This is a genomic window from Pseudofrankia saprophytica, assembly GCF_000235425.2.
Taxonomy (GTDB): domain Bacteria; phylum Actinomycetota; class Actinomycetes; order Frankiales; family Frankiaceae; genus Pseudofrankia; species Pseudofrankia saprophytica.
The window spans coordinates 1,457,597-1,567,610 of sequence record NZ_KI912267.1; the positions used below are offsets into that span (position 1 = coordinate 1,457,597).

Below are 110,014 nucleotides of genomic sequence, written 5' to 3' on the forward strand. Positions count from 1 at the left end.
AGTACGACGTGCGGACCCCGTCGGTGGCCGTCGCCGCCGGCGCGCTGTCCGGCGGCAACCAGCAGAAGCTGATCGTCGGCCGGGAGATGGGCGGCAGTCCGAAGCTGCTGGTCGCGGCGCATCCCACTCGCGGGGTGGACGTCGGCGCGCAGGCCGCGATCTGGGACCAGTTGCGGACGGCCCGCCGGGAGGGCCTGGCGGTGCTGCTGGTCAGCGCCGACCTGGACGAGCTGATCGGCCTGTCCGACACGCTGCGGGTCATCCTGCGCGGCCGGCTGGTCGCCGAGGCCGATCCCGGCAGCGTCACCCCGGAGGACCTGGGGTCGGCGATGTCCGGCATGAGCGGCACGCCGGCCGCGCCCGCTACGCCCGTTGCGCCCGCCGCCTCTGAGGCCGAGCCGGATGGCGGTGGTACCGAGGTCGCGGTCGAACCCGGCGATACCGAGTCCGAGGCCGCGGTCGAGTCCGGGGAGGACCGGTGAAGGCGCCGAACCCCAGGAAGCTGCTGACCTCCACCGGCACCGCGCTGGCCGCGCCGCTGCTGGCGCTGGTCACCGCGGTCACGGTGACGGTGCTGGTGCTGGTCGGCGCCGGCAGCAATCCGCTCGACGTCCTCGACACGATGGTCACCTACGCCCAGCGGCCGCGGTCCCAGGCGCTGATGCTCAACTCGGCGGTGACGTACTACTTCTCGGCGGTCGCGGTCGCGATCGGGTTCCGGATGAACCTGTTCAACATCGGCGTGGATGGGCAGTACCGGCTGGCCGCGCTGCTCGCCGCCGCCGCGGGAGCCGCCATCAGCCTGCCGCACGTCCTGCATGTCGCGGTCGTGCTGCTGATCGCGATGGCCGTGGGCGCGCTGTGGGCGGCCGCCGCGGCGCTGCTGAAGGTCTACCGCGGCGTCAGCGAGGTCATCTCGACCATCATGCTCAACTTCATCGCGACCGCGCTGATCGCCTACCTGCTGACGCCGGGCCGGCTCGCCGTGCGCACCACCGGTTCGAACAACATCGGCACCAGGCTCATACCGCCCTCCGGGCAGATCCCCGGGATCTCGGTCATCCCGGACTCGCCGCTGAAGGTCTACGGCCTGGCGATCCTGGCGGTCATCGTCGGGGTCGGCTACTGGTTCCTGCTGTCCCGCACCCGGTTCGGCTTCGACCTGCGGGCCGCCGGCGCCAGCGAGGACGCGGCGAAGTCCAGCGGAGTCCAGGTCGGCCGGATGATCGTCATCAGCATGCTGCTGTCCGGCGCGGTCGCCGGGCTGGTCGGCATGCCGCAGCTGCTCGGCGCGTCGCACACGTTCTCCATCGACTTCCCCGCCGGGCTCGGCTTCACCGGGATCGCGATCGCGCTGCTCGGCCGCAACCACCCAGTCGGCATCGCGATCGGCGCGCTGCTGTTCGGCTTCCTCGACAACGCGTCGACCTCGCTGGAGCTCGAGGGCGTCTCGAAGGACATCGTGCAGGTCACCCAGGGCGTCATCGTGCTGTCGGTCGTCGTCGCCTACGAACTGGTGCGACGGATCCGCACCCGGGCCGAGCAGCGGGAGGTCGCGCGACGGCTCGCCTCGGGCGGTCCTCCACCGGCGGCCCCTGTCCCGCCCGTCCCGCCGACGCCGCAGGAGGTGGGAGCGTGACGACGGTCCTGACCCCCACTCCCCCGTCCCCACCGCCGCCGGCCTCCGGGCCCGGAACACCGTCCGGCTCCTGTCGGGGCACCGGCTGGACGCCGAGGTGGCGCCGCGCCGCGGGTCCGCGCTGGCTGTGGATCGCGGGGGGCGTCCTGCTCGTCCTGGCGTTCGCCCGGACGCTGTCCGGGGCCGACCAGCTCACGTCGTCGGGCACCGTGTCGGCGGCTCTCGGGGCGACGGTGCCGATCGCGATGGCGGCGCTCGGCGGGATGTGGGCCGAACGGGCCGGCGTGGTCAACATCGGCCTCGAGGGCATGATGATCCTCGGCACGTTCGGGGCCGGCTGCATCGGCTGGGAGCACGGGCCCTGGGCCGGGCTGGTCGCCGCCGTGCTGTTCGGCGCGATCGGCGGGCTGGTGCACGCGGTCGCCACCGTCACCTTCGGTGTCGACCACATCGTGAGCGGCGTCGCCGTCAACATCCTCGGGCTGGGCGTCACCAAGTACCTGGCCGCCGAGCTGCTCGAAGGCACCCCCGGCGGCGGACAGTCGCAGTCGCCGCCGATCGGCCCGGTCGGGCGGGTGTCGGTGCCCGGCATCGAGTCGGCGCTGCGGCCGGTCGAGAACCGGCACTGGTTCCTCGTCTCCGACCTGGCCGGGCTGCTGCGCGGCCTGCTCACCCACATCTCGCTGTTCACGCTGATCGCGGTCGCGCTGGTCGCGCTCAGCGCGGGCATCCTGTGGCGGACCCCGTTCGGGCTGCGGCTGCGCTCGTGCGGCGAGGAGCCGCACGCCGCGGAGACGCTCGGCGTCAACGTCTACGCCTACAAGTACGTGGCGGTCATGATCTCCGGTGGGCTGGCCGGTTTCGGCGGGGCCTACCTCGCCGAGGTCGCGGCCAACATCTACCGCGAGGGCCAGACCGGCGGCCGCGGCTACATCGGCCTGGCGTCGATGATCTTCGGTAACTGGCGTCCGGGTGGGCTCGCCGCCGGCGCAGGGCTCTTCGGTTACACCGACGCGCTGCAGCTGCGGAACGCGCCAGCCGTGCACGCGCTGCTGCTGGTCGCCGCGGTCCTGCTGGCCGCGGTCGGGGCCGTCACGCTGCTGCGGTGGTTCCGGATTCCTGGAGCCGGCGGCGGCGGACTGGCGGCCGTGCCCAGCGGTACGGGTGACTCCGACGGTGACGGTGACGGTGGGAACGGCGGTGAGGGCGGCGGTGAGGGCGCGAACGGCGTTGGCGGCGCCGTTGCCGGAAAGGCCGGCAAGGGCGGTGGCCGACCACGGATCGCGGTGATCGTCGCATGCTTCGTGGCCGCCGCTGGCCTGGCCACCTGGTACGCCTGCACCGACTCGCTACCCAGCCAGGTCGTCACCGCCACCCCGTACGTGACCACGCTGCTGGTGCTGGCATTCGCCTCGCAGCGGTTGCGGCCACCGAAGGCGGACGGTCTCGTCTACCGGCGCGGCGAGGAGTAGCGCCGGCGGGATGCCGGCTCGGTCCGCCGCCGGCCAGACGCCTGCGCCCACGCTGGTGGCGCTCGATTTCGAGGTTCAAGGGGCTGTGGTGAGCAGTACACAGATCGACGAGAATATCGTCGACGAGCTCGTCAGACTGGCGACGGAGGCCACGGAGTTCGCCTACGCGCCGTACTCGATGTTCTGTGTCGGCGCGGCACTGGTCACCGGAGACGGCCGGTTCTACTCGGGCGCCAACGTGGAGAACCGGTCGTACCCGATGTCGATCTGCGCCGAGCGCGCGGCGGTGGTCAAGGCCGTGACCGCGAGCAGGACGACACTGGAGATCGCCGCCGTCGCCGTCGTCGAAAAGAAGGAAGGACCGTGCGCGCCCTGCGGGGGCTGCCGTCAGGTCCTCTCCGAGTTCGCTCGGGCCGGCGCTCTCCTGATCTACAGGGACGCCCACGGCGTGTTCAAACGAGTGACGATCGAGGAGGCGCTGCCAGACGCGCGCGCCTTTCTCTCGGATACGCCGCCGCGTTAACCCGGCGGCCGGCGATCGTCGTTTGTGCCCTGCTGTGGTTGCCAGCGAGGCCGGGTCGTGACCACCTGAGGGCACAAACAGCGATCTGTGCTGGTAGCCGCGGCGGCGGTGGCTAGGATAGGCGGCGAGCGTGTGAGGGCGCTTCCGGGTCCGCGGGCAGGACTGAGTCCACCTCGAGAGACATGTTCTGCCCAGGCCGTTGACGTTCTCCTTTCCGGCTCGGCGCGCGGACCGCGAGCTGACGAGGGGACGTCATGCCCAGCCTTCCCGCCCGCCCGGACTTCCAGCAGCTCCGCCACCAGGCCAGAGACCTCCTGCGGGCCGCCCGGAACGGTGACGCCACCGCGCTGGCGCGTGTCCGCGCCGTCGCGGACGAGGTCAGTCTCGCGAACGCCCAGCTAGCGCTCGCCCGGGAGTACGGATTCATCAGCTGGACCAGGCTGAAGACCGAGGTCGACCGTCGCGAGGCCCTCGACGACGTTAATGTGGCCGGCCTCGTCGACCTGCTCACGCGCGAGCCCGAGTTGGCCGTCGCCGAGATGACGCGGTGGTGTGACCACCCGTTGGGCGCGTCGCCGCTGAGCTACGTGGCGATGCTGCGCTACGACACGTCTCGCGACATCTGGCGCGACGTCCCCGGCACCGCGGCGCTGACGGGCGCGCTGCTCGCGGCCGGAGCACCGGTCGACGGCGAACCGGGCGGCCCGGAGACTCCGCTGATCACGGCGGCCAGCTACGGCGACGCGGAGGTCGCCAAGGTCCTCATCCAGGCGGGCGCCGACCTGGAGGCCACCTCGTCGCCGACCTCCGGCGGGGTTCCCGGCGGGAACGCGCTTCTGCACGCCGCCGTGTTCGGGATGACCGCGGTGGTGGACGTCCTGGTGCAGGCCGGGGCGCGCATCGCGGACCTTGTCGTCGCCGCGGCGGCCGGCGACATCAGCCGCTGGCCTCTCGAGGAGGCCAGCCCGCAGCAGCTTCTCCTGGCGCTCATGATGGCCACCGACCATCAACGCCTGGCGGTGGTCGAGGAGCTGGTCGCGGCCGGCACGCCGGTCGACGGGGTCGACGAGATCTGGAGCCGTCATCCGCTGCGGCTGGCCGCGGCGAACGGTCGACCCGCGAGCGTCCGATGCCTGCTCGCCCTCGGCGCCGACCCCAACCTGCGCGACGCCGACGGGCACACGCCCCTGGACCTGTGCCGAGCGGACCGTCCCCACCACCTCCCGGGCACCGGCCACACGGAAGTCGAACAGATCCTCGAACCCCTCACGAACCCGACCGGCGGGTGACCGGGGCCACCCGGACAGCTAACCACCTTGCCATTGGGTCCGCTCATTGGTAGCTCAAGGTCTTGGTCAAGGCCCGGGATTGGTGCGGCTAACACCGCCCGGGCCGCTTTATTGATTTTTCTTTCACCTCCGAACTTTCCCTGCGCGCGAAACTCGCGTCGCTGCGTCTACGGCAGATCGCGTCGTGTTTGGCGGATTCCGCGCGGTGCGGTCTCGATCCGGGCGCGAGGCCGATCGTTCCGTGGCAACCGCAGAAGCCGGCGTCGGTATCACGGCTACACTTCGGGCGTGTCGCGCGCGAGTCGCTCCGATAGTGCTGCTTTGAATGGTCCGGAGACCGCTCGGGCGTTGCGGAAGCGTCATCGTCGGGCTTGGGGGACGGTTGGCATCGGCGTGTTTGCGATGACGGTGGGGTTGCCGCTGACGCTGATCGGTGACGGGGGCCCTGCGTTCCTACCGTTCGCGTTCGGCGGGCTAACGGTGGCTTGCGGGTTGATCGCGCTCGTTCACGTAGGGCGCATGCGGTTCCTCCTGTCGCGCAACCCGTGGACGGTGCGGCCGTGCCGGTTCGGGACGGTCGGGGGCGGCAACGGCCAGCCGACGCTGATCCTGTGGCCACCGGCGCCACCACATGATGCGCAACCGGTCGGACCTCGCGCCGCCGAGTCGCGCGGCCCGTACGAGGCGGTCATGTCCCCGGTGACATCCATCTGGCGGTGGCCCGCGCTCGAAGCCTGCGACCGTGCGACGGTGTGGTTCGTCGGAAGTCGGCTATGGGGTGGGACGGTCGCCGTACCGGGCACGATGGAACTCTTCTGGGTTCGTCCCATGCGCATCCCGCCGCTGCGGTGGTACCTGGCGCGCCGCGTTCTCGAGGAGGATGCTCAGCGAGACCAGCGGTAGCAGCGACGATTCTCCTGCGCCTGGCTGTCCGGACACGGTTGAGGTTTCCGCGGCCGTAGCCCTGATCACGAAACGGCGGCCGCCGTACCACGGTCAGGGTTGGATGGCCCCGAGGTAGCGGTTGCCCAGCACGCGGAGATGCTCGACCAGCTCGGGCGGTTCGGTGACCGTGAAGTCGCGGCCGAGCATGCCGATGTAGACCGCGATGATCTCTAGGCTGTCCCCTCCGGTCACGAGGACGCAGGTGGAGTCGTCGATCGCCTCCACTACGCCGACGGTCGGGTTGATCCGTGAAAGCACCTCATCGGCCGGCGCGTGGACGGTGATCCGCACATGCACCTTCCACCCGGCCTTGGCCACGTCGCGCAGCACGAAGCTCGGGTAGTCCCCGCCGGGCAGCTCGGACGGCGCGAACCTGCGCCCGGTCGCGTCCCGGAGCGCGATCCAGTCGACGCGGTAGGTATGCCAAGCGCCCGTCTCCGGGCCTCGGGCGACGAGGTACCAGTGCCGTTGCCAGCTGACCAGCCGGTAGGGCTCGACGAGGACTGGCCAGTCGCCAAAAGGCGCCGAGGCGTCGTTGAGCTGTGGCGACTGGTCCGTGCAGGAGGGGGCGGTGTAGTCGAAGCGGAGCAGCTCGCGGTCCCGGATGCACGCGGCGATCATCGCCAGCATCGCGGAGTCCACGACCGGGTCCGCAACGTTGCTGCCGGTGTTCGCCGGGCCCTCCAACATTGCTTCATGCAGAGCGTTCACCTGACGCCGCAGCCGATGCGGAAGTACCTGCTCGAGCTTCCTCAACGCCCCCGCGCTGCTGTCCTCGATCCCGCTGACACCGCGACCCGCACGCAGGCCGATCGCGATGGCCACCGCCTCCTCGTCGCTCAGCAGCAACGGCGGCAGCTTCGCCCCGACGCCGAGCTGGTAGTAGCCGGCGGGCCCGCGGACCGCTTCCACGGGATAGCCAAGGTCACGCAACCTGTCGATGTCGTTGCGGACCGTGCGGGTGGTGACCGCGAGTTGGTCCGCCAGCTCCGATCCCGTCCAGTTCGGTCGCGACTGCAGCAACGCCAGCAGCGCGAGCAGCCGGGACGAAGTCTCAAGCATGTCGAGGATCGTCGCATAAATAGGAACGAAGTGTTCCTATACGGGTTCTAGCGTAAGTGCCATGACGAAGACCACGAACGACATCCGCCCGTTCCGCGTCGAGGTTTCGCAGGCCGATCTTGAGGACCTCGGCGAGCGCCTGGCCCGCACCCGGCTGCCGCGGCCCGCTCCCACCGACGACTGGGAGTACGGCGTCCCGAACAGCTACCTCGCCGAGACCGTCGAATACTGGGCGACGAAGTTCGACTGGCGCGCCCAGGAAGCCCGGATGAACGCGTTCCCGCAGTACCTGACCGAGATCGACGGGCAGACCGTGCACTTCGTCCACGTGCCGTCGAAGGAGGAGAACGCGACCCCGCTGCTGCTTCTGCACACCTACCCGGGCTCGTTCGTCGACTACCTGGACATGATCGACCAGCTCACCGACCCGGTCGCGCACGGCGGCAGCCCCGACGACGCGTTCTCGGTCGTGGTCCCGTCGATCCCCGGTTTCGGCTACAGCACGCCGCTCGTCGGGCGCGGCTGGACCATGCGGCGAGCGGCCCAGACGGTCGACGGGCTGATGCGGCGGCTCGGGTACGAGTCGTACGGCGTGCACGGCAGCGACGCCGGCGCGATGATCTCTCGTGAACTCGGTCTCCTGCAGCCGGCGGGCTTCCTCGGTCTGCATGTGCTGCAGCTGTTCTCGTTCCCTTCCGGCGACCCGGCGGAGTTCGCGAAGCTCGAGCCGAAGGACTACGCCGCGCTCGAGCACCTCAAGTGGTTCCAGTCCGTCGGCGGCTACAACCAGATCAACGCGACCCGCCCGCAGACCGTGGCGGTGGCCATGGCCGACTCGCCGGTCGGGCAGCTGGCCTGGAGCGAACTGTTCAACAACTTCGGCAACGGCACCAGCCTGGTGACCCGCGAGCAGATCCTCACCCAGGTCTCGCTGTACTGGTTCACGAACACCCAGGCGACCGCCGGGCGCTACCACCTCGAGGAGGCCAGGGCGGCGCGCGAGCCCGAGGTGAACCCCTCGCGAACCGGCGTGGCGGTCTTCGCCGACGATTTCAAGACGATCCGCACGTTCGCCGAACGCGACAACTCCGCCATCGCGCACTGGTCGGAGTTCCCGGACGGCGGGCACTTCGCCGCGATGGAACGCCCCGACGTCCTCGTCGGTGACCTGCGGACGTTCTTCCGCGGCTGACCGCCCTCCCGCGCGAGTGCGAGTACGGGTACGTCGGACAGAGTCCGTCGGACACACTGCCGCGCCCACCCAGTCAGGACGGAAGACATCGCCCGAACCCGCGCCGCGACCTCGGGGGCCGGCGCTGGCCGGTCGGTGCCTCACCATCGGCACCGGCCGGGGGTACAACGCCTGCCTCAGCCGTTCGACCGGCTCCGGGGAGGGGGTGGCGATTAGCGGTACTCGTCCCGCGGGCCGGCCGGCTCCGCCGTCGAGCGTCGGGTTTGGCCGCGGCCAGCCGAGGCAGGTTCCCGGGTATGAGTCCCGACCTTTCGTCGCGTCCCCGGCCGGTCGTCGATCGGATGACGGACTGGCTCGAGCGACAGAGCCGGATCGATCCGTTGGCCGAGCGGGTCGGCGCGGCCGTCGCCGCCGTGCCGCTGCCGGCGTGGGCGCGGGACCTGCTGTCGGGCCGGCAGCTGGGCCATCCGCTGCATCCCGCGCTCGTGATCGCGCCGGCCGGGTTCCTCCTGAGCGCGACCACCCTCGACGTCGCGGGCGGCGGCGCCACCCGCGCCGCCGTCCGGCGGCTCGTCGGCCTCGGCCTGCTGTCGGCGACGCCAGCGGCGGTCGCCGGCTGGTCGGACTGGCTGGACACCGAGGGCGCCGAGAAGCGGGTCGGGCTGGTGCACGCGGCGGCGAACGTCGCCGGTCTCTGCGCCTACGCGATCGGTCTGCGCCGGCTGCGCGCCGATGCGAGCGCTCGGGGCTGGACGCTGGCCGGGGCGGGGGCGCTCGGCGCCGCCAGCTGGCTCGGCGGGCACCTCGCGTTCGCGCTGGGGGTCGGGGTCGACACGACCGCCTTCCAGGCCGGTCCCGAGGACTGGGCCGACGCGACGGCGGCCGTGGACGTCTCCGACGAGTTGGTCCAGGTGACGGTGGCCGGCGTACCGCTGCTGCTGACACGGCTCGACGACGGTCGGGTGGTGGCGCTGGCCGACCGCTGCACCCATCGCGGCGGTCCGCTGTCCGGCGGGGAGCGGGCCGGGGGCTGCGTGACCTGCCCGTGGCACGGCAGTCAGTTCGAGCTGGCCTCGGGCGAGGTGCGTCGAGGCCCCGCGACCCGGCCCGCGCCGGTCTACGAGACGCGCGAGGCCGGCGGCCGGATCGAGGTACGGCGACAGGAGCAGCGGGCACTGCGGCTCAACCCGGTCGGGGTCTAGTACCACCCGCGCCGGCGCCGCCCGCCTCGGCGCCGGCCGCGCCGGGAGACCGGGTCGGTCAGGAGGCGGGCTGGTCGCTGAGGGCACGCAGGTAGTCGGCGAAGCCGCCGCGGACCCGGGAGACGAGCCGGGCGCTCGTCGTGACCCGGACGGCGGTGGTGTGCGCGATCCGCAGGCCGCCGATGGCGGTCAGTCGGCGGGCCAGCTCGTGGTCCTCGCCGACGGCGAGGGCGGGCATTCCGCCGATCCGCAGGTAGGCGTCGGCACGCAGGCCCATGGTGGCGCCATGGACGTGGGTATGCGGCCCGGCGTGGCCGCGCGCGGTGTCGGCGTAGCCGGCGGCGAACCGGTCCGGCGTCATCGGCGGGCAACCGTTCCAGTCCTCGACGTCGACGACCCCGAAGGTGGCGTCTGCCCCACGGCCGGCGAGGCGGACCTGGGCGGCCAGCCAGTCCGGGGCCACCCGGCTGTCGGCGTCGGTGGTCGCGAGCCAGCGCCCGGACGCGGCGCCGTTCGGGGCCCCGGCGAGCAGGGCCGCGAACCCCGCGGCCCTCGCTCGACCGACGTTGCGGTCCCGCACGTCCAGCGTGCGCACGCCGCGAGCCCGGCACCGGGCCGCGGTGGCGTCCGCGCAGGCGTCGGTCACGACGAGGACGTCGACCGGTATGCCGGCCAGGTCGGGGTACGAGATGGCGACGGCCAGCGCGTCCAGGCAGCCGCCGATCAGGGCCTGCTCGTCATGGGCGGGGACGACGACGCCCATCCATTCGACGTCCGTGGTCACCGCAGGCCCGTCCGGGTCGCCACAGAGCGCGGGTCGGTGGACCACACGTCGGCGACGAGGTCGTCGTCCCGGTGGTGGGCGAGGTGGGTGAGCCCGGCCGTCCGGGCCGCGGTGGCGAGCAGGTCGTGGACCTCGTCGCCGCCCAGCGGGTAGTCGCCGACGTCGGGCCGCCAGTGGACGGCGAGCAGCGTGCCGGCGGCGCCGGCGGCGCGGCGGGCGAGCTCGGCCGCGTCGGGGCGGTCCAGGTAGTAGCCCAGTTCTGACAGGACGACCAGGTCGTGGCGGCCGGGCGGCCAGTCGTCGGGCAGCGCCGCGACCCGGACGTCGACGTGCGGCAGGCCCCGGGTCCGGTCGCGGGCCGCCGCCACGGCGGCCGGGGCGATGTCGGTGGCCAGGAGCCGGTCGCAGCACCCGGCCAGCTCGACGGTCAGCAGGCCGATGGAGCAGCCGGGCTCGTAGGCGGTCCGGTACCGGGCGTCGGGCAGCAGCGCCATCGTCAGCGCGCGTTTGCGCCGCTCGTACCAGCGGTCGCGGAAGCCCCAGGGATCGTCCGACGCGGCGTAGAGCCGGTCGAAGTAGGAGCCGGGAACGGTCATCGGGGCTCCCTCAGCAGCACCTCGTCGCAGCGCAGCAGCCGGGCCAGGGTGGCCGGCGCCAGGATCGGCCTGTCGCCTTCGAGCTGGGACACGAAGGCCCGGGTCGCCGCGCGCTTCGCCGCGGCCGCCGTCGCGCCCAGCGGGACTCGCAGCGCGCGTTCCCACGGCACGTCGGCCGGGCTGGCCCAGTGCCAGGCCCAGATCAGGTAGGACCGCAGCCGGTCGGGCGGGACCAGGGCGGTGGCCGCCGTGCCGCAGGCGTCGTGGTCGGGGTGGCCGTCGCGCCGCCACGGCGCCAGCACGAGGTCGGCCGCGGTGACCAGCGGCCGGAGCCGGGCCGCCACCGCGGTGGCGCTCACCCCGCCGTCCGGGAGGCCCAGCCGGTGCACCTCGGTGCCGGCGAGGCCGAGCCGGCGCAGCGCCTCGGCCCGTTCGGCCACCCGGATCCGTCGCAGCTCGTCGGCCCGGCCGGGATGGCTCGCCTCGCCGTCGGTCACCGCGACGACGACGACGGGCACCGCGAGCGCGGCCAGCAGGGCGAGCGTTCCGCCGACGCCGAGCGTCTCGTCGTCCGGGTGTGGGGCGACGACCACGACCCGGCCCGGGGGCGCGGGGCGCAACGACGCCGGGGCGACGGTCGGGAGGCGGCCGGGCAGGCCGGCGTCGGCCCAGGTCGCCTCGGAGGTGCCCGGCCCGTTCAGGTCCTGGACGACGTGGCTGTGCGGCAGGCTGGCGGTCACAGCGACCAGTCGCCGGGAAGGGTGGCCACGTCGGCGCCGAGCGCGGCCAGGTCGCGTTCGGCGTGGTCCTGGCGGATGTAGACCTCCAGGTCGGCCACCCGGCGGGCATGCTCGGGGTCGCCGACCAAGGGCGCGGGTCCCAGTGCCCGGCCCACCCGGACGATCACGTCGCTCGCCGCCTGGGCCACCGTGGCGCGGACCCGGCGGGCGAGCCGGGCCCGGTCGGTGGCGCCGGCGGCGTCGAGCCGGTCGGGTGCGGGCCCGTCGGCGTGGAGACCGTTGGCGTGCGGCCCGCCGGCGTCGAGGACGTCGGTGTCGAGCCGGTCGGCGGCCGTCCGCAGCACGTCGGCGCAGGCGCCGAGCGCGACCTCGACCGCGCCGAGATGGGCCGCGGCGTGCGGGTCGTCCCGGCCGGCGGCCACCGCCGAACGCAGCGGGCCGGCCACGGCCACCGCGCCGCCGTACCAGCAGGCGGCGACCCCGATGCCGCCGGCCCAGAAGCCGGGCCGGCGCAGGTAGTCGCCGCACCCTCCGACGGGATGGGCGGGCGTTCCGGCGAAGGTGACCGCGCGGGTGTCGGCACCCTTCATCCCCGCCGCCGCCCAGGCGTCCGGCCCAGCCGTCACCCCCGGTGCGTCGAGCGCGACGGCGAAGAGCCGGCGACCGTCGTCGGTCGCTCGGGCCGTGACCAGGGCGTGGGTGAGCAGCGTCGCGCCGGAGCACCACCGCTTCGTCCCGTCCAGCACCCACCCACCGTCCGGGTTCGGCCGCGCGGCCAGCGGCTGGCCCGGCCCCTCGGCCGCCCACACCCCCCAGCGCGAGCCGACCGGGACCGGACCGACGCCGAGCTCGGCCAGGATGGCCACCGCGTCCGCGTGCGCCTCGACCAGCCGGGCGAGCACCAGGTCGCGTTCGGCCAGCGCGGCCAGCGCCGACCAGCGGGCTCGGGTCCGCCCGGCGCGGGGCAGCGGCCACAGGTTCGCGTCGGCGCAGGCTGCGGCCAGCTCCGCCGGCACCGGCGCGATCGCGGGTGCCGGCACGGGTACGACCACGGCCGCCGCCTCAGGCCGCTTGCGCGGACGGGGTGAGGACGCGCGGCGACGTCGACGGGGCGGCGGCGAAGAAGGCGAGCAGACCGTCGGGATCGGGCCCCGCGCTCACCAGGACCTCCCGCCTGATGATCTTGGCTGGGCCGAAGGTGTCGGTCGCCAGCCTGTACCCGACCTTCACAGCGGTCCTCCTTCGTCGGCTGGGCTTCGTCGTTCCCGCCGATCGCCTTCCCCAGCTGGCCGCCGGCGAATCCGGGAGCCCGCGTTTCGGCCCGACCCGCCCGGCCGAGGCTCGGGGCGGTGGCCCGCATGGGCGAGCCCGTACGGGGGTACCGAGGCGGACGTGGGTGATTCGGTCGCGGTATTGCTCGACATCGACGGGACGCTCGTCGACACGAACTACTTCCATGCCCTCGCCTGGTATCGGGCGTTCCGGCAGGAGGGGCATCCGGTGACGGTCACCGACCTGCACCGCCGGATCGGCATGGGTTCCGACCAGATGCTCGACGCGATGCTGCCCCATCGCGTCCGTGACCGCGACGATGTGCTGCAAGCGGCCCACACCGAGCACTACGCGGCCTTCTTCGGCCTGATGCGGCCGCTGCCGGGTGCCCGCGACCTGCTGCGACAACTGCGCCGCCGCGGTGCCCGGGTGGTGCTGGCCACCTCGGCGCCTCCCCGATCGGCCGGCTCCTACGCCAAGCAGGCTGACCGCGTGATGTCAGTCCGCGTGATGTCCGTCCGTTCGTGATCAGGGTGGTGCCGTGGCGAGCCTGTACATCGGGACGTCGGGCTGGAGCTACGACCACTGGGAGGGCGTGCTCTACCCGCCCGGAACGCCCACTCGGGACCGGCTGGCGATCTATGCCCGCCATTTCGACACCGTCGAGCTGAACGCCAGCTTCTACCGGTGGCCGACGGACGCCAGCTTCGCCTCCTGGCGCCGGCGACTGCCCACCGGTTTCGCCATGTCGGTGAAAGCGCCACGCGGGCTTACCCACGCGAAGCGCCTTTACGGCCCGGAGGCCTGGACCGAGCGGATCGCCCGCGGCTGGCATGAGCTGGGCGAGCGCCGGGCGGTGGTCCTGACCCAGTTGGACGTCCGCCAGAGCAGGGACGACGCCCGCCTGGAGTATTTCCTCGCAGGTGTTCCGTCGTGGCTGCGGATGGCCGTGGAACTACGCCACGAGAGCTGGCAGACCGAACCCGTCTACCGGTTGCTCGAACGTCATCAGGCGGCCTACTGCGTCATGAGCGGCGCCAACCTGCCGTGCGTCCTACGAGCCACGGCGTCGTTCGTCTACGTCCGACTACACGGACCCGACCACGGCGCTCTCTACTCCGGTTCGTACAGCGACGACGACCTGCGGTGGTGGAGCGACCGGCTCCTCGAATGGCACCGAAGCGGCCTCGACGTCTACGCCTACTTCAACAACGACGGCCACGGTCACGCCGTCCGCAACGCCCTGACCCTGCGCCAGCTCTGCGCCAGCCGCCTGGAGTCCCCCTGAGCCCGGACGCCGACGCGTTGATCATCGCCGGCCCGGCGGCCAGCTCGGCCCGGACGCCGCGAACCGGTGGTGTTGCGCGGCCGGACTGGGGAAATGGTCAACGCAGAACGATCGCCAGCGGACGACGAGGAGGCCCGCATGTCTGTCACGACCTTCCACGACCTTCCCCTTGCCGACCGGAAGCGTGCCTGGAACGGCGCCGCGGCCGAGAAGCGGGTCCGGCGGTGGGCGCAGGCCCAGGACGCCCCGAACGGCAAGTACCGCGAGGCACACGTCTGGTACGACCGGGACAAGAAAGACGAGTTCACCGGCTACAAGCTGCTCATCGCCGACGTGATCGACGGCGAACTGACAGTCGTTCCGCGGGGGGTGATGGCCGCGGCGGCGGTCATGCAGGGCTCGCGCGGCGGCGTCGACCTCCCCGACACCGACATCACCCGAGTCAAGAACCACCTGGCCAAGTACTACAAGAAGATGGGCGACGAGGCTCCCTGGGAATGATCGACCAGTCCTCCAGGTAGATCGACCAGCCCTCCAGGTAACAGGCCGTAGGCCGATGTCGACCGGCTCGTGGTCATGGATGGCGTGCCCATCAGCGAGGCGCTCGCCCGGTGCGACGCGACGTTCGCGCGCCGCTGGTACCACTGGGTTCTTCCTCGCCCAGCCCGACAAGCCGGAACGAGCCATCCTGGCCGACCCCGACACCTGGTACACCAGCGACCCGGAGGCCATGGGCCGGGCGAACCATCGGGAGTTCCACACCGCGAGCCACGACCCGGCGACCGTTCGGGCGATGGTGGAGGACTACCGGGCCGGCCTCGGAGTCGACCGGGAACACGAGGAGGCCGACCGGAGTGCCGGCCGCACCGTCCAATGCCCAACTTTGCTGCTGTGGTCGACCCGCGATGATCTGGAAGAACTTTATGGTGACCCTGTCGCGATCTGGCGGCCGTGGGCAACGACCCTCCGTGGCCTGCCCATCGACTCGGGCCACCACATGGCGGAGGAGAACCCGGCGGCGGTCGTCGACGCCCTGGGTGGTTTCCTCGCCTGATCGCGACCCGCGCGGCGAGCATCCTGAGCGGCCCCACAGGCGCCGGAAATGGGCGATTAAGTGTGGCGATCTAGTCAACAGGGTAGATGAGAGGCAGGTTGCCGGATCGTCCCGCGGCCCAGGACAAGGGAGTTCCGGTATGAGCCTCGTGGACAGTCTGCTGCTTGGTATCGACGAAGGAGACCGGCGGCATCTGCTCGGGCTGATCGCGGAAAACATCAATGCCGATCTCGACGCCGTCGCCGCGGGCGCCGCCCCGCAGCGTTCGCACGATCTCGGCAGCCAGCCCCGCCGTTCACGTCCACGCCGCGCGAAGCGGGTCGAGACGACGGCGACCGCCTGACTCTGATCTTTGGGATCCGATCCAGAGATCCAGAGGCGAATCTCGTCTGCCTGTTCAGGCTTTGCCGCTCAGGACGCAGAACTCGTTGCCAGCCGGGTCCGCGAGCACCACCCACGACTCCTCGCCCGTCTGCCCGACGTCCGCTCGGGTGGCGCCGAGCGCCACCAGCCGCTCGACCTCGGCCTGCTGTTCGTCGGGCGAGGACGGCGTCAGGTCAAGGTGCAGCCGGTTCTTGACCGTCTTGGCCTCGGGCACCGGGACGAACAGCAGCTTCACCGAGCTGTCCGGCGAGACGACGATCCACTCGCCGTCGTCCTGGTCGGCCTCCGCGCGGACGCCGAAGACGTCGGCCCAGAACCGGGCGACCTGGACCGGGTCGACGCAGTCGACCACAAGCCACTTCCAGCTGAGCGCCACGGTGAACCTCCTCGCTGCCGCCTGGTCCGGCGGATCGACGGGCGGTGGATGCATCGACGCGCGTTGGATACCCGTGCCGATGCCAGGAACACGGGGTGATGACCGGATTTAGGACCCCCCGAGCAGGCAGCCTGGGGATCATGACTACAGCACCGGCGGAGTAGATCCTTCACGTCCCGCCGCTTCGCCGACCCCCGCTTCGACGACGCTCCGCTCGAAGCGTCGGGGTGGACGTGTCATCCGGCGAAGGGCGTGTCATTCGGCGTGGATCATGTCGAGGAACACCGCGGCGGTGGGCGCGAAGTCGGGCGCGCCGTGGCCACCGCCGTCGACGGGCGAGTAGTACTCGTAGGGCTTTCCGGAGCGGGTGACCAGCTCGATGGTCTCCTCCCGCAGCCGCCGCGCCTCGGCGACCCGGCCCGCCCTGGTCAGCCCGTCGACGAGCAGCCAGTTCACCATGGGCCACACCGGTCCCCGCCAGTACCGGCCCGGGTCGAAGGCGGGAGCGTCGAAGGCCAGGCTGGCCGGGCCGTACCGCCCGGTCCAGCGGGGGCCGAAGAGCTGCCCGGCGAGGCGGGCGGCCTCCTCGGGCGGCAGCCCGCCGGCGTAAAGGGCGAGGAAACCCGCCACCGTGTCGTCCGGCAGCGACCGCCCGGTGCGGGCGTCCTGGTGCCGTGGGAACCCGTCGACCAGCATGTTCCTGAACGCGTCCCGGGTGGTGCGCATCGCCCGGCGAAGCGTCGGGGGAAGCTCCTGCCCGGTGTCGGCCGCGACCATCTCGAGCTGGCGGTTGGCCCGCACCAGCACCGCGTTGAACCCCACATCTCGGATCAGCGGCAGGCCAGCCGTCCGGAGCTCGTCGAACTGGTATCGCGCCGCCCGCAGCCGGCCGGTGAGCTCGTAGAGGGTGAACAGCTCGTCCGCCGCGATCCGTTCTCCGGCGGGTACCGCCTTGTTGTCGCGGCGAAGGCCGTCGAGCACGTCGGCCGCTCCCGCGTTCTTGGCGGCGCGCACCCTCGCGGGCATGAGGTGCCGGACGGCGTCCGACCACGGTGGTGTGTCATCCATGCCTGACTCCCACGGATGCACGACCGCGATCAGGCCGGTGTTCTCGGGGTCGCGTTCCCGGTAGAGCCACTCGTGATAGGCGATCAGACCAGGCAGCACCTGCCGGTAGAAGGCGAGCCGCGGCCGCGCCGGCATGGCCTCGCCGACGCGGGCGACCGCCTCCGCCACCAGCGGCGGCTGGGTGACCCCACTGGTCTCCGTCACCGGCGGCGCCTCGACCACGCTCCGCACCCGCCACAGCCCCGGGTCCGCGTGGTACGGCTCACCTCCGGCCGGGCAGAACCTGATGTGCGGCAACATCCCACTCGGCCACTGCCCGGCGAACAGCGACCTCACCTCGTCGGCGGCCCGGTCCACGTCCACATGGCGCAGGCCGATGGCGACAAAACAGCTGTCCCACAGCCACTGATGTGGATACAGCCGCCCCGACGGCCGAGTGAACTTCCCGCCGTCGTTGGAACGCAGCACCTCGAGGGCACAGGCTCGCGCGGCTTCGACACCGGCGCCCCCGGGCGTGTCCGTCCCGGCGAGACCGCTGGATGCGTCGGGCTCGGTGACCGGACCGGCCCGCCGAGGAGCAGGGGGTTTGACGCTGTTCGGCTCCGCGGGGCGCTCGGCCGGCACCGCGCTCGTCCTTCTCACCGGCAGCGGTCCGGTGCCCGGCGCGGACGCGTCCTCGAGTGTCGTCACGGTGCCGTTCCTTTCGCCGATTCGCCCCACCTAGGTGGTTCGTCCCCGAAAGGCCGCTACACACACCCCACACGGCCAGGACCGACTCACCGCGCCGCCTTTTCAGCCGCCGGGCCCTTCATTGCCATAAGCACCGACCAAAAGTCCGTGACGCCCAGCCATGGGTGCTCCCGGCGCGCGACCAGCCATGCACCCTGCTTTCAACCGGGTCGGGCATCCATACTTCGGACCTGGCTGGGCCGGGCCGGTCCGGCCGGCTCCGCTGGTTTGAAGCACACCGGCTCCGCGCATGCCACTTGCATGACCACGCCGCCGGAGACCTCGCAGGGTCGTCTGATAGGGCGCTTTACTCTGCCGGCGGCGACGCACTCCTCTCGGCAGGCCCGGCGGCGGCTCGCCCCGCTGCTGAACCACGTCGGCGTCGAAGGGGAACTCGTCGACGTCGCCCTCCTGCTGACGAGCGAACTCGTCACCAATGCCGTCCTGCACGGCCGAGGCCATCCGACCGTCGAGATCCGAGCCTCCGACCTTCAACTCTGGATCGGCGTCAAGGACCCCGACAGCCGTATTCCGCGCGCACAGCAGGCGGACAGCGGCGCGCTCGGCGGCCGAGGCCTCCACCTGGTCGACGCGCTCGCGCAGGACTGGGGCGCGGCGCCGCTGGCCGGCGACGGTAAGACCGTCTGGTTCACCCTGCCGCGGCAGCCGTCCCGCTCCGACCACGAGGAAGCCGGCGAGTTGCTGCCTACGTAAGCTGGCGGGCGAGTCCTGTGGCGATGCCCGAGCCCGGGTAACGGCCCCTGGGAGGGTCGATGCTGGTCGTGCACGGCGCCTGCGCGACCGTAGGCGGGATCTGGCTGTGGGCCGAGGACACGCGACGGTGGGGTCAGGCGCCGCGAGAAACCGACGGCTCCCCGGCGCTCCATCCCTTCGCGGCCCTGCCTTCGGAGCTGGCCCCGCTCGCCACCGGCGGACCAGCCGCGGCGGGGCAGCTCACCATGCTGCTGCCGAGCACGGCCACGGGACCGCTGGCGTCGCCGGACCTCGCCGCCGGGGCGGCCACGGTGGCCGGGGCGACCCGCGCGGCCGACGCCGGTCCCGCGCCTGACGGGGCCGGGGCGGCCGACCACGGGCCAGCGCTTCGGCCATGGCTGGTCTACACGGTCCGCCCGGATGCTCCGCTGGCGTTCGGCGCGGCGCGGGGGCCGGGCGAGGCGCTCCAGCTCGGGGCCTCCGCCCAGTTCCTGCTGGCGGTCGACGCGTTCGCGGCGGACCTGGTCGACCGTGGCCGGGTCCTTCCCGCGGTCGGGTGGGACGGCGCCGGGCCACTGGCGCGCTGGCGGCCGGTCCTCACCGGGCCGGACGCCGGACGGTTCGACGAGCTGGCCGCCGCCATGCCCCCGGCGTTCCGGGCCGTCGGCGCCGGCGCCACCGCCGGGAACGACCCGACCGCGACCCTCGACGCCGCGCTCGACGATCTGGTGGACGCCCACGCCCGCGGCCGGCTGCGCCAGGCCCGTCATACGCCGAAGGCCCCGGGACCACGGCGGTCGCCTCTCGGCGCCGCGACGGCCGGCTGGTTGCGCGCCCTCGGCGGCGACCCGCGCCTCACCCCCGGCGGCGGCGCGGCCAACGGCGCCACCGGTGCTGGTACCAGTGCCGGTGCCGCGGTCGACGCCGCGGTCGGTGAGCTCGCCGAGAAGGTCGGGACGTGGAGCTCGGGCGGGACGCGGGCGTGGCCGGCACGGGTGTGCTTCCGGCTGGGCGAGCCGGGCGCCCTGTCGAGGACGGCTCCGGGCGACGACGACGCCTGGCGGGTCGACTTCCTGCTCCAGGCCGTCGACGACCCCGGTGTCCAGGTGCCCGCCGGACAGGTCTGGGGCCGCCGGCCCGCCGGGCCCGCGGCGTGGACCACCGACGCCGAGGAGTCGCTGCTCGCCGGGCTCGGGCGGGCCGTCGCCGTGTGGCCGGAGCTGGGCCGGGCCCTGCGCGAGGCCCGACCGACCGGACTCGACCTGTCCCTCGACCATGCCCGGGAGTTCCTCGGCCTCGCCGGCGACCTGGAGCAGGAGGGCTTCGGGGTGCTCGTGCCGTCCTGGTGGACGCGGCCGGTCCGCCCCACCCCCCGGCTCGCCGTGCGCGCGGTGAACCCGGTGACGCCGATCCTTCGTGACCTCACGACGGACCTCGGCCAGATCGTCGACTTCCGGTGGTCCGTCAGCCTGGGCGACGTCGAGCTCAGCCGCGCCGAGCTGGAGAGCCTCGCGGCGGCCAAGGCCGAGCTCGTCAAGGTCCGGGGCCGCTGGACCCGGGTGGACCCGGGCGCGCTGGCCGGACTCGACCTCGCCCGGCAGTCCGCCGGCGGCCAGATGACCGTCCGAGACGTCCTCGCCTACACCGGCCTGCACCCCCACGAAGGCGGAGGCGACGTCTCCGGCGCGGAGGTGGAGGTGGCGGCGGACGGCTGGCTGGGCGCGCTGCTCGCCGGCACCGGCCGCCAGCCTGGTGGAGCGTCGCCGGGTGACAGGTCGCCGGATGACAGGCCGCCGCTGGTAGAGCCGCCCGCCGGCCTCGGCGTGCGGCTGCGTCCCTACCAGGCGCACGGGCTCGCCTGGCTCGCTCTGCTCGACCGGCTCGGCGTCGGCGCGGTCCTCGCCGACGACATGGGCCTGGGCAAGACCATCCAGGTCCTGGCGCTGGAGCTGCTCACCCGAGGCGCGACCCGAGGCGCCGCCAGCCGCGGACCAACCCTCGTCGTCTGCCCGGTCTCGGTGCTCGGGAACTGGCTGCGCGAGGCGGAGCAGGTCACGCCCGGCCTGCGGGTGCACGTCCACCACGCGGCCAGCCAGCAGCGGACCGTGGCGGTGGCCGAGGCCGCCGCCGGGCACGACCTGGTCCTCACGACCTACACGCAGCTCGCCCGCGACGTCGACGAGTTCCGCCCGGTCACCTGGGACCGGCTCGTCCTCGACGAGGCGCAGCAGATCAAGAACGCCGCGACCGCCCAGGCCCGCGCCGTGCGCCGGCTGACCGCCCGCCACCGGGTCGCGCTGACCGGCACCCCGGTGGAGAACCGGCTCGGCGACCTCTGGTCGATCATGCACGCGGTCAACCCGGGCCTGCTCGGCTCGGCCAGCTCGTTCCGCGCCCGCTACGCGGTGCCGATCGAGCGCTACGGCGACGCCGACGCGACCGCCCGGCTGCGCCGGCGGATCCGCCCGGTCGTGCTGCGCCGGGTCAAGACCGACCCGTCGGTGCTGCGTGACCTGCCGGCGAAGGTGGAGTTGCGCCAGCTGTGCACGCTGACGGCGGAGCAGGCGTCGCTGTACCGGGCGGTCGTCGACGACATGATGGCGCGGCTGCGGGACGCCTCGTCACCGGTACGACGCAACGGCGTCGTGCTCGCGGCGATGACGAGGCTCAAGCAGGTCTGCAACCACCCGGCCCACCTGCTCGGGGACTCCTCGGCGCTGGCGGGACGGTCCGGCAAGCTCGCCCGGTTGGAGGAGCTGCTCGCCCAGGTCGTCGCGGGCGGCGAGCGCGCTCTCTGCTTCACCCAGTTCGCCCGCTTCGGCGCCATGCTCGCGCCGTACCTGGCCACCCGGCTCGGTGTCGAGGTGCCGTTCCTGCACGGCGGCCTGCGGGCGGCCGAGCGGGACGCGCTCATCGAGCGCTTCCAGACCCGGCGGGAACCGGGCGTGTTCCTGCTCTCCCTCAAGGCCGGCGGCACCGGCGTGAACCTGACCGCGGCGAACCACGTCATCCACATCGACCGCTGGTGGAACCCGGCGGTGGAGACGCAGGCGACGGACCGCGCCTACCGCATCGGGCAGCGGCGCGACGTGTGGGTCCAGACACTGCTGTGCATGGGCACGCTCGAGGAGCGCATCGACCGGATCCTCGCGGACAAGGCGGCGCTGGCCCGGACCATCGTCGGCGGCGGCGAGAGCTGGCTCGCCTCGCTGTCCACCGACGAGCTGCTGGACCTCGTCGCGCTCGCTCCCGAGGCCGTCCAATGACCGACCCGGACGGCGGCGGAGGCACCCCTGACCGCGGCGGCGACCGGAGCCGCGGCGAAGACGGGGGACGCGGCCAGCGGCGCGGGCGGGCGTGGTGGTCGTCCCAGTTCCTCGCGCTGGTCGAGGGCATGACGCTGCCGGAGCCGCTGCGGGCCGGCCGCGCCCTGGTGCGCACCGAGGCCGTGCTGCACGTGCGGCGATCCGGCAACCTCGTCGTCGCGATGGTCCGCGACCCGGGAGAGGACCTGCACAAGGCCCGGCTCGCCGTCCGGACGTTCGGCGACGCCGACTGGGGCCGCATCGAGGACGCGCTCGCGGCCGAGGCCCGGTACGCCGCCACGCTGCTGGCCGGCTCGATGCCCACGGACCTCACGGAGACGTTCGCGGGGCTCGGGCTCTCGCTCTTCCCCACCCGTGCCGACGACCTGGCGATGGACTGCACGTGCGCCGACTGGCACCGGCCGTGCGCGCACCTCGTGGCGGCCTGCCACCAGCTCGCCGACACGATCGACCTCGACCCGTTCGCGCTCCTCGCGCTGCGCGGCCGGGAGCGCGACGCCCTTCTCGGCGAGATCCGCCGCCTGCGCCCACGCGTCGCCTCCCCCTCGGGAAGCGGCACACCCTCAGGAAGTGGCCCGCGCGCCTACTCCTGGCCGGCGGGACCGGGCTGGTCCCAGGCGGCACCCGGCCCGCCGCGCGTCCCGACGACGGCGGCCCAGGCAGACGGGGGCGGGGGCGGGGGCGGGGAGCCGCTGCCCAGCTCCCTCTCCCCGTTCTGGTCGTCGCCGTCCCCCGCGGGCCGCCAGGGCGCCCCGCCTGATCAGCGCGTGCCGGCCGCGCGCCCCGACATCCTGCTGGAACTGTGCGGTCCGCTGGTGGTGGAACCGTTCGGTGACCTGCGCGAGGCGCTGCGCCCCGCGTACGAACTCTTGACGACCCGGCGGCGGATGCCCGGCGCGCGCGACGCGCCGGGCGATCCGGGCTGACCTCTCAGGCCGACCCGTCACGCCGACCCGCCATGCTGACCCGGCGCCGAGCCGCGGGGGCGGGCCCCGACGACTCAGCCGCGGGGCAGGCCGAGGATGCGCTCAGCGATGACGTTGAGCTGGATCTCGACGGTGCCGCCGCCGATCAGTTGCGGCGGGACGGTCAGGTAACGCTGGGTGCGCTGGCCGCCGGGACCGTCGGCGGCCGCGGCGGCGGGGCCGAGCCAGCGCATCGCCCGTTCGGCGATCCGGGTCACGAGGACGCCGGAGGCGACCTTGGACACGCTCGCCTGGGCGCCGGGCCGCAGGCCGGACAGGCTGCGCAGGGTGGTGCGCAGGGCGAGCGCGGCCAGCGTGTGCGCGGCGGCGAACGTCAGGCCGACCTCGCGCGTGACGTCGCGCGGCGCGGCGGCGAGCGTGCCGGAGGCGGCCAGGTCGAGCAGGTCGGTCGGGATGTGCTGCATGCCGCTGATGCTGACCCGCTCGTTGCCCAGCGTCGTGCGGGCCAGTCCCCAGCCCTGGTTGACCTCGCCGACGAGCCGGTCGTCGGGGACGAACACGTCGTTGAAGAAGACCTCGTTGAACAGGTAGCCGCCGTTCGCCTCCCGCAGCGGGCGGACCTCCAGGCCCGGCGAGGTCATGTCGACGAGGAAGTAGGAGATGCCCTTGTGCTTCGGTGCCGCCGGGTCGGTCCGGGCCAGGCAGATACCGAAGTGCGCCTCGTGGGCGTTGGACGTCCACACCTTCTGCCCGTTCAGCCGCCAGCCGCCGTCGACCTTCTGCGCCCGGGTGGACAGCGAGGCGAGGTCGGAGCCGGCGCCTGGCTCGCTGAACAGCTGGCACCAGACGAGCTCGCCGCGCAGGGTCGGCGGCACGAACGCCTCCTTCTGCTCGTCGGTGCCGTGCGCGAGGATGGTCGGCAGCGCCCAGTCACCGATGATCAGCCTCGGCTGCGCCACTCCGGACCGCTCGTACTCCCGCTGGATCACCAGCTGCTCGATCGGGCTCGCCGCGATGCCGTAGGGCCTCGGGTAGTGCGGCACCACCAGGCCCTCGGCGACGAGCCGCTCGCGCCGCGCCGGCCCGTCCGCCGGCAGTGCGGCCACCTCGGCGAGCACGCCGGCGACGCGCTCCCCGAAGGCGGGGTCGGCGCCGGAGAGGTCGATGTCGAAGTCGCGGCTCGTGCCCGCGACCAGCTCGCCGAGCCGGTGCTCCCAGTCGGCGGCCGGGCCCAGCAGACTCTCCAGCGTCATCGCCCGGCGCCAGTAGAGGTGCGCGTCGTGCTCCCACGTGTAGCCGATCCCGCCGAGCAGCGTGATCGTCTCCAGCCCGATCTCCGTCGCCCGGGGCAGGCAGGCCACGGCCGCGCCCGCGGCGGCCACCGCCAGCTGTTCGTCGTTCTCGTCCAGCGCCCGCGCGGCGTCCCACGCCGCCGCCGACATCGTCTCGACGTCGACGAACAGCCGGGCGCACTTGTGCTTGATGGCCTGGAACGATCCCACCGGCCGGCCGAACTGCTCGCGGACCTTCACGTAGTCCACGCCGGTCGACACGCACCACCGCGCCAGCCCGACCGCCTCGGCCGCGAACAGCACCGCGGCCACCGCGCGGACCTGGCCGGCGCCGGCCGCGACCACGCTCTCCTGGCCGACGGCGAGATCGGTCAGGGTGACCGTCCCGACGGCGCGCGTGTGGTCGACCGGCGCGCCCGCGACCACCTCGACCCCGGGACCTGGCTCGGCGGTGAACCACAGCTCGCCGCCGTCGGGGGTGGCGGCGCCGAGGAGCAGCAGCGTCGCGCGGGGGGCGCCGAGCACCGGCACCGTGGACCCGCTGACCCGGTAGCCGCCATCGGCGTCGACCGAGGCCGTCAGGCCGTGGGTGGACAGCGCGGTGGCCGCCGTGGCGCCGGCCGCCAGGGCTGGCAGTACGCGCTTGCGCAGCTCGTCGCCGCCGTACCGCGCGAGCACCGAGCTGGTCAGCAGGCTGGGCAGCAGCGGCCCTGGGAGCAGGCCGCGGGCGGTCTCCTCGACGACGACCGCGAGCGCGACGGCCCCCGCGCCGGCGCCGTCCAGCTCCTCCGGCAGGTGCAGCGAGGTCAGCCCCTGCTCGGTGACGTCGCGCCAGTAGTCCGGCGCCGCACCGCCCGGCCAGTCCGCCAGACCGGCCCGCACCCGCTCGGACGGTGCGTGCCGGGCGACGAAGCCCCGGACGGAGTCGGCAAGCGCCGCGTGGTCGTCGTCGAGACCAATGGACACGTCTGTCTGCTCCTCACGGCGGGCGGGAACTGGCGGCCGGCGCTCACTCAGGATCGGATCCGCGCCAACGAGCAAGCATAGTGTATATATTATCTATAGATCTTCGATCTGGCGCCGACGTCGCGCGCCAGGGAAGCCGCGGTCGGGGCGCCGGGGCCAGGAGGCCGAGGGAGCCGGATGCCGCTCACAGAGCTCACGGAGAAGGAACTCGGCCGCCTGCGGCGGGCCGCCGACCGCGACGAGATCCGCCAACTCGCCTACCGCTACGCCTGGGGCCTCGACAGCCGTGACCTGGACGCGGCCGCCGAGCTGTTCGCCCCCGAGGCCAACACCGGCGACGGACGCGGTCCGGCGGCGTGGCGGTCGCGATTCCAGCAGAGCATGGGCGCGGTGGGGGTGACGATCCTCCTCGTCGGGAACCACCTGATCGACTTCGACGACGACGACAGGGCGCACGGGCTGGTCTACTGCCGCGGGTACATCGAGCCCCGCGATGGCGCCCAGCCGGGGCGGTTCGTCGAGCAGGCGATCCTGTACCGCGACCGCTACCGGCGGGTCGACGGGGAGTGGAAGTTCGCCTCCCGCCGCCACGAGCTGTGGTTCGGCATCGAGACCGCCGAACGGCCACTGCACCAGCGGGCCGCCGAATGGCCGAAGCACCACGACGGCGTCGGCACCGTGCCCTACGCGGAGAACAGCTGGCAGGCATTCTGGGCCGAGCACGGCGGCTACCGCGCATGACCCTCAACGGCAAGGTCGCTGTCATCACCGGCGGCGGCCGGGGCATCGGCCAGGCCATCGCGGTCCGTTACGCGGCCGAGGGGGCGACGATCGTGGTCTCCTCCCGGACCCGCGCCGACCTCGACGCCACGCTCGCGCGGGCCGGGGTCGGACCCGGAGCCGGAGCCGACCGGGGGCTGGCCGTCGTCGCCGACGCGTCGGACCGCGACGACGCCCGGCGGCCCGTCCGTGAAGCACTCGACCGGTTCGGCCGGGTCGACATCCTCGTCAACAACGTCGGAGGCCGCGTCGCCGGCAACCTCGACCCGTTCGCCGGCGACGACGACGCCTTCGAGGGAACCCTGGTCCTCAACCTGACGTCGGCCTGGTGGGCGACCAGCGCCGCCCTCCCGTCGATGCGCGACCGCGGCTTCGGGCGCATCATCAACATCGGCTCGGGCGCGGCGAAGAACACCGGCGGCTCGGTGCCTTACACCGCGGCGAAGCACGGTCTCGTCGGATTCACCAAGGAGCTCGCGAAGGCGGGCGCCCGGTTCGGCATCAACGCCAACGTGCTCTGCCCCGGCTGGACGAACACGTCGATGCTCGACTTCGAGCGCATCGCCAGGGCCCGGAGGACCTCCGTCGAGGCGGAGGAGGAGCGAGCCAGGTCCGAGAGCCTCCAGCACCGGGTCCTAGAGGCGGACGAGCTGGCCGGAATGGCCGTGCTGCTCGCCGGCCACGACGGGCGCGGCATCACGGGCCAGGTCATCAGCGTCGACGGCGGCTACAAGGTCTGACGTCGCGGGGACCAGGTCAGGTGAACCGGTCGGCGAGCGCGCGCAGCCTGCGCGCGGCGGCGAGGGCGGCCTGGACCTGGTCGGCGCCGAGCAGCGGCGCCGACTGCTCGATCGTGGCGGCGTAGCGAAGATGCCGGTCGCGGGCGTGATCTCGGCACGGCAGGCAGGTGACGCGTTCGGGGTGCGGCGACGTCGCGGCGTATGGCACCTCGGCGCCACATCCCGCGCGCACCGTGCGGGGCGCGTCGCCGACCAGCCCGAACACCGACGCCGTCACCGCCCGCACCTCGGCGCTGGTGTTCGGCACGGTCCACTCGACATGCACATGCGGGTCGTCCACGGTCCTCCTTCGGCCCCGTCGTCGCTCCCCAAGGTTGGTGACGCCCGCGACGGCGGAGTATGGGTCCTGACCGTCGACTCACCGCCGGCACCGACGCCACCGCCGGCCGCACGATCTCTCCTATCCGCGTCCCGATCGGCAGGTTCACCCCCGCAGCCAGGAGGAGTACATGACCGACCCGCGAACCGTCCTGATCACCGGCGCGACCGACGGTCTCGGCCGCGCGCTCGCGCACCGGCTCGCCGCCGAGGGCGCCACCCTGATCCTGCACGGCCGCGACCCCGACAAGCTTGCGCACACCGCCGACGACATCCACGCCACCCACCACGGCCCGCGACCCGCGACCGTCCAGGCCGATCTCGCCGAGCTGGCCCAGGTGCGCCGGCTCGCCACCGACGTGCGGGCGGCGACCGACCGGCTCGACGTCCTCGTCAGCAACGCGGGCATCGGCTCCGGCGAGCCCGACGGACGCACCCGCCGGACCAGCGTCGACGGCTACGAGCTGCGTTTCGCCGTCAACTACCTGGCCGGGTTCCTGCTCACCCTCGACCTGCTTGCGCTGCTGCGCCGGTCCGCCCCCGCCCGCATCGTCAACGTCGCCTCCATCGGCCAGCATCCGCTGGACCTGGACGACCTGATGATCGAGCACGGCTACAGCGGCACGCGCGCCTACGGCCAGAGCAAGCTCGCCCAGATCATGTCCGGCTTCGAGCTGGCCGACCGGCTGCCCGCCGCCGAGGTGACCGTCAACAGCCTGCACCCCGCGACCTACATGCCCACCAAGATCGTGCTGGCGGAGATCGGCCACCACATCGACAGCATCGACGAGGGCGTCGCCGCCACGCACCGGCTCGTCGCGAGCACCGAGGTCGCCGGCGTCACCGGCCGCTTCTTCGACCGGACTCGCGACACGGCACCCAACCGCCAGGCGTACGACAAGCAGGCCCGGGCCGACCTGTGGACGCGAAGCCTCGAACTCGTCGACCGGACCGGCGTTTCGGTCTGACCGGCCGACCGGCTGACCGAACCCACCGACCTGCGCGCCACGCCGCGCCGCGCCCGCATCGCGTTTCTCGACCGCATTACGTATTCCGGGCTGGCATTCACGGCTCAGCCCCAGCGCGTGAGGTCGGACGTCGCCGCGAGGTCGGCGGCGACGTCCAGGAGGTTTCGCCGCACGGGCCGGTCGTGGGCGGGCAGCCAGGCGATTACGGTCTCGGCGCGGTCCCCGGCGAGCGGTACGAACACCACCCCGGTGCGCCGGATGCTGCGCGCCGAGCGGGCAAGCCGGGTCACGCCGACGCCGGCCGCGACGAGCCCGAGCAGGTTCGACACGCCGCTGGCTCGCTGGACGACCCTCGGCGTGATGCCGGCGGCGGCGAAGTCCCGGTCGTATTTCTCGTGCCAGGGCGGCCACGACTCCCGCGGTGTCAGCACCCAGTTCTCGTCGGCCAGGTCCGCGAGGTGGAGCTCGGCCCGGTCGGCGAGTGGGTGGCCGACGGGCAGGACCGCGCAGACCGGTTCCGTGGCGAGCGTACGGATGGCCAGGTCGGCGACGAGGGGCGGACGGGTGAACGCCGCGTCGAACCGGCCGTCGCGCAGCCCGGCGACGAGCTCGTCGATCTGCCCGTTGTGGGTGGTGAGCTCGATGCCGGGAAAACGCTCCCGCAGGGCCCGCACCACCGGCGGCATCATGTAGTTGGCGGTGGAGGCGAGGAACGCCAGGTCGAGGTGGCCGATCTCGCCGCGGCCGGCGCGCCGCACGACGGTGACGGCGGCCTCGGCCCTGGCGAGCACGGCGCGGGCCTCCGGCAGGAATGCCTCCCCCGCGTCGGTGAGCCGCGTTCCACGGGTGTCGCGGTCGAACAGACGCACCCCGAGACCGCCTTCGAGCGCGCCGATCTGCTGCGACAACGACTGCTGGGCGACGTGCAGCTGCCGCGCGGCGCGGGTAAAACTGAGGTGCTCGGCGACCGCGACGAAATATCGCAGATGGCGCAGCTCCACGGTCACAGAATCAGACTGTAACCGCAGAAGGAAACGCGTGTTGGCCCGGTTCCGCCATTCCGAGGCAGGGTAGACGCGACAGTGCGCGACGAGGCGCGCGGACGACCTGAACACGAATGCGAGCGACGATGACGAAGACCGGCCGGGTTTGGCTGATCACCGGATGTTCCGCGGGATTCGGCCGAGAGCTGGCATTGGCGGCCTTGGAAGCCGGCGACCGGGTGATGGCAACCGCGCGACAGCCGGACCAGCTCGCCGATCTCGTCGCCGCCGGTGCGGAGCGGGTGCGGACCACGCCGTTGGACGTCACCGACGAGGAGCAGGTGACCGCCGCGGTCGCGCGCACGGTGGCCGAGTTCGGCCGCGTGGACGTGGTCGTCAACAACGCCGGCCACGGCAGTGTCGGTGCCGTCGAGGAGCTCGACCTCACGGACCTGCGGGCCTTGATGGACGTCATGTTCTTCGGTGCCGTCGCGGTGACCAAGGCCGTCCTGCCGCAGCTGCGGGCGCAGCGCGGTGGGACGATCGTTCAGGTCAGCTCGATGGGCGGCCAGGTGACCATGCCGGGTTTCGGGGCGTACTGTGCGGCGAAGTTCGCGCTCGAGGGCATCTCCGAGGCGCTGGCCGCGGAGGTCGCGCCGTTCGGCATCCGGGTGCTGATCGTGGAGCCCGGGGCGTTGCGCACCGAGTTCGGCGGGGCACGGATGCACCGGTCGCGGGTGATCGAGGCGTACGCGGCCTCGACCAGCCAGACCCGCGCGGCCGTCGAGGGCATGGACGGCACCCAGCCCGGCGACCCGCGCAGGGCCGCCCGCGCGATCCTGGAGGTGCTGGACAGCCCCGAGCCACCGCTACGGCTGGCGCTGGGCAACGATGCCGTCGACAGCATCGCCGCCCACCACGAACTGTTGCGCGCGGACCTGACGCGGTGGGAAAAGCTCAGCAGAACGACGGACCTGGAATGAGCCACAGAACGCGGTAGGGGGCATCGGCATGAACCGGTCACTCAGGTGGGTCTCACCGGGTCCCAGGGTGGCCGGGGCCGTCGCCCTCGGGCTGGGGCTTGGACTGGGCCTTGGGCTGCTCACCTCGTGTTCCGACAGCTCGTCGCCATCCGCCAGCTCGCCGCCATCGGCGCGGCCGGCGGCGACGGCGTCGGCCGCTCCCCACGGATGCCTGCCGGCGGATGACCCGGCCGCCGCTACCCAGCGCGGTTATGGCATCGGCCGGACCCAGGTCACGTTCGTCGACCACAGCCGGCCTACCGACGCGGCGCCCGACCGTGGCCTGGCCGGCAAGCCCGAGCGCACGATCCCGGTCGTCGTGAGCTACCCGATCGTCCCGGCTGCCGGCGCCGCCCCGGACGCCCCGGCCGTCCCGGGAGCGGGACCGGCGCCGGGCCGGTTCCCCCTGGTCGTGCTGTCCCACGGAGTGCTCGCGGACGGGACCGTCGCGGCGGACGTCATCGCGGCACCGCTCGTCCGTCAGGGCTACGTCGTGGCGACCCCGACCTTCCCGCTCTCCAGCGGTCCCGGCGCGACGATCCTGGACCTGCCGAACCAGCCGGCCGACGTCAGCTTCGTCATCACCTCGCTGGGCACGTGGAGCACCACCGCGGGCACGCCGCTGGCCGAACACCTCCAGGCGAGCTGCCTGGCGATCGCCGGCCACTCGCTCGGCGCCGCGACCACGCTCGCGGCGGCCTACCTGTCGTGCTGCCGGGACCCACGGGTCAGGGCCGTGGTGTCACTTGCCGGGACGCTCGCCCCCTTCAGGGGGACCTTCGCCGACAACCCGCCGATCCCGCTGCTGATCGTGCACGGCGACAAGGATGCGGTGGTGCCGCTGGCCAAGAGCGCCGAGATCTTCAACACCCTTCGCGGGCCGCGCTCCTTCGTCACCCTGCATGGCGCCGGGCATTCGACGATGTTCTACGACCGGGCCGGCCAGACGCTCGACCAGTCGGTGACCGCGTTCCTGGACGCCTACCTCAAGGGCGACTTCACCGCGCTGCGCGCACTGCCCGACGACGTCCGCCGCTCAGCGCTCGCGACCTACCAGGCGGCAGACTGAGGTCGCCCGGCCGGCGCCGGGTCGACGCGGGACGACGCGGGACGAGGTCTCAGGCCTTCGCGCCGGAGGCCGTGCCGTCCCGGTGCGAGCGGACCGCGGCCGACTCCCGGGCGAGCTCCCGGGTGTAGCCGGCGAGGACGGTGCGCACCTCGTCGAGGTGGCGGTCGAGCGCCGGCCCCGCGTTCACGGCGGCGAGGATGATCGCGGACGTGATCGTCTGGTACGTGTGGGCCGCGATGGTCCGGCGCTCGGGGGGCAGGTCGGGCGCGTGCCGGGCGATGTAGCGCTGCAGGTAGTCGGTCCACGCGTTGGTCTCGCCGAGTGGCTCGCGCATCTCCGTGGCGAGCAGCCCCCGGGCTCCCGGCATCTCGCCGAGGACCCGGCGAAGCGCGGTGATGAAGTGGTCGACCGAGACGTCGATGTCGGCCGTCGGGTCGGCATCGACGGGGTCCGGCTCGCGGCGGCCTGGGCGTGCCGGGCCTGGCTCGAGGCCCTCCCCCGTGGCGGTGCCCGCGGTGGCGTCCCCAGCGGTGCCGTCGGCGACGTCCTCGGCGGTGCCCACGGTGGCGTCGTCGGCGTGCTCGGGATCGAGGACCTCGCGAATCCGCGCGGTCCACCGGGCGGACAGGGTCGCCTTCAGCGCGTTCTTGTTCTCGAAGAACCGGTAGACCGAACCGATCGAGACGCCGGCCCGGTCGGCGATCGCCTCCATGGTCGTGGCGTCGACGCCCACCTCGTCGAACAGCGCCCCGGCGGCCTCGAGGATCCGTTCGAAGGTGGCGACGCTGCGCGCCTGCCGCGCCTGCAGACGCACCCCGACGTCACGCGGCATCTGAAGCCTCCCGATCACAAACCAGGTCTTGAAAACGAGGTCACCCTCATCTATGTTGCACGCCAGGCAGGCAGGTTCCGCCCAGCGGACAGTCGCGCCCGCCGACCATGCTGGCGCCACCCGAGCGGGCGGGGCCCTGGCGAGCAGGCCCGCGGCCACGCCTGGCGGACTTCTCGGCTCGCGCCGGTCCTGAGAACCGGCGGGCCGATATCAGTCTCCTCCGGCCATCGACGAGGTGCTCCGCACCTAGCCAGAGCGCTGTCGCGACGGCCACATCGGGCATCTCGCCCGTCGGGTGCTGTTAGGCTTCCAGTGGCCGCCCATTACGGCGGTGCCGCCAGCATGTTTCCGAACGGTTTCCGACCCGATCTGGCCATCAGCGCCGGGCGGGCCCGACGTTCGCGGGCGGCACACCGTGTGGCCATGACGACGCATCCGGGACTCGTCACCCCGCCGGCTGAGCGCCCGCCGCGCCTTGGCCGCGAGGTATGCCCTGATGAGCCCGTCGTCCGGTCCAAGCACGCTCGAAAACATTCACCCTCCCTCACTTTCCGTAACCGTCGCGGGCACCGCCCAGCCCACGGCGGTCCCGGACGGCGGCGATTTCGGCCCGCCGCCCACCCCGACACCTCCGCCGCCCGCGCCAACACCGATGCCACCCGGCGAGGCCGGGGCGCCCAGCCGGGCCGCGGACGCCGACGAGGCAGCGGACGCCGGCGGTACGTCGGCCTACCGCTGGCTACTCGGTCTGCCGGGCACCAAGTCGATGATGGCCGCGGGTCTGCTGGCCCGACTGCCCATCGCCATGATCGGCATCGGCGGCATGCTCCTGGTGGCCGCGACCACCGACTCCTACCGCCTCGCCGGCGCGACGACGGCCGCCATCGCCCTCGCCGGCGCTGCCGCCGGGCCGACGATCGGCCGCCGCATCGACGTTTCGGGGCCGCGCGCGGTGCTGCCGGTGCTCGCCGGCGTGCACGTCGCCGCCGGCATCGCATTCCTCGTCGCCGCGCTCGCCCACGCGCCCGCCTGGCTGTTGCTCACCACGGCGGTCGCCACCGGCGCGTCCCTCCCCCAGGTCGGCCCGGTGGCCCGGCAGCGCTGGGCGAACCGGCTCGGCGATGATCGTCGCCTCGACACCGCCTATGCGCTGGAGTCCGCGCTCGACGAGGTCTCCTTCGTCACCGGGCCGGCCGCGGCCGCCGCGCTCGCCGGCATCACCCCGTCCGCCGGCGTGGCCGCCGCGCTGCTGTTCGCCGCGGTCGGCACCGCCGCCTTCACCGCGTTGCCCGCCCCCGCGGCGACCCGGAAGCGCGTCGGCGCCGCTCCGTCTCACTCTGCCCTGCTCCCGGTCGCGCGGCCGGAACCCGCGTCCCGGCGGGAGGTCGGCCCGGGCCTCGGAGAAGCTTCATCGCGCCGAGCCGGGACACGCCGGCGTCCCCGGCGGGAGCGGTCGGTGCTGCGCGCCCGCGGCATGGTGCCCGTGCTGGCGGCGGCCGCGGCACTCGGGATGTTCTTCGGGACGATGGACATCGGTCTGGTCGCCTACGCGAGGGCGAACGGGTGGGGCGGCGCGGCCGGACTGCTGCCAAGCCTGCTGACGGCGGCCAGTCTCGGCGCCGGTGTCGCCTACGGCATGGTCCGGTGGCGGGTTGGCCTGGTGCGCCGGTACGCCGTCGCCGCCGGCCTGCTGGCGGCGAGCACCGCGCTGGTCCCGCTCGCGGGCTGGGCGGGCGGGATCGGCGTCGTCGCCGTAGCGGTCACCCTCGCCGGCCTGCCCCTCGCCCCGATGATCATCACCGGCACCGCGATCGTCGGCGAGCTGGTCCCCGCCCACCGGCGCACCGAGGGGTTCAGCTGGATCGTGATCGCCAACGGGCTCGGCGTGGCCGTCGGCGCCCCGCTGGCGGGCGCGGTCGTCGACCACTTCGGAGCCGCCGCCGCCCTCCCGGCGCTCGCGGCCTGTGGCTCCGCGACCGCGGCGGCCGCGCTGCTCGCGGCCCGCCGCCTACACGTCGGTCGTGTCCTGCTCGGCCCGGCGGACCAGGTCGGTGACCTGGGTGGCGAGCTCGGGCCACAGCTGACGGGGAGGCTGTGACCCGTTCCAGGGATGACCACGAGCCTCGCCCCCGGGATGGTGGCCGCCATCGCTCGACCGCCGGCGACGTCGCACATGACGTCGCCGGCGGCGTGAAGCGCCAGGGTCGGCACCCGTACTGACGGATGTGGCCGGGATCTTGACGCGGTGGTGCCGCGGCGGCGAGTGCCGTGTGGTCGGGCTCAGGCCGGCGGCGGGGGGACAAGCCCCATCCGGATCATGTCGTCCAGGCATTTGTGAATGAACTCCCGGGTCAGGTGGGGAATCCGCGGGCCGACCGGCAGATCTCGGACGGCGGCCTGGAACCGTGTCGTGTCGACCATCGGCTCGACGGGCCGAGGCCTGCTCATGGTCCCGAGCACGGTGAGGGACGAGTGCTGGCGCTTCGCTTCCGGCAATGCCTTGAGCTTGGTCTCGAAGCGCGCGAACCACGTGGCGTAGTCGGGCACCCGCTCGATCGGATAGCCCGCTTCCGCGATCCAGCCGACGAACGTGTCGAGTGAGATCCCGTCGTCCGCATGGTGGTTCAGGACGTGGTAGTTGCGGGCGCCGTCGTGCGGCTGGGTGCTGATTCCCACGATGGTCGCGGCGACGAAGTCGACCGGAAGGCCGTCGTAGTGCGCGCGGGCTGGGGCGCCCGTCTCGGTCGGCGGGTAGAAGGAGGCGGGGGCGACGCCGGCGAGCACGATGCTCGTGAGCAGCCTGGTGAAGACGTCGGGCACGTTGATCTGGCCGTGGTAGGTCCGGTGCGCGAGCATCATGTCGCCGCGGAAGACGTTCACCGGCAGCCCGGTCGCGCGGTGGGCCGAGAGCAGCACCTGCTCCGCGGCCCATTTGCTCGCGCCGTAGCCCATCCGGTGGCTGTCGAGATCGATCTCGGCGAGGAGCGGGGAGTCCTCGTGACGCGGGGCGCCGCGGTCGAGCAGGTGGGTGGTCGCGGCCGAGGAGACGAAGTCGAACCGTTTCTGCCGGTGGGTCAGCGCGAGCCGAACCAGTTCGGCGGTGCCGGCGACGTTCGGGCCGAAGAGGTCTTCGTAAGGAAGGACGTGGTTGACCAGCGCGCCCGGGTGGACGACGCGGTCGACCTGGCGCGCGAGGCGGTCGAAGTCCGCGACGCTCAGCCCAAGCCCTGGTTCCGCCACGTCGCCGACGACGACTTCGAGCCGGCCTTCGCTCAGTGCGGCGAACCTCTGGCGCAGGTCCGGATCCGTGTCGAACACCGCCGTGAGGCGGCGCAGGGCGGCGGCCTCGTCGGTCGCGCGCACGAGGCAGATGAGCCTCCCGCCGGTGGCCTCGAGGCGTTCGAGCCATTCGAGGCACAGGAAGCGGCCGAGGAAACCGGTGGCCCCGGTGAGCAGCACGCAGTTCGACACCGCCGGCGGCGGCTCGCTCGGCGGCTGCCGCAGGACGTCGGCGTCGAGGAACGCGCGGATGTCCAGGTCCGCGGCACGCAGGAGTCGCGCGCCCTTGCCATGCACACGTTCGAAGGTCGTTAGCCGCTCGCTGGACTGGTCGAGAGCGGACTCGATCAGCCGTGTCCACGTCCGTGGGTTGCCCGTGGGGCTGAGGATCGCGTTGACCGGCACCTCGACGCCGAAGATGCCCGCCAGCACCGTGGAGAACGCCGCGGCGCCGAGCGAGTCCCCGCCGAGGTCCAGGAAGCCGAGCGGCGCCGACCGGTCGATGTCCTCCACGCCCAGCGCGACTTCCAGCGCCCTGGCCACCTTGTCCAGGACACTGCCGCCGTCCAGTTCCCGCAGCGCGGTGAGGTTCTCGGTCCGTCTGAGCTCGAGGTCCGTGTAGAGCTGCTCGAGCCGGTCGCGGTACCTGGCCTCGAGGGCAGGGCGCATCCGTTTGTGGACGCTGGAGAGCAGCCCGTTCTCGTGCGTGAACGGCTCGTGCTCGACGATGAAGTCACGCGGCACCTCGAACGACCGGAGATCCTCCCTGGCCGCGACGTCGCGCAGCGCCGACCGGATCAGGCTCCGCACCGACGTCTCGGTGGGGCGGTCGCCGAGGCGGTCGCGCACGACGTCCGGGTTGGGAACGACGACGGCGAGCACGTACGAACGCGCCGAGTTGCCGTAGACGAAGATCTGGTCGATGAGTTCGCTGCCGTTCTCGAACGTCGTCGCGAGTCCGCCGACGGCGACGAACTCGCTCTGAGCGAGCTTCAGCACGTCGTTGCGCCGGCCGATCCACTCGATCTGGTCCGGCCCGCGCTCCTCGACGATGTCGCCGGTGCGCAGGAACCCGTCGGCGTCGAACAGCGCGGCCGTCGCCTCCGGGCGCTTGAAGTAGCCGGGCGTGGCCCGCTCGCTTTTGACGCAGAACTCGCCGCGCGGATAGGGCTTGTCCGTCAGGAAATAGCCGAGGTCGGGAACGTCCCGCAGCCGGTAGTCGATGACCGGAGGGCGCAGGACGCGTCCCATGACGGCCATGGTGCCCGCCTCGGTCGAGCCGTAGCCACCACCGAGGCGCACCTGAAAACACTCCTCGATGAAGCTCTGGACCTGGGGGGTCACGGGTGCGCCCGCGCCGCCGATCATGCACACCCGGTCGCCGAGGAACTCGGTACGGACCAGGCGCATCGCCTCGGCACGCGCCGTGGCGGCGTCGGCGCCGGCGGAGGTGCGCCGGACGACCTCGCTGAGGAAGTGCTGGTGGATCAGGTCGAGGATCCTCGGGAAGGCCGACATCTCGGTCGGGCGGGTCAGCCGGATGTCCTCGAAGACGGTGGACAGGTCGCTCCTGGCGGTGATGTTCGCCCTGCCTCCGCGCGCGAGCGCCGAGTAGATCATGTGGCGGCCCGCCATGTGGTTCAGGGGGGCCAGGGCCACCCGGACGACGGGTCCGGGCCGCTCGCCCGGGTCCCACTGGGCCGCCACCGTGCCCTCGGTGACGATGACGCCCTTGGGAGTTCCCGTGCTGCCCGAGGAATGGATCAGCAGGGTCATCCGACGCGTGCCCGCCGCGGACGCGGGAGGCGGTTCCCAGGCCGGTAGTCCCGCGCCGGCGACGAGTAGCTCGTCGAGCGTGACGAGCCGCGCGCGCGAGCGGTTCCTCGCGAGTTCGTCCCGCGCGGCCGCGAGGCGCTCACGGTCCTCGTCGACCCGGGCGTCGTAGCTGAGCGCGATGATCGTACGGATGGATTCCTGGGTACCGGCCAGGGTCGCCGCCAGGTGGAGATCGACCATCTCCGCCGCCACCGCGGTCGGCGCGGTGTCGGCGATGGTGCCCCGCAGGTCGGTGGCGGCGAGCGTGGCCTGGAGAGGCACGCTCACGGCGAGCTGGTAGGCCGCCGCCAGGTCCACCGTGACGTAGTCCGTGCTGGCGAACCCGAGGATGCAGACGAGATCGCCGGGTTCCACGCGGTACAGCGGATCATGTTTCCACACGGCGGCCAGGCACCTGATCCTGCGGTGAAGCTCGCCGTAGGTGATCGTGTCGAACCCGGGCTGGTCGACCCGGCGCGCGCGTCCCGCGCCGTCCTGGACGATCTCGTACCGTCGCTGGCCCAGTGCCGCACGTTCGGCGTAGCCGTCGAGCACGGTCTCGACGATCTGCCGGTAGGACAGACCCGGGCGGCGGGCGGCGGCGGTGACCTTCGGGTCGGGAGTCAACGCCCGCAGCTCGTCGTCCGTCTCGACCAGCTCGGCGAGGCGATCGGCCGGCCGTCGCACATCTGTCACTGACATGGGCTTCCTCGCACCGGTTGGGTCTGCGTCTGGACAACTACTGGTGCCCCTGGAGACGGCGACCCAGGGGAAGAGCCAGCCGGCCATGGCGGACGGCCGTCCCGTGGCCATCCAGCCAGTCACCGCCACCGGCCTCCCGCCACGGCGAGGAACTTAATCATACTGATCAGTTTGATTCTGGGTCAAGCGCGGAGGCAGCCCGCCGGCGTGATCACCTCGGAGGAGCCCGGTGCGAGGGTCGCCGAAGGTGCCGCGGGCGCGATCAGTCCCACCGCGAGGGTTTCCGGCGATGTGGTTTCAGGCGATGCGGGTTGCGGGCGATGCTGATGGGCGACCTGTTCGGCAAGGTGGTCGCGCGCCCCTGAGGGTGCCCCGGATCAGTCGGGACGCAGCGCTCGCAGGAACAGCCGGACAGCGTCCTCGGCGCGCCGTCGCTGCTCTTCGGGACTGTGCACGATCCCGAAGGACGCCATCCGCGCCGGGGTCACCGCGACGATGCCGAGAAAGTACTCGGCGGCCCGGTCGGGGTCGTCCACCACGATCGTTCCGGCGGCGGCGTGCGCGCGCAGCAGGTTCGCGACGACCTTCTGCCGCGGCCAGATGCGGTAGGTCTTCCGCGCGACCTCGGGGAACCGGGCCGCCTGCGCGATCGCGAGTCGGGTGAGCGCGACCATACGAGGATCACAGACTCTGCGCACGGCCGCCTCGGCGATCGTGAGCAGCGCGGCTCCGAGATCCGTGGGGAGGTCCGCTTCCTCAGGCTCGGGGGTGGGCCAGCCAGGCCGTTCCATCGACCAGTTGAGGACGGTGGTGAAGAGCTGCTCCTTGCCGCGGAACCTCGCGTAGAGCGACTGTTTCGTCGTGCCGGCGAGCGCGGCGATCTCGTCCACCGAGGTGGCCTCGTAGCCCTGCTCCAAGAACAGCCGCAGCGCCGCTTCCTTGATATCCCCGTCGAGCCGCGCCGCCTCCGCGCTCGTCGGGCGTCCGCTACGGCGGGCGGAGGCCGAGGATGCCGTCACACAACCAGTCTGACAGCCCCGACAGGGCGCCCATTGCATCCAGCCAAACCTGGCGATCTTGCTGGCGGATCCTGTCGCGATCAGGCCCTCCGGCCACCAAGCCGACCACATCCATGGGTCCTGCCGACAGCCTCATCACTCCGTCACCTCGACATCACTCCGCCACCCCGACCTCGCCGGACAGGCAGGCGGGCGACCGACGGCCCCGTCACCTGGCGAGGTCGGCCGGCACCTACCGACAGGAGCAAGCATTCACTAAGTTCTTGTCTCGGCCAGTCGACTCGCCTAGCGTGTCCCGTGCCTCGGCGGGAGGCGGCCGGCCGGCGTCAGGCCTGAAAGCGGACGCCTCTCAGCTGAGGAGACCGACATGATCGAGAACGAGGTCGTGACAGCGTTACAGCGCCACTGGGAGGACGGTTTCAACCAGTACGACCTCGACCTTGTGATGGAGCCCGTCGACAAGGACGTGGTGTTCAGTTCACCGTTCGTCCCACGGCTGACCGGGGACCCCGAGAAGGTGACGATCGACGGGTACGACGCCTTCCGTGAGTACATCGACGACTCGATGCGCCGCGTCCCCGGCATCCGGTACTCGCTCGACGCGTCCTTTGTGAGCACTCAGACGATCGTGTTCGTCTACACCTGCAACTTCTCCGACGGGCAGGCCAAGACCGGCGCGGACTCCATCCGCCTCAACAAAGCCGGCAAGATCGTCGAGTGGCGCAGTCACTACTCGTTCAATCCGGAAGCCATCGACGACCTGATCCAGGACTGAGCCCCCTTCCCCGGATCCCGTTCCCGGATCCCGTCCGGGCCACTCGGGCACTCGGGCCACAGCCTGGCGGCAGGCGCGCCCTGTCCGCCGGCGGGAGAGACGGTGGCGGCCGGCGACGCTAATGCTTCGGGTGTTCGGGGGTGGTGCCCGCGGCCGGGATCTCGCCGCACTGGACGACGACGAATCCGCCGGTACCGCTGTACTCGATCTGGGCGAGCTCGCCGGAGGACCGGCCGATCAGGTTGCCGAGCTTGAAGGTCGAGACGAGCCGGGTGCTCACGCCCGCCGTCCAGGCGACCGCCGCGTCGCGGTCGACGCACACCGGCTCGTCCGTGGGCAGCACGAGCGGGCTGCCGAGGCAGAGGACCGCGACGGCGCCGGTGCCGGAGATCTCCGTGTTGAACATGCCGCCGGCGATCATCGCGCCGAACCCACCCGACGTCTTCGTGATCTTGTATTGCAGGCCGGACTCCAGGGCGAGCAGGCTGCGGCCGTTGACGGTGAGCCGGTCGTCATCCAGGTTGAAGATCGAGATGTGGCTGCCGGACTCGGCGAACCACACGGTGCCGCGGCCCCGCGCCCGCATGAGATCCTGGCCCTCGCCGGTGACCGCGCGGCGGAGGTGGCCGCCTAGGCCGTGGCCCTTGTAGGCGAAGTCGACCTGCCCCCGGTAGGCGACCATCGCCCCCTGCTTCGCATACATCTCGCCGCCGTCGAGGTGGACCCGCAGCATTCGCTCCCCCTCCTCCAGGGCGAATGGCGGGCCGCCGGCCTGGCCAGCGGCGTGCCGCGCCAGTGGCTGGCTTCCCGGCGCGGAGTGACCGCCGAGGCCACGGTCTCCATAACCAGGACCGTAACCCCGCTCGCCACCCTGCCCCGTCATCTCGGCTCCCTTCCGATGACTGCCAGCGCGGCAGTCTATCGATTGACGAAATCGACGTCGCTCCCTCCGTCACATAGTGGCCGGCGCCCAGCGAGACCTGCCGGGTCCCCATTTCCAGCGGGCGCGAGAACCACGCCAGGGCGTCGTTTCGGTTTCTCCGGCACCGGCCGGACCACGGACGCTCCGGTGCGCTCGTCCCGCCCATGAAGCTCGTGCCACCGGCCCGGCCGACGCCCGGGCGGCGAGCCGGGCCGCCGCCCGGGCCAGGCCGACAGGATTCCTTGTCTTGACAAATTTTGTTGTCGGCATCAACCTGGAGCCCATGCTGGACGTGGCGGTGATCGAGGACCCGGGCGCGGCCGAGGTGTCGCTGGACCCGATGCGGGCGCGCCTGCTGGCCGCCCTGGCGGAGCCGGGGTCGGCGACGACGCTGGCGGCGAGGACGGGGCTGACGCGGCAGAAGGTGAACTACCACCTGCGCGCGTTGGAGCAGCACGGCCTGGTCGAGCTGGTCGAGGAACGGCGCAAGGGCAACTGCACCGAACGGGTGCTGCAGGCGACCGCGAGCTCCTACGTCATCTCGCCGGCCGCGCTCGCGGACGTGGCGCCCGACCCGGATAGAGCCCGCGACGAGGGGTCCGCCCGCTGGATGCTCGCCCTCGCCGCCCGGCTCATCCGCGAGGTCGGCGAGCTGCTCGCCGGCGCGACGGCGGCCCGCAAGCGGCTGGCGACGTTCGCCGTCGACAGCGAGGTCCGGTTCGCCACGGCGGCCGACCGCGCCGCGTTCGCCGGCGAGCTGTCCGACGCGGTCACCGCCCTGGTCGCCAAGTACCACGACGAGCAGGCGCCCGCGGGCCGCCGCCACCGACTGGTGATCGCCCTGCACCCCAGCCCGAAGATCCCCGTCCCGAGCCCCGAGACGATCCCGGGCCCGAACCGGTCCGAGTCCGCGTCCGACCTCCACGAGGAGAGCTGAAATGTCGACCGAGCAGCCGTCCCGCCGTGAGTTCGCCATCGAGCGCGAACTCGAGCTCGAGACAACGCCCGAGGACTACTGGGATGCCGTCACCAATGGCAACGCCGCCTGGCTGTGGCCGATCCAGCCGCCCGAGCCGCGGGTCGGCGGCGCGGTCGACGGCCTCGGCACCGTGGTGGCCTGGGAGCCGCCGCATCACCTGATCCTGCGGCATGAGGGCCCGGAGGGCTGGTTCAACCAGCTCGAGCATCTCGTCGAGGCACGGGACGGCGGCACGACCTGGGTCCGCTACGTGCACAGCGGCGTGTTCGTCGACGACTGGGACAACCAGTTCGACGGCGCGAGCAAGCACACCGACTTCTACCTGCACACCCTCGGCCAGTACCTGCGCTACTTCACCCGCCGCCCGGCCCGTTACGTCAACGCCGACGGGCCGGCGGCGTCGGCCACACCCGACGGTGTCGCCGTGTTGCGCCGCGCCGCCGGCCTGACGGACACGCGGGTGGGCGACCGGGTCCAGGTGGCCATCCCGGGCCTGCCGACGCTGGACGGCGTCGTCGACTACCTGAGCCCGGACTTCCTGGGCCTTCGCACCGAGGACGCGATGTACCGCGTCTTCGGCCGCGGTGCCTTCGGCGCCCCGACCTCCGTCGCCGTCCACCTCTTCGCCCCCGACGCCGACGAATCGGCCATCGAGAAGGCCCTGCGCGGCTGGCTCGAGGAGATCTACGCCTGACCCGGGATCCGGACCGTCGTGGCGCCTGTCCCGCCCACGGTTCCGGGCTCACCCACGGTTCCGGGCTCGCCCACGGTTCCGGGCTCGCCCACGGCTGCGGGTTCGCCCGGGGCCGGGGCGAGCCGCCGCGGACGCAACAGCACGGCGGCCAGGATGATGCCGGCGGCGACGCATCCACAGGCCACGAGCAGGCCAAGCCGGTTCCCGCCGACGAGCGCCTCGGCCGGGCTGTGGCCGGTCTTCGCCAGCGTCGCCGTACGCCCGGCGGCGACGGTGCCGAAGACCGCGAGGCCGATCGCCGCCGAGATCTGCATGGAAACGTTGACGATGCCCGACGCGAGGCCCGCGTCCTTCGGCGGCACGTCCGCGAGGGCGAGCGTCGTCAGCGGGACGAACGCGCCTCCGCCGCCGAGGCCGATGAGCACGCACACGAGCAGCATGCGCGGCGCGTACGCCGTCCCGACCCCGGCCCCGACGAACAGGAGCAGCCCCGCCAGCATGATGGCCATGCCGCCGATCAGGACCCGGTGGGGCCCAAGCCGGGCCGTCAGCCACCCCGCGAGTCCTAGCGACATGACCGCGACGACGGCCGTCTGCGGCAGGAACGCGGCGCCCGTGGCGATCGCGTCGAAGCCGAGCACCTGCTGCAGGTAGAGGGTTCCGAAGAAGAAGTAGCCGTACATACCAGCCGCCATCACCGCGCGCACCGCGCTGCCGGCGATCAGGCTGCGCTGCCGCAGCACCCGCGGCGGGATCATCGGGTCGGCGATGCGCGCCTCCCAGCCGGCGAACAGGGCGAGCAGCACGAGCGCGAGCGCTCCGGTGCCGAGAGTGGTCGCGGAGGTCCAGCCGATGTCGGCCGCCCGCACGATCGCGTAGATGCCGGCGAGCAGCGCCACGGTGACCAGGACCGCGCCCACGACGTCGACCCGGCCGCGCGGCCCGCCGCCGTCGCCGCTGCCGACCGGCCGTCGGTCGAGGAGCACGGCGGCGCCGACGAGCGCGACGGCGCCGATGGGGACGTTGATGGCAAAGATCCAGTGCCAATCCAGGTCCTGCGTGAGAATCCCGCCGAGTATCAGGCCGAGCGAGCCGCCGCCGATCGAGACGAGCATGTAGCGGCCGATCGCGCGGGCGCGCTCGGCCGGGTCGACGAACTCGGCGACGATGATCGCGAGCACGGACGACGACGCGAACGCGCCACCCATGCCCTGCACGAAACGGGCCGCGACCAGCACCGGTACGGACCCGGCGAGCGCGCAGGCGATCGAGGCGGCCGTGAAGACCGCGATGCCGCCGAGGAACAGCCTGCGCCGGCCGATCAGGTCGCCAAGCCTGCCGGCGACGAGCAGCAGGCTGCCGTAGCTGATCAGGTAGCCGTTCAGCGCCCAGGTGAGGTCGGCCTGGCTCACGTCGAGATCCGTCTGGATCGCCGGCAGGGCGACGTTCACGACGGTGGTGTCCAACATGACCATCAGCTGCGCGACCAGCACGACGATCAGCGCCAGCCATCGGCGCCGGTCGGCTCCCGCCGCGGCGGGAGCCTGTTCCTCGCGGTGTCGGGTGGCCGCGGCTTCCTCCATGACGTCCGCCGAGGGCGACGCCCTGTCAGTGTCAATCTCGCTCACGAGATAGTCACTATACAGTGACTATCTCGGATCACGAATCGTATGCCTACCATGATCATCATTTGATCTTGATTGACATCATCATGTTACGCTTGGACTGCCATGGCACCCACGACGAGTCCGTCCGTCGACGCGGACATCCCGGCTGACGCGCCGGCTCCCGCGGGCACGCACGTCCCGGGCGCGCTGGTCCTGCTGACCCGGCTGAGCCGCCAGGTCTACCGGATCGCGACCGAGGACGTCCTCGGCATGGGCCTCAAGCAGTTCGTGCTGCTCAACCAGCTCCACGAGGACGTCGGCGTGCCGCAGCAGCAGCTGGCCGAGCACCTGTGCCTGGGCGCGAACATCCTGGTGCTGCTGCTGAACGGGATCGAGAGCGCCGGCTGGGCCGAGCGGCGCCGCGACCCGGCCGACCGCCGGCGCCACCTGGTCCACCGGACTCCGGCCGGCACCGCCGCGCTCGCCAGCGCCGAACGGGCGATGGACAGCGTCGAGGACCGCGTCCTCGGCGACCTTTCCCCTGAGGAACGCGCCAGCCTACGCGCCCTCCTCGCCCGCGCCCTGCCCGACTGACCGCCCAGGCATCACCGGCGCACGGCGCGGCTCCCGCGAGCCGGAACCGCCCGCGCTCACGACACCTCCCCGGCATGTCGAGACCGCCGGGTCGGCTCCGACCACAGGCCGGGACGGTCGACTCGGCCGGACCGATCGGCGGTCAACCGGATCGGCGGTCAACCGATGGAGGAGGCTCAGCGGGATGAGGATTCGGGCGCGGCTCGCGGTGAGTGTGGACGGGTTCGTGACGACGCCGACCGGGTGGCCGGCGCACACGGCCGACCCGGCGTTCGTCAGTGGGGAGAGCCACGGGATCAGGGAGTTCCTCGTCGGCTGCGAGGCGGTCCTCATGGGCCGGACGACCTTCGAGCCGGCGCTCGCCAACGACCGGTGGCCGTGGCCGAACCTGGATGTGTTCGTCCTCGGTTCCCAGCTCCCGCCGGGCATCCCCGACCATGTCGTCGCCGACTCCGACCCGGCGCGGCTGCTGGAACGCATCCGGGCCGCCAACCGGGGCGGCGACGTCCATCTCGTCGGCGGGCCGCGCACGATCGAGGCCTTCCGCGCCCTCGGCGCGCTCGACACTCTCGAACTCGTCGTCGTCCCGCTGCTGTTCGGCGCGGGCCTGCGTCTCACCCCGGCCCTCTCCGCCGAAGCCGGGCTGACCTTCGAGAGCTCCCGCGCTCTTCCGGGTGGCTCCGTCGAGATCGTCTACACCTGCGACGGCCACCGCGCCGACCTCCCCGCTCGGCCCGCCAGCCAGCCGGCCCCACAGACCCGGGACGCCTGACCGGGCGCCCGCCCACCGGACGTCGGCCGGACGCCCGAGGTCCGGACCTCGGGCGGACGTCCGCCGTCCGTCGACCCGGCGTCGCCGAATGAGCTGATCACGTACTGGGCGACAGGGTATGCTCACTCCCGGATGCACATCTGCTGACATTTCGTCAGCAGTGGTGACCAGCCGCAGCTGGGTTGACAACCGTCGATGGCCTCGCGCTACGGGGGTGCGCGTGCTTGGATCCTTGCTCCCGATCGTGCTGGTGCCCGTCGACGGTCTGGCTGGTCGCTGATGGCGGATCTGTTCGCGGCCCATGTGGACGTCGCCCGCCAGTTGTCCGGGGACCTTTCGTCGATTCGGACGTCACTGACGTCGCTCGGGACGGATCTCACCCGCATGCACGGCCAGACCGGTTCCAGCGAGGTCGAAGCGGCGTTGGACCGGTTCGTGCACGACTCGTCGGACAGCCGCGGCAAACTCGACAAGCTGCTGGAGCGGGCGATCGGGTTGCTGAACGGGCTGGTGGACGGCACGGCCGCGCTGGACTCCGCGCTCGCCCACGGCCTCGACCCGGTCACGCCATCGCCACCGCCGATGCCATCACCGATGCCGATGGCGGCTCAGGTGGCCGCGCCGTGAGCGCGGTGGCCCCGCGGGCGACGGCCTCCCGGTTCACGCTGCGCGTCCCGGAATCGTGGTTCGAGTTCGACGTCTGGCGCGCCACCCGCACCGGCGACCTCGCCCGCCTCGTCGACGCGCGCATCGCGAGATACCCGCGGCTGCGGCCGCACCGCGCGACGCTGCTCACGCTGCTACGCGAGGCCGCCGATCGCGCCGAGCGGCAGGGCGCCGTCTACTGCGCCACCGCGACGCGGGACGAGTCGGGCACCGGCGACCTCGTGGCCACGCTGCTGGTCTTCCACACCCCGGGCGCCGACGACCCGGCCGAGAACACGGTCACGGCGATCGCCGGCCAGGTCAGCGCGGTCGCCCGGGCGCAGGCAGCCGAGCCGTGGCGGACGGTCGAGCTCGTGACCGTCCCCGCTGGCGAGGCCGTCCGCGTCCAGGGCGTCGAACGCAGCCTCGTCGACGGCATCCCCTTCGAGACCGTCACCATGCAGACGCTCGTCCCCGTGCCCGCCGCGCTCGACGGCAACACCGGCGGCACGGGTGGCACCGGCGGCACCAACGGCGTGCTGAACGTGGTGCTGACAAGCCCCCACCTCGCGCTCGCCGACGACCTGCTCGACCTGTTCAGCGCCATCAGCGACACCCTCACCTGGTCCGCCAGCGCCTAATAGACCCGACCGCCGCCGTAAGCCGCCCCCTTCTCGCCCCGACCGTTTCGGATCCGTTTTCGAGCCGAAAGGCAGGCCCAGCAATGGCGAACGTTCACGTCGACTACGAGGCGATCCGGAGTACCGCGACGACGCTGTCGCGCGCGCAGACCGACATGGAAAACCAGCTGACCACCCTGAAGACGCTGATCGACCAGCTGGTCACCAGCGGCTTCATCACCGACCAGGCCTCCGGCCGGTTCCAGACGTCCTACTCCAACTGGGACATCGGCACCCGCCAGGCGATCACCGGCCTGGAGGGCATGGCCAAGTTCCTCACCGAGGCCGTGACCCAGCACGAGCAGCTCGACACGTCGCTCAGCTCGGCCGCCGGCGGCTGATCCTCGGCTCGGCCGCCGGCGGCCGAGCCGCCAGTAACGCTCTCCGACCGTGTGGCCGGCGCCCCTCGCACCGGCCACACGGCGGCAGGGAGACGCGCCTCCACGCGTACGTCGCGCGCCAGTTTGTTGGGAGCACGCACCGATGAGCAGCGAGTGGCAGACCGTCGGCCTCGCCGCCGACCCCACCCCGGGTGACCCCGAGGCCGTCCGGGCGCTGGCCTACCAACTCGGCCTGCACGCGACGACGGCTGACAGCGGAACGACGCGGCTGCGGGCGATCGCCACCGGCGGCGGGGGCGACCTGGCGATGCGGGGTGACTACGCCCCCGGCTACGCCGAGGCGCTGCGCGACCTGCCCGACCAGCTCGCCAAACTCGCGAAGGCGTACCGCGGCGCGGGTACCGCTCTCACCGCCTATGCCACCACGCTCACCGACGCGAAGACCAAGTCCAGCATCGCGCTGCGCCAGGGCCTCGACGCGCAGACCCGATACCAGGGCGCCCTCACCCGCGTCGAGGCGCTGCTGCCCCCCGACCGCGCGACGCTGCTGTGGCCGAACGACGAGCTCAGCCCGCAGTCGATCGCGCTCGCCACCGCCAACCTGGAGACCCCGGGGCTTGCCGGACAGGTGCAGGTCGTCGCCCGCCAGGGCCAGGACGCCCGCCAGGACCAGACACTCGCCGCCCGGCTCGCACAGGACGCGAAGACCCTGCGTGACGGCGCCGCGAGGACGTGCGCCCACGGCATCGACGAGGCGCTCAAGGACAGCGGCATCAAGAACAAGCCCTGGTACGTCAAGGCCTGGGACTTCGCGAAGGCGCCGTTCACGTCGTGGGACAACTTCGTCAACTTCTGCGCGGGCGTCGCGCTCGTCGCCGGAATCCTCGCGGCGGTCGTCCTCACCGGGGGCGCGGCGGCGGCGATCCTCGGTGCCGTCGCGCTCGGGGCCGGCCTGGTCGTCCTCGGCGACAGCGTCGCCAAATGGCGACAAGGCAGGGCCTCCTTCGGGGCCGTGCTACTCAACGCCGTCGCTCTGGTGCCAGGCGGCAAGCTGTTCGGTCCGGGCCTGAAGGGCCTGAAGGGCCTGCGGGGGGCCAGCGCCGCCGTCCGGATCGGCGGGCGCGGCTCCCGGCTCGTCACCGGCGCGCTCGGGCGCTTCGGCGGGACGCTCGCCCGCGCCGGCCGGAGCGTCACCACCGCGGTTCCGTTCGGCATCCGGCGGGCCGGCGCGGCCCGCGGCCCCCTGCTGACGGGCGCCGACCGGTTCGCCAAGTCGGCCTGGTGCCGGGTCCTCGGCCGCGACCCGATCGACCTCGCCAGCGGCCAGATGATCCTCACCCAGACCGACGTCGAGCTGCCCGGGGTGCTGGGCTGGGCGCTGCGACGCACCTACCAGTCCGGCTACACCTGCGGCCGCTGGTTCGGACCCGGGTGGAGCTCGACGCTCGACCTGCGCCTCGAGGTCGACGAGCAGGGCGTCTGCTACACCGCTCCGGACGGCGTGCTGCTGGCCTTCCCGCACCCGCGGCCCGGCGGCCCGGCCGTCTTGCCCGAGCAGGGCCCGCGGCTGGAGCTCGTCCTTGATGAGACCGGTTGCTACAGCATTCTCGACTCGGCCGCCGGGCAGGTGCTGCGGTTCGCCATCCCCGCCGCCGGGCAACGCGGCGTCGCGCTGCCGCTGGCCGCGGTCGTCGACCGGGATGGCAACACCGTCGAGCTCGGCTACGATCTCGCCGGCGACCTGGCGCAGGTCGCCCACTCCGGCGGCTACCAGCTCGACATCGAGACCCACGACCATCGGGTCACCGCCGTACGCACCGCCGGCGGTAGCGGCGTCCGCGTCGGCGACGAGGACGGCGGCGTTGGTGGCGTTGGCGTTGGCGACGGCGACGGGTCGGCCCGCGAGCTGGTCCGTTATGGATACGACGCCGCAGGCCAGCTCACCCACATCTACAACTCGTCCGGCGCGGCCCTGCGGTTCGACTACGACACCGCGGGCCGGATCGTCCGCTGGGCCGACCGCAACGGCACTGAATACCGCTACACCTACGACGCGGCCGGCCGGGTGGTCCGCACCGAGGGCTCCGACGGTTTCCTGAACGGCACGATCGAGTACGACGAGACAAGGCGGGTCACCCGGGAGACGAACTCGCTCGGGCACGTCACCGAGCACCAGTTCACCGAAAGGCTGCGCCCGCTCCGCCAGATCGACCCGCTCGGCCGGGCGACGACGTTCGTCTGGGACGCCCACGACAACCGGACCGCCGAGACCGACCCGCTCGGCCGGACGGTGCGCTACCGCTATGACGACGCCGGCAACCTCACCGAGATCGTGCGGCCCGACGCCACCGTCGTCACCACGACCTGGAACGAGCAGCGCCGCCCGGTGACGACCGTCGACGCCGACGGCGCCCGCTTCGAGCGGGAGTACGACGCCCGCGGCAACCTGGTCGCCGTCGTCGACCCGCTCGGCGCCCGTACCCGGTTCCTGCACGACGACCGCGGCCGGCTCATGGCCGTCACCGACGCCCTCGGCCAGGTGACCCAGGTCGAGACCGACGCCGCCGGCCTGCCCGTCGCCGTGATCGACCCGCTCGGCGCGGCCACCTCGTACGACCGCGACGCCCTCGGCCGCGTCGTCGCGGTGACCGACCCGATCGGCGGCATCACCCGTTTCACGTGGACCCCGGAGGGCCGGCTCGCCTCCCGCACGCTCCCGGACGGCGCCACCGACACCTACCGCTACGACGCCGAGGGCAACCTCACCGAACACGTCGACGCGGCGGGCCTCGTCACCGCCACCGAGATCACCCACTTCGACCTGCCCGCCGCCCGCACAGGCCCCGACGGCGCCCGGCTCGCCTTCGGCTACGACACCGAGCTACGCCTGGCCACCGTCACCAACCCACAGGGCCTGGTCTGGCGGTACCAGTACGACGCCGCCGGCCAGCTCGTCGCCGAGACCGACTTCAACGGCCGCGTGCAGCGCTACGACTACGACGCCGCCAGCCAGCTGATGGCCCGAACCAACGGCGCAGGCGAGACCGTCACGCTCACCCGTGACGCGCTCGGCAACGTCGTCGAGAAGCGCGGTCCGAACGGCACCACGACGTTCGCCTACGACGCGACCGGCCGGGTCGTGCGGGCCGCCGGTCCTGGTCGTGGCCCCGAGGCCGAGGCCGAGGGTGAGGCCGGGGGTGAGGCCGGGGGTGAGGCCGGAGCCGGGGGTGAGGCCGGGGGTGAGGCCGGAGCCGAGGTGACGTTCGAGCATGACGCGGCCGGGCGCGTCGTCGCGGAAACCGTCGACGGCCGCCGCGTCACCTCGGAGTACGACGCACTGGGCCGGCGGGTCCGCCGAACCACCCCCTCCGGCGCGGTGAGCGACTGGGAGTACGACGCCGCGGGCCGCCCCCTCGCCCTGCGCACCGCCGGCCGCGCCCTGCTCTTCGCCCACGACGCCGCCGGCCGCGAGATCGAACGACTCCTCGCACCGGCCGCTACCGCCGAGCCCGGCTCCAGCGGCCCGGGCGGTTCGAGCGGCCCGGGGAGTTCGAGCGGTTCCGGCAGTCCGGGCACCGCCGTCGCGCTCACCCAGGCATGGGACGCCAATCACCAGCTGCTGTCCCAGACCGTCACCGCTGGCCCGTTGGAAACCCTCGGAACGGTGTCCGCGAGCCTCGGCCGACCGGCCGACGCGGCGGCGACCCGGCTGCTGCAACGGCGGGACTTCGGCTACAGCCCCGACGGCTACGTCACCGAGATCGACGACCTCATCGGCGGCCTACGCCGCTTCGACCTGGACCCGATGCGTCGGGTAGTCGCCGTAACCGGCTCCGAATGGCAGGAGCGGTACGCCTACGACACCGCCGGCAACGTCACCGACGCTACCTGGCCGGTCGCCGGAACCTCGCAGGCCACGCGGGGTGCAGGAGGCGTCTCCCAGACCGGGCCAGCCTCGGGAGCCAGAGACAGAAGCGAAGACGGCGACGAGCGCGGAGTGCGCGAATACTCCGGCACGCTGATCCGCCGCGCCGGCGCGGTCCGCTACGAGCACGACGCCCAAGGCCGCGTCACCCTCCGCCAGCGCAGGCGCCTGCCCGGCAAGCCCCGCACCTGGCGCTATGCCTGGGACGCCGACGACCGCCTGACCGCCGTCACCACGCCCGACGGCACGAACTGGCGCTACCGCTACGACCCCTTCGGCCGCCGCGTCACCAAACAGCGCCTGGCCGCGGACGGATCGGTCGCCGAACGGATCGACTTCACCTGGGACGGAACGGTCCTCGCCGAGCAACACCACACCACCAGTACCGGTACAGGCGACGGCGACGGCGACGGCGACGGCGACGGCGACGGCGACGGGCCTACGGTCACCACCTGGGAATGGGAACCGGACTCCTTCCGCCCCCTCACCCAGACCGAACGCCGTCCCACAACCGGCCACTCCGCAAAGAGCGGTTCTTCGGACGCCTTCTCCCCGCCCGACCTCTCCTCGGACGGTGACTTCTCGGACGGCGACTTCTTGGACGACCGTTCGTCGGACGGACCTTCCTTGGCGCCCCGACCAGCCGACGGCGCCGACCAGGCCTGGTTCGACACCCGCTTCCACGCCATCGTCACCGACCTCGTCGGCACCCCCACCGACCTGGTCGCCCCCGACGGCACCCTCGCCTGGCACGCCCGCACCACCCTCTGGGGTGTCACCGCCCCACCCACCCCCGACCAGCCCACCTGCCCGCTACGCTTCCCCGGCCAGTACCACGACCCCGAATCGGGTCTCAACTACAACTATTACCGCTACTACGACCCCGAATCCGCCCACTACGAAAGCCCCGACCCTCTCGGCCTCGAGCCCAATCCAAATCCCCACGCCTACGTTCACAATCCCACCGGCTGGCTCGATCCGTTCGGCCTCTCGCCTTGCGAGAATCTAGTCCGAATGAGGCACTATACCAATTCACAGGGCGTCAAGGGAATTACATCGACGGGCATAATAAGGGCCAGCGACCAGAACAAGGTCTTCATGGTTCGAGCTCGAGGGAAAATTCTTAGCCCACAAGACGCAGTGGATAAACTTGGAATCGCCCCCGGCCGCGGACGACGAGTACTCGAGTTTGACGTTGCCACAGACCGGCTAACCAAGGAATATAACCCAGTCATGAAAATCGACGAATGGACCGCGACAGGAGATCTGCCGGTGACCAACATAACAGTGGTCCGCTAGTGGTAGAACCAGAACAGGTCACTATAACCCTCGCCGACGCCATCAGCGCGTTCCGCGACCTCAATGAGTTCGTGGTCTCACTCGACCGAATTGGTTCACGGATTGGTGGCGGCAACAACAGCCCGGACATTCTGTACGGCTACATAGTCAGTCATGATGTAGGCCCGCGCTTGGCGCGGCTACGAAGAATGCTCGGCGATGCCCTGGAGTCTGCGATCGGCGAGGACGAGGTAGACAGGATCGGTGAGTCATCTTATTTTTATACCGATGACTAAAGTCGCTTGCACTCATTAGACCACACGCTGGCGACGCACGGCGACGCTTTAAACGATGAGATAAATACAGCCGGTAGAGGTAGGGAAGAATCGATCGAGTTCACGATGTAGGCCGTGGCCGCGGGTGTCGAATGGCAGGGTCTACAGAAGGATGTCACCGCAGGTCCTGGTCCCGGTCCTGTTCTCGAGCAGGACCGGCAGGTCGCGTCACCACAGAGGACCAGTGACTGTGGCCGCACCGGTCTTGCGGCCGGCCGCTGCCGGATCTCTGACCAACTTCCACTGATCCAAGTGCAGGTGCCTTCAATCCGTATGAACGGTAATTTGGCGCTAGGATCAGATACGGCCGATAACACAGTTGGAGCGGGTGCAGGGGTGGGGGAAACCGCGCCAGCCGGCGGTTTGGAGGAGGGTGGTGATTTCGGCGGCTAGGTCGCAGGGGTGGTCGTGGACGGTGGCGAAGCTGTAGCGCAGGGGGTGGTGGCCGGCGAGGACAGCGGCGTTGTCGATGCGCTGGTCTCGGGTGCGGGCTTGGGGCGGGTGGGCTAGTAGGCCATCGAGTTCGACTCGAACGCCGTAGTCGCGGTAGAAGACGTCGTCGCGCCAGGAACCGCCATGGCGTGGCCGGATGACCTGGCGTTCGCCCCTGGGCAGGCCGTGGGCTCGTTCGACGTTGCGAAGGTAGGCGAGTTCGAGGACGGAGTGGCAGCCCTCGGCCACGTCCCGGAGCCCGCCGGTCAGGGCCTTGCGCCACCGGAGCCGGGGCCGGGCGTCCAGGGCGGATTCCAGTCGCTTCACCGTCGTCATCCGCGCGCCGACCGCCCTTGCCAGCCAGCTGATGGCCTCGTCGAGATTACGGGAGCACTGGGCTAGGTCGATGACTGTCTCCTCGACCCGGGTCTGAGGCGGTGTTCTAACGGGGTGGCGGATGAGCTCGGCGTGGATCGTGCGGTGAAAGCGGACGCCCGGGACCGGGGCTGGAGTGCGCGGGTACGGCACGGTGATGTGGATGGTCGGGCTCGGGCATTCCAGCAGGCCGGCCAGCTCCGCCGCAGTGTGATGACTGAGCATCGCCCCTGGCCCGGCCCGCAGCAGCACCGCCCACAGCTGCGCCTCTCGCGGCAGCGGCCCGCTGAACGTGGCGTAGACGCCGGGAAAGACGCGAACCCAGCGCCTGGCGGCGATATTGGCTTCGATCTGCCCGTCAGTGATCCCGCATCCCAGTGCCTGGTCCCGCCTGACCACCCCGTGCTGCTCCCGCACCGCATCCAACACGCCTCAAGAATGCCTCCCCAAAGCCCTCGCTGGATCTTCTCACGCGACCTGTGGATACCCAGGCACCTGTGGAGAACCCACCCCTCCATGATCTGGTGGGATTTTCGGAGTGATAGCGCCGAAAATCCCACCAGATCATGGAGGGACCCGTCGATTTCGGGGGCGATGATGTCCTCGGAGCCAAGGCAGTCCTGATCGGCAGGGATCAGCCGCCTCGCCCTCGCGGCCCGCCCCGGCCCGGCCCACGCCGTATCCAGGAAGCACCCCAATCCAGCCCTTGCGCCTCTCCCCCGGAAGACGGCCGCGCCAAGACAGGCCCCGCACAAAAACCCCGACCGGAGACAAGCGCGAACCCCATGATCTGGTGCGATCCTCGGAGTCATAGCGCCGAAAATCCCACCAGATCATGGTGAGCTCAGATCATGATGAGCCGCCTCGCCCGATGCGATCCTGCTCGCCGGTTTTCGCCGACCACCTTCAACCAGCGAGCTGGAGGAGCGTGGCGGCGCCCTGGGTGATGAGGTAGCCGCGGCCGGCGGGAGCGGGGAAGAACTGGTCGGGTTCGAGGCGGAGGCCGTGGTCGCGGGCGGTGTGAGGGCTGGTGGGGGTCAGCAGGAGGATGCCGCCGCTGGTCTTGATCTCGTTCGCGACCTTGAGCAGGGAGCGGCGCTGGCCGTTGAAGACGGGGGTCGCGTCGCCGCAGAGGACGAGGGCCAGACGGCCGCGGGCGGCGGGGCTCGCGGCCTCCTCCAGCAGCGTTGGGGCCTCCGCGAAGTTCACCACGCTGGCGGAGACGGCGATCTGGTCGCAGTCGTCGACGATGACCGCGAACCGGCCGTCGCCGAACGCCTCGGCGGCTTCGCGCAGGTCGGCATCCTTGAGGGTGCTGCCGGTGACGACCCGCACGCCCTCGTCGCCGTCACCAGCGCCGTCGCCGTCGCCTGCGGCGTCACCAGCGACGGCGGCGTCACCAGCGCCTGCGGCGTCACCAACGCCAGCGCCAGCGCGGAGCCCGAGACCGAGGAGTCGGGGCAGCTCGGAGCGGGGCGGTACGACGAGGAGCACGCCGACGCCGGCGTGACGCAGCCCGCGGGCGATGGTCGCGGCCGCCGTGGTCCGCCCGGAGCCAGCCGGGCCGGAGACGATCAGCCCCTGTGGGCCGGCGCCGAACAGGTCGAGGCCGATGGCCGTGGCGTCGCGGCCGCCTACGCCGAGCGGCAGCCAGGTCGCGGACGGGCGCGGGTCGGGCGGCGCCAGCTCGTCGACGGTCACGGCGGTCGGCAGCGACGGGAACGGCCGCGGCAGCCGATCCGCGCCGACGGCGGCGTTGGTTACGGCGGCGTCGGTGCCAGCGTCGACGTCGACGTCGACGCTGGTGACGGCGGCGCCCGGCCGGGAGGCGACGAGGCGCGCGAGCTCGATCGCGGTGAGGTGGTGGCGGGCGACCTGCAGGTGGGTCCCGGACGAGGCTTCGACGGCCCGACCGGGTAGTTCGGGCGGGCTGGCGACGCCGGACGGATAGTGCATGCGGCGCAGCTCCTCCTTGCCGAACGGGAGGAGGACGCGGCGGGTGAACAGGTTCGCGGTCCTGCTGGCGGCCAGATCCTGCCCGCCGATGGCCACGACGTGCACGCCGACCGGCGGGCCGGTGGCGATCACGTCGCGCAGCAGGGTGAGCATCGACGTCTCGACGAACGTCGGGTCGGACCGATTCTCGAAATAGTCCCAGCCGTCGACGATCAACAGGATCCGGGGACCGCCGTGACGACCAGATCCGCCGGCACCGAGGCGGGCGGTCTGGCGGGTGGTGACCTCGTCGGCGAGCCAGGTGAGCAGCCGGCGGATCCGGTCGGGCTCTCGGGCCGAGATGACGGCGCCGCAGTGCGGCAGTTCCGCGTAGTCGGCGAGCCCGGCCGGCTGGTGTTCGATGACGTAGAACTGCGCCGAGTCGGGCCGGAAGCGCAAGGCGAGGCCGGCGATGAGGGTCCTGGCGAGCGTGGTGCGGCCGGTCTGCGGGCCGCCGGCGACGAGCAGCCGGTCGGTGCCGTCCAGGTCGAGGACAGCCGGCGGCTGGGCCTGCGCCGCCGGCTCGTCGAGGAGCCCGAACGGGATCTCGCCGGAGGTCGGAGTCGTCGTCGCCATCGCCGCCAGGTCACCCGCGGTGAGCTCCGCGGGCAGCGGTGGCCGCAGCGGTCGGAACGGCCGGAACGGCGCGGGCCCGCTGACGAGCGCCGCCGCCTGCTCGATCGCGCGGATCGTGAGCGTCTGGTCGGTGGCCGCGCCGCCGTGGTCGACCTTCTCCTCGGGCCGGGGCGTGCCGAGCGTGACCCAGCCGACCGTGCGGACCCGGGCGGGACGGGCACCACCCATCGGCGGCGGATCGCCGAGGTAGCCGGACTGGAACAGCCGCGGGGTGCGGGTCTCGTCCTTGGTGCGGAGGATCATGCCCCGCCCACGCAGCCGGCCGGGGATCGCCGCCGCGTCCGGCACGCCCAGCACCTCGACGCTGTCGGCCGGCTCGTTCTGCCGCAGCGTGATCCGCAGGTCGATGTTGTTCTTCAGCTCGGCCGAGAGCTTCCCCTGCAGCGATTGGGTGGCGAGCACCAGGTGCATCCCGAGCGAGCGGCCCTTGGCGGCGACGTTCACCAGCTCCTTGAGGAAGTCCGGCGACGTCTCCAGCACCCGAGCGAACTCGTCGAAAATCATCACCAGCCGCGGCAGCGCCGGCGCCGGCGCGGCACCGTCGCCACGACCACCGGCACCGCCGGCGCCGGTGCCGGTGCCGGCGGTACCGCCGGTGCCGGTTCCACCGTGGGCGCGCAGCTCGCGCCAGTACTCGTCGATCTCGCCGCCGTAGTGGGCGAGCAGCCGTTCCCTGCGGCTGACCTCGGCGCGTACCGAGGCGAGCACCCGCCTCGCCGCCGCCTCGTCGAACACGTCGGCGGCGGTCTGTCCGGTCGAGCGGATCAGCGCGACCACGTGCGGGCAGTGCTCGAACGGCAGGAACGCGCTGCCGCCCTTGAAGTCGACGAGCACCAGGTTCAGCTCGTCCGGCGAGTTCGCCAGCAGCAGCGACGTGACGAGCGTCTGCAGCAGGATGCTCTTTCCCGCGCCGGTGGCCCCGCCGAGCATGGTGTGCGGGCCCTGCGCGGCCAGGTCCACGGTCACCGGCCCGTCGGCGTCGGCACCGAGCGGAACCCTCGTCGTCGGACCCGGCGAGGCCGACCACAGGTCGGCGACGTCGCGCGCGTCCGGCTGCCCGATCCCGAGCAGGTCGAGGAATCGGACCGGGTAGGGGATGCTCGCCTGCACGCTGCCCAGCGTGAGCCGGTCGCGCAGCGGGGCGACGGCACGTGCCAGCGCCTCGGCCTCAGCCGTGGTGAGGCCCTCGGCGCGCCCGACCCGCTCGCCGTCCCGGCCGGTCACCCGGATCATGAGCTTGTCGTCGACGACGCACTGGACGCGGCACTCGGCCATGTCGTGGCGATCGACGGCGATGACGTAGACGCCGGCCTCCGGGCCGTCGCGCAGCACGGCCCGCATCCCGGCCAGCTCGCGCAGCGGCAGCGCGCCGTCGAGCAGGACGACGACGTCCTCGGCGAACCGGACCTGGCTGTGCCCGCGCCGCTCGGCGGTGCGCAGGGCGATCAGCTCCCGCAGCTCCCTGGTCCGCTCGGCGCGGGTGGTCGCGGTGTTACCGACCCAGCAGGGGATGTCATTCGCCTCGCCGGCCCAGGTGTGCGGCAGCCAGGTCGCCCAGTACGGGTCGCCGTCGTCGGACGAGGTGAGCAGCACGAGGCGCAGGTCGTCGGGGCCGCGCAGCACGCCGACCTGGGCGAGCAGGAAGCGGGCGAGCGCGCGTGACGGCTCCTCGGGCCCGGCGATGCCGAGCACCCCGGCGGCGCGCAGGTCGACGGTGAGCGGGACGGACCGCAGCCGCGGCTCGGGGAAACCCTCCCAGCGCTCGCCGCGCAGGTCCAGCGTCGGCGGCGCGTCCGTGAGGCCGAGACGCAGCACCAACGCGTCCGGGGAGTCGGCGGTGCGGGGCCACACCTTGCGGCTGGCGCCGGTCGCGGCCATCGTCAGCTCGAGCTGGTCCGGCGCCCGCCGGCGGCGGACCCGCTCCTCGGCGTCCAGCCGCCGCGCGATCTCGGACAGCGCCGCCGCCCGGGCCCGCTCGCGCTGGTCGTGCTCGGCGCGCCGCGCCCGACGCTCCCCCGTCTGGCTCCCGACGATCGTCAGCGGCCCGAGCAGGCACATCAGCAGGATCAGCAGCCGGCCGAGGACGAGGGCGAGCACCACGCCCATCACGACGGGCAGCAGCGCGGACAGCCAGACGCCGGCCCGGGAGGTGGCGGGCCGCGCGTGCGCCATCGGCAGGGTGACCTCGCCGCGGCTGACCGCCGGTGGTGCGTCGAAGGCCCGGTCGAAGTCAAGCCGGCCGTCGTCGCCGGGCCTGGTGACCAGCGGAGCGGCCGGCAGCGGCACCCATTCGATCCGGTCCGAGCCGACCTCCAGCAGCGCGCCCGGCGACAGCTCGACAGGTTCGACAGGTGCGGCGGAGGCGGCGGGCTCGGCGGGGGCGGTGAGCTGGACGCCGTCGAGGAAGGTCCCGTTGTGGGAGCCGGCGTCACCGGCAAGAGCCCGGCCGTCGACGTCGATCTCCAGCACGGCGTGCTGGCGGGAGGCCTCCTCGCAGTGCAGCACCAGGTCGGCATCCGCTGACCGGCCGACGAAACGCCGCCCCGGGGCGAGCCAGGCGACCAGCCCCGCGTCCCGCCCGTCGACGACGCGCAGCGCGCCGACGATCCCGCGCGGCAGCGACCGCGGGGTGGCGCCTGGCGCCCCGATGGTGATGATGGAGCCCTGCACCAGGGGGCTCTCCCCCACCGTCGCCGCCGGGTCGAGCCAGTCGTCGCCGACGTAGCAGAGCCGGCCGGCGGCGGGCAGTGGCAGCGCGTCCAGCACGGACCCGACGGTCGTGTCCGGCTCGGCGGACACCTCGACGTCCCGGCTCGCGCCCGTGGCGGCGTTCCGCGCGGTCAACCTGATGATCATGATCGACCCGCCCCGGACCCGGCGCCCACGGGCCGCGGCACACCGCGCCCGACCGACAGAACCTGCCGCACCCCAGCCACTCTCATGATTCCCCCGTACCGGGACAGAGTAGCCGGCCACCCGGCACGTTCCCGCCACGCGAATCTGGACGGGCCCCGGGCTTGCCGCGGGGCCCGTCCAGATGTGCTGGCGCGCTAGGCGCGTGTCACCCGGTGACGCGAGAGGCGGACGACCGGGATGACGATCAGCAGCACGCCGCCGACGAGGGCCGCCCCGCCGACGGACAGGGCGATCGCCGACCAGGTGCCGAGGTCGGGGATCGTCGCGCCGAGGTCGGTGCGGACGGCGACGCCGGCGGAGCCGTTCTCGTTCGCCAGCACCAGCGTCCAGTCGCCACCCCGGGCGTCCCAGGTCAGCGTCTGGCTACCGGTGCCGGACACGGAGGCGACCCAGATGTCGGTGCTCGCCGGCGGCCTTGCGAGCGGGCCGCCGGCGTGGTCACGCCAGGTCCCCGACCCGTCGGGCCGCACGACGCTGTAGGCCACCTGGTCGAGGTAGGCCGTCACGTCGTCGGTGCGGGCGATGCCGACGAACACCGGCTTCGCCGGGTCGTTCGACGCCGCCCGGACGCGGACGGTGCCGAGCACGTCGGCCCAGCCCGCCCGGACATCCGCCGGGCCGAGATCGACCTTCTCGCTGGTCAGCGCGTAGCCCGGGGTCTGCAGGGACCGCGTCGAGGTGGTGACGTAACCGTCGTCACGCACCGCGTGGTCGACATACAGCCCAGTGCTGCCCGCGGCCAGCAGGCCGAGCGAGGCGAGCCCCAGGACCGCGCCGACCACGACCGTGACGATCCGGCCCGCGGTCCAGCCCGGTATCCGCGCCCCCGGCGCGTCCGGCCGGGGTTCCAGTGCGGTGCCGCCACTCGTGCCCACGCCCGTGGCGCCATCCGTGGCGGACGCCGTGGCCGGGGGCGTGGGGGTGCCGCCGCCCGCCGGGCCTGCCCAGGGGCCCACCTGGCCCGTTCCGGCTTCGGTGTGGGTGGACAGATCGGGGTAGGCGTGGCCGGTCGCGTCACCCTCTGCCGGGCCCGACGGCGGGGACGTGTGCGTGCCGGACGGCTCCGGGCCCCCCTGATCGAGGCGGAACGGTGGGTAGGTGTCGGTCATCAGGGCCGCGTAGGCGGCGACGCGCAGCACCCAGCGGTCCAGTCCGATGACCAGGTCGTAGAGGTGGCGCGGGTACCGGCCACTGAACAGCAGCACGACCGCCGCGACCACGACCAGGATCGGGATCAGGCCCCAGAAGGACCCGCCGTTGTTGACGCTGCCCCTGTTCCAACCGAGCAGCAGCCCGAGCACCAGGTAGTGCGGTATGGCGAGCAGCCACCACTTGACCAGGACGAGGCCGCGGGAGAGGCGCTCGGGGTAGGTGATCTCGAGATGCGCCGGGTAGTCCGGCACGTCGTCGAGCGTGAACGGCGGGTAGCGGTCCGTGGCGAGCCCGCCGTAGGCGTAGTACTGCACCCGCCAGGTCCAGCGCAGTACCCCGACGTTGAAGTCGAAGATCGGGCGCGGGTAGCGGCCGGTGAACAGGATCGCGAAGAAGGTGACCACGGTGAGAACCGCGAACGCCACCCACAGGAAGAACAGAACGATGAAGTGCGGGATGACGAGCACCCACTTCACGAGCCAGAGCCAGCGCGACAGGCGCGGGTCCGGGCCGGGCGCCGCGTCCACCCGGACCGGCTGCGCCGGCGGCGGGGGTGCCGCGGGTTGGGCGAACTGGTAGGGGTGATCAGTGCTGGCGGGCATCGTTTACCACCTCTTCGATGCGCCGAGGATGCCTCCTCTCCAAAGGTTCCCGACACCGGCTCGCGTACCAAGGTCCCTACAGCTTTCCCGCGGCAGTCCTTCGTCTACGAGCGGCGTCCCGGCTGCCCGGTTGGAGGGGCCGAAGGGCAGGTTTCGGCCTCGGCAGCGGTCTCCGTCGGATCTCAGTCGGATCTCAGTCGTCGAGGGGGTCGGTCTCCGCGGCGGCGGCGACCGCACCCGCGGCGCGCGCACCGGCGTCGGCCGGGCTGTGGTTCAGGCGGATCATGTCGACGACCTCGGCGACGGGACCGACGACGAGCAGTTCGTCGCCGGGCCGCAGCCGGGTGTGCCGACCGGGACGGAAGTTCGGGCGCGCCCGGTCGCCCGCCGAGCCGTTGTGGCTCGGCTCGACGGGCCGCGGGCCGGTCATCCCGCGGGAGCCGTCGGCGGCGGAGCGGACGGCCGGCGGGGTGGTGACGGCGAGGACCCGGGCGCCGGTGGCGAGCTCGGCGAGTGTCGGGCCGGCGAGGGCGGCGCCGGCGCGGACGATCATCCGGGCAACGAGGAACGGGGTGCGCTCGACGTAGAAGGTGCTGAGGACGTCGTAGCCAAGCGCCGCGCCGACGAAGTACGGCGACGCGAGCGCCGCCGCGCTGCGCACGGTGTGGATGTTGAAGCGGCGCTCCACCTCGTCGGTCATCGTCGAGTCCGCGATCCGCAGCACGACCCGCAGCCCGGCCTCGTCCGCCGGCTCCGGCTCCCGCGGCGCCCGGCCGTAGGCTCGCCCGCCCGCCCCGGCGGAGCGCCGGGCCCGGTCGTCGCGCTCCTGGACGAGCTCCTCGTAGGCGTCCCGCGCCGACAGGACGGTCTCCAGGTTCGCGACGCCGTCGCTGGTGAGGGCCGCGAGCGCGGTCGCGTGCGCCAGGCCGGCCTGCAGCAGGGTCGCGCGCACCGTCGCGTCGCCGACCACGACCGGGACGCCGCGCTCGCGCGCCACGGGCAGGAACCGGTTGTTCTCGTCGCGCTCGATCACCACCACCCGCCGGCCGGCGCGCAGCAGGCCTTCCATCGTCGCCGTGCCGACCTTGCCCAGCCCGCACAGCACGACATGCCCGCGCACCGCCCCGGCCCGGCCCCGGCCGAGGGCCCGCTCGAGCCGGCGGCTGATGATGATGTTGGTGATGAAGGCGTAGATCACCGCGATCGACAAGGCGCCGAGGAGCATCAGGAGGACGCCGAATACCTGCAGCCAGTGGTCGGCGGAGCCGAAGTTGTAGTCGCCGTAGCCGACCGTTGCCATCGTCTCGACCGTCAGGTAGAGCGCGTCGAGGGCGTCGAAGTCGGACGGCGCTGCCGGGTTGTGGTCGGTGTAGGACAGCGTCAGCACGGTCGTGCTCACGATCATGATGGTGAGCACCGCGCCGAGCGCCCAGCGGAACGGCCGGTCGAACTCGCCGCGCACGGTCGCCGCCAGCGCCCGCGCCCGGTCGACCAACCGGCGGTGCCGGCCTCCGCCGTCCTGGCGCCCGTGATCCGCGCCGCCCCGGCTCCCACCGCCGCCGGCGGGGTCACCCGTCGCGGTCGCGGCGGCGAGCGCGGCGAAGGTCCGGGCTTCGTCCAGCCGGGCGGCGGTCATCCCGCGGGCGTCGAACTCGGCGAGTCGGCCGAGCACCGTCAGCCGGTCTCCCGGGAAGAGCGGGATGTCGCGCGGTGGGCACAGCACGGCCGCGCGCTCGCCGGGCCGGCGCAGCGAGACCGGAGTGAGGTCACCGTAGCGGGCGCGGAACGCGTCGGCCTCGTCGACGGTCGCCTCCGCGACGACGAACACCTCCGAGGCCTCGGCGAGGTCGGACGCGTCGTGGTCGGCGCCGGAGCGGAAGCCGGCCCCGGCTTCCGCCTCGGCTTCGGCTTCGGCTTCGGCTTCGGCTTCGGCCCCACCGTCGGTCTCGTCCAGCTGGTGCCGGGCGTGCATCGTGAAGGCGTGCACGACGTCGGAGCGCACGCAGGCCTCGGCGAAGCTGGGCCCGACCCGGGCAGCCATGTTGATCACACGTGCGCTCGGGATCGCGGCGGCGACCTGGTCGCCGAGCTGGGCGTTGCCGATGTTCACCACGAGGCGGGTCGTCGGCGCCACGTCGGCCGCGGCGAGCGCGGTCTGCAGGTTCTCCAGGTCGATGTCGTGGCAGGCGGCGACAGCGAGCGCCGTGTCGATGTCCGCCTCGCGCAGCGCCTCGGCGCTGTGCGCGCTCTCCGGCACCACCCGCACGCCCCGGCGTTCCAGCCGGCGGCGCAGGGCCGGCGCGCCCTGGTCGTCCACGACGACGACCGCAACCCCCGACGCCACCAGCTGCTCGGCGACCCGCACCCCGAGGGTGCTCAGCCCGCAGACGATGACGTGCCCCGACACGCTGGCCATGCCGTCGCCTCCTCCCCCGCAGGAAGCGAACCATGCTTCGCACCGCCGGGACGAGGCGCCCAGGCGATGGCACCGGGACAGGGTCGGTCGGCAACGCCGACGTAATGGGTGAGCAACGCCGCGCCCACCGGATCAACAGCTACGAAAGACTGAAATAGCTCCGCCGTGGGGCGCCCGAGGGGCGCGAACAACAGTCCCACGAGCGACGGCGGGCGCGGCGGCCTGGCCGGGCGAAAAGTCAGGATGCGTTACGCCGCAGCCCCTATGCTCCAGGTGTCAGATCTTGACGTTCCAAAATCCTCCCGTCCGTCCGGCCTGTGAGGTTGTCGTGTCAGGAAGGCGTGGCCTGGCCGCCCTGCCGCTCTCGATCGCGGCGGCTTCCGCCCTGCTCCTGGCCGGGCTGGCCGGATGCTCCGGTGACGGCGTGCCTTCGCCCGCGCCGTCCGCGTCGGCCTCGCCCACCCCGCTCGCCCCCAAGACGCCGCCGCCGCTGACCCCGATCTCCCGTGCCGACCTCCAGAAGGCGCTGTCCGACGTCGACGCGGCGCTCGGGCCCGGGTTCGGCGCCGTCGGCGGTGCGCAGACGCCGTCCGACCTGTCGGGTGCGCTTGGGGCGGTCGCGCTCAACCTGGACCTGCAGGCTGACGTCCTCGACAAGCTCCGGCCCCCGCTGCCCTCCGCCACGGCGACCCGGCAGCTCGCGGCCGCGCTGCGCTCGCTGTCCAACGACCTGACGGCGGTGGCGACGGATGCCACCAACCAGAAGGTCTGCACGGGCGCGTCCGGCCTGCCCCACGTGGCCAACAGCCCGGGCGCCGACGCGTTCCGCCTGGCCTTCCTGACCCTGAACACGGCCAACCCCGGTCATCCGTACACGTTCGGCACGTTCCTGCCGGCCGCCGGCCCGGACCCGAACCGGCGTCCCGGCTCCGGCCCGCTGCCCGGCGGCCGGCGTGGCGGCTACGGGAAGCTGACCGTCGAGAACCAGGGCACCGTGGACACGGTCGTCAAGCTCATGGCGGGTGGCGACCTCATCCGCTCCATCTACGTGCAGGCCGGCGGGAAGGTGACCGTCGACGCGATCCCGAACGGCACCTACGACGCCTTCTACACCAGCGGCTCCGACTGGGACGACGGCGGCCGCCGCTTCACCCGCGACTGCGAGTTCGACAAGTTCGACGACCCGCTCCCGTACTCGACCACGACGACGAGCACGGCGATCGAGTACAGCGTCTGGACGCTGACGTTGCACACCGCGTCGTCCCTCGGGGGCGGTGCCAGTACCAGCCCCGTCGAGCCGGGCGCCTTCCCCGGCTCCTGACTGCTCCACCTGCTCCACGGAAACCGGAGCTCAGGAGCACAGGAGCCTTCGTGCCGGCCCGCCGTCCCGGGTTTCCGGAGCCGCCCAGTGGGGAGAGGAAGCGCGCGGCCGTCGTCCGGCCGTGAACATGTTGCCCCTGACCCGGACCCGATCAGGCGAGTGATCGCGTGACTGCTTCCCAACGCGACGAGAGCCGGTTCGGCGCCGGTCGTAGCACCACCGCCCCACGCGGCGGTCTCGCTTCGATTCTCCGCTCGGCCCTCGATCAGTTCGCGCAGCTCACCGGCCAGCAGCCGGAACGAGTGAGCGGCGTACGCGCCGTCGAGGACGGCTGGTCCGTCCTGGCCGACGTCGTCGAGCTCGAACGGATCCCCAGCACGACCAGTGTGCTGGCCACCTACCGGATGGACGTCGACGAGGACGGCAGCCTGCTCGGCTACGAACGGCTGCGCAGGTTCGTCCGCGGCGCGACTGACCCGCTCTGACCCGGTTACCCGCTCTGACCCGGTTGCCAGTTCTGACCCGGCTACCAGCTCCACCCGGCGAGCCGCACCATGCCCCGCCCGTCCCGTCCCGCCGCGTCCCCGCGCCCCTCGCCCGCCCGTTCGATCGCGGGCCTAGAAGCCTTCCAGCAGGCGCGATGACCGAGCAGATCCTGACCTCGCACCGGCCTACCCGACAGTGGACCGGGCCACGCAGCGACACCCTTGCCGACGTCCTGGAACGTGTCCTCGACAAGGGTGTCGTGATCGTCGGAGACGTGGTCGTGAGCGTGCTCGACGTCGAACTGCTGACGTTGCGGCTCCGGTTGTTCATCGCCTCCGCCGACACCGCGCGGGAGATGGGCCTGGACTGGTGGCTGAATGACCCGTTCTTCAGCTCTAAGGCCACGCCCCCGAGGGAACGGGACTCCGACGCCCTGGCCGACGAGAACCGGCGGCTGCGGGAACGCCTCGACGCGCTGGAACGCGCGGTGGGCGCCGACTCCCGTACGGCTGCCCTGCCCGGCTCCGGGACTGCCACCCACGGCTCCGACGCGACCGACACGACCGACGTGATCGCCGGCCGGGCCACCGGCGGGCACGCTGAGGAGCCTGCCACGCGGTCCGCCTCCGGCTCCCGGGTAGCTGGGTCTTCCAACGATGGTCGGGCCGAGAGCAGGAGGCCCTGATGACGCGGCCTCCGGTGGACATTCACCAGCTTGCCGGCTGGCTCATGCCCGAGGTCCTGGACGAGGCGGTGGCGGACGCGCGGGAGCTGGCGCGTGAGCGGCTGGCCGCCGTGCTGGCCGAGGAGATCGTCTCCGCGGCGCGGGCCGGCGACGCCCGGATCGAGAGCGTGCCAGCCCGTCCGGCCAGCACCCGTCCGGCCAGCACCCGTCCGGCCAGCGCCCGTCCGGCCAGCGCCCGTCCGGCGGACACCCGTCCACCGACCGACCCGGCGGAGTCGGCCGCGGAGCGGGCACGGCCAGGTCCGCCGGAGGCACGCGGCCGGCCGCGTCTCACCGAACCGGGCACCGAAACGGGCACCGAGACGCTCGGGGCCGCTCCCCCGCCGCGGACCGGCCTGTACGCGTACGGCATCACGGACGCGGCGACCGACGCCCACGACATCGTCGGCCTCGATGACCGGTCCCCGGTCGAGACCCTGACCGTCGGGGACGCCGCACTGGTCGCGTCGACGATCGAGCTCGAGCTGCTGACCGGCCTGGAGAGCGAGGTGTCCGAAACCGGGCAGCTCTCCGAAACCGGGCGGCTCGCCGACCTCGCCGGTCGACACGACCGGATCATGCGCGAACTCCACGACCGTGGCCCGGTGCTGCCACTGCGTTTCGGCACGGTCCTGCCGGACCGGCCGCGGGCCGAGCGGCTGCTGCGGGCGTCGGCGGGCGAGCTGGTCGACGAGCTGGATCGGGTCCGTGACCACCGCGAATGGGGGCTGCGGGTCACGCCCCCGGAGGAACACGACGATGCCGATCCCGAGGACGGGAACGGAGGCGGAGGCTGGGACACCCGGGCGGCCACGGCGGCGGGCATCTCCGGCGACGGCGCCGAGACGCCCGCGCCCGGGAGCGGGAGCGGGAGCGGGACCGCCTACCTGTCCGCCCGGCGCGCGGACCTGCGCCGCGCCGCGCTGCGCGAGGAGCGCCTGACCGAGCTGACGAGGCGGGTCCACGGCGAGTTGGCGGCGCTGGCCTCCGACGTGGCGATGCGATCCGGCCGTCCGGGACCGGGGCGTCTCGACGCCGCCTACCTGGTCGCGTCCCCCAAGGAGGACGACTTCCTCGACGCGGCCAGCACCGCCGTGCGAGAGCTGACGGATGCCGGCTGCGCGGCCCGCCTCACCGGGCCCTGGCCGCCGTACTCCTTTGCCCGGTTGACGCTTGGGGAGGCGCGTGATGCCTGACCTTGCCCGCGCAGGCGCCGCGAGGCGCGACCCGGCGGCCATCGCCGGAACCGGCCGCGGCACCGAACCGGGCCGCCGTCCCGGGCTGGGTTCCGGCCGCTCGCTGCCGGACCTGCTCGACAGGGTCGTCGACCGGGGGGTCGTGGTCAACGGTGACGTGGTCATCGGTCTGGCAGGGGTGGATCTGATCCGGCTCGATCTGCGGCTGCTCCTGATCGGCGCGCAGAGCGCGATCGAGGCCTGCGCGGGCGCGGGGCTTCGTCCCTGTCCGGCGCCGAGCCGGGACGACGCGGCCGACGTGATCGAGGGCGCCGTGGTCCACGACGATGCCGCCGACGCTGACGACGCCATCGATGACACCCGCCGCGGCGGCGGGGACCGCGCCACAGACCATGCCGGGCGTCGGTCCCGCGCCTGGTCTGGCGTAAGGACCGGGCCATGACGGCGCCGGGACACCCCGGGCGCATCGGCCGTACCGGACGTACCGGGCGCGCCGTGCGCCTGACCGCGAACCCGGAGGAGGTCGGGCGCGGGCTGGGACAGGTCGTCGTCGTGCTCCTCGAGCTGCTCCGCGACCTGTTGGAGCGTCAGGCGGTGCGCCGGATGGACAGTGGCGCGCTGCCCACTGAACAGGTCGAGGAGCTGGGCCAGGCACTGATCGAGGTGCGTGACGCGATAGCGCAGGTCCGCGACTCGCTCGGCGTCAGCGCCGAGCAGGCCCGGTCGGCGACGGCGAGGGCCCGCGGGCTGCTGGGCGAGTGGCCGCCGTCCGGCTACCGCGACCAGCCCGCCCGCGTCAGTCCCGCCACCCGTGTCAGTCCCGCCACCCGGGTCCGTTCCGCCGCCCGGGCCGGCTGGGCGGACATCGGCGACGCGGGCCCCGAGGCTCGCACCGACCGCCGAGGCGGGAGTGGCCGGCGTGGCTGGAAGCGCGGCGACGACGTGCGGTGGGCCGGGCTACCGGCCGTCGGTGGCGCAATGGGAACGGACCGGCGGCACCACGAGAGAGGGAGGCCCGCGCCGCATGCGCGCGACGCGGCGCCGCCCGGTTGGGACCTGCCATGACCATGTCGACACAGTCGATCGGTCGCGCTCCCCGCCCGAGCAGCCTCGCTGACGTGCTCGAGGTCGTCCTCGACAAGGGCATCGTCATCGACGCGTACGTGCGGGTCGCGCTGGTCGGGATCGAGATCCTCACCATCGACGCCCGGATCGTCATCGCGAGCGTCGACACCTACCTGCGGTTCGCCGAGGCGGTCAACCGGCTGGACCTCAGTTCGAGGGAGCAGGACCAGGTCACGGGCCTTCCCGGGCTCGTCCGGTCCGTCGGCGAGGGCGGATCGCGGTACAAGGCGAAGGGGGCTCTGGAAGGCGTCAAGGACACCGCGCAGGACTTCGTCTCGTCACTGCGCGGCGACGACCGGGACGCGGTCGAGACCGGCGACGGTTCCAGGCCCGAGTACACCCGGCGCGCGGACCGCGACCTGCCCCCCGGCCGGGGAGCACCGGTCGGCCGGACCCGTGCCCACCACAACGGCGATGGCTGACATGGCCTCGCTGTTCCTCTACGGAGTCGTCCGGGACGACCATCCGCTGGCGGACCCGCCACCGCTCGGCGTGGGCGACCCGCCGGGGCCGATCCGGCTGGTGCGGCGCCCCCCGGCGGCCGCCGTCGTCAGCCCGGTCGCCGACCCGGTGCGCATCGCCGACGAGGACGCGGAGCGCCATCTCGACGTCCTCGTGGGGCTCCTCGCCGACGGCCCGGTCATCCCGCTGCGGCTGGGCTCGGTCGCTCCGGACGAGGACGCCGTCCGTGAGGAGGTGCTCGGCGAGGCGGCCCCCGAGCTACGCCGCCGGCTCGACACGCTGGACGGTCTCGTCGAGGTGCACGTCGACGCGGACGAGGAGGAGACGACCGCCATTCGGGCGGTCATCGAGGCCGACCCGTCGCTGGTCGGCGCCCGGGGCGGGTTCGGGGGCGAGACGAGTATGCAGACCCGGATGGCGCTGGGTGAACGGGTCGCCGACGGCGTGATCCTGCGTCGCCTGCACCAGGCGGAGACCCTGCTCGAACAGCTGCGCCCGCGCTCGGTCGCGGACGCCGGGCGGGGACCGATGGGCGGCCCGGAGGATCCGGTCCTGCGCTGGGCCTTCCTCGTCTACCGGGACGCCGAGCCGCACCACCGCGACCTCGAGCACTTCGACCAGGCGGTGGAGCGCGTCCGCGGCGATCACCCCGAACTGGCGATCGAGTACGTGGGCCCACTGCCCACCTTCCACTTCCTCGACCTCACCGAGCCCGCCGAGGCGGCCAGCGAGCCTCGGCACAGCCGGTGGGGCTGGTAAGCCGGATGGCCCACCCACGGGCCGGAAGGAGTCCGCGATGAACATCAAGTTGATGATTGCCGGCGCGGTGGGCTACGTGCTCGGCCGAACCAAGAAGGGCAAGGCGGCCATACGGCTGGCGCTGTGGACCAGCGGCCACAACACCAACGTCAAGGACCTGGCCCGATCCCAGGCGATGAAGTTCCTCGACTCCGAAGACGGAAGGAAGCTGGTTGCCCAGCTGCGCGGTCCGGTGCTCGCCGGCGGGACGAAGGTCGCCCTGTCGGCCTACGAACGAGGAATCGGCAAGCTGACGGACGACCTGTCGCACCGCACGTCGGAGCTGCGGAGCTCGCTGGACGAGTCCCCGGCCCCCGAGCTGGCCGGGAAGGCGGGAACCCTCGCCGGCACGCTGACCGAAAAGCTCGGCCGCTGGGGCAGCCCGCCCGCCGCGAAGGCCGAGGACGAGGCACCGCCCGCGCCAAAGGACCAAGACCAGGACCGAATCGGAGAGGGCGACGGAGATCGGGGTCGGGATCAGGATCGGGCGAAGGCCGCGGACCGGCGGCCTCCGAGCCGGCACATGGACTTCCGCCCGGCGGCCGACCGGCGCGGGGCCGCGTCGAACGCAGGCCGCGAGCGGACCGGCGCCGGGGCGTCGGGGTCGAGGTAGGAGAAGCCGATATGTCGGAGTCCAACGGACATGCGCACGGAAACGGATTGGCCGGCGTGCTCCTGCGTAACCCGGCCACCGAACACCTCATGCAGGAGGTGAAAAGCCTGCTCGCCGCAGAAGGCCAGAAGGCCGTCCGGCAGGTCGGCGAACGTCTCGGTTCCGCGACCGAAGGGCTGGGACCCGCGGCGGAAGGTGTCAAGAAGCTCGCCGCGGGCGAGTCCCCGGGCAAGGCGATGACGTCGACGGCGCTGAGTGCGCTGAAGCAGAAGGCGAAGAACGCCCTCGGCGGCGGCGGCGCGGGCAAGGCGGGTAGCACCAAGGACCCTGGACCGCCGAAGGTCACCCACATCATGGAGGCCGTCGACGTGGGGGTCCCGGTCTCCACCGCCTACGACCAGTGGACGCAGTTCCAGGAATTCCCGAAGTTCATGAAGGGTGTCGAGAGCGTCGACCCGAAGAGCGAGACCGAGCAGAACTGGCGGGTCAAGGTCTTCAAGTCCCGGCGGACCTGGCAGGGAAAGACCCTCGAACAGATCCCGGACCGGCGGATCACCTGGACGACGGAAGGCGCCAAGGGGACGACGAAGGGCACGGTGACGTTCCATCCGCTCGCGGACGATCTGACGCGGGTGGCGCTGACCATGGAGTACTACTCGAGCGGGTTCATGGAGAAGATCGGCAACCTCTGGCGCGCCGGAGGCCGCCGCACCCGCCTCGACCTGAAGCACTTCGGCCGCTTCATCACCATCAAGGGCGAGGCCAGTGGATCGTGGCGCGGCGAGATCCGCGACGGCGCGGTCGTCCGCCAGCCCGGGGAAGAGGACCAGGATGCCGAGCCGCGGGAAGCGGAGGCCCAGGAGACGGACACCGGCGGGTCCGAAGAGCGCGAGGCGACCGCTCCGAAGGCCGAGAACCGGAAGCCCGCAGGCCAGGAAGCCAAGGACCAGGAAACCGAGGACCAAGCGCCCGAGGACCGAGAGCCCGACGAGCGGGAAACCGAAGCTCAGGAGGCCGGCGAGGAACCCGACCGGGGCGAGGCATACGCCACGGACGAGGAGGCGGGCGAGGGGACCGAAGTGCCTGAGCCGGCCCGGGCTTGACTCCAGCCTGATCCGGGGACTCCCTGCGTGACCACACCAGGACGAGCTCGATCGCGGCGTGGGAAGGGCCTGCCGCGCCGAGGTGCGGAGCCGCGGGGGCGGCGTCATCGTGAATGGGTCGACGGTGCAGCGGGACGTTCCGGCGGGGGGGTTCATGTCCATTACCAGGGACAAGGTCGCCGATGTGGCCGTACCGGACACGGCCTTGGCCGTGGAGGCCACAGAACTGGTACGCGAGGCCACGGACGACCTCGTGTACCACCATTCACGGCGGGTGTACTGGTTCGGCAGCCTGCAGGGCCGCAACCACGGGCTTAGCTTCGACCCGGAGCTGCTCTACATCGGGGCGATGTTCCACGACCTCGGCCTGGGCGAACGGTTTCGCGGGAGCGGCCGGCGTTTCGAGGTGGACAGCGCGGACGAGGCGCGCCGATTCCTGCAGCGGCATGGCGTTCCCGAGGACAGCATCCGGCGCGTGTGGACGGCCATCGCGCTGCACACGACCCCTGGCATCCCGCGGTTCATGGAGCCCGAGGTCGCCCTGGTGACCGCCGGCGTCGAGTACGACGTGCTGGGAATCGGCTACGGCGACATCAGCGAAGCCGACCGGGCGGCCATCACCACGCTGCACCCCAGGCCCGACTTCAAGAACCAGATCCTCCGGGCCTTCACCGCCGGCATCGCCCCCAGGCCGGAGACCACCTTCGGCAATGTCAAGGCCGACGTCCTGGAACGTCTCGTGCCCGACTTCCACCGCGCCAACTTCGTCGACACGATCCTGAACTCCCCCTGGCCCGAGTAGCGGTCGGGGGCGCGCCTGTCAGTTCTTGCGAGCCAGGCCGCAGTGGGAGGCCAGGGCCTTGCCGCGGGCGCGCTTGCCGGGGCGCCACAGGGGGGTCGAGACGATGCCGGGCGGCAGCAGCTCGAGGCCGTCGAAGAAAGGGGCGAGCTCTTCCGGCGTGCGGGAGCGGTAGGGGGCGGCCCCGATGCGTTCGTTGCGCCGCACCGCCTCAGAGCGCTCCGGGCTTTCGGTGCCGTCGTTGAGTGCCAGGTAGCTGCCACTCGGGAGGGCGTCGACGAGCTTGTGCACGATGGCGTACGCCTCGTCGTCGTCGACGACGTTGGCCATGACGCCGAACAGGACGAGCCCGATGGGCTTGGTGAAGTCGAGGATCCCGCGGGCCTCGCGCAGGATCGTCTCCGGGTCGCGCACGTCGGCGTCGATGTAGGAGGTGACCCCCTCGGGCGTGCCGACGAGCAGGGCACGAGCGTGCGTCAGGACGAGCGGGTCGTTGTCGACGTACACGACCCGGCTCTCGGGCGCCTCGCGCTGCGCCACCTCGTGGGTGTTGTCGGCCGTGGGCAGCCCGGTACCGACATCAAGGAACTGCCGGATACCCTCACGAACGGTGAGGTGGGTCACAACCCGATGCAAAAGGCGCCGCGAACTGCGCGCGATGTCGATGATCTCCGGGAAGATCTCGGCCGCCTGATCGGCGGCGACACGGTCGGCGGGAAAGTGGTCCTTCCCACCCAACCAGCGGTTCCACATCCGGGCCGAATGAGGCACGGACACGTTGAGCGACGCCGCCAGGCTGGCGGCGGGCAACGCCGGGGGGTTGGACACGCGGCTGTCCGATCCGTATGTGTCTGTCGGGTTGTTCCCTTTCTGGTGATGGTACATCCAGACGCCTTGCACCAAGGCTCTCAACCCAGACGGACACAGTACCGTTACACATTTGACATCGCGGCGGCGGGTCGGTGCGGCGGCGGTCGGCCGCCGTTGGGGCGGAACCAGCCTGGGCCTGTGACGGCCGACCGCACCCGTGACGGCCGGCCGCACCCGTGACGGCCAGCCGCACCCGTGACGGCCAGCCGCGCCCGTGACGGCCAGCCGCGCCCGTGACGGCCAGCCGGGCCGTGACGGCCAGCGCCTCCGGCGTCAGGACGTGATCTCGACGACGGTGCGGCCGATCGCGCGGCGGCGTTCGTGGTCGCCGAGCGCGCCGGCGGCGCCGTCGAGCCCGACGCGGCGGCCGACATGCGGGCGGATGGTTCCGGCGGCGAGCAGGCCCAGCAGGCCCCCGTGCACCTCGTCGGCGGTCTTCCGGCCGAACGGGTTGAACCCGAAGCGGCGCATTCCCGGGTCGACCTGGTCGACCCAGGCGAGCATGACACCGACCACCGAGAAGTTGCCGACGCAGGCGAGCCGCAGTGGCCTGCCCGTCATCCCGTTCTCCGGGTCGTCGGCGAAGCCGATCGGAAGGTAGCGGCCGTCGCGGGCGACGCAGGTCCAGGATTTGCCCACGAAGGCGCCACCGGCCAGGTCGTAGACGACATCCGCCCCGGCGTCGCCCGTGTAGTCGAGTACAACCTCGGCGAAGTCGTCCGTGGTGTGGTCGACCACCAGGTCCGCGCCGAGCCGTGCGCACAGCTCCGCCTTCTCGGGGCTGGAGACCGTGGCGATGACCCGGGCACCGACGGCCCTGCCGAGCTGGATGGCCGCCGTACCGAGGCCACTCGCGCCAGAATGAACCAGCAGCGTCTCGCCCGCGGTAAGCCGCGCACGGTGCAACAGGCCAAGTGCGCCGGTGTGGAACGGCAGGAGGAATGCGGCCGCCTCGGCGTCGTCCAGGCCGGTCGGCGCGTCGAACACGGAAACCGCGGGCGCGATCGCGTACTCGGCGAGCCCGCCGATCGCGTTCCTCGTGATCGCGACGACCCTCCGGCCCACCCACTCCCCCGCGCCGTCGCCGGCCGCGTCGACGACGCCGCAGACGTCCATGCCCAACGTGTACGGCGGTGGCACCGGGACCGAGACCAGCTTGCCCCGGCACCGATCGATGTCGTTGAAGTTGAGGGAGCCCGCCCCGACCCGAATGCGCACCTCGCCGGGACCGGGCTCGGGTAACTCGACGTCGACCACGTCGAGCACCTCGGTCGGATCGCCGTGCCGGGTGACCTGTAGCGCCTTCATGTCCGCCTGACCTCCGTCGTCTCGCCCGCGTGGGCAAATGCCCCCGCGTGGGCCATGCGAGAGGCGCGTCGGCGGCCAGCACCAGGGCCTACCTGTCGACCGACCGACCTGGCAGCTGGCCACCTGGCAATCTGGCCGGGCTCGGCCATCTGGTCATGTGGTGGCCTCGCGACCTGACCAGGTGGTGATGCCGGGCTGGCGGCCGACCGCGGCCTCGTCGAGGTCATCACGGCGTTCCTGGACCGTTCTGTCAAGCCGCGGCGCTGGATCTGGGGCGGTGTCCGGATCTCGGCCGGTGTGCGGTCAGTGGGCAGGCTCGTGGTCGGCGTGCCATTCGGGGTCGATGAGGTCGGCGTAGTCGGAGTGGCGCTCGACCCAGCCGCGGATGAATGGGCAACGCGGCCAGACCTTCAGCTGACGGGCGCGGGCGGCGTCGAGCGCGCCTCGGGCGAGCTCGCTGCCGACTCCCTTCCCTTCGAACCCTGTCTCCGTCTCCGTGTGGTTGAAGGCGATGATCCCCGGATGCAGGGAGTAGGTCACGAAGCCGGCCAGCGCGCCGTCGATGTCCAGTTCGAACCGACGTCGCGCCGGCACGTCGGTCAGCGTGCGCTTCTCTGTCATTCGATCTCTCCTCGCCTCGGATCCGTCGGGGTCCGTCTATCCCTCAGCCTGCCAGGCTTGGAGGACGCACGATCAGGGCTCGTCGCGGGCACGTGTGGCAGAGCCCCGGGGAACGCGCTGGCGGGCCGAGAGAGCGGTCCAGTCGTGCGCCCAGTCGGAGAGTGGTTCGAGCAGGCCTTGCAGGCGGCGGCCGTGCCCGGTGAGCCGGTAGTCGCCGGCCTCGTCGACCTCTATCAGGCCGGCCTCGCGTAGCTCGCGCGCTCGCTGGCTTAGCTGGGCTGACGGCGCGTCCAGCGTCGTCTCCAGGGCGCGGAAGGACCGTGGCGCGGTCCGCAGGCTCCAGAAGATCGCCAGACAGTGCCGGCGGCCGAGCAGGTCGAGCAGCGTGGCCAGTGGAAGATCGGTACCGCCCGCGGCACGCCCCTCCGGCGCCGGCCGGGAGCCGGACCGGCTCATCGTCTCGTCACGATTCGCTCATACGTCGTCGCCAGTCAGCCATCAAGATCTCATCTGTCAAGATCGATACATTCCGCGGGCTCTGCGGCAAACCCGCGGTGGAGGCGTGGAACAGGCCAGTGTCAGGGCGTGGTGGAGACGTCGAACCCGTTTGACTTCGGGGTGGTGCGGCCAGCCGGGGCGAACCGGTCGGCGGCCCGGCCCGGGCCGTCACCGTGCCCCTTTGCCACGTTGCCACCCAGCGTGGATCTGGCACGCCGGTAGACCCCGCCGACCTGCGCCGAGACGATGCCGGCGACGCTCTGTACCTCCGGGCGATCCCACACCAGCCGAGACTGTCGGGCGATCTCTTCGTAGCTCTCCCTGCCGGCCCGGGTGCCGAACAGATAGCCGACCCCGAACGCGAGGGCGACCGAGGGGCGGATCCGCATGCTGCCTCCCAAGGCTGAACCGAGCAGAGCCGGGCCGGATGCTTGGCTGTAGCGCGGCCGTCCCCCGCGGGCCGACGGCACCGTCACACCGTTCGCGCGCCCGGGCTCCCGCCCCGAGACCCCCGCCGCCTCGAAGACCACCCGCGCGTCAGACGATCAACGTCAGCCCGACCCACCACGACCACAACGGACAGTACCGGGTGGCACCGACAGCCGCCGGCTCTCGATCACCACAGCCGGCGCGAGCCACCGGAGCACAGCGCGAGGCAACGACCCGTCAACTCGACTTACCCAGGAGACCGACCCGCCGAACCTCCGGTAAGCTGGCCACAGCCAGTCGGACCCAGCATGATCCCCCCGGAGGCCTCCGCCACCGGTACGATCGGCCCCGACGAAGCGAACGGTCCCGCGTAGCTCAATTGGCAGAGCAGCCGGCTGTTAACCGGCAGGTTATAGGTTCGAGTCCTATCGCGGGAGCCTCTACCAGGCAAAATGCCTGATGACGAATCAAATCCCGTAGATCATCCCGCACTTACCCCGCGCTTTGCAAGAACCAGGGTTAGCGGAGTCCGGACCACTTCAGTCACGCGCCGTTACTCGCGTCGCCAGCCACGCCGTCAGGCGCCGCGCGACCTCGATGAAACCCGAGCCGGAGCTCAGGGCAATATCATCGCATCGGGGAGGCGCCGCTAGGAGCATCTGGTGACGGTTGAAGGGCGCCGCTTTCGGACCGCCGAACTCGCGCTCATAGCTCAGGCGGGCGTGAGCCCGGACAGGTCCCGCGAGGTGACGCTGTTGCGGTCGCTGACCGCGGCGCCCAGCGAGAACTGCGGCCATAGGCCGGTGAGCTCCTGCCGGCTGCGTTCGCTCCACTCGCGGGCCAGGTCCGTGCGCGACTTGTAGAAGTTCAGCGCATACCCGCCGGCGTGGACACGCAGGAGGGAGAAGCCGCCCGGGTACTCCTTGGTCGCGCAGACCTCCTGCAGGACCACATCAGGCGCGGCCGGGCTGACCGTCCGGTGGTTGCGGTGGGTGTGTCCGGCGTGGTGAAGGAACACGCCGGGGGTCGACGCGTAGGTCGCCAGCAGCTGGGTGGCCTGCGTGGCGTCGAGCATGCTGCCCGCACCGCCGCCGAAGGGCGTCCCACTGACGACCAGCGGGTGGTGGCCGAAGACGATCGTCGGCTGGTCGCGGTGTGCCTTCAGGTCGGCGGTCAGCCATGACTGCTGGGCGGCGGACATCCCACCGGCGTCGCCGCCGTTGCCCGCCTTGTCGTACGTGTCGAGCCCGACCAGGTGCAGGCCGTGGAGGTCGTGGGAGAAGTACGTCGGCGCCGAGCCCGCGAAGAAGTCGTCGCGGAAGCAGTCGTTGCCCTGCCACTCGCCGGCGCCGCAGCCGGCGTAGGCCGCGCCGGCGTGCGCCCGGTCGTGGTTGCCGCGGGCGACGAAGTAGTCCTGCCGGTAGGTGCCGAAACGGTCGAGGAGCGTCCGGACCCGGGTGACGTCGGCGGGGGCGGCCTCGCTGGACAGGTCGCCCGCGGCGAGCAGGTAGTTGGCGCCGCGGGCGGTGGCCTCGGCGACCAGCCCCTCGGCCATGACCTCCGGGTACGGCCGAAGCCCGGGCTGCTGGGAGAGGCCCTTGATGGAGGTGCCGCCGACCAGGCCGGCGACGGTCTCACCGAGGTGCAGGTCGTTGCACAGTGCGATCGAGAACAGGTGGCGTCCCGGCGGCGGCTGCGGGGTGGTGAAGGTGAAGGGGCCGTCCGCGCCGGCCGGTGCGGCGGTCCCCGCCGCGTTGCCGTTCACCAGGGGCAACGGGGTGGGAGTCGCGGGCTTGCCGGCGGAGGCTGCCCGGTAGTAGTAGGTCTGGCCCGGCTCGAGCCCGGTCAGCTCGACGTAGTGGTACGGGGTCGGCCCACCCTCGTCGTGCGCGGTCATGGTCAGCCGGGATGGGCTGGTGCCGTAGGAGACCTGCCCGTCGGCGGGTTTGGGCACCATCCGCTTGGTGCCGTCGTCCGTGCCGGGGACACCGGTATACCAAGTGATCACTGCGCTGGTCTCGGTGAGGGTGACCAGTTCCAGGTTCACCGGGCTGACCGTGCGCGGGTCGACGCCGGCCGTCGTCGCGGCCGCGGTGGCCCGGGCGACGGACTCGTCCCGGTCGGAGCAGGCGACGAGTGGCGCGGCGGCGATCAGAGCGGACCATCGCAGCAGGTCGCGGCGGGTGTTGTGGCAGCGGCAGGGCACGGCGGCATTCTCCCGCGGGGGTTCCGACAGGCGGGTGAAATCGTCCTGACCGTTCGCGGTACGAACGCGGCGCGCGTTGGGGCGGCCAGGCCCGCCGTATGGGCCAGGAAACCGTGGCGCTGTCGCACGGCCGCGGCCCGGTCGAGGTGACCACCGACCGGGCCGCTGCCAGCTCCGCGAGCCATTACTTTGCCCTATGTCCGCGGGCGGCGGGTGAGCCACAGAATCGCGGCCAGGGCGACGACGGCCCACGCCGTGAGAGGGATGAGATGGTCGCCGACTGAGGCGATGCCGAGCCACGGGTCGACGATGGCCGGGATGATCGACGGCAGGGCGTCGGAGATCGAGCGCATCGTGCTGGTCATGACGGTTCGGGGCGGCCCGCCGCCGCCGAGCAGGTAGAGCGGGAAGAACGTCATCAGTCCGACGGCCTGCGCGGCGCGCGCGGTCGGCACGGCGAGGCCGATGGCGACCCCGAGCAGGACGAGTGTGCCGCTGCCGGCGACGAACCCGAGCAGAACCTGCCAGGGGTGCTCGGGCACGGAGATGCCGTAGGTGGGCGCAGCCACCGCCAGCACGAGCGCGACGGCAATGATCATCAGACCCCAGGTGACGGCGGCCTGGGCGGCGACGACCCGGGCGGTGGAGACACCGAACGCCTCGAACCGACGTAGCACCCCGCGTTCGCGGTAGGACGCGAGCGCGACCGGCAACCCGATGAGCCCGAGCGCGATCGCCGACACGCCGGTCGAGGCGGCGACGTAGTAGTCGTCGGGCCGCCGCATGGCGAACCCGTCGTCGGGTTCGCTGCCGAAGACGCCCGCGAGGACGAGCATGGTGAACGGCGGAAAGAGGAAGGCGAACACGAGCAGGGTCCAGTCGCGGGTGAGCAGCCGGGTCTCGGTCAGGGCGAGCGCGCCGAGCTTCGCGGTGCGGCGGCTGGTCTTCGCGGAAAGCCCGGTCTTCGTGGGGTCGCTGGCGGGCACGGTGATGGTCATCGGTGGTCTCCGGTCAGCAGGGCGACGACGGTGTCGGACAGGGACGCGCGGCGGACGGTGAAGTCGGCTGGCCGCAGGCCGCGGCGGTCGAGCTCGGCCGCGAGCGGGACGACCGCCTCCGGGGCGACGGCCACGGACGCGGCCTCGCCGTCGTAGGCGACCTCGGTGACCCCGGGCAGCTCGACCAGGCCCGCGAGCGCCACGGCGCTCGGCGCCGCGAACTGGACGGTGACCCCCGCGGCCGCGCCGGTCAGGTCGACGGGCCGCCCGCAGGCGAGCAGCGCGCCGTCGGCGAGGACGGCGACCCGGTCGCACAGGCGCTCGGCCTCGTCCAGGTCATGGCTGACGAGGACGACCGTCGCTCCCTGGTCGCGCGCCTGTTCGACCAGGCGCCAGGTCTCCTGCCGGGCGGCCGGGTCCAGGCCCTGGGTCAGCTCGTCGAGGAACACGAGCCGCGGCCGGTTGACCAGCGCGAGGGCGAGGAACAGCCGCTGGCGCTGCCCGCCGGACAGCGTGCCGAACGGCTTGCGCAGCATCGGGCCGAGCCGCCACTGCTCGGCCAGCGTCCGCCAGTCGACGCGGTCGTCTGCCAGGCGGGCGAACAACCGCAGTGCCTCGCCGACCCGCAGGCGATCCGGCAGCGCCGATGCCTGTAGCTGGGAGCCGAGGAGCGGGCGAAGCCGCGAGCGGTCCCGGTCCGGGTCGAGCCCGAGCACCTCGACGCGGCCGCCGTCCCGCCGGCGCAGCCCCTGAAGGATCTCGACGGTGGTGGTCTTCCCCGCGCCGTTGGCGCCGGCGAGGCCGAAGATCTCGCCGGTGTGGACGGTGAAGGACAGCCCGCGCAGCACCGGCTGGCCGCCGTACGCCCGGCGGAGGTCCTCGACCTCGATCGCTACGTTGCTCATGGCGCCGAACGTTAGGTGCCGCCGGGCCGCCCCCGCTTCGGCCCGCGGGCCCCAACCGCGGTCATCCCGTGGTCGGACCCCGACCCCGGGGGCCGCTACCGCGGGATCGCCGCCGTCCGGCCCGGCTAGGTGCCGTGGCACCATGCGGCGCTACAGCAGGTCGCCGCCGGGTGCCACGACACCATGGTCGTAGGCGAACACGATGGCGGCGGCGCGGTCACGCACGCCGAGCTTGGTGAAGATCCCGCCGACGTGGGTCTTCACGGTCGCCTCGGCCACGTGCAGGGCCGCGGAGATCTCCCCGTTCGTGGCACCGCGGGCCATCAGCCGCAGCACGGCGCTCTCTCGGTCCGAGAGCGCGTCCAGCCGGGTCGACCGCCGGGCGGCCGGTGCCACCAGCCTGCGGTAGTGGTCCAGCACCCTGGTGGCGACTCCCGGGGCGAACCAGGCACCGCCCGCGGCGACCGTGCGCACCGCCGCGATCAGGTCCTCGGCCGCCGAGTCCTTGAGCGCGAACCCGGCGGCGCCGGCCTCGATGGCTCCCCACAGCAACTCGTCCTCGTCGAACGTCGTGAGCACGAGAACCAGCAGTCCGTGCGCCGACCCGTTCGCGGCGGCCCGCAGCCGAGCGGTCGCGGCTATGCCGTCCAGAACCGGCATGCGGATGTCCATGAGAACGACGTCCGGCCGCAGCGCCGGCAGGCGGTCCACCGCCTGCCGGCCGTCGGCGCACTCGGCGATCACCTCGAACCCGTCGGCCGGTGACAGGATCCGCGCGAGCCCGGCCCGGATGATGGCCTGGTCGTCGACGATCGCCACCCGGATCACGAGACCAGACCTCCGTCGGCCGCGTCCACGGGCAGCCAGCAGCTCACCCGCCAGCCATCCGGGGCCGGTCCGGCGCTCAGAGCGCCGCCGAGCACGGTCGCCCGCTCGCGCATCCCCGCCAGGCCGTAGCGCGGCCGGTCCCGCTCACCGGCCGAGGCCGCCAGCATCGGCCCCACCGTCGTGGCCTCCAGCCGGATCCCGTCCTCCGCCCGTTCGAGCAGCATGTCGGTGCGGGCCCGCGGCGCGTGGCGCGCCGCGTTGGCGAGCGCCTCCTGCGCGATCCGGTACACCGCGACCCCGATCCCGGCCGGAAGGTCGGCGAGGTTCCCGCGCATCCGCAGCTCGACCGCGAGACCGCCGGCGCGGGCCTCGTCGATGAGGACCGCGACGTCACCGGCCGACACCGGCGGCGCCGTCGTGGCCCCCTCATCGGTGCGCAGGAGCGTGACGGTCCGCCGCAGCTCCCGCATGCTGCGCCTGCCGACCTCCTCGGCCGACCGCAGGGCCTCCTCGGCCGCGACCGGATCCCGATGCAGCACGTGCCGGGCGCTGGTCACCTGCAGCATGACCGCGGCCAGTCCATGCCCGACCAGGTCATGGACGTCCCGGGCGATCCGGCGTCGCTCGTCGAGTAGGGACTGATGCGCCAGCTCCCGACGGCTGTCGTCGAGCAGCGCCGAGAGCCGGCGTTCCCGCGCGTTGGCGCGTCCCAGAACCCAGGGGAAGACGATGCCCAGGATCCAGATGCCCACGTTGACCTCGCCCGGGTCCTGGACGAGGTACACCGCGACGGGTGTCGCCGCCGCGAGCAGACCCAGCGGAAGCGCGAGTGCCAGCGACGGACACCAGAGCCCGACGACCAGGCCGAGGATCGACACCTCGAACATCACCGGTTCGTGCCCGCCGGAGAGCTGCGCGAGGACGACCGAGACCATCACGGTGAGGCTGCAGAGCAGGAGGAGCGCGGCGGGCGGGAAGCGCGGCTCGCCACGCGGCAGATATCCCCAGCCGGCGAAGGCCACGACCGGCACCGCCAGGAAGACCAGCTCGTGGGCCGGCCCCGGGTCGGCGATGGCGGCCATGATCGCGACCGCCAGCGCCAGCACCGGGACCAGGCCACGCTTGGCGTCGAGGTCGCCGGCGGCCTCGGAGCGCGCCCAGGCGCGCCCCGCCGCCCGCGGGCTCGCCTTCGGTGGCGCCTCAGCGCTCGGCGGGTTCGGCCCCGCCGCCCCAGGCGCCGCCGGGCCAGCCTGGCGGGTCATCCACCGACGGTACCGCCGTGATCCGGCGCCGGACATCCACCCGTGGTCGCGTCCGCGCCTCCACCCCAGGTCGCGACGTGCGCGTAACACGGCTCGCTCCCCACAGCGGCGGTGGCACCCGACCGTGCCTTTCATCGCGCTCACATGTTCGTCGACCGACAATGCGTCGAGCCTGGGCGGGCGGGACCGTCGGAGCTGCCCGCCCCGGCTTGGCGGAGCGGGCTGTGGCAGCTTGCGGCAATGTCGGCGCGACGATGGGTGGAGGCAGCCGTGGCACCTGAGCGCGCTCGCGCATGGTGCGTCGCGTTCGCCCATCCGTCGGCGGTCGGGTCGCCTGCGGGGTTGGGCGGCTGATGCGCGGGGTTGTCGCGGTCGTCGACGACGATGAGGTGCTGTGCACGACGATCGTGCGAGTGCTGCGCCTCGAGGGGTTCGACGTGGCGTGGTCCGCGGTGACGGGGCACGACGCCTTGCGGCGCGCGGCGGGCTCCGGGTCGCCGGACGCGCTGATCCTCGATGTCGCGCTGCCCGACACGGACGGGCGGGACCTGCTGGGGGCGCTGCGCAGCCGCGGCGTCGCGGCGCCGGCGCTGCTGCTGTCCGCGAGAAGCTCGGTCGCCGACAAGGTGCTCGGCTTCGGCGCCGGCGCCGACGACTACCTGACCAAGCCGTTCGCGATCGACGAACTGCTCGCGCGTCTGGATGTGCTGGTCCGCCGGGCACCTGGCGCCGCCGCGACCGAGTTCGTCCTCGACCCGGTCCGGCACGTCGTGGCTGGCCCCGGCGGCACGCGGCCGCTGTCGCCGACCGAGTACCGGCTGCTCGCGGCGCTCGTCAGCCGGCGCGGCCAGGTGGTGCGGCGGGCGTCGTTGATCTCCAGCGCATGGCCGCCGGGTTCCGTCGTGCGGGAGAACACCCTGGACAGCTACGTCGCGAGGCTGCGGCGCGCGCTGCGCGACGTCGCCGGCCGCCCGTCGATCGCGACCGCGCGCGGTGTCGGCTACCGGCTCGACTGATGCGCCGGCGGCTGGTGCTGCTCACGGTCGCGGTCATCGCGGTCTCGGTCGCGCTGCTCACCCTGGCCTTCTGGCTGCTGCTACGCGGCTGGCTGCGCCACGACGCCGACGCCCTGCTGGCGTCGCGTGCCCGATCGGCGGCGGCGCTGGTCGCCGTCGACGCCGGCTGGCTGGTACTCGAGGAGACACCGGGCGACGAGGCGATCGAGCCGGAGATGTGGCTCTTCGACCTCAGGCTGTCGTCAGTGGTACGCCCGCCCGTGGAGCGGTCTTTGGACTCGGCGGCGGCGGCGCTCGCGTCATCCGGGCCGGCCACGCGGGTGATCGGCCAGGTCGAGCTGCGGTCGTTGCCGGTCCAGGACGGCCCACGACGCGTCGGCACCGTGGTGGTGGCGCTCAGCCTGGCACCCTACGTCCACAGCGAGCGGCTTGCCGTCGGCGCGGCGATCGTGCTCGACGTCATGATCCTGGCCGGAGCCGCCGTCCTGGTACGCCGGCTGGTCGGCTCGGCCCTTCACCCCGTGGCCGAGATGACGGCGCGCGCCCGTGACTGGGGCGCGCATGACCCGGACCAGCGGTTCGGTCTGGGACCGCCGCGCGACGAGATCACCGGCCTCGCCGCGACACTGGATGGCCTGCTCACCCGGTTGGCGGCGAGTCTGCGACACGAGACGCTGGTCACCTCACAGATCGCCCACGAGCTCAAGACACCGCTGGCTCGCATCCGCGCCAGCGCCGAGGCGAGCGTCCGGTACGACACCGGGCCCGAGCCGTTGCGGGCGGCCCTGAAGGGGGTCATCGGCGAGGTCGACCAGCTCACAGGCGTGGTCGAGACCCTCCTGAAGGCGCCCAGCGGCACCGCGACGATGGGAAGCGCGGATCTCACCGAGATCGCCGCGCGGCTCGCGCGAACCGCCACCACGGGGCACGCTCACGTGCGGATGAGCGTCCACGGTGCCACCCGGCCGGCGCTGTGCGACCCCGACCTGGCGGAGCGGATCCTCGCACCCATCGTCGACAACGCGCTACGTCATGCCCGATCAGCCGTAGCCCTCCGGATCGACCAGACCGATCCCGCGGCGACCAGAGCCAGCGCTGTTCAAGTGGCCATCACGGACGACGGCCCGGGGTTCACGCCCGACGAGGTGGACGCGGTCTTCGAACCCGGATACCGAGGCGCCGCCGCGACCGGAGACGGCGCGGGCCTCGGTCTCCCGCTCGCGCGCCGGCTGGCTCAGCTCGCCGGCGGTGACGTCCTGGTCGTCCCCGCGCCGGGAGGGCGCGTGGTGGTCATGCTTCCCGTGCTGCCCGACGCCTGATGGACCGCCGCCGGACCGTCACCGTCGTCGAAGCCGTCCGCTGCTGGGCGTCCGCGTGCCGTCAGCGCTCGACGACGGCGGACCTGTCCGCGTCCCACTCTCCGGCCGCGGCGGGGACGGCACCGCCATGATCGCTGCCGGGCGCGCCGCTGGGACCGGTGTGGACGAGCTCCGTACGGTCCTTCTTCGCGATGGTCAGGTAGACCACCGTGGCGACGATCGCGGCGAGGAACAGCAGGCTGGTGGCCAGGGTGCCGAGCCCCGCGCCGCCCTCGTCGGTGGCGCCGCTGAGGTAGTCGCCCGTCGAGCCACCCAGTGGCCGGGTGAGCACGTAGGCGATCCAGAACGAGAGGACCGGGCCCAGTCCGAACCACCGGTGTGCGACGTAGACGACCGCGATCGCGACGGCGAAGATGACGACCGCCGTGAACAGGCCGAGTCCCAGCCGGTCGGTCAGCAGGTCGCCCGCGGCGGTGCCGAGCGCGAAGGTGAACAGCACCGCCAACCAGTAGAAGGTCTCGCGCCGCCGCGTCACGATGCTGTGGATCGACAGGGTGTGCTCGACGCGGTACCACCCGACGAACGTCAACGCGAGCAGCACGGAGAAGGAAACCGTGCTGACGATGAGGCTGACGCTCAGACCATCGGTCAGGTTGTCGGTGATCAGTGTTCCGACGACGCTGATGAGGACGACCGTGGTCCAGTACACGCCCGGGACGTATCGGTCTACCCGGAACTGCGCCACGAGCGAGGCGACGAGCAGAACGGACATCACGATCGTCGTGTTTCCGAGCCCGAATCCCAGCGTGCTGTTGAGGTAGTCGGCGGCGCTCTCACCCACCGTCGTGCACAGGATCTTGATTGTCCAGAAGTAGACGGTGATCTCTGGGACCTTGTTGAGAATCGGCCGGCTCGCGGCCCGAGCAGTCGTGGCTGAGGTGGGGGTGCTCACGCGCCGAGAATGCCTCGGCCAACCTGACGAAAACCTTACTGGCGACGGGCGCGCGGACCCCGCCCGGAAGGCTGGTCCGGCAGGACCTGATATGCATCGGAAGGTCCACCACACGCGGCCACGTCGACGTGGTTTCTCCCGCGCGCCCACCACGAAACGAAAGACCGGAAAGAGGACGTCCATGACACCGTCAGTCCGGGCCGGCAGGCGCCGCGCCGTCAGGCGGCTCGCGCCCAAGGTGCCCGAGATCACCGCCATGTTCTGGATCATCAAGATCCTCACGACCGGGATGGGTGAGGCCGCGTCCGACTTTCTCGCCAACCGCAGCGTCCCGCTGGCGGGCGCGGTGGGGCTCGTCGGGTTCACGGTGGCGATGTGGCTGCAGTTGCGAACTCGCCGCTATGTAACCGCCGTCTACTGGTTCGCGGTGGCCATGGTCGCCGTCTTCAGCACGATGGCGGCGGATGGCGTCCACCGCGTCCTCGGCGTGCCCTACCCCGCCACAACCCTGTTCTACGCCGTCGCACTCGCCACGATCTTCTACCTGTGGCGTCGCAACGAGCGGTCGCTGTCGATCCACAGCATCGTCACCCATAAGCGCGAGATCTACTACTGGTCCGCCGTCCTCGCCACCTTCGCGCTCGGCACGGCAGCCGGAGATCTCACGGCCTTCACCCTCAACCTCGGTTATCTCGCGTCGATCGGCTTCTTCGCCGTCGCGATTCTCATCCCCGCCGTCGCCTACCGGCTTCGGTGGATGAACGCCGTCGGCGCGTTCTGGTTCGCCTACGTGCTCACCCGGCCGCTCGGCGCGTCGATCGCCGACTACCTCGGCAAGGAACCCGACAAGCACGGCCTCGGCTACGGCGACGGGACCGTCACCGTGGCCGCGACGGTGGTCATCGTCGTCCTGGTCGCCTATCTCGCCTGGACCGGGACCGACGTCCAGCGCCAGCCGGCGACGGCGGGCCCGGCATTGACGGCGCCCCAGACGCAGGCATCCGTATCCGCTCGGTACGGCGCCCCGTACCGCGATCCGGGCGAGGTGTAGTCGAGAGGGTCGACGTCGTCGTCAGGGGCGGAACGCAGTTCGCGCTCGCTACGGGATGGCACCGGCGGGCCTTGGACCACCGGAGCCCCGCGTTGAGCCATGCCGCCCTGGTAGCGACGGGCACCGGGCGCAGTGTCCGCTGGATGGGCGACCGCCGCGCCAACGGGAATTCATCACATAAATAGGCCAACTCCAGCATTTTCGTTCACATCTTCTTTACATCTCGGTGCGCTTACCGTTCGGTCGCGCGGACGCCGGCGGCATTCCAGTTTCCTTTCCACACGGGCATGCCGCCCACAGGACGCGAAAGGTCGACCGAACCATGCCCGGGAGACAGAATGACACAAGTGGCGAAAATCGAGCAGTACGACTCTCTTGATAGAGTCACGTATGTAGCGAAAAAGCTTCCAGAGATCACAGCGACCTTCTGGATCATGAAGATCGCGGCGACGACGCTCGGCGAGACCGCGGGCGACCTGCTCGCACAGACCCTGCGGCTGGGATATTTCCTGACGACGGGCGTACTCATCCTCGTCTTCGTGGTGACTCTTGCCGTCCAGTTGCGGTCGAGGGTGTACAACCCGTTCTTTTACTGGACGGTCATCCTGTCCACCAGTACGGCCGGTACCACCATATCCGACTTCATGAATCGCGACGCGAGCGAGAAGTATCTGGCCAAGGGAACCAGCTCGCTGGGCTGGGGTCCGCAGGGACTCGGTCTCGGCTACCCGGTCGGCGCGGCGATCCTGATCTCCCTGCTGATCGCCATCTTCGTCGCATGGAGGCGCACCGGACTGACGTTCGCGATCCGGGACATCGACTCCCGTCGTGGCGAGAGTTTCTTCTGGTCGGCCATCCTCGTGTCAAATACCCTGGGAACCTCCATGGGCGACTTCCTGTCCGACAGCTCGGGGCTCGGCTACGCGGGAAGCGCACTGCTCATACTCGGGCTTCTCAGCCTGTTGCTCGCCCTCAGATACGTCCCGGCGGCGTCCAACGTGACGCTGTTCTGGCTCGCCTTCGTGCTCACCCGCCCGCTCGGTGCGACCGTCGGTGACTTCCTGACGAAACCAGCATCCAAGGGCGGGCTCGCCCTCGGCACCCTCGGGTCGTCGGCAGTCCTGCTCACGCTCCTGCTCGGCCTGGTCGGGTTCGCCCACACCCAGGAGAGGCGCCGCGCCAACACCGTCCCAACAAATACGGCGCCGATCAGCGCGGCCTGACCCGAACCTCCAGTCGGACCCCGTCTTGGGCTCGTTCGAGCGGCATGTCGGTGCGGGCCCGCGGGCCGGCGTCGAACTCGGCATCGCCGGGCCAGAGTCGTAACGGACCGAATATCCGCGAACGCGGGGAACGAGCGGGCACCGCCACGCCAGCCGACCCTTTCCCCGTTTGTTTGCCGGATCGTCTGCGAACCACGGATATATGCCACCTACATGCGGCGGGCGTATGGCTCAGGCCGCTTCAGGAAATCCGTTACTCCAGGTCATGGGCGAGTCGGAGCGCAGCCCTGCGCGCCCTGGGCCGGAGGCCGCCCGAGCGCGACGCACGCCCAAGCAGCCGTTCTTGACTCTCCAAGGCATTGGGGGTACGGTCTGCCATGTCAAAGCTGAACGCCGTATAGTTATTTTATGGCGATATAAAAATAGACGCCACGCATGATCGATAACCGACGCGCCTGCGCCTGTCCTAACGCGTACCAACCCTTGAGACCCACCCACCCCACCCGCTTCCGCTGTCGCATCTCGCTCCCAGCACGACCGATCCCGATCGAAGGAGTCCGCCCGTGGGCACCGTCGTCCCGACCATCGACCGTCCCGATCCCGCCGCCGACATGATCACCGGGTTCGCCGCATGAGCCACCAGGACCACCGCTGGGCCGCAGCCTGGGCTACCGCTCCGCAGCGGCCGGGCACCGGCTTCGTCCCGAACTGGTCCGAGGAGGGCTTCGCCGACCAGACGATCCGGCAGACCGTCCGATTGAGCGTCGGCACGAACGCACTGAGAGTTCGACTGTCCAACCGTTACGGCGCCGCGCCACTCCGGGTCGCGGGCCTCACCATCGCGTCCGCCGCGGGTGGCAGCGTGATCAAGTCCGACACCCTTCGGGAGCTGACCGCGGACGGGAAGGCCGCCTTCACCATTCCTGCGGGTACCGACCTGGTCACCGACGCGGTGCGGTCTCCCGTCGACGCGCTGGAGTCGGTGACCGTCTCGCTGTACCTGGCCGAGCCCTCCGGTCCCGCGACCTACCACGCCCAGGCGCTCGCCACGACCTACCGGGCGGCGGGCGACCACCTCGCGGACGCCGAGGGCACGGCCTTCGCCGAGACCTCGCAGTCCTTTTACTACCTGGACGGAATCGAGGTCGCCGCGGCCGCCGGCAGCGCCGACGGCATCGTGGTGTTCGGCGACTCGCTCACCGATGGGACCGGCAGCACCCCCGATACCGACCAGCGCTTTCCCGACCTGCTGGCCCAGCGCTTCGTGGCGGCGGGACGGCCGCGGCCCGTGCTGAACCAGGGCATCGGCGGCAACCGGGTGACGGTCGACTCGGCCTGGCTCGGCGACCGAGCCACCGCCCGCTTCCAGCACGACGTGCTGGAACGTCCTGGAGTGGGCACAGTGGTGATCCTCGCCGGGATCAACGATGTCGCGATCAGCGAGATCGAGCAGAACTCGCCGTTCCCGGTCCTGGCGCCCTATACCGAGGTGTCGGCGGAGCAGGTCATCGACGGGCATCTGGAGATGATTCGCCAGGCGCGTGGCGCGGGCCTGCGAGCGGTCGGGGCGACGCTGCTGCCGATGCGGGGCTCGGCCTTCTCCACGTCGCGCAGCGAGGCCAAGCGCGCCGCGGTCAACACCTGGATCCGCGAGTCGGGAGCGTACGACGCCGTCGTCGACCTGGCCCTGGCACTGGGCGACGCGCTCGACCCGGCCCACGACTCCGGCGACGGACTGCACCTCAGCGACGCCGGATACCGGGCGATGGCGGAAGCCGTCGAACTCGCCGCCCTGTAACGCCTGGTACCACCTTCTGCGTACGGCCTCGGGCGGCCGCGCGGTCCGCGCGGCCGCCCGAGGCCGCTTTCCGTTCGTCGGTCGGCATGAGGTGTGACCCGGAATCGGCCCGCCAGTCCACCGGTCGAGGCCGCGAACCCGACACCGAACCGCGGCGGCGGAAATCAGGTCACGGAGGTCAGGCCGCGGCGGAGAGCGCCTGGTACTGCTCGTCCGTCAGCTTGATCTCGGCGCTGCGCGTGTTCTCCTCGACGTGTGCGACCGTGCTCGTACCGGGAATCGGGAGCGCGACCGGCGAGCGGTGCAGCAGCCAGGCCAGGGAGAGCTGCGCGGCGGTGGCGTCGATGTTCGCGGCGACCTTCCGCGCCGGGCTGTCGGGCTGCGCGAGGGCGCCGCTGGCGATCGGGAACCACGGGATGAAGGCGATGCCCTCACGCTCGCAGTATTGCAGTACTTCCTCGTAATGACGGTCGGACAGGTTGTAGAGGTTCTGCACCGACACGATCGGCGCGATCCGCCTGGCCTGCTCGATCTGCTCCACCCCGACCTCGGACAGGCCGATGTGACGGATCTTGCCCTCCTGCTGCATGAGTACGAGCTCGCCGATCTGGTCCTCCAGCGGGACCTCCGGATCGATGCGGTGCAACTGCATCAGGCCCACGCTGTCCACGCCGAGGTGACGCAGGCTGCTCTCCGCCTGCTCCCTCAGGAACTCGGGACGCCCCACCGGCTGCCACTGGTCGGGCCCCGGCCGAGCGAGACCGACCTTGGAGGCGATGACGAGGTCCTCCGGGTAAGGGTGCAGCGCCCGGTAGATGATCCTGTCGCTGGCGAAAGGGCCGTAGGCGGCGGCGGTGTCGATGAAGTCGACGCCGAGCTCGCGGGCGCGGCGCACCACGCGGACCGCTTCGGCGGGATCGGTCGGGTCGCCCCAGATCCCAGGGCCGGTCAGTCGCATGGTGCCCAGTCCTAGACGGTGGACGGGCAGATCACCGCCGAGGTGGAACAGGCCAGAGGCCTCAGCGGGGCGCGCAGGTGACTGGATGCTCACAGGAGTCGCCTTCCTTTGCGGAGCGGGTAGGGCAAGGTGGCGGGCTGCCACCGACGACGAACGCTACACGGCGTGCATGTACTGAACAACGAGCTAAACTCGTCCTATGTATAGATAGAACACTCCACAAAACTAGTGCACAGGCGCTAGGATGGTGGGCATGGGAGGACGTGGAGCCGCGGGACGCTGCGAAGCCGCGGAGCAGAGTCGCCGGGCCCGCGATGCCGCTCGTCGGGGATGCACCGCCACGAGGAACCGCTCGACCTTGACCCAGTCGCCGGGGCCCGCCCCGGTCGGTGACGGTGCCGTTCCAGGCGGGACCGGCGGCCCAGGCGGGACCGACGACACCGCCTCGCGCCGGATGCCTCGCACCGCGGTCCGCCAATCCACCGAAGCGCAAAAGACGGCGGGGGTACCGGCGTGTCTCAGCCGGTGCCCCCGCCGTCCGGCGGAGCATGGATGTCCGGGTGGTCGGCGCCTACCCGCTCAGCGCTGCTGTCCCTCCCCCCAGGCGGCCAGCGGCGCGGGCCGCGCCGGGAGGTCAGGAGACGGGGCGGCGGGTCCCGGCTGCGTCGGGACGTCCAGCGACGGGGCAGCGGGCGCGGGACGGCGACGCGGCGCGGCGAACCTGCGCATCATGGGCGTCTCCACCCAGCCGTACGTCGCCCACGACAACAGGACGACCACGGTCAGCGCGAGCGCGATGAACCCGAGGTTGCCGGCGGTGGACAGTGGCTGGTGCTCGGCGAAGAGGTGGGCGAGCCACATGAGCACCAGGTAGTGCCAGAGGTAGAACGCATAGGAGATCTTGCCCAGCCACACCATGGGTCCGTTGCGGAAGGGCGAGAACCGCCCCCGCAGGTCGGCCTCGGTCGCCGCCGCGACCAGCAGGCCGAACGGCAGCGCGGTACACGCGGCGAGGCCGTATTCATAGGGCACCTGGGTGGACAGGACGTACCCGCCGATCGCCACCGCCAGGGCCGGCATCAGGGGCAGCCGGGAAAGCTGGCCCTCCTTGACCATCCGGGCCAGGAAAATGCCAAGCAGGAAGTCGAGAGTGCGCACCGGCGGGAAGCCGTTGATGAACCACAGCTTGGTGACCCCGATCGGCAGCGCGGCGCTGACCGCCTCGTCGGGCATCAGCGCCTGGGCGAGCGAGGGCACCGCGGCGATCGCCGCGGTGACCGCCGCCACCCCTATCCACAGCCGGCTCGGCCGCACCCGGTTCACCAGCCCAATTATCAGCGGGAAACATGCGTAGAAGAACACCTCACAGCACAGCGACCAGGAGACGGGGTTGACGCCCCACCAGGTCTTGAAATGCCAGTCCCAGACGTGCACCAGGAACAGGTTGGCGATCGCGACGCCAGCTCCCGGGAAGATTCCGAGATAGAGCACCAGCAGGATCCCGGCGGCCAGGATGACGACGTGGTTCGGGTACAACTTGAACGCCCGCCGCCGCCAGAACTCGACTGCCGTGTCGGTCGGACGGGCGGCCCAGGTCAGCACGAATCCGCTGAGCACGAAGAAGAAGGTGACGCCAGCCCATCCGCCCTGGCCGAACATGGAATGGTAGGTGCGCGCGGTGGAGGGGTCCGAGAACGGCGCCAGCGCGCCGATGTGGAAGGCGGCGACGAGGAGCGCGGCGATTATTCTCATCCCCGTGAGCGATGGTACTGGCTTCCCTCGGACCTTACTCATATTTTCACTCAAATTTTCTTCCTCCCGGATCGCGGTGACCTTTTCGAAGACGGCACCCGTCTGGCGGCGGGACGACGGGAGCGCCGTTGTCGATATGCGGCAAAGAAGGCGTCGCCACGTCGGCCCGCCGCCGGCGGCACAAGATGACCGGGCCACATCGGGAACGTGGCCTCGCCACGTGGCGAGGCCACGGCGTCAGGGGCGGTCGGCGGGCACCGGGTTGAGCTGCGGGTCCCACTCCACGAGCAGGTGCTGGGGGCCGCGGAAGGAGGTGTTCGGCAGATACGTGATCCGCTGCTCCCCGACCAGGCGCAGATGCGGTAGCCGGCGGGCCAGCTCCTCGATGAAGATCCGCATCTCCTGCCGAGCGAGCGTGGCGCCCATGCAGGCGTGCGCGCCGAACCCGAAGGTCATGTGCCGGTTCGGATTCGGCCGGTCGATGTCGAAGCGTTCCGGGTCCTCGAAGACCGCCTCGTCGTGGTTGGCGGAGGAGGTGATCATCATCACCCGGGCGTCCTTCGGTATCGTCACGCCGCCGACCGTGGTCTCCTTCACGGCCAGCCGGCGCCAGGCGGCCACCGAACCGTCGTAGCGCAGCGACTCCTCGGCCGCCTTGGGAATCAGCTCCGGGTCGGCGCAGACGCGTTCCCAGGTCCGCGGGTTCTCCAGCAGCGCGCGCATGGCGTTGCCGCTGGCGTTGGTCGTGGTCTCATGCGCGGCGACCAGGCCGGCCAGCGCCGTTGTCTGCAGTTCGTTGTCGCCGAACAGCCCGGGCTTGCGCTCGCTCTCGCGGATCAGATGCGGCAGCCAGCCGGGGCCCTCCGAGGCCTGCCTGATCTTCTCCACCAGCCCGCCGCTGAACTCCCAGTACCGGCCCAGGTTGGAGGCCACCTGCTTCTGTTCCTCGGGGGACGGCCGGCCGTACATGAACACGGTCTGGTCCAGGGTGAACTGGCGGCAGGCCGCGATGTCCTCGTCCGGGATCCCCATGAAGATCAGCGCGATGGTGATCGGCGCCTCCTGGAAGAGGTCGGCCATGAGGTCCGCGCGACCCTTCTTGACGAAGGCGTCGATGTACCCGTTCACGATCTCCCGGATGCGCGGGACGAGGGCCTCCACCTCCCTGCCCTTGAACGGGTCCTGATGCGCCATGCGGCGCTCCCGGTGGGACGGGCCGTCCTCGTTGACCAGTGCGAGCCCGGGATTGAAGCCGTGTTGGACCAGGATCGCGATCGTCTCGTCGGTGGACGGGGTGATCTGGTCCAGGGTGATGGAGGCGGAGAAGGTGTCGGTGTCCTTGAATATCTCCTTGATGTCGTCGTACCGGGTGACGACCCAGTAATCGAGCACCGGACTGTAGAAGACCGGCTCCGCCTTGCGGGCGGCTGCCATGGACTTGCCCGGGTGGGCCTGGTACGCGGATTCGAACGGATCGAATGCGGCGGCCAGCGTGGAGACCGGGCATCCGGTCGGTGTGGTGAGTTCAGGGCTCGTGGTCATGACGTCCCCTCGGAAACGAGGCGGCGGGCCGGGACGGGCGGATGCGTGCGCCCACCGCGAGATTATGGCGGGCATTTCGGCATTCCAACCCTTATCGCGCGGCGCCGGCCCCCTATCGATTTCCCGGGAAGTCGGGGTCCGCGATCCACCCAGAATCCGGGTCCGTTCACGGAATGCGGATGTGCGTTCGCCGACGACTTGTGCGCACCGCCGCGGTCCGTGGTCCGCGGACGGCCTGAAGACCGTCGGCGGAGATGGTCACACGCGGTAAACTGGCTTGCATGGCACAGCCGACACTGAGCCGCCGGGAACGGCTCCGCGCCGAGACGGCCGCGGAGATCAAGGTCACCGCGCTCAAGCAGATGGCCGCCGGCGGCGCGGCGGCCGTGTCCCTCCGCGCCATCGCCCGGGACATGGGCATGACCGCGGGCGCCATCTACAGCTACTACGACACCCGTGACGCGCTCATCAACACGCTGGTCAGCGACGTCTACACCTCGCTCGCCGACACCCTCGAGGCCGCGCACCGCCGGCTGCCCGAGCAGGACACCGCGCGGCGGGTCCTCGCCCACGGCCACGCCTACCGGCAGTGGGCGATCGAGCATCCCGAGGAGTTCCGGCTCGTCTACGGCGACCCGGTCCCGGGCCACGACCTGCCGGAGGCCAGCGCCGCCTCCGAGGCCGCGCTGCGGGTCTGCCGGCTGCTGATCCAGCTGGTCGCCGCCGCCTGGTCGCACGCCGCCGCCACCCACCCCGGCGGGGACCTGGTCTGGGAGGACTTCCAACCGGGCCTGATCGCCGTGCTGAACGCCGAGCAGCCCGGCCTGCCGCCGGCGGCGCTCGCGCTGACGCTGCGGGTGTGGGGCCGGATGCATGGGCTGGTCGCCCTGGAGATCTACGGTCACCTGCGTACGCAGGTCGCCGATCCCGCCAAGCTCTACCACCTGGAACTGCTCGGCCTCATCGCCTCACTGGGGCTCGAGCTCCCGGACCCGAGCGCGGCCGCCGGCGGCGGCCACTGACAGGCAGGGAACGACGAGACCCGCCCGGGTCAAGCCGACCCGGGCGGGTCTCGTATCGGCGTGGCCGGCGCCTGGGAACGTACCGGCCATGTGGTCTGAGGGCTTCGCGGGAACGATTCGGCATCCCGGAGCAACGGACGGAGTCCTACCAGGGCTGACTGAGGGGGCGCTGGCCCGTCCGGCCACGTGGTCCTACCGCGGCGGCGGCCGGCGGCGGGCCGCGCCGCCGGCCGCCCGGGCTCACGCGGTCGCGGAGGCCCCCTCCACCTCGTCCGCCCGGGCCTCGACGGGCTCGGTCTCCACGGGCGGGGCCGGGTTCTTCAGGAAGAAGAAGGTGATCAGGCAGGCGGCCGCGACCACGATGCCCGCGATCACGCCTGCCAGTTGCAACCCGTCCACGATCTCCGCGGCGCTCGGCGCTGGCACGCCGCCGTAGTCGATGCCGTGGTTGGCCACGGCCACCAGGGCCGCCAGCCCCACCGCCCCGCCGATCTGCATCGAGGTCGAGGCCGCGGAGGTCGCCACGCCCTGCTCAAGCGGGGAGACACCCAGCCCGGCCGCCCCGAACACCACGGTGAACCCGACGCCGCCGCCGAATCCCCACAGGATGATCCCGGGCAGCAGCGCCCAGTACGACCCGTGCGCCGACATCCCCAGCGCGGTGATCGCGACACCCGCGCCGTTCACGACCAGCGTCCCGGTGAAGACCGTGCGCAGGGTGAACCGGTTCAGCAGAGGCGCGGTGAGCTTCCCGGCCGCCATCGAGACGGCGCACAGCGGCAGGAACGCGAGGCCGGCCTCCGTCGGGCTGTAGCCGAGGACCGGCTGAAGGTACGTCGTCAGCACGTAGTACCCCGTCGCCAGTCCCACCATGAACAGGAAGGCGACGGCCATCGTGACGGCCAGCGTGCGGGTACGCACCAGGCGCAGCGGCATCAGCGGCGAGGGAGTCACTGCCTCCACCACCACGAAAGAGATCAGCAGCAGCCCGCCGAGCACCTCGGCGCCGAGCGACTGAAGGGACGTCCAGCCCGACGACGGGCCGGACGCCAGGCCGAACACGATCAGCGAGGCGCCCGCGGTCGCCAACAGCGCGCCCGGAACGTCGAACTCCCGGATCGCCTTGCGTGCCGGCCCGTCCGCCGGCAGCAGCCGCGTGCCGGCCACTATCGCGATCACCGTCAGCGGCACGTTGACGAACATCACCGACGACCAGCCCCACCAGTCGGTGAACAGACCACCGAGCAGCGCTCCGGCCGCCAGGCCCCCGCCGCCGATCGCGCCCCACACCGACATCGCGCGGTTGCGCTCCCGGCCCTCCGGGAACCCGATGAAGATCAACGTCAGCGTCGCCGGGAACAGCAACGCCCCGCCGCCGCCCTGCACCGCGCGTGCCGCGATCAGCAGCCCCGGGGTGTTCGCGAGCCCACCCACGAGCGAGGACAGCCCGTAGATCACCAGCGACGCGAACCATACCCGCCGGGCGCCGAGCCGGTCGACCAGCCGGCCGCCGAAAAGCAGCAGCCCGCCATAGCCCACCGCGTAGGCGGAAACGACCCATTGCAGCGACTGGGCCGAGAAGTTCAGCGACTCACCGATATCCGGCAACGCCACGTAGACGATGTTGTAGTCGACCGCGATGATCAGCTGCGAGAACCCCAACAGCGCGAGCCGCCACCCCAATTTCGTCGGCGCCAGCCCAGAAGTATCCGTCATGGACCCGGTCAATCCCCTCGAAACGACTGCGACGGCATGACATTTCCCGTACCGGCCCGGTGTCTGCTGCGGGCCTGCACTGCGCGCATAGGTTACACGGCGTTCAACTTACGCACTAAGTATAGGTGCCATGCGCCGTTAAGTGTCAAGCGTCCAGCCAGCCCCTGGCCCTGCCGGCCCGGCCCCCGTCGATCGCTCCGGCACGACCGCGGGCCCGCGACCTGGGGTGTTGTCCTGCGAGCAGGCAAGTGTCCGCGCGGGCCGGCGGGCCCGGGCCGGCAGGCCCCGGCCCTCGTCCGCGAAGCGCCGTGGACGCCACTCGCCCGCCAGCCACTCCTCCCCCGCCGCCGCCGGCCGGCCCCGGCCCCCCTATCGAGCCGCTCGCGGCGCACGTACCTGGGCGGTTGGTGGCCGGTCGACCCGCGCGGCAGCGGCTCGTCGCACCCGCCACGACCGCGGCCACCCGATATCAGGCGAATCGGCTAGGGGGGGCGCGGCAAGCCTGGGGTTGGCCGGGACGGAAACGAAACATAGCGTGGCGAAGGGGTGACCCAACGCCACGCGGAATACGTGGCGGTCATGAGAAGGACCGGTATTTCCGGCAGCGCTGCCGGCCCGGCTTCCGCATAAGACCGCATGTGCGTGACGGGGCACTTCGTGCGCGGCGCGGCGCGGCGCCGGGAAATCCACAGGGAGACCTTTCGCTTTTCGGCCAACGGGATGCCGTGGGACCGCGCGGACCGGGCGAACGCCCTCCGCGCCGGCGGGACCGGCACACCCGCCCCGCCTCGGCGGGTTGGCCCCCTATCACGGAAGGCGGACTCGACGGTGACGACACACGCGGTCGGGATCATCTCGACCGGCTCGTACGTCCCCAAGGAAGAAGTCAGCAACGAGGAGGTAGCGGCCCGCTGCGGCGTCACGGCGGAGTGGATCGAGCGCAAGACCGAGATCAGGAGCCGCCGCTACGCTCCGCCGCACGAGGCGGCCTCCGACCTCGCCGCCCGGGCCGCCGCCGAAGCGCTGGACGCCGCGGAGGTGCCCGCCGCGGCGATCGACTACCTGATCGTCTCGACCTCCACCGGAGACTCCCCGCAGCCGCCGACCTCCGCGCTGGTCCAGCACGCGATCGGCGCGTACGGCGCGGCCTGCTTCGACGTCAACGCCGTGTGCAGCGGCTTCGTCTACGGCCTCGAGCTGGCCCGGGCGCTGATCGCGCTGCGCCCCGGGTCCCGGGCATTGGTGATCGCCGCCGACGTGTACTCCCGGATCCTGGACTTCTCCGACCGGCGCACCGCGCCGCTGTTCGCCGACGGGGCCGGAGCGGCCGTCGTGGGCGAGGTCGACGAGCCCTACGGCTTCCTCGGCACCGACCTGTCCACCAGCGGCGACGCACACCACCTCATCCGGGTGGAAGCCGGCGGCAGCCGGTCGCCCGCCTCGGCGGAGACACTCGCGGAGGGCGGCCACTACTTCCGCATGGAGGGCCGCGCCGTGCGCGAGTTCGTCAACCAGCGGCTGCCCTCGGCGCTGGAGCGGCTGGTCGAGGGCGCCGGCCGGCGGCTGGGCGAGGTCGACCACTTCGTGCCGCACCAGGCCAACGGCGTGATGATGCGCGAGCTCGTCGAGGCCGCGGGGCTCACGCGGGCCACCACCCACCGCACGGTGGAGCGGTACGGCAACCTGGGCTCCGCCTCCATCCCCGTCACCTTGGACGAGGCCAACCGCGCCGGGCGGCTGCGCCGCGGCGAACTGGTGCTGCTCGCCGGTTTCGGCGGGGGCATGGCGGTGGGCACGTCGCTGCTCAGCTGGCGGGGGGCCGCGGCATGACGGACACCCTGGCAGTGGACGCGGCCACGCCCGCGGGGCGCCTGCGCCGGCTCGGCGTGGTCGGCTGCGGGCAGATGGGCGCCGGCGTGGTCGAGATCGCCGCGAGGGCGGGGCTCGACGTGCGGGTCGCCGTCTCCTCCGTGCACTCCGGCGAGCGCGGCCTGCGCCGGATCACCGGATCGCTGGACCGCGCGGTCGCCAAGACGAAGATCAGCGCGGCGGAGCGGGACGGCGCGCTGGACCGGATCTCCTTCACCACCGCGCTGGACGACCTGGCGGACCGCCAGGCGGTCGTCGAGGCGGTCCCCGAGCACGAGTCCGCCAAGCTCCAGGTCTTCGCCCTGCTCGACAAGATCGTGACGGATCCGGAGGCGATCCTGGCCTCCAACACCTCCTCGCTGCCGATCGTCCGGCTCGCCCGCGCCACGCAGAATCCCGGCCGGGTTGTCGGCCTGCACTTCTTCAACCCGGTGCCGGTGCTGCCACTGGTCGAGGTAGTCGGCTCGGTGCTCACCGACCAGCACACCGTGGATCGCGCTGAGTACCTGGCTACCGAGGTTCTCGGCAAGACCGCGATCCGTTCGCCCGACCGGGCCGGTTTCCTGGTCAACGCCCTGTTGTTCCCGTACCTGCTGGCCGCCGTCCGGATGGTGGAGGCCGGCATCGCGACGCCCGATGACGTCGACCGCGGCATGGTGGCGGGCTGCTCCCATCCGATGGGCCCGCTGCGCCTGCTGGACCTGATCGGCCTGGACACCACGGTGTCGATCGCCGATGCGCTGTACGCGGAGTTCAAGGAGCCGCTGTACGCGCCGCCGCCGCTGCTGCTGCGCATGGTCGACGGCGGCCTGCTCGGCAGGAAGACCGGCCGGGGTTTCTACGAATACGCGTGAGGCCTGCGGCTTCTCCGCCCGCCCGGGGCCGGCGCCCGGGCGGGCGTCGTCGAGCGCTGAAACGGTCGACGCGATGAGAGCTGTCCACGGAAAGAGTCAAGGAAGGCGGATGGATCAATGGCGTCTACGGCTAAGGGCACCTCGTCGGCCGACACGGTGGTCGCGGCGCTGCGGGATTCGTTGAAGGAGACGGCCCGGCTCCGGCAGCGCAACCGGGAACTGGCGGCCCGGGACCGGGAGCCGGTGGCGATCGTGGGTATGGCCTGCCGTTTTCCGGGCGGTGTCGAGTCTCCTGAGGATCTGTGGGATCTGGTCGTCGAGGGGCGTGACGGGACGTCGGAGTTTCCGGGGGATCGTGGTTGGGATTTGGGGCGTCTTTTTGGTGGGGGTGGGGATGTTCCTGGGTCGTCGGTTACGCGGCGGGGTGGTTTTCTGGGGGGTGCTGGGGGTTTCGATGCGGAGTTCTTTGGGATTTCGCCGCGTGAGGCGTTGGCGATGGATCCGCAGCAGCGGGTCTTGTTGGAGGTGTGCTGGGAGGCGTTCGAGCGTGCCGGGATCGACCCGACCACCCTGCGGGGGTCGCGCACCGGCGTGTATGCCGGGCTGATGTACCACGACTACGGCCCGCACCTGCACCTGCCCGTGGAGGGGGTGGACGGCCACCGGCTGACCGGGACTCTCGGCAGTGTTTTGTCGGGGCGGGTGGCGTATGTGTTTGGTCTGGAGGGGGCGGCGGTGACGGTGGATACGGCGTGTTCGTCGTCGTTGGTGGCGTTGCATGTGGCGGTGGGGGCGTTGCGGCGGGGTGAGTGTGGGGTGGCGTTGGCGGGTGGGGTGACGGTGATGTCGTCGCCGGGGACGTTTGTGGAGTTTTCTCGGCAGGGTGGGTTGTCGGGGGATGGTCGGTGTCGGTCGTTTGCGGCGGGTGCGGATGGTACGGGGTGGGCGGAGGGTGCGGGGGTTCTGGTGTTGCAGCGGCTTTCGGATGCGGTGCGGGAGGGGCGTCGGGTTTTGGCGGTGGTGCGGGGTAGTGCGGTGAATCAGGATGGTGCGTCGAATGGTCTGACGGCGCCGAACGGCCCATCACAGGAACGTGTGATTCGGGCGGCGTTGGCGGATGCGGGATTGGCCACGGGGGACGTGGACGCGGTCGAGGGGCATGGAACCGGAACCCGACTTGGCGATCCGATTGAGGTCGACGCATTGATGGCGACGTATGGGCGGGGGCGGTCGGGTGGTGAGCCGGTGTGGTTGGGGTCGTTGAAGTCGAATGTGGGGCATGCGCAGGCGGCGGCGGGGGTGGGTGGGGTGATCAAGATGGTGATGGCGTTGCGGCATGGGGTGTTGCCGGCGTCGTTGCATGCGGGTGATCCGTCGCCGTTGGTGGACTGGGAGGCGGGTGGGGTGCGGTTGCTGTCGGCGGCGCGGGCGTGGCCGGCGGTGGGGCGGGTGCGTCGGGCGGGGGTGTCGTCGTTCGGGATCAGCGGCACCAACGCGCACGTCGTGCTCGAACAGGCCCCAGAAGCCGCCAGCCCCGAGACGTCCGCCGACGCCGTGCTCGTCGAACCGTCGCGGCAGGCCCCTGAGACCACCGGACCGGCGCGGCAGGCTGCCCTTTCCGATGAGGGTGTCGGGGTGCTGGTGCCGGTGTCGGCGTGTAGTGCGGTGGCGTTGCGGGCGGTCGCGGGACGGCTGGGTCGGTTCGTCGGGGGGCGTGCCGAGGTGGGTGTGGTGGGGGTGGGGCTCGCGTTGGCGACGACGCGGGCGGTGATGTCGCATCGTGCCGTGGTGCTCGCGGCGGACCGGGAGGAGCTGCTGGCGGGGCTGGCGGCCCTCGCCGAGGGGCGGGAACATCCACGGGTCGTCACCGGCGAGAGCACGGGTCCGGCAGGTGAAGTGGCGTTCCTGTTCGCTGGGCAGGGCAGCCAGCGTCCGGGGATGGGTCGGGACCTGTACGCGGCGTTCCCGGTGTTCCGCGAGGCGCTCGACGAGGCCTGCGCCGTGCTCGACCCGCTGCTGCGCGACGAGCTCGCCGCCGTGGGGGTCGGGTCGCTGCGCGAGATCATGTTCGCGGCGGACGGCGGCGTGCTCGCCGACGCGTTGGGGCGGACGGTGTTCACGCAGGCGGCGCTGTTCGCGTTCGAGTCCGCGCTGTACCGGCAGGTCACCGCCTGGGGGATCCAGCCGGACCACCTCGCCGGGCACTCGGTCGGCGAGATCACCGCCGCATACGCCGCGGAGGTGCTGTCACTGCCGGACGCGGCCGCGCTCGTGGCCGCGCGGGGTCGGCTGATGAACTCCCTACCCGACGGCGGCGCCATGACCTCGGTCCAGGCCTCGGAAGCGCAGGTCACGTCGGTGCTGGCGGAGATCGGCGGCGTGGTGGCGATCGCCGCCGTCAACGCCCCGGACTCCGTGGTCGTCTCCGGCGAGCACACCGCCGTCGAGGCCGCCGCCCGCGCGTTGGAGAGCCAGGGATTGAAGACCCGCCGGCTGCGGGTGAGCCACGCGTTCCACTCCCCGCTGATGGACCCGATGCTCGACGAGTTCCGCACGGTCCTCACCAGCCTGACCTACCACGCCCCACGCATCCCGATCGTCTCCACCCTCACCGGCACGACCACCACCGACGAGGACCTCACCACACCCGAGTACTGGACACGCCACGCCCGCGACGCCGTCCGCTTCACCCACGCCATCACCACCCTGCACGACCAGGGCACACGCAGCTACCTCGAACTCGGCCCCGACAACTCCCTGACCACCCTCGCCAGCCGCACCCTTACCGACCACGACGACCACCAGGCCGAGGCCGAGGTCCATCTCGTCCCCGCGCAGCGCCGCAACCAGGCCGAGTCCACGGCCCTGCTGCGTGCCGTGGCCGCCCTGCACACCACCGGCACCAGCCCACACTGGCCCGCCCTCTACCCCCAGGGGACCCCCACCACCGACCTACCCACCTACCCCTTCCAGCACAAGCACTACTGGCTGCCCACCGACGCTCACCTCACCGGAGCGGCGACAGGGCATCCGCTGCTCGACCAGGTGGTGGAGCTCGCCGACTCGGGCGGCATCGTCTTCAGCGGCAGTGTGTCGTTGGCGGCGCAGCCCTGGCTCGCCGACCACACCATCCACGGCACCACCCTCTTCCCCGGCACCGGCCTGCTCGAACTCGCCCTCCACGCCGCCCTGCACACCGGCACCAACACCGTCGACGAACTCACCCTCCACACCCCCCTCACCCTCACACCCACCGACACCCACCACCTCCAACTCACCCTCACACCCCCCGACACCACCGGCCACCGCACCCTCACCATCCACACCCGCCCCACCACACCACCCCCGACCACCCCTGGACCCACCACGCCACCGGCACCATCCCCCCACCCCAAAACCACCAACCCACACCCAACCCCGACCCCGCCCCCACCCCCTGGCCACCACCCCACACCCACCCCATCGACCTCACCCACCACTACAACACCCTCACCACCCACGGCCTCGACTACGGCCCCACCTTCCAAAACCTCACCGCCGCCTGGCACGACGACACCACCCTCTACGCCACCCTCACCCTCCCCGACACCCTCCCCGACACCCACCGCTACACCATCCACCCCGCCTCCTCGACGCCGCCCTCCACACCCTCACCCTCACCACCCCCACCCACACCCCCAACCCCAACCCCACCACCCCCAACCTCCCCTTCACCTTCACCACCACCCAAACCCACACCACCGCCACCCCCACCGCCCACGCCACCATCACCCCCACCACCCCCACCACCGCCACCATCCACCTCACCGACCCCACCGGAACCCCCCTCACCACCATCCACACCCTCACCACCCGCCCCGCCACCAAAAACCACATCGACACCGCCGCGGCGGCCGGCTCGGCCGATTCCCTGTACACCCTGAGCTGGGTACCGGTATCCGCGACCGGCACGGAGGCGGTACCCGTCTACGCCGACATCGCCGACGTGCTGGCGGACTCCGCCCGCGCCGCCTCGGTCGCAGTGCCGTTCGCCGCCGCACCCGGCCTGCCCACGCCGGAGTCAGTGCACGAGCTCACCCATCGGGCCCTCGCCGCCGCCCAGCGGTGGCTGGCCGACGAGGGCACCGCCGACACCCAGCTCGTCGCCGTCACCCACCGCGCGGTCGCCGCCGATCCCGCGGAGGATGTGCGGGACCTGGCCGGTGCCGCGGTGTGGGGCCTGCTGCGGTCGGCCCAGACCGAGAACCCGGATCGCATCACCCTGGTTGACCTCGACGAGGCCACCGCCGCCGACCCCGAGCGCCGGGCCACCGCCCTCGCCGCCGCCGTCGCCGCTGGCGAACCCCAGGTCGCCGTCCGTGACGGCCGACTGCTGGCGCCCCGACTGCGCCGCGCCGCGGCGGGCGCGGCGACACCCGCGGTTTGGGACCCCGAAGGCACCGTTCTGCTCTCCGGCGCCACCGGCGCCCTGGGTTCCCTCGTCGCCCGCCACCTGGTCACCGAACGCGGGGTCCGTCGCCTGCTGCTGGTCAGCCGCCGCGGCCCACACGCCCCCGGCGCCGCCGAGCTCACCGCCGAGCTCACCGCCGCCGGCGCCCACGTCGACGTCGCCGCCTGCGACACCGCCGACCGCGCGGACGTGGAGCGAATGCTGGCCGCCGTCCCGGCCATGCACCCCCTGCAGGCCGTCGTGCACGCGGCGGGAGTCGTGGATGACGGGGTCATCGGCATGCTGACGCCGGAACGGGTGTCCGCGGTGCTGCGGCCCAAGGTCGACGCCGCCTGGCACCTGCACCAGGCCACCGCCCACCTCGACCTCAAGGCCTTCGTCCTCTTCTCGTCCATCGCCGGCACCTACGGCACGGCGGGGCAGGCGAGCTACGCGGCCGGCAACGCGTTCCTCGACGCCCTCGCCACCCACCGCCACGCACACGCCCTACCCGCCACCTCCCTCGCCTGGGGCCCCTGGGCCGACACCGGCATGGCCGCCCAACTCACCACCACCAACCAAACCCGCCTCACCAACACCGGCATGACCCCCCTCCCCCCACACCAAGGCCTCACCCTCTTCGACACCGCCCTCACCCTCGAGGACGCGGTGGTCGCGCCGGTGTCGCTCGACACGGGAACGCTGCGCGGGCTCGGTGACGAGCTCCCCCACCTCCTGCGGGCCCTGGTGCGCCCGCGGGCCCGCCGCGCCGCGACGACCGGCGCCGCGCCCGCGACCCTGGCCCGGGGCCTGGCCGGCCGGCCGGCTGACGAGCGGCGCGCGCTGCTGCTGGACCTCGTCCGGACGCAGATCGCCGCGGCCCTTGGTCTCGACGGTCCGCGCAGCGTGGACGCGCGCAGCAGCCTGAAGGACCTGGGGCTGGACTCGCTGACCGCCGTCGAGCTGCGCAACCGGCTCGGCAAGGCCACCGGCCTGCGGCTACCCGCGACGCTGGTCTTCGACTACCCGTCGGCCACCGCGCTGGCGGACCACCTTCTTCAGGAGTTCGGGGCCGGGCAGGAACTCGGAGCCGGGCAGCCGCCCTCGCCGGCTCAGGCCGCGACCCGGCGACCCGCGGCCGACTCCGCCGGCGGCGCCGACGAACCGATCGCCATCATCGGGATGGCCTGCCGCTATCCCGGCGGGGTGCGCTCGCCGGAGGACCTGTGGCAGCTCGTCATGGCTGGCGGCGACGCGATCACCCAGTTCCCGGCGGACCGGGGCTGGGACCTGACGAACCTGTACGACCCCGACCCGGACCGGCCCGGCACCTCGTATACCCGTGAGGGCGGGTTCCTCCACGACGTGGCCGAGTTCGACGCGGAGTTCTTCGGGATCTCGCCACGCGAAGCACTGGCGATGGACCCACAGCAACGCCTGCTCCTCGAGACCTCCTGGGAAGCGCTCGAACGCGCCGGAATCGACCCGAAAGCACTACGCGGCACCGACACCGGCGTGTTCACCGGGATCATGTACCACGACTACGTCAGCCGGCTACCGGAGATGCCCGGCGAGCTGGAGGGGTACCTGGGCACCGGCAACACCGGCAGCGTCGGCTCCGGCCGCATCTCGTACACCTTCGGCTTCGAGGGTCCGGCCGTGTCGGTGGACACCGCCTGCTCCTCGTCGCTGGTGGCACTGCACCTGGCGATGCGGGCGCTGCGGTCGGGCGAGTGCTCGCTGGCGCTGGCCGGCGGGGTGACCGTGCTGGCTTCGCCGTTCACCTTCGTCGAGTTCAGTCGACAGCGTGCGCTGTCGCCGACCGGCCGCTCGCGGTCGTTCTCGGCCGAGGCGGACGGCACCGGCTGGGCGGAGGGCGCGGGGATACTCCTGGTGGAACGGCTGGCCGACGCCCGACGCAACGGGCATCAGGTGCTCGCCGTGGTCCGCGGCTCGGCGGTCAACCAGGACGGGGCGTCCAATGGTCTGACCGCGCCGAACGGCCCCTCCCAGCAGCGGGTGATCCGGGCCGCGCTGGCCGACGCCCGGCTCGCCCCCGCGGATGTCGACGCGGTGGAGGCACACGGCACCGGCACCCCGCTCGGCGACCCGATCGAGGCCCAGGCGTTGCAGGCCACGTACGGGCGGGAGCGCGCGGGCGGAGACCCGCTGTGGCTGGGTTCGGTGAAGTCGAACATCGGGCACACCCAGGCCGCCGCCGGCGCCGCGTCGGTGATCAAGATGGTGCAGGCGCTGCGGCGCGGGGCGCTGCCGCCGACGTTGCACGCGGGGAACCCGTCCCCACACGTGGACTGGGAGGCGGGCTCCGTGGAGCTGCTGACCGAGACGCGGGAGTGGCCGCGGACCGGAAGGCCGCGCCGGGTGGGCGTCTCCTCGTTCGGGATCAGCGGCACCAATGCGCACGTGATCCTGGAGCAGGCCCCGGGCGAGCCGGACGACGCCGAAGCCTCGGTGCCCGCGCGGGAGCCGTCCGATGCGGATCCGGTCGCCGCGCCGCTGCCGCTGTCGGCCGCCGAGCCCGCGGCGCTGCGCGATCAGGCCCGACGGCTGGCCACGCACCTCTCGCTCAACCCGGGGCTGCGGCGTGCCGATGTGGCGCACGCGCTGGCCACCACCCGCACGGCGCTGCCCCATCGGGCCGTCGTGCTCGGCGAAGGGCTGGACGTGTTGGCGCGGGGCGAGTCGGGGCCGAACGCGGTCACCGGAATCGCCCGGGAGCGGGGCAGGACCGTCTTCGTGTTCCCCGGGCAGGGTTCGCAGTGGCCCGGGATGGCGGTGGGACTACTCGATTCCACGCCGGAGTTCGCCGAGGCGCTGCGCGCGTGCGCGGCCGAGGTCGAACGCCATGTGCCCTGGCGAGTGGAGGACGTACTGCGGGGCGCACCCGGCGCTCCGTCACTCGACCGCATCGAGGTCCTGCAACCGGCGCTGTTCACGGTCAACGTCGCCCTGGCGCGCCTCTGGCAGCACCACGGCATCCACCCCGACGCCGTCATCGGCCATTCCCAGGGTGAGATCGCCGCCGCCCACGTCGCCGGCGCCCTCACCCTGCCCGACGCCGCCCGCGTCGTCGTCGTCCGCTCCCAGCTGTTCGCCGACGAGCTGACCGGACACGGCGCCGTCGCCTCCATCCAGATGTCCGCGGACGACCTCGCCCCCCTGCTGGACACCTACCGCGGCCGGCTGTGGATCGCCGGCGTCAACTCCCCCACCGCCGTGACCGTCGCCGGGGATGACGACGCCCTGGACTCACTGATCGACACCCTCCTCGCCCGGGACGTCCGCGCCCGCGTCATCCCCTCCACCGTCGCCTCCCACAGCCCCAGGGTCGAGCCCCTGCGCCAGCGCATCCTCGACGCCCTCGACTTCGTCCGGCCCCGGCCCGCCACCATCCCCCACTACTCCACCGCCCTGCCCGACACCCTCCTGGCCGGAACCGAACTCACCGCCGACTACTGGTACGACAACTGCCGCAACCCCGTGAACTTCGCCCCCACCATCCACACCCTCCTCAACCAGGGCCACCACACCTACCTCGAGATCAGCACCCACCCCGTCCTCACCGCGGCCATCGAACAGACCGCCGAGGCCCACGGCGCCGACGTCCTCGCTCTGGGCACCCTGCGCCGCGGCGACGGCGGCCCCGAACGCCTCAACACCGCCCTCGCCGAAGCCTGGACCAACGGCCTGCCCGTGACGTGGCCGGCGCCCGCCCACCCGCGCCGGGTGGATCTGCCCACCTATCCCTTCCAGCGCAAGCGGTATTGGGTGGAGGCGCCGGCGGCCACGGCGGCGACCGCGCAGGACGCGGCGGAATCCGGGTTCTGGGAGGCGGTCGAGAACGACGACCTGACCACGCTGGCGGCAACGCTGGAGCTGGACGACGGTGCCGCGCTGAGCGCGGTGCTGCCCGCGCTGGCCACGTGGCGGCGGGGGCGGGTGGCGCGCTCGGCCGCCGATGCCTGGCGGTACAAGGTCGCCTGGCGGCCGGTGACCGAGCCGGCGTCGGTGCGCCTTGCCGGCACCTGGCTGCTGGTGGTACCGGAAGGCCACCCGGAGGCGGCCGAGCTGGCCGGCCGATCCGCCGGCCTGCTGGAGCGGCACGGCGCCCAGGTGGCGCGGCTCGACGTCGGGACCGCTCCCGGCCGGGCGGCGCTCGCCTCGGCGCTGGACGGATCCGCCGCCGAGGCGCCGGTCGGCGTGCTGTCCCTGCTGCCGTTGGACGAGACGCCGCTGCCGGGCCGGCCGGCCCTCGCCGCGGGCGTAGCGGGCACGCTGCTGCTGATCCAGGCGCTGGCCGACGCCCAGGTGTCGGCGCCGCTGTGGACCGTGACCCGGGGAGCGGTCGCCACCGACGACGCCGACCCGCCCGCCGCTCCCGTGCAGGCCCAGGTGTGGGCGCTGGGCAGGACCGCGGCGGTGGAGCACCCGGACCGGTGGGGCGGCCTGGTGGATCTTCCGGCCTCGCCCGACGAGCGCGCCCTCGCCCGACTGGCGGCCGTGCTGTCCGGCGCGGCCGACGAGGACCAACTCGCCGTCCGCGACGCTGGGCTGCTCGCCCGCCGACTCGTGCGGTCCCCGCTGGCCACGGTGCCGGTACGCCGGTCCTGGGCGCCGGACGGGACGGTCCTGGTGACCGGTGGCACCGGCGGCATGGGCGCGCACACGGCGCGGCGGCTCGCCGCCATGGGCGCCCACCACCTGCTGCTGACCGCGGACACCGACCTGGACGCGGCCGAGCGGGTGGCGCTGGAGGCCGAGTTCGCCGCGGCCGGGACCCGGGTGACGGTCGCGGTCTGCGACGTCGCCGACCGCGGGGCGCTCGCCGCGTTGCTCGCCTCGGTGCCCGAGGACGCCCCGCTGACCAGCGTCATCCACGCCGCCGGCGACCTCGACGCCGCCGCGCTGGCAGACCTCGATCCGGCTGGGTTGGAGCGCTCGCTGCGCACCAGGACCCTCGGCGCCGCCCATCTCGACGAGTTGCTGGCCGACACCGCGTTGGAGGGCTTCGTGCTGTTCTCCTCGGTGGCCGGCGTGTGGGGCGGCGCCGCCCAGGGCGGGTACGCGGCGGCGAACGCGTACGTGGACGCGCTCGCCGCGCACCGGCGGGCCCGCGGCCTGCGGGCCACCTCCGTCGCCTGGGGGCCGTGGGCCGATCCCGGCACCGGTCTGGACGACGAGGAGGCCGAGGCCGAGCGCCGCGCGCAGCTGCGCCGCCGGGGCCTGACCCCGCTGCCCTCCGAGGCGGCGGTCAGTGCACTGGTCGACGCGCTGGCCCGGGACGAGACCGCGCTGGTGCTCGCCGACGTGGATTGGGGGCGGTTCGCCACCGCCTTCACGGCCGTGCGCAGCAGCCCGCTGCTCGGTGAGCTGCCGGAGGCGGTCCGGGCGGCGACCGAGTCCGGGCCGGACGGGTCCGCCGCGGCGCCGGGCGCCGGGCCGGACCTGGTGCGGACGCTGACCGGGCTGTCCGCGGCCGACCAGGAGCGCATGCTGATCGACCTGGTGCGCACCGAGACGGCCGTAGTCCTCGGGCACAGCGACGGCGAGGCGGTGGACGCCCACCGGGCCCTGAGGGATCTCGGATTCGACTCGCTGGCAGCCGTTACCTTGCGTAATCGACTGGGCGTGGCGACAGGCCTCAAGCTGCCGACCACCCTCGTGTTCAACCACCCGACGCCGGCGGCCGTCGGGGCCTTCCTGCGCACCGAGCTGCTTCCCGAGCAGCCCGCGATATCGCTGGACGGCGAGCTCGACCGGTTGCAGGAGGTGCTGGCGGGCAGCCGCCTGGCCGACGACACGGCGGCGCGCGGTCTGGTCGCGGCCCGGCTGCGGCGGCTGCTGGAGTCGGTGACGGACGAGCCGGCCAACAGCGAGGCAAGCTCCCCGGTCGGGGACCGGCTCGAATCCGCCTCCGACGACGACATCTTCAGCTTCATCGACAACGAACTGGGGCGGTGAGGACCAGATGGCCACTGCGAGGTCGTCCGACGAGGACAGACTGCGCTCGTATCTCAAGCGCGTCGCGGTCGAGCTCGGCGAGGTCCGGCACCGTTCGAAGGCCGCCGAGGAGCGCGCGAGCGAGCCGATCGCGATCGTCGCGATGAGCTGCCGGATGCCCGCCGGGGTCCGCTCGCCCGAGGACCTGTGGGAGCTGGTGGCGGCGGGGAAGGACGCGATCGGCGAGTTCCCCGACGATCGGGGCTGGGACCTGGCGGATCTCTACGACCCGGACCCCGACCGACCCGGCACCTCGTACGTCCGCCTCGGCGGATTCATCCCGCGGGTCGGCGGCTTCGACGCGGCGTTCTTCGGCGTCTCCGACGCGGAGGCACTGGCCATGGACCCGCAGCAGCGGCTGCTGCTGGAGTGCACCTGGGAGGCGCTGGAGCGGGCCGGCGTCGACCCGACGGCGCTGCGCGGCAGCGCGACCGCGGTCTACGCCGGCTGCAGCGTGGACGACTACACGATGCTGCTCGCCGGTCCACCCGCGGACGTGGCGGCGCACCGGCTGACCGGCGGCGGCAACGCGCTCGCCGCCCGGATCTCCAGTGCCTTCGGGCTGACCGGTCCGGCCGTCACCGTCGACACGGCCTGCTCCTCCTCGCTGGTCGCGCTGCACCTGGCCGCGCAGGCGCTGCGCCGGGACGAGTGCTCGCTGGCGCTCGTCAGCGGCGTGTCGGTGATCTCCACGCCGCAGATCTTCGTGGACTTCAGCCGGCAGCGCGGCCTGGCGCCGGACGGCCGGGTCAAGGCGTTCGCCGAGGCGGCCGACGGGACGGCCTGGTGCGACGCGGTCGGCACGCTGGTGGTCGAGAGGCTGTCGGACGCCCAGCGCCTCGGTCACCAGGTGCTCGCGGTGGTGCGCGGCTCCGCGGTCAACCAGGACGGCGCGTCCAACGGCCTGACCGCCCCGAACGGACCGTCCCAGCGGCGGGTCATCCGCGCCGCGCTCAACAGCGGCCTACTCTCCCCCGCCGAGGTGGACGCCGTCGAGGCGCACGGCACCGGCACTCGCCTCGGCGACCCGATCGAGGCGGAGGCCCTGCTGCGGACGTACGGCCAGGGGCGGCCCGCGGACCGGCCGCTGTGGCTGGGCTCGGTGAAGTCCAACTTCGGCCACCCGGGCGCGGCGGCGGGCGTCATCGGCGCCATCAAGATGGTGCTGGCGATGCGGCACGGCCTGCTCCCGCCCACGTTGAACGTGGACCGCCCGACGCCGATGGTGGACTGGGCCACCGGCGAGGTGGAGCTGCTGACCGAGGCGCGGCCGTGGCCCGTCACGGGCCGCCCGCGGCGGGCGGGCGTCTCGGCGTTCGGGGTCAGCGGGACGAACGCGCACGTGATCCTCGAGGAGGCGCCGCGGGAGCCCGAGCCGGTGCCGGAGCCCTCGGGCGCGGGCGAGCGGACGCGGCCGGCCGTCGGCGCCGACGCGGGCGCCGG

At 72.3% G+C, this 110,014-nt stretch carries 88 protein-coding genes, 1 tRNA gene and 1 pseudogene (1 of these 90 only partly in view); 55 read left to right on the forward strand and 35 right to left on the reverse strand.

The genetic code is table 11. The features are described 5' to 3' along the window. From FRCN3DRAFT_RS48755 to FRCN3DRAFT_RS0240615, 5 genes are all read left to right on the forward strand, one after another. Positions 1 to 482, forward strand: partial view of an ABC transporter ATP-binding protein gene (locus FRCN3DRAFT_RS48755; protein ID WP_007506895.1) — the 3' portion only. 1,135 nt of this gene lie to the left of the window's left edge; the window shows 482 of its 1,617 coding nt (coding positions 1,136-1,617); the start codon falls outside the window, past its left edge; the stop codon is at positions 480 to 482. Beyond that, the gene (locus FRCN3DRAFT_RS0240600) at positions 479 to 1,639 is read left to right on the forward strand and encodes an ABC transporter permease (protein ID WP_007506897.1); all 1,161 of its coding nucleotides are present in this window, start codon (positions 479 to 481) and stop codon (positions 1,637 to 1,639) included. Before FRCN3DRAFT_RS48755 ends, FRCN3DRAFT_RS0240600 begins: the two co-directional genes overlap by 4 nt. Then, positions 1,636 to 3,111, forward strand: coding sequence for an ABC transporter permease (locus FRCN3DRAFT_RS56925; protein WP_007506898.1), 1,476 nt, complete (start codon positions 1,636 to 1,638; stop codon positions 3,109 to 3,111). Before FRCN3DRAFT_RS0240600 ends, FRCN3DRAFT_RS56925 begins: the two co-directional genes overlap by 4 nt. A gap of 55 nt (positions 3,112 to 3,166) precedes the next feature. Beyond that, a complete protein-coding gene (cdd, locus tag FRCN3DRAFT_RS0240610; protein WP_198536220.1) occupies positions 3,167 to 3,634 on the forward strand; it encodes a cytidine deaminase in 468 nt (155 codons plus the stop codon). A 254-nt stretch (positions 3,635 to 3,888) separates the two neighbouring features. After that, positions 3,889 to 4,923 (forward strand): ankyrin repeat domain-containing protein, encoded by a 1,035-nt coding sequence (locus tag FRCN3DRAFT_RS0240615; protein WP_007506900.1) that lies wholly within the window; start codon positions 3,889 to 3,891, stop codon positions 4,921 to 4,923. Positions 4,924 to 5,919: 996 nt separating this feature from the next. Here the strand turns inward: FRCN3DRAFT_RS0240615 and FRCN3DRAFT_RS0240625 are convergent. Next, on the reverse strand, positions 5,920 to 6,930 hold the full coding sequence (locus FRCN3DRAFT_RS0240625) for a helix-turn-helix transcriptional regulator (protein WP_007506903.1): 1,011 nt from the start codon (positions 6,928 to 6,930) through the stop codon (positions 5,920 to 5,922). Positions 6,931 to 6,991: 61 nt separating this feature from the next. Between FRCN3DRAFT_RS0240625 and FRCN3DRAFT_RS0240630 the strand changes: the two genes are divergently transcribed. Together FRCN3DRAFT_RS0240630 and FRCN3DRAFT_RS0240635 are read left to right on the forward strand one after the other, a co-directional pair. Continuing rightward, positions 6,992 to 8,122, forward strand: a complete 1,131-nt coding sequence (locus tag FRCN3DRAFT_RS0240630) for an epoxide hydrolase family protein (protein WP_007506904.1) — start codon at positions 6,992 to 6,994, stop codon at positions 8,120 to 8,122. A gap of 296 nt (positions 8,123 to 8,418) precedes the next feature. After that, complete coding sequence (locus FRCN3DRAFT_RS0240635; RefSeq protein WP_007506905.1) at positions 8,419 to 9,324, forward strand: Rieske (2Fe-2S) protein; 906 nt, start codon at positions 8,419 to 8,421, stop codon at positions 9,322 to 9,324. 58 nt (positions 9,325 to 9,382) lie between these two features. Here FRCN3DRAFT_RS0240635 and FRCN3DRAFT_RS0240640 read toward each other — a convergent pair whose 3' ends face one another. The 5 genes from FRCN3DRAFT_RS0240640 to FRCN3DRAFT_RS54630 are packed head-to-tail and all read right to left on the reverse strand — an operon-like array spanning position 9,383 to position 12,674. Then, on the reverse strand, positions 9,383 to 10,108 hold the full coding sequence (locus tag FRCN3DRAFT_RS0240640) for a glycosyltransferase family 2 protein (protein ID WP_007506906.1): 726 nt from the start codon (positions 10,106 to 10,108) through the stop codon (positions 9,383 to 9,385). After that, complete coding sequence (locus tag FRCN3DRAFT_RS0240645; RefSeq protein ID WP_007506907.1) at positions 10,105 to 10,704, reverse strand: SAM-dependent methyltransferase; 600 nt, start codon at positions 10,702 to 10,704, stop codon at positions 10,105 to 10,107. The genes FRCN3DRAFT_RS0240640 and FRCN3DRAFT_RS0240645 overlap by 4 nt, the downstream gene beginning before the upstream one ends. Continuing rightward, positions 10,701 to 11,444 carry a PIG-L deacetylase family protein gene (locus FRCN3DRAFT_RS0240650; RefSeq protein ID WP_007506908.1) on the reverse strand — a complete coding sequence of 248 codons (744 nt, stop codon included), beginning with the start codon at positions 11,442 to 11,444 and terminating at the stop codon, positions 10,701 to 10,703. The genes FRCN3DRAFT_RS0240645 and FRCN3DRAFT_RS0240650 overlap by 4 nt, the downstream gene beginning before the upstream one ends. After that, positions 11,441 to 12,496 carry an acyl-CoA dehydrogenase family protein gene (locus tag FRCN3DRAFT_RS57310; protein ID WP_007506909.1) on the reverse strand — a complete coding sequence of 352 codons (1,056 nt, stop codon included), beginning with the start codon at positions 12,494 to 12,496 and terminating at the stop codon, positions 11,441 to 11,443. The genes FRCN3DRAFT_RS0240650 and FRCN3DRAFT_RS57310 overlap by 4 nt, the downstream gene beginning before the upstream one ends. A 10-nt stretch (positions 12,497 to 12,506) precedes the next feature. Further along, entirely contained in the window at positions 12,507 to 12,674 is a 168-nt protein-coding gene (locus FRCN3DRAFT_RS54630) for a hypothetical protein (protein WP_007506910.1), read from the reverse strand. A 162-nt stretch (positions 12,675 to 12,836) separates the two neighbouring features. Here FRCN3DRAFT_RS54630 and FRCN3DRAFT_RS48760 point away from each other — a divergent pair, with 162 nt between their 5' ends. From FRCN3DRAFT_RS48760 to FRCN3DRAFT_RS0240685, 5 genes are all read left to right on the forward strand, one after another. Next, positions 12,837 to 13,244: an HAD family hydrolase gene (locus tag FRCN3DRAFT_RS48760; RefSeq protein WP_007506911.1), complete on the forward strand. Its 408-nt coding sequence runs from the start codon at positions 12,837 to 12,839 to the stop codon at positions 13,242 to 13,244. Between the two features lie 13 nt (positions 13,245 to 13,257). Further along, positions 13,258 to 14,004: a DUF72 domain-containing protein gene (locus FRCN3DRAFT_RS0240670; RefSeq protein WP_007506912.1), complete on the forward strand. Its 747-nt coding sequence runs from the start codon at positions 13,258 to 13,260 to the stop codon at positions 14,002 to 14,004. 138 nt (positions 14,005 to 14,142) lie between these two features. Next, on the forward strand, positions 14,143 to 14,505 hold the full coding sequence (locus FRCN3DRAFT_RS0240675) for a hypothetical protein (RefSeq protein WP_007506913.1): 363 nt from the start codon (positions 14,143 to 14,145) through the stop codon (positions 14,503 to 14,505). A gap of 79 nt (positions 14,506 to 14,584) precedes the next feature. Continuing rightward, positions 14,585 to 15,058 (forward strand): alpha/beta fold hydrolase, encoded by a 474-nt coding sequence (locus tag FRCN3DRAFT_RS48765; protein ID WP_198536221.1) that lies wholly within the window; start codon positions 14,585 to 14,587, stop codon positions 15,056 to 15,058. A gap of 139 nt (positions 15,059 to 15,197) precedes the next feature. Further along, complete coding sequence (locus FRCN3DRAFT_RS0240685; RefSeq protein ID WP_007506915.1) at positions 15,198 to 15,401, forward strand: hypothetical protein; 204 nt, start codon at positions 15,198 to 15,200, stop codon at positions 15,399 to 15,401. 54 nt (positions 15,402 to 15,455) lie between these two features. Here FRCN3DRAFT_RS0240685 and FRCN3DRAFT_RS0240690 read toward each other — a convergent pair whose 3' ends face one another. After that, a complete protein-coding gene (locus tag FRCN3DRAFT_RS0240690; protein WP_007506916.1) occupies positions 15,456 to 15,818 on the reverse strand; it encodes a VOC family protein in 363 nt (120 codons plus the stop codon). Between the two features lie 255 nt (positions 15,819 to 16,073). Then, positions 16,074 to 17,576, reverse strand: a complete 1,503-nt coding sequence (locus tag FRCN3DRAFT_RS0240695) for an amylo-alpha-1,6-glucosidase (protein ID WP_007506917.1) — start codon at positions 17,574 to 17,576, stop codon at positions 16,074 to 16,076. 300 nt (positions 17,577 to 17,876) lie between these two features. Between FRCN3DRAFT_RS0240695 and FRCN3DRAFT_RS0240700 the strand changes: the two genes are divergently transcribed. Genes FRCN3DRAFT_RS0240700 through FRCN3DRAFT_RS50420 form a run of 3 tightly spaced genes read left to right on the forward strand, consistent with a single transcriptional unit; the run spans position 17,877 to position 22,581 of the window. After that, positions 17,877 to 18,329 (forward strand): ATP-binding protein, encoded by a 453-nt coding sequence (locus FRCN3DRAFT_RS0240700; RefSeq protein WP_007506918.1) that lies wholly within the window; start codon positions 17,877 to 17,879, stop codon positions 18,327 to 18,329. A 59-nt stretch (positions 18,330 to 18,388) separates the two neighbouring features. Further along, the gene (locus FRCN3DRAFT_RS0240705; RefSeq protein ID WP_007506920.1) at positions 18,389 to 21,595 is read left to right on the forward strand and encodes a DEAD/DEAH box helicase; all 3,207 of its coding nucleotides are present in this window, start codon (positions 18,389 to 18,391) and stop codon (positions 21,593 to 21,595) included. Next, a complete protein-coding gene (locus tag FRCN3DRAFT_RS50420) occupies positions 21,592 to 22,581 on the forward strand; it encodes an SWIM zinc finger family protein (protein ID WP_007506921.1) in 990 nt (329 codons plus the stop codon). The genes FRCN3DRAFT_RS0240705 and FRCN3DRAFT_RS50420 overlap by 4 nt, the downstream gene beginning before the upstream one ends. 74 nt (positions 22,582 to 22,655) lie before the next feature. Here FRCN3DRAFT_RS50420 and FRCN3DRAFT_RS0240715 read toward each other — a convergent pair whose 3' ends face one another. Continuing rightward, positions 22,656 to 24,839, reverse strand: a complete 2,184-nt coding sequence (locus tag FRCN3DRAFT_RS0240715; RefSeq protein WP_007506922.1) for an acyl-CoA dehydrogenase family protein — start codon at positions 24,837 to 24,839, stop codon at positions 22,656 to 22,658. Between the two features lie 177 nt (positions 24,840 to 25,016). Here FRCN3DRAFT_RS0240715 and FRCN3DRAFT_RS0240720 point away from each other — a divergent pair, with 177 nt between their 5' ends. Both FRCN3DRAFT_RS0240720 and FRCN3DRAFT_RS0240725 read left to right on the forward strand, forming a co-directional pair. After that, positions 25,017 to 25,580, forward strand: coding sequence for a nuclear transport factor 2 family protein (locus FRCN3DRAFT_RS0240720; RefSeq protein ID WP_007506923.1), 564 nt, complete (start codon positions 25,017 to 25,019; stop codon positions 25,578 to 25,580). After that, entirely contained in the window at positions 25,577 to 26,359 is a 783-nt protein-coding gene (locus FRCN3DRAFT_RS0240725; RefSeq protein WP_007506925.1) for an SDR family NAD(P)-dependent oxidoreductase, read from the forward strand. Before FRCN3DRAFT_RS0240720 ends, FRCN3DRAFT_RS0240725 begins: the two co-directional genes overlap by 4 nt. 16 nt (positions 26,360 to 26,375) lie before the next feature. Here FRCN3DRAFT_RS0240725 and FRCN3DRAFT_RS0240730 read toward each other — a convergent pair whose 3' ends face one another. Next, positions 26,376 to 26,699: a hypothetical protein gene (locus FRCN3DRAFT_RS0240730; protein WP_007506928.1), complete on the reverse strand. Its 324-nt coding sequence runs from the start codon at positions 26,697 to 26,699 to the stop codon at positions 26,376 to 26,378. A 169-nt stretch (positions 26,700 to 26,868) separates the two neighbouring features. Between FRCN3DRAFT_RS0240730 and FRCN3DRAFT_RS0240735 the strand changes: the two genes are divergently transcribed. Next, positions 26,869 to 27,705 (forward strand): SDR family NAD(P)-dependent oxidoreductase, encoded by an 837-nt coding sequence (locus FRCN3DRAFT_RS0240735; RefSeq protein WP_007506930.1) that lies wholly within the window; start codon positions 26,869 to 26,871, stop codon positions 27,703 to 27,705. Between the two features lie 104 nt (positions 27,706 to 27,809). On the opposite strand, the gene FRCN3DRAFT_RS0240740 is transcribed toward FRCN3DRAFT_RS0240735, so the two are convergent. Then, positions 27,810 to 28,712, reverse strand: a complete 903-nt coding sequence (locus FRCN3DRAFT_RS0240740) for a LysR family transcriptional regulator (RefSeq protein WP_027141385.1) — start codon at positions 28,710 to 28,712, stop codon at positions 27,810 to 27,812. 122 nt (positions 28,713 to 28,834) lie between these two features. On the opposite strand from FRCN3DRAFT_RS0240740, the gene FRCN3DRAFT_RS0240745 reads away from it, so the two are divergent. Further along, positions 28,835 to 29,671, forward strand: a complete 837-nt coding sequence (locus tag FRCN3DRAFT_RS0240745; RefSeq protein ID WP_007506932.1) for an oxidoreductase — start codon at positions 28,835 to 28,837, stop codon at positions 29,669 to 29,671. 67 nt (positions 29,672 to 29,738) lie between these two features. Further along, positions 29,739 to 30,779, forward strand: a complete 1,041-nt coding sequence (locus FRCN3DRAFT_RS0240750) for an alpha/beta hydrolase family protein (RefSeq protein WP_106410615.1) — start codon at positions 29,739 to 29,741, stop codon at positions 30,777 to 30,779. Positions 30,780 to 30,828: 49 nt separating this feature from the next. On the opposite strand, the gene FRCN3DRAFT_RS50425 is transcribed toward FRCN3DRAFT_RS0240750, so the two are convergent. Continuing rightward, positions 30,829 to 31,611: a TetR/AcrR family transcriptional regulator gene (locus FRCN3DRAFT_RS50425; RefSeq protein ID WP_007506935.1), complete on the reverse strand. Its 783-nt coding sequence runs from the start codon at positions 31,609 to 31,611 to the stop codon at positions 30,829 to 30,831. Positions 31,612 to 32,263: 652 nt separating this feature from the next. On the opposite strand from FRCN3DRAFT_RS50425, the gene FRCN3DRAFT_RS48780 reads away from it, so the two are divergent. Further along, the gene (locus FRCN3DRAFT_RS48780; RefSeq protein WP_051467511.1) at positions 32,264 to 33,709 is read left to right on the forward strand and encodes an MFS transporter; all 1,446 of its coding nucleotides are present in this window, start codon (positions 32,264 to 32,266) and stop codon (positions 33,707 to 33,709) included. A gap of 182 nt (positions 33,710 to 33,891) precedes the next feature. Here FRCN3DRAFT_RS48780 and car read toward each other — a convergent pair whose 3' ends face one another. Then, positions 33,892 to 37,407 carry a carboxylic acid reductase gene (gene car, locus FRCN3DRAFT_RS0240765; RefSeq protein ID WP_007506938.1) on the reverse strand — a complete coding sequence of 1,172 codons (3,516 nt, stop codon included), beginning with the start codon at positions 37,405 to 37,407 and terminating at the stop codon, positions 33,892 to 33,894. A 377-nt stretch (positions 37,408 to 37,784) separates the two neighbouring features. Continuing rightward, complete coding sequence (locus FRCN3DRAFT_RS0240770; RefSeq protein ID WP_027141386.1) at positions 37,785 to 38,426, reverse strand: TetR/AcrR family transcriptional regulator; 642 nt, start codon at positions 38,424 to 38,426, stop codon at positions 37,785 to 37,787. A 367-nt stretch (positions 38,427 to 38,793) separates the two neighbouring features. Here FRCN3DRAFT_RS0240770 and FRCN3DRAFT_RS0240775 point away from each other — a divergent pair, with 367 nt between their 5' ends. Continuing rightward, positions 38,794 to 39,201 (forward strand): nuclear transport factor 2 family protein, encoded by a 408-nt coding sequence (locus FRCN3DRAFT_RS0240775; RefSeq protein ID WP_007506940.1) that lies wholly within the window; start codon positions 38,794 to 38,796, stop codon positions 39,199 to 39,201. A gap of 118 nt (positions 39,202 to 39,319) precedes the next feature. On the opposite strand, the gene FRCN3DRAFT_RS0240780 is transcribed toward FRCN3DRAFT_RS0240775, so the two are convergent. Further along, the gene (locus FRCN3DRAFT_RS0240780; protein ID WP_007506941.1) at positions 39,320 to 39,934 is read right to left on the reverse strand and encodes an AIM24 family protein; all 615 of its coding nucleotides are present in this window, start codon (positions 39,932 to 39,934) and stop codon (positions 39,320 to 39,322) included. A gap of 436 nt (positions 39,935 to 40,370) precedes the next feature. Here FRCN3DRAFT_RS0240780 and FRCN3DRAFT_RS48785 point away from each other — a divergent pair, with 436 nt between their 5' ends. Further along, positions 40,371 to 41,060, forward strand: coding sequence for an ArsR/SmtB family transcription factor (locus FRCN3DRAFT_RS48785; RefSeq protein ID WP_007506942.1), 690 nt, complete (start codon positions 40,371 to 40,373; stop codon positions 41,058 to 41,060). 1 nt (position 41,061) lies between these two features. Next, positions 41,062 to 41,796: an SRPBCC family protein gene (locus FRCN3DRAFT_RS0240790; RefSeq protein ID WP_007506944.1), complete on the forward strand. Its 735-nt coding sequence runs from the start codon at positions 41,062 to 41,064 to the stop codon at positions 41,794 to 41,796. Here FRCN3DRAFT_RS0240790 and FRCN3DRAFT_RS0240795 read toward each other — a convergent pair. Then, positions 41,787 to 43,424: an MFS transporter gene (locus FRCN3DRAFT_RS0240795; protein ID WP_232794411.1), complete on the reverse strand. Its 1,638-nt coding sequence runs from the start codon at positions 43,422 to 43,424 to the stop codon at positions 41,787 to 41,789. The genes FRCN3DRAFT_RS0240790 and FRCN3DRAFT_RS0240795 overlap by 10 nt on opposite strands. A 102-nt stretch (positions 43,425 to 43,526) precedes the next feature. Here FRCN3DRAFT_RS0240795 and FRCN3DRAFT_RS0240800 point away from each other — a divergent pair, with 102 nt between their 5' ends. From FRCN3DRAFT_RS0240800 to FRCN3DRAFT_RS0240830, 7 genes are all read left to right on the forward strand, one after another. Beyond that, complete coding sequence (locus tag FRCN3DRAFT_RS0240800; protein WP_007506947.1) at positions 43,527 to 43,997, forward strand: MarR family winged helix-turn-helix transcriptional regulator; 471 nt, start codon at positions 43,527 to 43,529, stop codon at positions 43,995 to 43,997. A gap of 184 nt (positions 43,998 to 44,181) precedes the next feature. Then, a complete protein-coding gene (locus FRCN3DRAFT_RS0240805) occupies positions 44,182 to 44,769 on the forward strand; it encodes a dihydrofolate reductase family protein (protein WP_007506949.1) in 588 nt (195 codons plus the stop codon). A 279-nt stretch (positions 44,770 to 45,048) separates the two neighbouring features. Then, positions 45,049 to 45,396 (forward strand): hypothetical protein, encoded by a 348-nt coding sequence (locus FRCN3DRAFT_RS0240810; protein WP_007506951.1) that lies wholly within the window; start codon positions 45,049 to 45,051, stop codon positions 45,394 to 45,396. Next, positions 45,393 to 46,055: a hypothetical protein gene (locus FRCN3DRAFT_RS0240815; RefSeq protein ID WP_007506952.1), complete on the forward strand. Its 663-nt coding sequence runs from the start codon at positions 45,393 to 45,395 to the stop codon at positions 46,053 to 46,055. Before FRCN3DRAFT_RS0240810 ends, FRCN3DRAFT_RS0240815 begins: the two co-directional genes overlap by 4 nt. Positions 46,056 to 46,138: 83 nt before the next feature. Further along, positions 46,139 to 46,435 carry a WXG100 family type VII secretion target gene (locus FRCN3DRAFT_RS0240820; protein ID WP_007506955.1) on the forward strand — a complete coding sequence of 99 codons (297 nt, stop codon included), beginning with the start codon at positions 46,139 to 46,141 and terminating at the stop codon, positions 46,433 to 46,435. 142 nt (positions 46,436 to 46,577) lie between these two features. Next, complete coding sequence (locus FRCN3DRAFT_RS0240825; RefSeq protein ID WP_007506962.1) at positions 46,578 to 51,659, forward strand: DUF6531 domain-containing protein; 5,082 nt, start codon at positions 46,578 to 46,580, stop codon at positions 51,657 to 51,659. Continuing rightward, a complete protein-coding gene (locus FRCN3DRAFT_RS0240830) occupies positions 51,659 to 51,934 on the forward strand; it encodes a hypothetical protein (protein WP_007506963.1) in 276 nt (91 codons plus the stop codon). Before FRCN3DRAFT_RS0240825 ends, FRCN3DRAFT_RS0240830 begins: the two co-directional genes overlap by 1 nt. A 336-nt stretch (positions 51,935 to 52,270) precedes the next feature. On the opposite strand, the gene FRCN3DRAFT_RS48790 is transcribed toward FRCN3DRAFT_RS0240830, so the two are convergent. The 4 genes from FRCN3DRAFT_RS48790 to FRCN3DRAFT_RS0240850 all read right to left on the reverse strand — a co-directional run bounded on the left by FRCN3DRAFT_RS48790 (position 52,271) and on the right by FRCN3DRAFT_RS0240850 (position 62,497). Continuing rightward, on the reverse strand, positions 52,271 to 53,209 hold the full coding sequence (locus tag FRCN3DRAFT_RS48790; RefSeq protein WP_007506964.1) for a hypothetical protein: 939 nt from the start codon (positions 53,207 to 53,209) through the stop codon (positions 52,271 to 52,273). A 477-nt stretch (positions 53,210 to 53,686) separates the two neighbouring features. Further along, positions 53,687 to 58,255, reverse strand: coding sequence for a type VII secretion EssC family protein (locus FRCN3DRAFT_RS0240840; protein WP_232794412.1), 4,569 nt, complete (start codon positions 58,253 to 58,255; stop codon positions 53,687 to 53,689). Between the two features lie 206 nt (positions 58,256 to 58,461). Then, positions 58,462 to 60,081: a DUF4389 domain-containing protein gene (locus FRCN3DRAFT_RS54635; protein WP_007506966.1), complete on the reverse strand. Its 1,620-nt coding sequence runs from the start codon at positions 60,079 to 60,081 to the stop codon at positions 58,462 to 58,464. Positions 60,082 to 60,274: 193 nt separating this feature from the next. Further along, positions 60,275 to 62,497 (reverse strand): NAD-binding protein, encoded by a 2,223-nt coding sequence (locus FRCN3DRAFT_RS0240850; protein WP_007506967.1) that lies wholly within the window; start codon positions 62,495 to 62,497, stop codon positions 60,275 to 60,277. Positions 62,498 to 62,825: 328 nt separating this feature from the next. Here FRCN3DRAFT_RS0240850 and FRCN3DRAFT_RS0240855 point away from each other — a divergent pair, with 328 nt between their 5' ends. The 11 genes from FRCN3DRAFT_RS0240855 (at position 62,826) to FRCN3DRAFT_RS0240905 (ending at position 71,127) form a co-directional block, all read left to right on the forward strand. Next, positions 62,826 to 63,818 carry a hypothetical protein gene (locus FRCN3DRAFT_RS0240855; protein ID WP_007506970.1) on the forward strand — a complete coding sequence of 331 codons (993 nt, stop codon included), beginning with the start codon at positions 62,826 to 62,828 and terminating at the stop codon, positions 63,816 to 63,818. Positions 63,819 to 63,985: 167 nt separating this feature from the next. Then, a complete protein-coding gene (locus tag FRCN3DRAFT_RS0240860; protein WP_007506972.1) occupies positions 63,986 to 64,303 on the forward strand; it encodes a gas vesicle protein GvpO in 318 nt (105 codons plus the stop codon). Between the two features lie 155 nt (positions 64,304 to 64,458). Then, entirely contained in the window at positions 64,459 to 64,989 is a 531-nt protein-coding gene (locus tag FRCN3DRAFT_RS58350) for a gas vesicle protein (RefSeq protein WP_007506974.1), read from the forward strand. After that, the gene (locus FRCN3DRAFT_RS0240870; RefSeq protein ID WP_007506976.1) at positions 64,989 to 66,224 is read left to right on the forward strand and encodes a GvpL/GvpF family gas vesicle protein; all 1,236 of its coding nucleotides are present in this window, start codon (positions 64,989 to 64,991) and stop codon (positions 66,222 to 66,224) included. The genes FRCN3DRAFT_RS58350 and FRCN3DRAFT_RS0240870 overlap by 1 nt, the downstream gene beginning before the upstream one ends. Then, a complete protein-coding gene (gvpJ, locus tag FRCN3DRAFT_RS55680) occupies positions 66,217 to 66,666 on the forward strand; it encodes a gas vesicle protein GvpJ (RefSeq protein ID WP_007506978.1) in 450 nt (149 codons plus the stop codon). Before FRCN3DRAFT_RS0240870 ends, gvpJ begins: the two co-directional genes overlap by 8 nt. Then, a complete protein-coding gene (gene gvpK / locus FRCN3DRAFT_RS0240880; RefSeq protein ID WP_007506980.1) occupies positions 66,663 to 67,289 on the forward strand; it encodes a gas vesicle protein GvpK in 627 nt (208 codons plus the stop codon). Before gvpJ ends, gvpK begins: the two co-directional genes overlap by 4 nt. Next, positions 67,286 to 67,771 (forward strand): gas vesicle structural protein GvpA, encoded by a 486-nt coding sequence (locus tag FRCN3DRAFT_RS48800; protein WP_007506982.1) that lies wholly within the window; start codon positions 67,286 to 67,288, stop codon positions 67,769 to 67,771. The genes gvpK and FRCN3DRAFT_RS48800 overlap by 4 nt, the downstream gene beginning before the upstream one ends. Continuing rightward, the gene (locus FRCN3DRAFT_RS0240890) at positions 67,764 to 68,570 is read left to right on the forward strand and encodes a GvpL/GvpF family gas vesicle protein (RefSeq protein WP_232794413.1); all 807 of its coding nucleotides are present in this window, start codon (positions 67,764 to 67,766) and stop codon (positions 68,568 to 68,570) included. The genes FRCN3DRAFT_RS48800 and FRCN3DRAFT_RS0240890 overlap by 8 nt, the downstream gene beginning before the upstream one ends. Before the next feature lie 37 nt (positions 68,571 to 68,607). Beyond that, on the forward strand, positions 68,608 to 69,222 hold the full coding sequence (locus tag FRCN3DRAFT_RS0240895) for a hypothetical protein (RefSeq protein WP_007506985.1): 615 nt from the start codon (positions 68,608 to 68,610) through the stop codon (positions 69,220 to 69,222). 11 nt (positions 69,223 to 69,233) lie between these two features. Beyond that, a complete protein-coding gene (locus tag FRCN3DRAFT_RS0240900) occupies positions 69,234 to 70,325 on the forward strand; it encodes an SRPBCC family protein (protein WP_007506986.1) in 1,092 nt (363 codons plus the stop codon). A gap of 154 nt (positions 70,326 to 70,479) precedes the next feature. After that, positions 70,480 to 71,127 (forward strand): HD domain-containing protein, encoded by a 648-nt coding sequence (locus FRCN3DRAFT_RS0240905; RefSeq protein WP_027141389.1) that lies wholly within the window; start codon positions 70,480 to 70,482, stop codon positions 71,125 to 71,127. 18 nt (positions 71,128 to 71,145) lie between these two features. Here FRCN3DRAFT_RS0240905 and FRCN3DRAFT_RS0240910 read toward each other — a convergent pair whose 3' ends face one another. The 5 genes from FRCN3DRAFT_RS0240910 to FRCN3DRAFT_RS56940 all read right to left on the reverse strand — a co-directional run bounded on the left by FRCN3DRAFT_RS0240910 (position 71,146) and on the right by FRCN3DRAFT_RS56940 (position 74,810). After that, positions 71,146 to 72,009 (reverse strand): SAM-dependent methyltransferase, encoded by an 864-nt coding sequence (locus tag FRCN3DRAFT_RS0240910; RefSeq protein WP_007506999.1) that lies wholly within the window; start codon positions 72,007 to 72,009, stop codon positions 71,146 to 71,148. 258 nt (positions 72,010 to 72,267) lie between these two features. Further along, a complete protein-coding gene (locus tag FRCN3DRAFT_RS0240915; RefSeq protein ID WP_007507000.1) occupies positions 72,268 to 73,302 on the reverse strand; it encodes a quinone oxidoreductase family protein in 1,035 nt (344 codons plus the stop codon). 303 nt (positions 73,303 to 73,605) lie between these two features. Then, on the reverse strand, positions 73,606 to 73,923 hold the full coding sequence (locus FRCN3DRAFT_RS0240920) for a GNAT family N-acetyltransferase (RefSeq protein WP_007507002.1): 318 nt from the start codon (positions 73,921 to 73,923) through the stop codon (positions 73,606 to 73,608). A 72-nt stretch (positions 73,924 to 73,995) separates the two neighbouring features. Next, positions 73,996 to 74,379 (reverse strand): winged helix-turn-helix transcriptional regulator, encoded by a 384-nt coding sequence (locus FRCN3DRAFT_RS0240925; RefSeq protein ID WP_007507004.1) that lies wholly within the window; start codon positions 74,377 to 74,379, stop codon positions 73,996 to 73,998. 122 nt (positions 74,380 to 74,501) lie between these two features. Beyond that, positions 74,502 to 74,810: a hypothetical protein gene (locus FRCN3DRAFT_RS56940; protein WP_007507006.1), complete on the reverse strand. Its 309-nt coding sequence runs from the start codon at positions 74,808 to 74,810 to the stop codon at positions 74,502 to 74,504. Positions 74,811 to 75,214: 404 nt separating this feature from the next. Here FRCN3DRAFT_RS56940 and FRCN3DRAFT_RS0240935 point away from each other — a divergent pair. Further along, positions 75,215 to 75,287: transfer RNA gene (locus FRCN3DRAFT_RS0240935), tRNA-Asn, on the forward strand. A gap of 275 nt (positions 75,288 to 75,562) precedes the next feature. Here the strand turns inward: FRCN3DRAFT_RS0240935 and FRCN3DRAFT_RS0240940 are convergent. The 5 genes from FRCN3DRAFT_RS0240940 to FRCN3DRAFT_RS0240960 all read right to left on the reverse strand — a co-directional run bounded on the left by FRCN3DRAFT_RS0240940 (position 75,563) and on the right by FRCN3DRAFT_RS0240960 (position 81,049). Next, complete coding sequence (locus FRCN3DRAFT_RS0240940; RefSeq protein ID WP_007507008.1) at positions 75,563 to 77,056, reverse strand: purple acid phosphatase family protein; 1,494 nt, start codon at positions 77,054 to 77,056, stop codon at positions 75,563 to 75,565. A gap of 194 nt (positions 77,057 to 77,250) precedes the next feature. Then, positions 77,251 to 78,054, reverse strand: a complete 804-nt coding sequence (locus FRCN3DRAFT_RS0240945; RefSeq protein WP_007507011.1) for an ABC transporter permease — start codon at positions 78,052 to 78,054, stop codon at positions 77,251 to 77,253. Next, on the reverse strand, positions 78,051 to 78,959 hold the full coding sequence (locus FRCN3DRAFT_RS0240950) for an ABC transporter ATP-binding protein (protein WP_035931242.1): 909 nt from the start codon (positions 78,957 to 78,959) through the stop codon (positions 78,051 to 78,053). The genes FRCN3DRAFT_RS0240945 and FRCN3DRAFT_RS0240950 overlap by 4 nt, the downstream gene beginning before the upstream one ends. 150 nt (positions 78,960 to 79,109) lie before the next feature. Beyond that, positions 79,110 to 79,778 carry a response regulator gene (locus FRCN3DRAFT_RS0240955; RefSeq protein ID WP_342436277.1) on the reverse strand — a complete coding sequence of 223 codons (669 nt, stop codon included), beginning with the start codon at positions 79,776 to 79,778 and terminating at the stop codon, positions 79,110 to 79,112. Positions 79,779 to 79,783: 5 nt separating this feature from the next. After that, a complete protein-coding gene (locus FRCN3DRAFT_RS0240960; RefSeq protein ID WP_007507017.1) occupies positions 79,784 to 81,049 on the reverse strand; it encodes a sensor histidine kinase in 1,266 nt (421 codons plus the stop codon). A 353-nt stretch (positions 81,050 to 81,402) separates the two neighbouring features. Between FRCN3DRAFT_RS0240960 and FRCN3DRAFT_RS0240965 the strand changes: the two genes are divergently transcribed. After that, positions 81,403 to 82,065, forward strand: a complete 663-nt coding sequence (locus tag FRCN3DRAFT_RS0240965) for a response regulator transcription factor (RefSeq protein ID WP_007507019.1) — start codon at positions 81,403 to 81,405, stop codon at positions 82,063 to 82,065. Further along, positions 82,065 to 83,384, forward strand: coding sequence for a sensor histidine kinase (locus tag FRCN3DRAFT_RS48810; protein ID WP_007507021.1), 1,320 nt, complete (start codon positions 82,065 to 82,067; stop codon positions 83,382 to 83,384). The genes FRCN3DRAFT_RS0240965 and FRCN3DRAFT_RS48810 overlap by 1 nt, the downstream gene beginning before the upstream one ends. A gap of 61 nt (positions 83,385 to 83,445) precedes the next feature. Here FRCN3DRAFT_RS48810 and FRCN3DRAFT_RS0240975 read toward each other — a convergent pair whose 3' ends face one another. Then, positions 83,446 to 84,336 (reverse strand): COG4705 family protein, encoded by an 891-nt coding sequence (locus FRCN3DRAFT_RS0240975; RefSeq protein ID WP_007507023.1) that lies wholly within the window; start codon positions 84,334 to 84,336, stop codon positions 83,446 to 83,448. A 181-nt stretch (positions 84,337 to 84,517) separates the two neighbouring features. On the opposite strand from FRCN3DRAFT_RS0240975, the gene FRCN3DRAFT_RS48815 reads away from it, so the two are divergent. The 3 genes from FRCN3DRAFT_RS48815 to FRCN3DRAFT_RS0240990 all read left to right on the forward strand — a co-directional run bounded on the left by FRCN3DRAFT_RS48815 (position 84,518) and on the right by FRCN3DRAFT_RS0240990 (position 88,408). Then, on the forward strand, positions 84,518 to 85,387 hold the full coding sequence (locus FRCN3DRAFT_RS48815) for a COG4705 family protein (RefSeq protein ID WP_007507025.1): 870 nt from the start codon (positions 84,518 to 84,520) through the stop codon (positions 85,385 to 85,387). Positions 85,388 to 85,821: 434 nt separating this feature from the next. Further along, complete coding sequence (locus tag FRCN3DRAFT_RS0240985) at positions 85,822 to 86,610, forward strand: COG4705 family protein (protein ID WP_035931245.1); 789 nt, start codon at positions 85,822 to 85,824, stop codon at positions 86,608 to 86,610. Between the two features lie 631 nt (positions 86,611 to 87,241). Then, the gene (locus FRCN3DRAFT_RS0240990) at positions 87,242 to 88,408 is read left to right on the forward strand and encodes an SGNH/GDSL hydrolase family protein (RefSeq protein ID WP_007507031.1); all 1,167 of its coding nucleotides are present in this window, start codon (positions 87,242 to 87,244) and stop codon (positions 88,406 to 88,408) included. Between the two features lie 178 nt (positions 88,409 to 88,586). Here FRCN3DRAFT_RS0240990 and FRCN3DRAFT_RS0240995 read toward each other — a convergent pair whose 3' ends face one another. The 3 genes from FRCN3DRAFT_RS0240995 to FRCN3DRAFT_RS0241005 form a co-directional block, all read right to left on the reverse strand. Next, on the reverse strand, positions 88,587 to 89,459 hold the full coding sequence (locus FRCN3DRAFT_RS0240995) for an aldo/keto reductase (protein ID WP_027141391.1): 873 nt from the start codon (positions 89,457 to 89,459) through the stop codon (positions 88,587 to 88,589). Between the two features lie 486 nt (positions 89,460 to 89,945). Continuing rightward, complete coding sequence (locus FRCN3DRAFT_RS0241000) at positions 89,946 to 91,118, reverse strand: acyltransferase family protein (RefSeq protein ID WP_051467516.1); 1,173 nt, start codon at positions 91,116 to 91,118, stop codon at positions 89,946 to 89,948. 237 nt (positions 91,119 to 91,355) lie between these two features. Then, complete coding sequence (locus FRCN3DRAFT_RS0241005) at positions 91,356 to 92,660, reverse strand: cytochrome P450 (RefSeq protein WP_007507035.1); 1,305 nt, start codon at positions 92,658 to 92,660, stop codon at positions 91,356 to 91,358. A 281-nt stretch (positions 92,661 to 92,941) separates the two neighbouring features. On the opposite strand from FRCN3DRAFT_RS0241005, the gene FRCN3DRAFT_RS48820 reads away from it, so the two are divergent. Then, the gene (locus tag FRCN3DRAFT_RS48820) at positions 92,942 to 93,682 is read left to right on the forward strand and encodes a TetR/AcrR family transcriptional regulator (RefSeq protein WP_007507037.1); all 741 of its coding nucleotides are present in this window, start codon (positions 92,942 to 92,944) and stop codon (positions 93,680 to 93,682) included. Positions 93,683 to 93,922: 240 nt separating this feature from the next. Here FRCN3DRAFT_RS48820 and FRCN3DRAFT_RS0241015 read toward each other — a convergent pair whose 3' ends face one another. Next, positions 93,923 to 95,398: an MFS transporter gene (locus FRCN3DRAFT_RS0241015; RefSeq protein WP_007507039.1), complete on the reverse strand. Its 1,476-nt coding sequence runs from the start codon at positions 95,396 to 95,398 to the stop codon at positions 93,923 to 93,925. 828 nt (positions 95,399 to 96,226) lie between these two features. Here FRCN3DRAFT_RS0241015 and FRCN3DRAFT_RS0241020 point away from each other — a divergent pair. The 6 genes and pseudogenes from FRCN3DRAFT_RS0241020 to FRCN3DRAFT_RS48840 all read left to right on the forward strand — a co-directional run. Continuing rightward, complete coding sequence (locus tag FRCN3DRAFT_RS0241020) at positions 96,227 to 97,228, forward strand: 3-oxoacyl-ACP synthase III family protein (RefSeq protein WP_027141392.1); 1,002 nt, start codon at positions 96,227 to 96,229, stop codon at positions 97,226 to 97,228. After that, the gene (locus tag FRCN3DRAFT_RS0241025; RefSeq protein ID WP_007507042.1) at positions 97,225 to 98,121 is read left to right on the forward strand and encodes a 3-hydroxybutyryl-CoA dehydrogenase; all 897 of its coding nucleotides are present in this window, start codon (positions 97,225 to 97,227) and stop codon (positions 98,119 to 98,121) included. Before FRCN3DRAFT_RS0241020 ends, FRCN3DRAFT_RS0241025 begins: the two co-directional genes overlap by 4 nt. A 117-nt stretch (positions 98,122 to 98,238) precedes the next feature. Further along, a pseudogene (locus FRCN3DRAFT_RS56945) lies at positions 98,239 to 101,439 on the forward strand (type I polyketide synthase); the annotation flags it as partial. Between the two features lie 143 nt (positions 101,440 to 101,582). Next, on the forward strand, positions 101,583 to 102,044 hold the full coding sequence (locus tag FRCN3DRAFT_RS58040; protein ID WP_425343369.1) for a polyketide synthase dehydratase domain-containing protein: 462 nt from the start codon (positions 101,583 to 101,585) through the stop codon (positions 102,042 to 102,044). 62 nt (positions 102,045 to 102,106) lie between these two features. Beyond that, on the forward strand, positions 102,107 to 108,532 hold the full coding sequence (locus FRCN3DRAFT_RS56950; RefSeq protein WP_007507046.1) for a type I polyketide synthase: 6,426 nt from the start codon (positions 102,107 to 102,109) through the stop codon (positions 108,530 to 108,532). Positions 108,533 to 108,539: 7 nt separating this feature from the next. After that, on the forward strand, positions 108,540 to 110,014 hold a 1,475-nt coding region (locus FRCN3DRAFT_RS48840), incomplete at its 3' end, for a type I polyketide synthase (protein WP_007507048.1).

Bases quoted from the DNA above. Each gene is read 5' to 3' on its own strand.
- FRCN3DRAFT_RS0240615 (WP_007506900.1), top strand. From the start codon at position 3,889: ATGCCCAGCCTTCCCGCCCGCCCGGACTTCCAGCAGCTCCGCCACCAG.
- FRCN3DRAFT_RS0240625 (WP_007506903.1), bottom strand. From the start codon at position 6,930: ATGCTTGAGACTTCGTCCCGGCTGCTCGCGCTGCTGGCGTTGCTGCAG.
- FRCN3DRAFT_RS0240630 (WP_007506904.1), top strand. From the start codon at position 6,992: ATGACGAAGACCACGAACGACATCCGCCCGTTCCGCGTCGAGGTTTCG.
- FRCN3DRAFT_RS0240635 (WP_007506905.1), top strand. From the start codon at position 8,419: ATGAGTCCCGACCTTTCGTCGCGTCCCCGGCCGGTCGTCGATCGGATG.
- FRCN3DRAFT_RS0240645 (WP_007506907.1), bottom strand. From the start codon at position 10,704: ATGACCGTTCCCGGCTCCTACTTCGACCGGCTCTACGCCGCGTCGGAC.
- FRCN3DRAFT_RS0240675 (WP_007506913.1), top strand. From the start codon at position 14,143: ATGTCTGTCACGACCTTCCACGACCTTCCCCTTGCCGACCGGAAGCGT.
- FRCN3DRAFT_RS48765 (WP_198536221.1), top strand. From the start codon at position 14,585: ATGGCGTGCCCATCAGCGAGGCGCTCGCCCGGTGCGACGCGACGTTCG.
- FRCN3DRAFT_RS0240685 (WP_007506915.1), top strand. From the start codon at position 15,198: ATGAGCCTCGTGGACAGTCTGCTGCTTGGTATCGACGAAGGAGACCGG.
- FRCN3DRAFT_RS0240700 (WP_007506918.1), top strand. From the start codon at position 17,877: ATGACCACGCCGCCGGAGACCTCGCAGGGTCGTCTGATAGGGCGCTTT.
- FRCN3DRAFT_RS0240705 (WP_007506920.1), top strand. From the start codon at position 18,389: ATGCTGGTCGTGCACGGCGCCTGCGCGACCGTAGGCGGGATCTGGCTG.
- FRCN3DRAFT_RS50420 (WP_007506921.1), top strand. From the start codon at position 21,592: ATGACCGACCCGGACGGCGGCGGAGGCACCCCTGACCGCGGCGGCGAC.
- FRCN3DRAFT_RS0240720 (WP_007506923.1), top strand. From the start codon at position 25,017: ATGCCGCTCACAGAGCTCACGGAGAAGGAACTCGGCCGCCTGCGGCGG.
- FRCN3DRAFT_RS0240725 (WP_007506925.1), top strand. From the start codon at position 25,577: ATGACCCTCAACGGCAAGGTCGCTGTCATCACCGGCGGCGGCCGGGGC.
- FRCN3DRAFT_RS0240735 (WP_007506930.1), top strand. From the start codon at position 26,869: ATGACCGACCCGCGAACCGTCCTGATCACCGGCGCGACCGACGGTCTC.
- FRCN3DRAFT_RS0240745 (WP_007506932.1), top strand. From the start codon at position 28,835: ATGACGAAGACCGGCCGGGTTTGGCTGATCACCGGATGTTCCGCGGGA.
- FRCN3DRAFT_RS50425 (WP_007506935.1), bottom strand. From the start codon at position 31,611: ATGCCGCGTGACGTCGGGGTGCGTCTGCAGGCGCGGCAGGCGCGCAGC.
- FRCN3DRAFT_RS48780 (WP_051467511.1), top strand. From the start codon at position 32,264: ATGCCACCCGGCGAGGCCGGGGCGCCCAGCCGGGCCGCGGACGCCGAC.
- car (WP_007506938.1), bottom strand. From the start codon at position 37,407: ATGTCAGTGACAGATGTGCGACGGCCGGCCGATCGCCTCGCCGAGCTG.
- FRCN3DRAFT_RS0240775 (WP_007506940.1), top strand. From the start codon at position 38,794: ATGATCGAGAACGAGGTCGTGACAGCGTTACAGCGCCACTGGGAGGAC.
- FRCN3DRAFT_RS0240780 (WP_007506941.1), bottom strand. From the start codon at position 39,934: ATGCTGCGGGTCCACCTCGACGGCGGCGAGATGTATGCGAAGCAGGGG.
- FRCN3DRAFT_RS0240790 (WP_007506944.1), top strand. From the start codon at position 41,062: ATGTCGACCGAGCAGCCGTCCCGCCGTGAGTTCGCCATCGAGCGCGAA.
- FRCN3DRAFT_RS0240800 (WP_007506947.1), top strand. From the start codon at position 43,527: ATGGCACCCACGACGAGTCCGTCCGTCGACGCGGACATCCCGGCTGAC.
- FRCN3DRAFT_RS0240805 (WP_007506949.1), top strand. From the start codon at position 44,182: ATGAGGATTCGGGCGCGGCTCGCGGTGAGTGTGGACGGGTTCGTGACG.
- FRCN3DRAFT_RS0240810 (WP_007506951.1), top strand. From the start codon at position 45,049: ATGGCGGATCTGTTCGCGGCCCATGTGGACGTCGCCCGCCAGTTGTCC.
- FRCN3DRAFT_RS0240820 (WP_007506955.1), top strand. From the start codon at position 46,139: ATGGCGAACGTTCACGTCGACTACGAGGCGATCCGGAGTACCGCGACG.
- FRCN3DRAFT_RS0240825 (WP_007506962.1), top strand. From the start codon at position 46,578: ATGAGCAGCGAGTGGCAGACCGTCGGCCTCGCCGCCGACCCCACCCCG.
- FRCN3DRAFT_RS54635 (WP_007506966.1), bottom strand. From the start codon at position 60,081: ATGCCCGCCAGCACTGATCACCCCTACCAGTTCGCCCAACCCGCGGCA.
- FRCN3DRAFT_RS0240850 (WP_007506967.1), bottom strand. From the start codon at position 62,497: ATGGCCAGCGTGTCGGGGCACGTCATCGTCTGCGGGCTGAGCACCCTC.
- FRCN3DRAFT_RS58350 (WP_007506974.1), top strand. From the start codon at position 64,459: ATGACCGAGCAGATCCTGACCTCGCACCGGCCTACCCGACAGTGGACC.
- FRCN3DRAFT_RS0240870 (WP_007506976.1), top strand. From the start codon at position 64,989: ATGACGCGGCCTCCGGTGGACATTCACCAGCTTGCCGGCTGGCTCATG.
- gvpJ (WP_007506978.1), top strand. From the start codon at position 66,217: ATGCCTGACCTTGCCCGCGCAGGCGCCGCGAGGCGCGACCCGGCGGCC.
- gvpK (WP_007506980.1), top strand. From the start codon at position 66,663: ATGACGGCGCCGGGACACCCCGGGCGCATCGGCCGTACCGGACGTACC.
- FRCN3DRAFT_RS48800 (WP_007506982.1), top strand. From the start codon at position 67,286: ATGACCATGTCGACACAGTCGATCGGTCGCGCTCCCCGCCCGAGCAGC.
- FRCN3DRAFT_RS0240890 (WP_232794413.1), top strand. From the start codon at position 67,764: ATGGCTGACATGGCCTCGCTGTTCCTCTACGGAGTCGTCCGGGACGAC.
- FRCN3DRAFT_RS0240895 (WP_007506985.1), top strand. From the start codon at position 68,608: ATGAACATCAAGTTGATGATTGCCGGCGCGGTGGGCTACGTGCTCGGC.
- FRCN3DRAFT_RS0240900 (WP_007506986.1), top strand. From the start codon at position 69,234: ATGTCGGAGTCCAACGGACATGCGCACGGAAACGGATTGGCCGGCGTG.
- FRCN3DRAFT_RS0240905 (WP_027141389.1), top strand. From the start codon at position 70,480: ATGTCCATTACCAGGGACAAGGTCGCCGATGTGGCCGTACCGGACACG.
- FRCN3DRAFT_RS0240910 (WP_007506999.1), bottom strand. From the start codon at position 72,009: ATGTACCATCACCAGAAAGGGAACAACCCGACAGACACATACGGATCG.
- FRCN3DRAFT_RS0240915 (WP_007507000.1), bottom strand. From the start codon at position 73,302: ATGAAGGCGCTACAGGTCACCCGGCACGGCGATCCGACCGAGGTGCTC.
- FRCN3DRAFT_RS0240920 (WP_007507002.1), bottom strand. From the start codon at position 73,923: ATGACAGAGAAGCGCACGCTGACCGACGTGCCGGCGCGACGTCGGTTC.
- FRCN3DRAFT_RS0240925 (WP_007507004.1), bottom strand. From the start codon at position 74,379: ATGAGCCGGTCCGGCTCCCGGCCGGCGCCGGAGGGGCGTGCCGCGGGC.
- FRCN3DRAFT_RS56940 (WP_007507006.1), bottom strand. From the start codon at position 74,810: ATGCGGATCCGCCCCTCGGTCGCCCTCGCGTTCGGGGTCGGCTATCTG.
- FRCN3DRAFT_RS0240945 (WP_007507011.1), bottom strand. From the start codon at position 78,054: ATGACCATCACCGTGCCCGCCAGCGACCCCACGAAGACCGGGCTTTCC.
- FRCN3DRAFT_RS0240950 (WP_035931242.1), bottom strand. From the start codon at position 78,959: ATGAGCAACGTAGCGATCGAGGTCGAGGACCTCCGCCGGGCGTACGGC.
- FRCN3DRAFT_RS0240960 (WP_007507017.1), bottom strand. From the start codon at position 81,049: ATGACCCGCCAGGCTGGCCCGGCGGCGCCTGGGGCGGCGGGGCCGAAC.
- FRCN3DRAFT_RS0240965 (WP_007507019.1), top strand. From the start codon at position 81,403: ATGCGCGGGGTTGTCGCGGTCGTCGACGACGATGAGGTGCTGTGCACG.
- FRCN3DRAFT_RS48810 (WP_007507021.1), top strand. From the start codon at position 82,065: ATGCGCCGGCGGCTGGTGCTGCTCACGGTCGCGGTCATCGCGGTCTCG.
- FRCN3DRAFT_RS48815 (WP_007507025.1), top strand. From the start codon at position 84,518: ATGACACCGTCAGTCCGGGCCGGCAGGCGCCGCGCCGTCAGGCGGCTC.
- FRCN3DRAFT_RS0240985 (WP_035931245.1), top strand. From the start codon at position 85,822: ATGAAGATCGCGGCGACGACGCTCGGCGAGACCGCGGGCGACCTGCTC.
- FRCN3DRAFT_RS0240990 (WP_007507031.1), top strand. From the start codon at position 87,242: ATGAGCCACCAGGACCACCGCTGGGCCGCAGCCTGGGCTACCGCTCCG.
- FRCN3DRAFT_RS0241000 (WP_051467516.1), bottom strand. From the start codon at position 91,118: ATGAGAATAATCGCCGCGCTCCTCGTCGCCGCCTTCCACATCGGCGCG.
- FRCN3DRAFT_RS0241005 (WP_007507035.1), bottom strand. From the start codon at position 92,660: ATGACCACGAGCCCTGAACTCACCACACCGACCGGATGCCCGGTCTCC.
- FRCN3DRAFT_RS48820 (WP_007507037.1), top strand. From the start codon at position 92,942: ATGGCACAGCCGACACTGAGCCGCCGGGAACGGCTCCGCGCCGAGACG.
- FRCN3DRAFT_RS0241015 (WP_007507039.1), bottom strand. From the start codon at position 95,398: ATGACGGATACTTCTGGGCTGGCGCCGACGAAATTGGGGTGGCGGCTC.
- FRCN3DRAFT_RS0241025 (WP_007507042.1), top strand. From the start codon at position 97,225: ATGACGGACACCCTGGCAGTGGACGCGGCCACGCCCGCGGGGCGCCTG.